This is a genomic window from Verruconatronum alginivorum, from assembly GCF_056590205.1.
On sequence record NZ_JBWPVQ010000001.1, the window covers coordinates 5,709,189 to 5,824,531 of the forward strand.

General features: G+C 58.7%; 98 protein-coding genes, 2 tRNA genes and 2 pseudogenes (2 of these 102 cut by a window edge). 58 read left to right on the forward strand and 44 right to left on the reverse strand.

The genetic code is table 11. The annotated features are described in order from the left end of the window. A protein-coding gene (locus ACWUI2_RS21100) for a hypothetical protein (protein ID WP_486984825.1) crosses the window boundary here: on the reverse strand, nt 1-206 show its 5' portion. It extends 103 nt beyond the left edge of the window; 206 of the gene's 309 nt are visible here — the first part of the coding sequence; the start codon lies at nt 204-206; its stop codon lies beyond the left edge, outside the window. A 78-nt stretch (nt 207-284) separates the two neighbouring features. After that, nucleotides 285-965 (reverse strand): arylesterase, encoded by a 681-nt coding sequence (locus ACWUI2_RS21105; RefSeq protein ID WP_486984826.1) that lies wholly within the window; start codon nt 963-965, stop codon nt 285-287. Between ACWUI2_RS21105 and ACWUI2_RS21110 the strand changes: the two genes are divergently transcribed. The 8 genes and pseudogenes from ACWUI2_RS21110 to ACWUI2_RS21145 all read left to right on the forward strand — a co-directional run bounded on the left by ACWUI2_RS21110 (nt 943) and on the right by ACWUI2_RS21145 (nt 8,942). Then, nucleotides 943-1,191, forward strand: a complete 249-nt coding sequence (locus tag ACWUI2_RS21110; protein WP_486984827.1) for a hypothetical protein — start codon at nt 943-945, stop codon at nt 1,189-1,191. The genes ACWUI2_RS21105 and ACWUI2_RS21110 overlap by 23 nt on opposite strands. Continuing rightward, nucleotides 1,163-1,858, forward strand: a complete 696-nt coding sequence (locus tag ACWUI2_RS21115) for an ABC transporter ATP-binding protein (protein WP_486984828.1) — start codon at nt 1,163-1,165, stop codon at nt 1,856-1,858. Before ACWUI2_RS21110 ends, ACWUI2_RS21115 begins: the two co-directional genes overlap by 29 nt. Before the next feature lie 31 nt (nt 1,859-1,889). Next, complete coding sequence (locus ACWUI2_RS21120; RefSeq protein WP_486984829.1) at nt 1,890-4,418, forward strand: ABC transporter permease; 2,529 nt, start codon at nt 1,890-1,892, stop codon at nt 4,416-4,418. A 157-nt stretch (nt 4,419-4,575) separates the two neighbouring features. Next, complete coding sequence (locus ACWUI2_RS21125) at nt 4,576-6,543, forward strand: carbon starvation CstA family protein (protein ID WP_486984830.1); 1,968 nt, start codon at nt 4,576-4,578, stop codon at nt 6,541-6,543. 225 nt (nt 6,544-6,768) lie between these two features. Beyond that, entirely contained in the window at nt 6,769-6,984 is a 216-nt protein-coding gene (locus tag ACWUI2_RS21130; protein WP_486984831.1) for an FmdB family zinc ribbon protein, read from the forward strand. Between the two features lie 16 nt (nt 6,985-7,000). Then, nucleotides 7,001-7,129: pseudogene (locus tag ACWUI2_RS21135) on the forward strand (arsenate reductase/protein-tyrosine-phosphatase family protein); the annotation flags it as partial. A 201-nt stretch (nt 7,130-7,330) separates the two neighbouring features. Next, nucleotides 7,331-8,065 carry a hypothetical protein gene (locus ACWUI2_RS21140; protein ID WP_486984832.1) on the forward strand — a complete coding sequence of 245 codons (735 nt, stop codon included), beginning with the start codon at nt 7,331-7,333 and terminating at the stop codon, nt 8,063-8,065. 22 nt (nt 8,066-8,087) lie between these two features. Further along, on the forward strand, nt 8,088-8,942 hold the full coding sequence (locus ACWUI2_RS21145; RefSeq protein ID WP_486984833.1) for a hypothetical protein: 855 nt from the start codon (nt 8,088-8,090) through the stop codon (nt 8,940-8,942). Between the two features lie 72 nt (nt 8,943-9,014). Here the strand turns inward: ACWUI2_RS21145 and ACWUI2_RS21150 are convergent, their stop codons facing one another. After that, a complete protein-coding gene (locus ACWUI2_RS21150) occupies nt 9,015-9,221 on the reverse strand; it encodes a hypothetical protein (RefSeq protein ID WP_486984834.1) in 207 nt (68 codons plus the stop codon). Between the two features lie 62 nt (nt 9,222-9,283). After that, nucleotides 9,284-9,661 (reverse strand): hypothetical protein, encoded by a 378-nt coding sequence (locus ACWUI2_RS21155; protein WP_486984835.1) that lies wholly within the window; start codon nt 9,659-9,661, stop codon nt 9,284-9,286. Nucleotides 9,662-9,798: 137 nt separating this feature from the next. Between ACWUI2_RS21155 and ACWUI2_RS21160 the strand changes: the two genes are divergently transcribed. The 4 genes from ACWUI2_RS21160 (at nt 9,799) to ACWUI2_RS21175 (ending at nt 14,924) form a co-directional block, all read left to right on the forward strand. Next, nucleotides 9,799-12,465, forward strand: coding sequence for a hypothetical protein (locus tag ACWUI2_RS21160; protein ID WP_486984836.1), 2,667 nt, complete (start codon nt 9,799-9,801; stop codon nt 12,463-12,465). Nucleotides 12,466-12,548: 83 nt separating this feature from the next. Further along, a complete protein-coding gene (locus ACWUI2_RS21165; RefSeq protein WP_486984837.1) occupies nt 12,549-13,649 on the forward strand; it encodes an AI-2E family transporter in 1,101 nt (366 codons plus the stop codon). Nucleotides 13,650-13,841: 192 nt separating this feature from the next. Then, complete coding sequence (locus ACWUI2_RS21170) at nt 13,842-14,555, forward strand: SDR family oxidoreductase (protein ID WP_486984838.1); 714 nt, start codon at nt 13,842-13,844, stop codon at nt 14,553-14,555. 69 nt (nt 14,556-14,624) lie between these two features. After that, nucleotides 14,625-14,924 (forward strand): hypothetical protein, encoded by a 300-nt coding sequence (locus ACWUI2_RS21175; RefSeq protein ID WP_486984839.1) that lies wholly within the window; start codon nt 14,625-14,627, stop codon nt 14,922-14,924. A 213-nt stretch (nt 14,925-15,137) separates the two neighbouring features. On the opposite strand, the gene ACWUI2_RS21180 is transcribed toward ACWUI2_RS21175, so the two are convergent. Next, nucleotides 15,138-16,562 (reverse strand): rhamnulokinase, encoded by a 1,425-nt coding sequence (locus ACWUI2_RS21180; RefSeq protein ID WP_486984840.1) that lies wholly within the window; start codon nt 16,560-16,562, stop codon nt 15,138-15,140. 121 nt (nt 16,563-16,683) lie between these two features. Here ACWUI2_RS21180 and ACWUI2_RS21185 point away from each other — a divergent pair, with 121 nt between their 5' ends. The 7 genes from ACWUI2_RS21185 (at nt 16,684) to ACWUI2_RS21215 (ending at nt 22,636) form a co-directional block, all read left to right on the forward strand. Continuing rightward, the gene (locus ACWUI2_RS21185) at nt 16,684-17,454 is read left to right on the forward strand and encodes a (Fe-S)-binding protein (protein WP_486984841.1); all 771 of its coding nucleotides are present in this window, start codon (nt 16,684-16,686) and stop codon (nt 17,452-17,454) included. Further along, on the forward strand, nt 17,451-18,851 hold the full coding sequence (locus ACWUI2_RS21190) for a lactate utilization protein B (protein WP_486984842.1): 1,401 nt from the start codon (nt 17,451-17,453) through the stop codon (nt 18,849-18,851). The genes ACWUI2_RS21185 and ACWUI2_RS21190 overlap by 4 nt, the downstream gene beginning before the upstream one ends. Next, on the forward strand, nt 18,848-19,483 hold the full coding sequence (locus ACWUI2_RS21195; protein WP_486984843.1) for a LutC/YkgG family protein: 636 nt from the start codon (nt 18,848-18,850) through the stop codon (nt 19,481-19,483). Before ACWUI2_RS21190 ends, ACWUI2_RS21195 begins: the two co-directional genes overlap by 4 nt. After that, nucleotides 19,480-20,277 (forward strand): hypothetical protein, encoded by a 798-nt coding sequence (locus ACWUI2_RS21200; RefSeq protein ID WP_486984844.1) that lies wholly within the window; start codon nt 19,480-19,482, stop codon nt 20,275-20,277. The genes ACWUI2_RS21195 and ACWUI2_RS21200 overlap by 4 nt, the downstream gene beginning before the upstream one ends. 106 nt (nt 20,278-20,383) lie before the next feature. Next, a complete protein-coding gene (locus ACWUI2_RS21205) occupies nt 20,384-20,725 on the forward strand; it encodes a hypothetical protein (RefSeq protein WP_486984845.1) in 342 nt (113 codons plus the stop codon). Next, nucleotides 20,722-21,762 (forward strand): glycoside hydrolase family 3 protein, encoded by a 1,041-nt coding sequence (locus tag ACWUI2_RS21210; protein WP_486984846.1) that lies wholly within the window; start codon nt 20,722-20,724, stop codon nt 21,760-21,762. Before ACWUI2_RS21205 ends, ACWUI2_RS21210 begins: the two co-directional genes overlap by 4 nt. Before the next feature lie 22 nt (nt 21,763-21,784). Beyond that, the gene (locus tag ACWUI2_RS21215; RefSeq protein WP_486984847.1) at nt 21,785-22,636 is read left to right on the forward strand and encodes an alpha/beta hydrolase; all 852 of its coding nucleotides are present in this window, start codon (nt 21,785-21,787) and stop codon (nt 22,634-22,636) included. 185 nt (nt 22,637-22,821) lie between these two features. On the opposite strand, the gene ACWUI2_RS21220 is transcribed toward ACWUI2_RS21215, so the two are convergent. The 4 genes from ACWUI2_RS21220 to ACWUI2_RS21235 are packed head-to-tail and all read right to left on the reverse strand — an operon-like array spanning nt 22,822 to nt 28,869. Beyond that, nucleotides 22,822-24,732: an LOG family protein gene (locus tag ACWUI2_RS21220; RefSeq protein ID WP_486984848.1), complete on the reverse strand. Its 1,911-nt coding sequence runs from the start codon at nt 24,730-24,732 to the stop codon at nt 22,822-22,824. 20 nt (nt 24,733-24,752) lie between these two features. Continuing rightward, on the reverse strand, nt 24,753-26,741 hold the full coding sequence (locus ACWUI2_RS21225; RefSeq protein WP_486984849.1) for a response regulator: 1,989 nt from the start codon (nt 26,739-26,741) through the stop codon (nt 24,753-24,755). 12 nt (nt 26,742-26,753) lie between these two features. Continuing rightward, nucleotides 26,754-28,493: an ATP-binding protein gene (locus tag ACWUI2_RS21230; RefSeq protein ID WP_486984850.1), complete on the reverse strand. Its 1,740-nt coding sequence runs from the start codon at nt 28,491-28,493 to the stop codon at nt 26,754-26,756. Beyond that, nucleotides 28,474-28,869 carry a response regulator gene (locus ACWUI2_RS21235; protein WP_486984851.1) on the reverse strand — a complete coding sequence of 132 codons (396 nt, stop codon included), beginning with the start codon at nt 28,867-28,869 and terminating at the stop codon, nt 28,474-28,476. Before ACWUI2_RS21235 ends, ACWUI2_RS21230 begins: the two co-directional genes overlap by 20 nt. 132 nt (nt 28,870-29,001) lie before the next feature. On the opposite strand from ACWUI2_RS21235, the gene ACWUI2_RS21240 reads away from it, so the two are divergent. Beyond that, on the forward strand, nt 29,002-30,465 hold the full coding sequence (locus tag ACWUI2_RS21240; RefSeq protein ID WP_486984852.1) for a UDP-N-acetylmuramate--L-alanine ligase: 1,464 nt from the start codon (nt 29,002-29,004) through the stop codon (nt 30,463-30,465). A 113-nt stretch (nt 30,466-30,578) separates the two neighbouring features. Beyond that, nucleotides 30,579-31,187 (forward strand): hypothetical protein, encoded by a 609-nt coding sequence (locus ACWUI2_RS21245; protein WP_486984853.1) that lies wholly within the window; start codon nt 30,579-30,581, stop codon nt 31,185-31,187. A 1,358-nt stretch (nt 31,188-32,545) separates the two neighbouring features. Here ACWUI2_RS21245 and hrpB read toward each other — a convergent pair. Then, the gene (hrpB, locus tag ACWUI2_RS21250) at nt 32,546-35,086 is read right to left on the reverse strand and encodes an ATP-dependent helicase HrpB (protein WP_486984854.1); all 2,541 of its coding nucleotides are present in this window, start codon (nt 35,084-35,086) and stop codon (nt 32,546-32,548) included. Between the two features lie 218 nt (nt 35,087-35,304). On the opposite strand from hrpB, the gene ACWUI2_RS21255 reads away from it, so the two are divergent. The 4 genes from ACWUI2_RS21255 to ACWUI2_RS21270 all read left to right on the forward strand — a co-directional run bounded on the left by ACWUI2_RS21255 (nt 35,305) and on the right by ACWUI2_RS21270 (nt 38,899). Beyond that, entirely contained in the window at nt 35,305-36,261 is a 957-nt protein-coding gene (locus tag ACWUI2_RS21255; protein ID WP_486984855.1) for an EamA family transporter, read from the forward strand. A gap of 108 nt (nt 36,262-36,369) precedes the next feature. After that, on the forward strand, nt 36,370-36,744 hold the full coding sequence (locus tag ACWUI2_RS21260; protein WP_486984856.1) for a hypothetical protein: 375 nt from the start codon (nt 36,370-36,372) through the stop codon (nt 36,742-36,744). 6 nt (nt 36,745-36,750) lie between these two features. Further along, nucleotides 36,751-37,362: an endonuclease III gene (nth, locus tag ACWUI2_RS21265; RefSeq protein ID WP_486984857.1), complete on the forward strand. Its 612-nt coding sequence runs from the start codon at nt 36,751-36,753 to the stop codon at nt 37,360-37,362. A 400-nt stretch (nt 37,363-37,762) separates the two neighbouring features. Continuing rightward, a complete protein-coding gene (locus ACWUI2_RS21270; protein ID WP_486981276.1) occupies nt 37,763-38,899 on the forward strand; it encodes an IS110 family RNA-guided transposase in 1,137 nt (378 codons plus the stop codon). Nucleotides 38,900-39,593: 694 nt separating this feature from the next. On the opposite strand, the gene ACWUI2_RS21275 is transcribed toward ACWUI2_RS21270, so the two are convergent. Further along, entirely contained in the window at nt 39,594-43,199 is a 3,606-nt protein-coding gene (locus tag ACWUI2_RS21275) for a S8 family serine peptidase (protein WP_486984858.1), read from the reverse strand. A gap of 212 nt (nt 43,200-43,411) precedes the next feature. Between ACWUI2_RS21275 and ACWUI2_RS21280 the strand changes: the two genes are divergently transcribed. Continuing rightward, a complete protein-coding gene (locus ACWUI2_RS21280; RefSeq protein ID WP_486984859.1) occupies nt 43,412-43,678 on the forward strand; it encodes a hypothetical protein in 267 nt (88 codons plus the stop codon). A 54-nt stretch (nt 43,679-43,732) separates the two neighbouring features. Beyond that, on the forward strand, nt 43,733-44,326 hold the full coding sequence (locus ACWUI2_RS21285; protein WP_486984860.1) for an exopolysaccharide biosynthesis protein: 594 nt from the start codon (nt 43,733-43,735) through the stop codon (nt 44,324-44,326). A 218-nt stretch (nt 44,327-44,544) separates the two neighbouring features. On the opposite strand, the gene fabV is transcribed toward ACWUI2_RS21285, so the two are convergent. Further along, complete coding sequence (fabV, locus tag ACWUI2_RS21290) at nt 44,545-45,732, reverse strand: enoyl-ACP reductase FabV (protein ID WP_486984861.1); 1,188 nt, start codon at nt 45,730-45,732, stop codon at nt 44,545-44,547. Nucleotides 45,733-46,052: 320 nt separating this feature from the next. Here fabV and ACWUI2_RS21295 point away from each other — a divergent pair, with 320 nt between their 5' ends. From ACWUI2_RS21295 to ACWUI2_RS21310, 4 genes are read left to right on the forward strand one after another with little or no spacing between them, the layout of a single operon-like run. Next, entirely contained in the window at nt 46,053-47,183 is a 1,131-nt protein-coding gene (locus ACWUI2_RS21295; protein ID WP_486984862.1) for an MlaE family ABC transporter permease, read from the forward strand. After that, nucleotides 47,180-47,962: an ABC transporter ATP-binding protein gene (locus ACWUI2_RS21300; protein WP_486984863.1), complete on the forward strand. Its 783-nt coding sequence runs from the start codon at nt 47,180-47,182 to the stop codon at nt 47,960-47,962. The genes ACWUI2_RS21295 and ACWUI2_RS21300 overlap by 4 nt, the downstream gene beginning before the upstream one ends. A gap of 9 nt (nt 47,963-47,971) precedes the next feature. Beyond that, on the forward strand, nt 47,972-48,967 hold the full coding sequence (locus ACWUI2_RS21305) for an MlaD family protein (RefSeq protein ID WP_486984864.1): 996 nt from the start codon (nt 47,972-47,974) through the stop codon (nt 48,965-48,967). A 53-nt stretch (nt 48,968-49,020) separates the two neighbouring features. Further along, entirely contained in the window at nt 49,021-49,641 is a 621-nt protein-coding gene (locus tag ACWUI2_RS21310; protein WP_486984865.1) for a PqiC family protein, read from the forward strand. A 29-nt stretch (nt 49,642-49,670) separates the two neighbouring features. Here the strand turns inward: ACWUI2_RS21310 and ACWUI2_RS21315 are convergent. Further along, nucleotides 49,671-49,747: transfer RNA gene (locus tag ACWUI2_RS21315), tRNA-Val, on the reverse strand. A 518-nt stretch (nt 49,748-50,265) separates the two neighbouring features. Then, the gene (locus ACWUI2_RS21320) at nt 50,266-50,535 is read right to left on the reverse strand and encodes a hypothetical protein (RefSeq protein ID WP_486984866.1); all 270 of its coding nucleotides are present in this window, start codon (nt 50,533-50,535) and stop codon (nt 50,266-50,268) included. Between the two features lie 262 nt (nt 50,536-50,797). Between ACWUI2_RS21320 and ACWUI2_RS21325 the strand changes: the two genes are divergently transcribed. Next, nucleotides 50,798-52,075 carry a Gfo/Idh/MocA family protein gene (locus ACWUI2_RS21325; RefSeq protein WP_486984867.1) on the forward strand — a complete coding sequence of 426 codons (1,278 nt, stop codon included), beginning with the start codon at nt 50,798-50,800 and terminating at the stop codon, nt 52,073-52,075. A 439-nt stretch (nt 52,076-52,514) separates the two neighbouring features. Here ACWUI2_RS21325 and ACWUI2_RS21330 read toward each other — a convergent pair whose 3' ends face one another. Continuing rightward, a complete protein-coding gene (locus ACWUI2_RS21330; RefSeq protein ID WP_486984868.1) occupies nt 52,515-52,808 on the reverse strand; it encodes a hypothetical protein in 294 nt (97 codons plus the stop codon). 1,071 nt (nt 52,809-53,879) lie between these two features. Here ACWUI2_RS21330 and ACWUI2_RS21335 point away from each other — a divergent pair. From ACWUI2_RS21335 to ahcY, 11 genes and pseudogenes are all read left to right on the forward strand, one after another. Further along, nucleotides 53,880-54,209, forward strand: coding sequence for a hypothetical protein (locus ACWUI2_RS21335; RefSeq protein ID WP_486984869.1), 330 nt, complete (start codon nt 53,880-53,882; stop codon nt 54,207-54,209). Between the two features lie 186 nt (nt 54,210-54,395). After that, nucleotides 54,396-54,647, forward strand: a complete 252-nt coding sequence (locus tag ACWUI2_RS21340) for a hypothetical protein (RefSeq protein ID WP_486984870.1) — start codon at nt 54,396-54,398, stop codon at nt 54,645-54,647. A 97-nt stretch (nt 54,648-54,744) separates the two neighbouring features. After that, nucleotides 54,745-55,206: a hypothetical protein gene (locus ACWUI2_RS21345; protein ID WP_486984871.1), complete on the forward strand. Its 462-nt coding sequence runs from the start codon at nt 54,745-54,747 to the stop codon at nt 55,204-55,206. 90 nt (nt 55,207-55,296) lie between these two features. Then, a complete protein-coding gene (locus ACWUI2_RS21350) occupies nt 55,297-55,632 on the forward strand; it encodes a hypothetical protein (RefSeq protein WP_486984872.1) in 336 nt (111 codons plus the stop codon). A gap of 738 nt (nt 55,633-56,370) precedes the next feature. Beyond that, entirely contained in the window at nt 56,371-57,300 is a 930-nt protein-coding gene (locus ACWUI2_RS21355) for a DUF3592 domain-containing protein (protein WP_486984873.1), read from the forward strand. Between the two features lies 1 nt (nt 57,301). Next, nucleotides 57,302-57,715, forward strand: a complete 414-nt coding sequence (locus ACWUI2_RS21360; protein WP_486984874.1) for a hypothetical protein — start codon at nt 57,302-57,304, stop codon at nt 57,713-57,715. A 120-nt stretch (nt 57,716-57,835) separates the two neighbouring features. After that, nucleotides 57,836-58,057: a BrnT family toxin gene (locus ACWUI2_RS21365; protein ID WP_486984875.1), complete on the forward strand. Its 222-nt coding sequence runs from the start codon at nt 57,836-57,838 to the stop codon at nt 58,055-58,057. Nucleotides 58,058-58,099: 42 nt separating this feature from the next. Continuing rightward, nucleotides 58,100-58,354: a type II toxin-antitoxin system BrnA family antitoxin gene (gene brnA / locus ACWUI2_RS21370; RefSeq protein ID WP_486984876.1), complete on the forward strand. Its 255-nt coding sequence runs from the start codon at nt 58,100-58,102 to the stop codon at nt 58,352-58,354. Between the two features lie 110 nt (nt 58,355-58,464). Further along, nucleotides 58,465-58,680: pseudogene (gene brnA / locus ACWUI2_RS21375) on the forward strand (type II toxin-antitoxin system BrnA family antitoxin); the annotation flags it as partial. A gap of 235 nt (nt 58,681-58,915) precedes the next feature. Then, nucleotides 58,916-60,100, forward strand: a complete 1,185-nt coding sequence (gene metK, locus ACWUI2_RS21380) for a methionine adenosyltransferase (RefSeq protein WP_486984877.1) — start codon at nt 58,916-58,918, stop codon at nt 60,098-60,100. A 7-nt stretch (nt 60,101-60,107) separates the two neighbouring features. Next, entirely contained in the window at nt 60,108-61,532 is a 1,425-nt protein-coding gene (ahcY, locus tag ACWUI2_RS21385) for an adenosylhomocysteinase (protein WP_486984878.1), read from the forward strand. A 475-nt stretch (nt 61,533-62,007) separates the two neighbouring features. Here ahcY and ACWUI2_RS21390 read toward each other — a convergent pair whose 3' ends face one another. The 10 genes from ACWUI2_RS21390 to ACWUI2_RS21435 all read right to left on the reverse strand — a co-directional run bounded on the left by ACWUI2_RS21390 (nt 62,008) and on the right by ACWUI2_RS21435 (nt 75,451). Further along, entirely contained in the window at nt 62,008-62,532 is a 525-nt protein-coding gene (locus tag ACWUI2_RS21390; protein WP_486984879.1) for a DUF192 domain-containing protein, read from the reverse strand. 91 nt (nt 62,533-62,623) lie between these two features. After that, nucleotides 62,624-64,450, reverse strand: a complete 1,827-nt coding sequence (atzF, locus tag ACWUI2_RS21395) for an allophanate hydrolase (protein WP_486984880.1) — start codon at nt 64,448-64,450, stop codon at nt 62,624-62,626. After that, nucleotides 64,447-68,085: an urea carboxylase gene (gene uca, locus ACWUI2_RS21400; RefSeq protein ID WP_486984881.1), complete on the reverse strand. Its 3,639-nt coding sequence runs from the start codon at nt 68,083-68,085 to the stop codon at nt 64,447-64,449. The genes atzF and uca overlap by 4 nt, the downstream gene beginning before the upstream one ends. Nucleotides 68,086-68,120: 35 nt before the next feature. Further along, nucleotides 68,121-68,834 carry an urea ABC transporter ATP-binding subunit UrtE gene (gene urtE / locus ACWUI2_RS21405; protein WP_486984882.1) on the reverse strand — a complete coding sequence of 238 codons (714 nt, stop codon included), beginning with the start codon at nt 68,832-68,834 and terminating at the stop codon, nt 68,121-68,123. Nucleotides 68,835-68,850: 16 nt separating this feature from the next. After that, nucleotides 68,851-69,612 (reverse strand): urea ABC transporter ATP-binding protein UrtD, encoded by a 762-nt coding sequence (gene urtD, locus ACWUI2_RS21410; protein WP_486984883.1) that lies wholly within the window; start codon nt 69,610-69,612, stop codon nt 68,851-68,853. A gap of 2 nt (nt 69,613-69,614) precedes the next feature. Beyond that, nucleotides 69,615-70,781 (reverse strand): urea ABC transporter permease subunit UrtC, encoded by a 1,167-nt coding sequence (urtC, locus tag ACWUI2_RS21415; protein ID WP_486984884.1) that lies wholly within the window; start codon nt 70,779-70,781, stop codon nt 69,615-69,617. 21 nt (nt 70,782-70,802) lie between these two features. After that, nucleotides 70,803-72,542, reverse strand: a complete 1,740-nt coding sequence (urtB, locus tag ACWUI2_RS21420) for an urea ABC transporter permease subunit UrtB (protein ID WP_486984885.1) — start codon at nt 72,540-72,542, stop codon at nt 70,803-70,805. 124 nt (nt 72,543-72,666) lie between these two features. Continuing rightward, the gene (gene urtA, locus ACWUI2_RS21425; protein WP_486984886.1) at nt 72,667-73,908 is read right to left on the reverse strand and encodes an urea ABC transporter substrate-binding protein; all 1,242 of its coding nucleotides are present in this window, start codon (nt 73,906-73,908) and stop codon (nt 72,667-72,669) included. Between the two features lie 134 nt (nt 73,909-74,042). Beyond that, entirely contained in the window at nt 74,043-74,825 is a 783-nt protein-coding gene (locus ACWUI2_RS21430; protein WP_486984887.1) for a TorF family putative porin, read from the reverse strand. A gap of 302 nt (nt 74,826-75,127) precedes the next feature. Beyond that, the gene (locus ACWUI2_RS21435; RefSeq protein WP_486984888.1) at nt 75,128-75,451 is read right to left on the reverse strand and encodes a hypothetical protein; all 324 of its coding nucleotides are present in this window, start codon (nt 75,449-75,451) and stop codon (nt 75,128-75,130) included. A gap of 70 nt (nt 75,452-75,521) precedes the next feature. On the opposite strand from ACWUI2_RS21435, the gene ACWUI2_RS21440 reads away from it, so the two are divergent. Then, nucleotides 75,522-76,163 carry a MarC family protein gene (locus ACWUI2_RS21440; RefSeq protein ID WP_486984889.1) on the forward strand — a complete coding sequence of 214 codons (642 nt, stop codon included), beginning with the start codon at nt 75,522-75,524 and terminating at the stop codon, nt 76,161-76,163. On the opposite strand, the gene tyrS is transcribed toward ACWUI2_RS21440, so the two are convergent. The 4 genes from tyrS to ACWUI2_RS21460 all read right to left on the reverse strand — a co-directional run bounded on the left by tyrS (nt 76,164) and on the right by ACWUI2_RS21460 (nt 80,780). Further along, the gene (gene tyrS / locus ACWUI2_RS21445; protein ID WP_486984890.1) at nt 76,164-77,444 is read right to left on the reverse strand and encodes a tyrosine--tRNA ligase; all 1,281 of its coding nucleotides are present in this window, start codon (nt 77,442-77,444) and stop codon (nt 76,164-76,166) included. A gap of 93 nt (nt 77,445-77,537) precedes the next feature. Next, entirely contained in the window at nt 77,538-78,947 is a 1,410-nt protein-coding gene (locus ACWUI2_RS21450; RefSeq protein WP_486984891.1) for a sugar transferase, read from the reverse strand. Nucleotides 78,948-79,184: 237 nt separating this feature from the next. Continuing rightward, nucleotides 79,185-79,865: a response regulator gene (locus tag ACWUI2_RS21455; protein ID WP_486984892.1), complete on the reverse strand. Its 681-nt coding sequence runs from the start codon at nt 79,863-79,865 to the stop codon at nt 79,185-79,187. A 228-nt stretch (nt 79,866-80,093) separates the two neighbouring features. Continuing rightward, on the reverse strand, nt 80,094-80,780 hold the full coding sequence (locus ACWUI2_RS21460; RefSeq protein WP_486984893.1) for a response regulator transcription factor: 687 nt from the start codon (nt 80,778-80,780) through the stop codon (nt 80,094-80,096). 344 nt (nt 80,781-81,124) lie between these two features. Here ACWUI2_RS21460 and dgcN point away from each other — a divergent pair, with 344 nt between their 5' ends. Together dgcN and dgcA are read left to right on the forward strand one after the other, a co-directional pair. Further along, a complete protein-coding gene (gene dgcN / locus ACWUI2_RS21465) occupies nt 81,125-82,126 on the forward strand; it encodes an N-acetyltransferase DgcN (protein ID WP_486984894.1) in 1,002 nt (333 codons plus the stop codon). After that, nucleotides 82,123-83,106: an N-acetyl-D-Glu racemase DgcA gene (gene dgcA / locus ACWUI2_RS21470; RefSeq protein ID WP_486984895.1), complete on the forward strand. Its 984-nt coding sequence runs from the start codon at nt 82,123-82,125 to the stop codon at nt 83,104-83,106. Before dgcN ends, dgcA begins: the two co-directional genes overlap by 4 nt. A 97-nt stretch (nt 83,107-83,203) precedes the next feature. Here dgcA and ACWUI2_RS21475 read toward each other — a convergent pair whose 3' ends face one another. Continuing rightward, nucleotides 83,204-85,513: a PRC-barrel domain-containing protein gene (locus ACWUI2_RS21475; RefSeq protein ID WP_486984896.1), complete on the reverse strand. Its 2,310-nt coding sequence runs from the start codon at nt 85,511-85,513 to the stop codon at nt 83,204-83,206. A gap of 298 nt (nt 85,514-85,811) precedes the next feature. On the opposite strand from ACWUI2_RS21475, the gene ACWUI2_RS21480 reads away from it, so the two are divergent. Next, complete coding sequence (locus ACWUI2_RS21480) at nt 85,812-86,747, forward strand: YihY/virulence factor BrkB family protein (protein WP_486984897.1); 936 nt, start codon at nt 85,812-85,814, stop codon at nt 86,745-86,747. Between the two features lie 83 nt (nt 86,748-86,830). Here the strand turns inward: ACWUI2_RS21480 and ACWUI2_RS21485 are convergent, their stop codons facing one another. Next, nucleotides 86,831-87,133 carry a ferredoxin family protein gene (locus ACWUI2_RS21485; RefSeq protein WP_486984898.1) on the reverse strand — a complete coding sequence of 101 codons (303 nt, stop codon included), beginning with the start codon at nt 87,131-87,133 and terminating at the stop codon, nt 86,831-86,833. Between the two features lie 192 nt (nt 87,134-87,325). Here ACWUI2_RS21485 and glgB point away from each other — a divergent pair, with 192 nt between their 5' ends. After that, on the forward strand, nt 87,326-89,527 hold the full coding sequence (gene glgB / locus ACWUI2_RS21490; RefSeq protein ID WP_486984899.1) for a 1,4-alpha-glucan branching protein GlgB: 2,202 nt from the start codon (nt 87,326-87,328) through the stop codon (nt 89,525-89,527). Continuing rightward, on the forward strand, nt 89,524-90,522 hold the full coding sequence (locus ACWUI2_RS21495) for a glucose-6-phosphate dehydrogenase assembly protein OpcA (RefSeq protein WP_486984900.1): 999 nt from the start codon (nt 89,524-89,526) through the stop codon (nt 90,520-90,522). The genes glgB and ACWUI2_RS21495 overlap by 4 nt, the downstream gene beginning before the upstream one ends. A gap of 26 nt (nt 90,523-90,548) precedes the next feature. Here ACWUI2_RS21495 and ACWUI2_RS21500 read toward each other — a convergent pair whose 3' ends face one another. Continuing rightward, nucleotides 90,549-91,958: a hypothetical protein gene (locus ACWUI2_RS21500; protein ID WP_486984901.1), complete on the reverse strand. Its 1,410-nt coding sequence runs from the start codon at nt 91,956-91,958 to the stop codon at nt 90,549-90,551. A gap of 149 nt (nt 91,959-92,107) precedes the next feature. Here ACWUI2_RS21500 and malQ point away from each other — a divergent pair, with 149 nt between their 5' ends. Then, a complete protein-coding gene (malQ, locus tag ACWUI2_RS21505; protein ID WP_486984902.1) occupies nt 92,108-93,718 on the forward strand; it encodes a 4-alpha-glucanotransferase in 1,611 nt (536 codons plus the stop codon). Nucleotides 93,719-93,834: 116 nt separating this feature from the next. Here the strand turns inward: malQ and ACWUI2_RS21510 are convergent, their stop codons facing one another. The 3 genes from ACWUI2_RS21510 to ACWUI2_RS21520 form a co-directional block, all read right to left on the reverse strand. Continuing rightward, a complete protein-coding gene (locus tag ACWUI2_RS21510; protein WP_486984903.1) occupies nt 93,835-94,173 on the reverse strand; it encodes a P-II family nitrogen regulator in 339 nt (112 codons plus the stop codon). Between the two features lie 177 nt (nt 94,174-94,350). Beyond that, nucleotides 94,351-95,712, reverse strand: a complete 1,362-nt coding sequence (locus ACWUI2_RS21515; RefSeq protein WP_486984904.1) for an ammonium transporter — start codon at nt 95,710-95,712, stop codon at nt 94,351-94,353. Nucleotides 95,713-96,026: 314 nt separating this feature from the next. Next, entirely contained in the window at nt 96,027-97,673 is a 1,647-nt protein-coding gene (locus tag ACWUI2_RS21520) for a Na/Pi cotransporter family protein (protein ID WP_486984905.1), read from the reverse strand. 223 nt (nt 97,674-97,896) lie between these two features. Here ACWUI2_RS21520 and ACWUI2_RS21525 point away from each other — a divergent pair, with 223 nt between their 5' ends. Continuing rightward, nucleotides 97,897-98,325 (forward strand): FKBP-type peptidyl-prolyl cis-trans isomerase, encoded by a 429-nt coding sequence (locus ACWUI2_RS21525; protein ID WP_486984906.1) that lies wholly within the window; start codon nt 97,897-97,899, stop codon nt 98,323-98,325. A 97-nt stretch (nt 98,326-98,422) separates the two neighbouring features. Here ACWUI2_RS21525 and ACWUI2_RS21530 read toward each other — a convergent pair whose 3' ends face one another. Further along, nucleotides 98,423-99,622: a pyridoxal phosphate-dependent aminotransferase gene (locus tag ACWUI2_RS21530; protein ID WP_486984907.1), complete on the reverse strand. Its 1,200-nt coding sequence runs from the start codon at nt 99,620-99,622 to the stop codon at nt 98,423-98,425. Between the two features lie 241 nt (nt 99,623-99,863). Further along, the gene (locus tag ACWUI2_RS21535) at nt 99,864-100,649 is read right to left on the reverse strand and encodes a ribbon-helix-helix domain-containing protein (RefSeq protein WP_486984908.1); all 786 of its coding nucleotides are present in this window, start codon (nt 100,647-100,649) and stop codon (nt 99,864-99,866) included. Nucleotides 100,650-101,008: 359 nt separating this feature from the next. On the opposite strand from ACWUI2_RS21535, the gene ACWUI2_RS21540 reads away from it, so the two are divergent. Then, nucleotides 101,009-102,139, forward strand: coding sequence for an ABC transporter ATP-binding protein (locus ACWUI2_RS21540; RefSeq protein WP_486984909.1), 1,131 nt, complete (start codon nt 101,009-101,011; stop codon nt 102,137-102,139). 52 nt (nt 102,140-102,191) lie between these two features. On the opposite strand, the gene ACWUI2_RS21545 is transcribed toward ACWUI2_RS21540, so the two are convergent. Beyond that, nucleotides 102,192-103,223, reverse strand: a complete 1,032-nt coding sequence (locus tag ACWUI2_RS21545) for an alpha/beta hydrolase family protein (protein WP_486984910.1) — start codon at nt 103,221-103,223, stop codon at nt 102,192-102,194. A gap of 67 nt (nt 103,224-103,290) precedes the next feature. Here ACWUI2_RS21545 and ACWUI2_RS21550 point away from each other — a divergent pair. From ACWUI2_RS21550 to asnB, 6 genes are all read left to right on the forward strand, one after another. Next, nucleotides 103,291-103,375: transfer RNA gene (locus tag ACWUI2_RS21550), tRNA-Leu, on the forward strand. 271 nt (nt 103,376-103,646) lie between these two features. After that, the gene (locus ACWUI2_RS21555) at nt 103,647-104,159 is read left to right on the forward strand and encodes a hypothetical protein (protein WP_486984911.1); all 513 of its coding nucleotides are present in this window, start codon (nt 103,647-103,649) and stop codon (nt 104,157-104,159) included. A 21-nt stretch (nt 104,160-104,180) separates the two neighbouring features. Then, nucleotides 104,181-105,632, forward strand: a complete 1,452-nt coding sequence (locus tag ACWUI2_RS21560) for a sodium:solute symporter family protein (RefSeq protein ID WP_486984912.1) — start codon at nt 104,181-104,183, stop codon at nt 105,630-105,632. Continuing rightward, on the forward strand, nt 105,629-105,754 hold the full coding sequence (locus ACWUI2_RS21565) for a hypothetical protein (RefSeq protein WP_486984913.1): 126 nt from the start codon (nt 105,629-105,631) through the stop codon (nt 105,752-105,754). Before ACWUI2_RS21560 ends, ACWUI2_RS21565 begins: the two co-directional genes overlap by 4 nt. A 2-nt stretch (nt 105,755-105,756) precedes the next feature. After that, entirely contained in the window at nt 105,757-106,845 is a 1,089-nt protein-coding gene (locus ACWUI2_RS21570; RefSeq protein ID WP_486984914.1) for an aspartate/ornithine carbamoyltransferase family protein, read from the forward strand. Nucleotides 106,846-106,863: 18 nt separating this feature from the next. Then, on the forward strand, nt 106,864-108,858 hold the full coding sequence (gene asnB, locus ACWUI2_RS21575) for an asparagine synthase (glutamine-hydrolyzing) (protein ID WP_486984915.1): 1,995 nt from the start codon (nt 106,864-106,866) through the stop codon (nt 108,856-108,858). A 46-nt stretch (nt 108,859-108,904) separates the two neighbouring features. On the opposite strand, the gene ACWUI2_RS21580 is transcribed toward asnB, so the two are convergent. The 6 genes from ACWUI2_RS21580 to ACWUI2_RS21605 form a co-directional block, all read right to left on the reverse strand. Continuing rightward, the gene (locus ACWUI2_RS21580; protein ID WP_486984916.1) at nt 108,905-109,795 is read right to left on the reverse strand and encodes a metal ABC transporter permease; all 891 of its coding nucleotides are present in this window, start codon (nt 109,793-109,795) and stop codon (nt 108,905-108,907) included. Nucleotide 109,796: 1 nt separating this feature from the next. After that, nucleotides 109,797-110,504: a metal ABC transporter ATP-binding protein gene (locus tag ACWUI2_RS21585; protein WP_486984917.1), complete on the reverse strand. Its 708-nt coding sequence runs from the start codon at nt 110,502-110,504 to the stop codon at nt 109,797-109,799. 22 nt (nt 110,505-110,526) lie between these two features. Continuing rightward, on the reverse strand, nt 110,527-111,468 hold the full coding sequence (locus ACWUI2_RS21590; protein ID WP_486984918.1) for a metal ABC transporter substrate-binding protein: 942 nt from the start codon (nt 111,466-111,468) through the stop codon (nt 110,527-110,529). 128 nt (nt 111,469-111,596) lie between these two features. Continuing rightward, a complete protein-coding gene (locus ACWUI2_RS21595) occupies nt 111,597-113,060 on the reverse strand; it encodes a coiled-coil domain-containing protein (protein WP_486984919.1) in 1,464 nt (487 codons plus the stop codon). Between the two features lie 86 nt (nt 113,061-113,146). Continuing rightward, a complete protein-coding gene (locus ACWUI2_RS21600; protein ID WP_486984920.1) occupies nt 113,147-113,476 on the reverse strand; it encodes a hypothetical protein in 330 nt (109 codons plus the stop codon). Between the two features lie 47 nt (nt 113,477-113,523). Continuing rightward, on the reverse strand, nt 113,524-115,343 hold the 3' portion of the coding sequence (locus tag ACWUI2_RS21605; protein ID WP_486984921.1) for a sodium:solute symporter family protein. 355 nt of this gene lie beyond the right edge of the window; only the last 1,820 of its 2,175 coding nucleotides appear in the window; its start codon lies beyond the right edge, outside the window — the gene reads right to left on this strand; its stop codon occupies nt 113,524-113,526.

Below are 115,343 nucleotides of genomic sequence, written 5' to 3' on the forward strand. Positions count from 1 at the left end.
TTTAGCCGACGGTCTTCGGCTATAGCGTGCAGTTCCGGCTTATGCTCTGTTTTATCGAGTGAAAACTCGATGCTACGTAGCATCCGGCTTTCGCCGGATGAAGGAGCGCGGTTCAGCCACGATTTTAGCCGACGGTCTTCGGCTATAGCGTGCAGTTTCGGCTTACGCTCTGTTTCATCGAGTGAAAACTCGATGCTCCGTAGCATCCGGCTTTCGCCGGATGAAGGAGCGGTGGGCTTCGGCCGACGGTCTTCGGCTGAAGTCCGAAGTTCGGTGATTGTCGTTCAGCTGGCGTCAGTGAGTTCGGCGGGGGTGGAGCGTTTTTCGAGAATCGGCGCCAAAGTTTCCCAGACGGTGCGGGCCATGACGCGGTGGCCTTCGCCGGTCGGGTGGATGCCGTCGGGGAGGTTCAATTCCCGGACGCCGCCGACGCCTTCCAGGAGGAAGGGGATCAAGGCGGCGTCGTTCTCTTCGGCCAAGGCCGGGAAAATCGCGGCGAATTGTTCGCTGAAACCGGCCCCCATGTTGGGCGGGACTTGCATGCCGGCGATCACCACCTTGGCGTCGGGTTGCTTCTCCCGAACCCGGTCGATGATCCCTTGCAGATTACGCCGGGTGTCGGCGGGATTTAGGCCGCGGAGGCCGTCGTTGGCCCCGAGTTCCAACACGAAAATGTCAATTTTCTGGCGGAGGATCCAGTCGATGCGGCGCAGACCGCCGGCGCTGGTTTCGCCGCTGAGGCCGGCGTTGACCGATTGAAACCGCCAGCCCCGTTGGTCGATTTTCTCCTGGATGAAGGCGGGGTAGGTCTCGTCAGGACTGATCCCGTAGCCGGAGGTGAGGCTGTCGCCGAAGAAGACGATCCGGGGGGTGGGGGGCTGACCGGAGGCGGTCGACGCGGTCGCCCAAGCCGGAAATGCGATTCCGAGGAGGAGAACGAGGATGGGAAAAATCGGTTTCTTCATAAAATCGGAGGGAAATCCAAGGCGGTTTCTTGCTTTTCGCCGCAATGATCTTTGTTTGACGCTCGAAAGCTATATCGACAATTACTCTGGTGCCAAGCCTGACCGCCATAATTCCGGCAAAGTTCCCCGATCGGCGATCGATTTGGGAAATTCGTCGGAACAGTTGGCCGATAACGGTTTCACTAGAAATACCATTTATGAGCGAGCGACAGATTTTGCAGGTTGACCGGGTGACCAAGACCTACCGGACCGGGACCCATTCGTTGACGGTGTTGAAGGAATTGACCTTCTCCCTCGAAGACGGCGCCACGTGCGCGATCGTCGGTCCTTCCGGGAGCGGGAAGACGACGTTGCTCGGTCTCTGCGCCGGTTTGGACCAAGCCACCTCCGGTTCGGTCGCCATCGCCGGGCGTGATCTCGGCAAAATGAACGAAGATCAGCGGGCGGCGGTGCGGAACGAATTGGTCGGTTTCGTCTTCCAGAATTTCCAATTGATCCCGACCCTGACCGCCCTCGAGAACGTGATGGTGCCGATGGAGCTCCGGGGAAAAGGGGATGCCCGGAAACCGGCGACGGAACTCCTGCGGCGGGTCGGTCTCGGGCAGCGGCTCGACCATTACCCGGTGCAACTCTCGGGGGGCGAACAGCAACGGGTCGCCCTCGCCCGCGCCTTTATCAACCGTCCCCGGATCCTCTTCGCCGACGAACCGACCGGCAATCTCGACGCCGAAACCAGCGATAAGGTGATCGACATCTTGTTCGAATTGAATCGCGAAGCCGGGACCGCGCTGGTGCTGGTGACGCACGATCTCGAACTCGCCCGATTGACCGATCGGATCATCCGGTTGAAGAACGGGGAAATGGTCGAGGAAGAAGCGTTCGCGGTCCGCTGAGGCGGCGCGGCGGGAAGAGGAAATTTCGTTTATGAGCTGGATTTTGAAAATGGCTTGGCGGGACAGCCGCTCGAGCCGGAAGAAACTGGTCTTGTTTTCGCTGGCGATCATCTTCGGAGTCGGCGCCCTGGTGGCGATCCGGTCGTTCGGTCACAACCTGGAAGCGGCGGTGCAGGAGCAATCGAAGTCGCTGGTCGGGGCCGACCTCGTGATCGGATCGCGGGCGAATTTCACGCCGGAGATGGAGGAATTGATCGCGCCGCTCGGCACCCGGCAGGCCCGGGAAGTGAGCTTTTCCTCGATGGTCTATTTTCCGAAAACGGAAGACAGCCGTCTGGTCCAGGTGAGGGGATTGAAGGGACCGTTTCCGTTTTACGGAGTCTTCGAGACGGCACCGGCCGACGCCCGGGAACGGCTCGACAACGAGCGGGTGATCATCCTCGAAGAGAGCGTGATGGTGCAGTTCGGCGTCCAGGTCGGTGATCCGGTGCGGATCGGATCGGCGACGTTTGAAGTGGCCGGAGCGGTCAAGCGGGTTCCGGGGGAAATGGCGGCGGTCGGATTGCTGGCGCCCCGGGTTTACATCCCTTACGACGCGGTCGAGGAGACCGGGTTGTTGCAATGGGGGAGCATCGCCCGGCACAAGGTGTTCATCGAATTTCCGCCGGAAACCAGTGTGACGGCGGTGTTGCGGGAAATCCGGCCGCAGTTGCGGGAGTTCCGGCTCTGGACCGAGACGGTGAAACGGCGTCAGGAAGACCTTGGCCGGACCATGGAGCACGTCCAATCGTTTTTCCAATTGGTCGGATTCGTCGCCCTGCTTCTCGGGGCGATCGGGGTGGCGAGCGCGGTGCACGTCTATGTGAAACAGAAGATCGGGACGGCGGCGGTGTTGCGCTGCCTCGGGGCGAGTTCGCGTCAGGCGTTTGGGATTTACCTGGTGCAAGGAATGGCGCTCGGCGTGATCGGGGCGGGCGTGGGAGCACTGCTCGGGGTCGGCTTGCAGTTGCTTTTCCCGGCGTTGTTGCGCGATTTCCTGCCGTTCGATGTCTTGGTTTTTGTTTCGTGGCGGTCGGTGTTGGAAGGATTCGCGGTCGGTTTCAGCATTTGTGTGATCTTCACGCTGCTGCCGTTGCTCGGAATCCGGCGGGTCTCCCCTTTGCGGGCGATCCGGCGGGGCGAGAACTTCGAGAAAACCCGGCGGCGCGACCCGTTGCGCTGGGTGGTCTATGGATTGATCGCGGCCGGAGTGACCGGATTCTCGGTGATGCAAACCGGAAGTCTGCGGTCCGGCATCGGATTCGCCGGGGGAATCGCGGTGGCCTTTTTGGCTTTGGCGGCGGTCGCCTGGGGGATCATTTACCTGGTGAAACGGTTCTTCCCGCGGGGTTGGCCGTATGTTTGGCGGCAAGGATTGGCGAACCTTTATCGTCCGGAAAACCGGACGGTTTTGCTGATGTTGGCGCTCGGTCTCGGCACGTTCTTGATTTTAACCCTGTATCTCTCGCGGGACCTGTTGTTGCACCAAGTGGCGGTGCTCGGTGAAGGGGAGCGGCCGACGATGGCCTTCTTCGACGTGCAGGACGACCAGCAGGAACCGATCGCGGCGATGATGGCGGAGATGGGCCTGCCGTTGATGCAGAACGTCCCGATCGTGACGATGCGGTTGGCGGAGGTGAACGGGCGGACCGTGTCCGAAATCATCCGGAGCGGCGAGTCGGCGATACCCGATTGGGTGCTTCGCCGCGAATACCGGTCGACTTACCGCAACCATTTGGTCTCGACCGAGGAGTTGGTTGCGGGGAGTTGGGTCGGTTCGGTGGAGCCGGATCACGCCGGACCGTATCCGGTTTCGGTGGAGCAAGGGATCGCCAACGATCTGAACCTGGCGCTCGGCGACACCTTGGTTTTCGACGTGCAGGGGTTGCCGGTCGAAACGGTGATCGGCAGTATCCGGAAAGTGGAGTGGCACCGGCTGCAACCAAACTTTTTCGTGCTCTTCCCGGAAGGAGTCCTCGAACCGGCGCCGAAGTTTCACGTGATGGTCACCCGGACCGAAACCGACGAACAATCCTCGGCCCTGCAACGCCGGATCGTGCAGGAGTTTCCGAACGTCTCGGCGATCGATCTGTCGCTGATTTTGGAAACGATCGATTCGATCATGACCCAGGCCGCCTTCGTGATCCGCTTCATGGCGATGTTCACGGTCGCCACCGGACTGGTGGTGCTGGCGGCGGCGGTGGCGACAAGTCGGTATCAACGGATGCAGGAGGCGATCCTTTTGCGGACCCTCGGGGCCTCCCGGTTGCAAGTGGAGAAGATCATGTTGATCGAGTATCTCTTCCTCGGGGCGTTCGCCGGACTGACCGGGTCGCTGCTTGCGGTGGGGGCGGCCTGGGGATTGGCGGCGTTCGTCTTCAAGGTGCCGTATTTGCCGTCGATGCTCTCGCCGGTGATCGCGATCATGGCCTCGGCCTGCGTGACGGTGTTGGTCGGAGTTTTTTCCAGCCGCGGAGTCCTCGATCAACCGCCGCTGGAAGTGTTGCGGGCGGAGAGTTAGCGTCAGCCGCCGAGGCGGCTGGCGCATAGACGATAGCTGATAGACAATAGACAATTGAAGAATCTCGGCGCGACGGCGTGAGACCGTTGATGAGCGATGGGTGGGCTCCTGATTTCCATTCTCGCCATTGGGGATGGTTCTTGAATGATTCGCGGATATGGAAGTTTTGTTGATTGCTGTTTTCGCGGGGGGCGGGTTCATCGTGGCTTACCATACCTACGGGCGGTGGCTCGGCAGGCGGATCTTCGAGCTTTCGGCGAAATCGGTCTGTCCGTCGGAACGGTTTTCGGATGGACAGGATTACGTTCCGACCAAGACCGCGGTGGTTTTCGGACACCATTTCACATCAATCGCGGCGACCGGTCCGATCGTCGGTCCGGCGATCGCGGTGATTTGGGGATGGTTGCCCGCCTTGCTCTGGGTTTTGCTCGGATCGATTTTCATTGGAGCGGTCCATGACCTCGGCAGTCTGGTGGTCTCCCTGCGAAACAACGGACAGACCGTCGGCGACATTGCCGGACGTGTCCTGAACCGACGGGTACGGATCCTGTTTTTGTGCGTCCTCTTCCTGGCTTTGACCATCATCATCGCCATTTTCGGGCTGGTGATCGCGGCGGTCTTCCGGCAGTTTCCGGCGGCGATCTTCCCGTGCCTGGTGCAGATTCCGATCGCGGTCGCGGTCGGGCTCTGGCTGCACCGACAGGGAGTGAATCTGGTGATTCCCTCGGTCGTCGCGCTGGCGCTGATGTATCTGACGGTGATCTTCGGCAACACCAATTTCAGTTTTCCAATGTTCGGGTTTCAGGCCGGCGAATGGGGGCTTCAGGCGATCAACCAGTGGTTTGCCTCATGGCCGACGATCGTGTGGGTGGCGGTGTTGCTGGTCTATTCGTTCATCGCCAGCGTGATCCCGGTTTGGGTGCTGCTGCAACCGCGGGATTACATCAACGCTCTGCAATTGATTTCCTCGCTCGGCCTGGTCCTGATCGGTCTGGTGGTGGCGGCGGTGATTGGCGGGGCTCCGCTTGCGGCGGAAGCGGCGCGGCAACCGTTGGAGATCAGCGCCCCGATGATTCAGTGGAATCCGGCCGGAGCGCCCCTGATGTTTCCCTTTCTGTTCATCACCATCGCCTGCGGGGCGATTTCCGGGTTCCATTGTTTGGTCAGTTCGGGGACCAGCAGCAAACAACTCCGCCGGGAAACCGACGCTCAGTTTATTGGATACGGGTCGATGTTGACGGAAGCGTTCCTCGCGACACTGGTGATTCTGGCCTGCGTCGCCGGAGTCGGCCTCGGCGTGATGGCCGCCGATGGGTCGGTATTGACCGGATCGGCGGCTTGGGCGGATCGATACAGCTCTTGGGGGGACGCGGGCGGCCTGGCGGCGACGGTCGGGGCGTTCGTGCAAGGGGCGGGGAACTTCCTGACGGCGATGGGCCTACCGGCGGCCGTCGCGGTGGCGTTGATGGGCGTGTTCGTCGCCTCGTTCGCGGCCACCACCCTTGACACCGCGACCCGGTTGCAACGCTACGTCATCCAGGAATTAGCGGTTGCCTTTACCGGGGTTGGGAATGATCGGGAAGAGGGAGGTAGCCGGGGTCGGACAAAGAATCCCTTTGAGTATTTGAAGAACAAATACGTTGCGACCCTGCTCGCGGTGACGGTGGCGGGGGCGATCGCCTCCTTGCCGGCTCCAACCGCACCCGTGTGGAATCTGCAAACGGCGGGTGGCGGCGGACTGTTCCTATGGCCGGTCTTCGGCGCCACCAATCAGTTGATAGGCGGTTTGGCCTTCCTGGTGATTGCCTTTTGGCTGTGGCGGCGGGAAAAACCGATCGCGTTCATCGTATTGCCCCTGATCTTCATGTTGATTCTTCCGGCCTGGGCGATGTTGTGGCAAGCCTTCGTGCAAGCGCCCGGTCAGGAAACCAGCTGGTTGCAGGATGGAAACTGGCTCCTGCTCGGCATCGCCTTGATCACCATCGCCCTGGAAATCTGGATGATCGTCGAAGCGATCCGCTTGTTCCCGGTGGTTCGCGGCGTGCGCGAACCGGAAGCGCCGTCGATAGCGACCGCCATTGCCGCGACCCGGAAAACTGAAGCGAGCGACCGGATCGCGGGGTGAGCCTTTCGAACCGGGCGCTTACGACAAAGCGGGACCGCATGAATGCGGGACTCCAACATGTCAGATGAAACAGCTTGCCAAGCCGATTCTCCTGCGGGAGAACGTCGGTTCAGGTTGGAGTTTCGGCTTCAGCCGGTTTTCCCGGACATGCGGTACTTCAACAAGCGGGCGAGTTGCCGTCGCAGATCAAAGAATTGGCTGGAACCAGTCGGTAGTTTTAAACCTATGACAACCTACGTTTACGAAACGATCCCCCACAACGAAGGGGAAAAACCGAAGACCTTCGAGATCCGGCAGAGCATGAAAGAGGCTCCGCTGACCAAACATCCGGAAACCGGAGAGCCGATCCGCCGGGTGATTCTCGGCGGATTCGGATTGATGAAACCCGGATCTTCCGACGGTGGTGGATCCTCCTGCGGGTCCGGCTGCGGATGCCATTGATCGGAGGCAACGGGCGATGAAAGTCCTGATTCTTTGCACCGGAAGTTCCTGCCGGAGTCAGATGGCGGAAGGACTCTTGCGGCGGGCGGACGGCATGTTCGAAGTTCACAGCGCCGGAGCGAAACCGTCGGGACGGAATGGCCCCAGGCAATCATGACCGAAGCAGAAAACGAAGGCGTGGAATCGCTCGGCGCCAAAGACCGGGCGTCATTCGAAAGAGCGACCTGTCGGACAGTGCGACGAACCCGAGCGGCGGTGGAACGTTGAGGCGTGACGGCGTTCCGCCGGTTTTACGTGGCGAAGATTCTCCTTTACCCGGCTTTTTCGACCGGTTTGACTGGAACGCATGCGGGCTTCTATCCTCCTTGCTTTTTTCGCTGCCACCCTGCTTGGGTTGAGTAGTTCCCGTGGATTGGCGGACGAGTTTCGTGAATTCACCAGTAACGAGGGGGAAGAAAGGATTCGGGCGAAAGTTTTGCGGGCAAACCATGAACATGTCTGGATTCAACGGGAGGATGGCAGGCAATTCCAGGTTCCCTTGAGTCGTTTCAGTGAAAACGATCGACGTTATGTAAGTGAGTGGCGACGCAAAGAAGGAATGTTTCCACCCGACGCTTTTCGCGTCACCACCAGTCGCTACAACGACGGTCCGCAGAGCACCCGTTTCAGTCCGGTAACTTGGGTCGGCTCCGACGGGCGGCAAAATTGGGATCGCCGAGGAATCCGGCATATCACTCGAAATGTTGGGTATGAGATTACCCTTGAGAACCGTCGATCCGATCCGGTTGAAGGACTTCGAGCGGAGTATTTGGTTTTCACGTCGGACCAGCGGAACCGTCTATCGGTCGCGCGCGCCGGAGAGACGGCGTTACCTCCGGTAGCCGGTTGGCGCCAAGTGGTGTTTAAGACCGGAACGGTTGAGACTGAACAGATTACGAACCATTATAGTCGGTCGAGCAGTACCGAGCGAAATCTCGGCGGAGTGTGGATTCGGCTGTATCAGGGCGATCTCCTCGTATTTCAATTTTCCGCGCCCGCGTCGATCCTGGAGAACGAGGAATGGAGGATTCCGCTGAAATAAGGGTTTCAATCTAATTTACGCTATGCTCCATCAACCCTTTTATCGTGCCACCGCCAATTGGACGGCCTCGGATCGGAAAGGCCGTCCATTGACCCGGTCGGCGACGGCGATTTCGCACACCAGCGCGGAAGATGCGAAACGGAGGGCGCAGGCGGAAGCAAGGCGATGGGTGGAGGAGGCGATCTCGGGCGATGACGCTCTTGAGAGTTACGGTTACGGCGAACGGTTCCGGGTGGAGCCCGTCGTGCGTCGAATCGGAATTCCGGGTACGCCGGGTAGCGCGGCTATTTCGATCAACGGATATGGGAGTGAGGTGCTCAACACCGAACGACTGATGTTCGTCGACGTCGATCTTCCGCCCCCTCGCAACACCAGTTTGTGGGGACGGCTGTTTGGTGCGCACAAGGAAACCGATGTTCACATGGACCGGGCGATCGACCGGTTAACCGATTTGCTTTCCAGGGAGCCGGATTCCCGGGTGCGGGTCTATCGGACCGCCGCGGGATTGCGGTATCTTTTTGTGAATCGCCCGTTTGATGCGACTGCGGAGGAAACCGCCCAAATGATGCGGGGACTGGAGGCGGACGAAAAATTCGTCGTTCTCTGTCGGGTTCAGAAATGTTTCCGGGCGCGGTTGACGCCGAAACCGTGGCGGTGCGGGATCGTAGCCGCCCGACCGAAGTTCGAGGGAACCAGCGACCAACCGGGACCGGAGTATCAAGCCTGGAGAACATTTTACCAGGAGGCAGCTTCGGCGTATGCGACTTGTCGTTTCGTGGAGGAATTCGGGCACGGGGCAACCGATCCCGCCTTGCGGGAGTTGGTCGACCTTCACGATTCGATGACGAAAAGCGACAGCGGCGCACCGTTGGCTTGAACTGTCAGTGCTCCGTGAGATCGGAATGCGGAGCCGGCGGGATCGCCGACTCCGGTCGCTCGCGGACGAGCCTCAGGTGACTGGCGCCGGTGCCGCCGGCGGAGAACTCGCCGGCCGGCGTTTCCGGCTCTCGAGCTCGGCGCGGTAGCACCGCAGACCATTCGTGGTGAGTTCAGACGGATTAATCGCCGCCAATTCACCATCGGTCAGTTCGGCATATTGTTTGCGGATCTCGTCCTCGGAGGGATCATCCAGGGAAAACCATTTGAAGACTTTCATTTACTCCTTTTCAGTTGTGATTCGATTGTTGGCCGGACTTTTCGAGAGCCCGGTGGATCAACTCAAATCAACTGAAAAGGAGGGGCGCGGGCCGGAGCGCCGGATTCGCGCGAAAGAATAGATCGATGGACGGTCGTCCGAACAGCCGATGGAGGGCAAGGAGCCGGCTCAATCGAATGCTCGCGGGGCGAGAGGTCGCCGGGAAATCCGTCGCCCGAGATTCGATGGGAACCAGGAGCAAACGACGACTGCACCGCCTCGCAAATCAGAACCGGGACGGACGGCGGTAAATTGTCGTCGATGCGGAGATCGTCAGGGGCGGTCCACCGGAATTCGCCCAAAGGTTGGAAACCGGCGACAAGCAAGGCCACCATTACCACCGCCTGGAGGCAGGTAGCCGTGATTCGACCGACGAGCGCGTGTGCTTTTTCGACTGACAACGAAGATCTTCTTCCTCTCTTTCGCGGAGAAGTCAACGCGGCGTGAAGGAAATCACCTCGTTACCTTAAATTGATCGATTGGGTCCGGTGGATTCGGAATCGAAACCGACCCGGAGATTGGGTATGCTGTCCGAAGCATGGGTGAACTCTGGAAAGTGGTTTGGGTTGTAGTTTTCGCAATGTTCGGAGTCGAGACCTTGTTCGGCGCCGAGCGGATGGCGCAGGGCCTGACGGTGGACCAGCATCGAGCGTTGGGAACGGATCCGGAAGGAACGGGGCCGTTTTTAGAGATAAATACGCCGGATGGAGCGGTCCGTTTTTTGATTTCGCGGACCTCGGCGTTGGAATATTTGGCTTGGATTGGGGGAAATCCAGGAGCTGACCGGCGCCCGCTGGAGGATGCGGCGGGTGACGGGGTGGCGAATCTGATCGGGTTTGGGTTGGATCTGGCAACGCCGGAAACGGCATCTCCGGTGGTTGAAGCGATGCCGCGGCGCCGAACGGTTGAAATCGGCGGGAGTGACCGCGGGGCGGTCGAGTTCGTGGCGTTAAAGTCCCCCGAACGAAACCGGATCGTCTATGGATTGGAGGTGAAAGAGGAGGCATGGGGTTGGCGGACGATCGAGCGTCCCGAAGTGATCGAGCGGGTCGCGCTCGGCGACGGTTTGGAGCGGGTGATATTGGCGGGGGATCCCAGCGATCAGGACGTTCGATTGGTTATCCGATATGAACCCCGGCCGACTTTTTTCGCCCATTACATGAGCGATTTGAATCCGGGGTGGAGTGCGATGGCGTATTTGACGACGCCGGACCCCGCTTATTCCCGGCTGTTTCACGACGACCCCGAGCGAATGAAACCGCCGGAAGATCCTTCGATGCATTTCCGCAGCACCGGCGGGGTTCATCGGGATCTGCCATTGCTACCGCCCGGTTTTCAATTTTCCACGGCGGTGGAAAGTGCGGAATTTGAAATCCGGCGGGCGATCCGGGCGGGAGTCGACGGATTTGCCGTCAATGCCCTGGACGGTGAAACGGCGTTTGTTGAAGCGCTTTTTGCAGGGGCGGCGCGTATTCGGAAGATGGATTCAGCAGCCCCGGCTTTCGCAGTCGGGCTGTCGATCGATATCATGGTGCTTCCTCACGAGGAACGAAAACTCCTGCCGACGGTGGCGGGGGTGATCGGGCGTTGGTTGGAGGCGGGGCGAAAACCCGAACACGCGCCGCACCTGGCCCGGCGCGGGGGAATGCCGCTGGTGATGGGGTATCAATCGCATTGGATTTGGATCGATTATTTGACCCGCCGATTCGAGCAGTGGGAGATGGAGGAAGGCCGGGAAGCCGGATGGCGGGATGACCGGATTGGCTGGCTGGAAGAATTCGGGGAATCTCCGAGGCCGCCGACTCTACCGGAAACGATCCGGGAGTCTTATCGGAAGAAAGTAGCGGAACGCCTGGCGAAGATGCGGGAAGATCTGGACCCGATCGCGGACGACGAATCCCGGCGGGATTTCGGGTATTTCCGACGACGGGGGATGGACGCGGAGGAGGCGATACGGCAGGCGATGCAATCGGGGGCGCGTCGCCAGGCCCGCGGCGAGACGGTCAGGGAATGGGCGAAAGATCCGGATGGCTGGAGGCGGATCCGGGATGCCTATCGATTGCTGGAAAGGATGACGGGAGAGTCGATATTTTGGCAATTCGACGCGGTCGATTTGGAGTATGTGGCGGGGGATCTGGAAGGGGCGATGCGCCTGGTGGCGAAGGATTTTCCGGCGGTGAACATGTTCCTGCCGAAGGAAAGGCAGACCGATATCATCCGACGGGTCACCCGTAAGCAGGGGGCCGAGTGGGGGGAACCGCTATTCGCGCAATATGTGGCTTACGCTCAGAACGAACGTGACGGGTTTTACTGGGGGAACTTCGACGGAGGACCCGGCACGCTGAGTTTTCGGAAGCATTGGTATGAAGCGTTGGGGGAGAATCTGGAGACGGGGGAACCGATCAAACGCCCGGAGTTGAATGACGCTCCGGACGGACGGTCATCATTGATTCAATACACCACTTGGAACGACTACATGGAGCATTCCCACTTGGCGCCGAGCCTGCAGTTGCGGTATGCGCTGGCGGAGCTAAACCGGTATTTCGCCGCCCGATGGCGGACCGGGCGGCCCCCACCGGATTTCGGGGAGAGGGTTTTTGTCTTTTATCGAAAGTATCCGGATCGACCGCAGCCGACGGCATTTCCGTTTTGGCATGCGCCGACGCAACATCCGGCGGAAATCGAAGTAATCACGATTTTGGATGAACCGGGGCGGTTGGAATTGATTCGGCCGGGGGAGAACGGCGAGCGGGAACGGGCCGAGGGGCGAACGGTGAAAGCCGGGTTTCACGTGGAGCGCTACACCGGGTCGGCCGGGGATCGTCTTTGGATGCCGGGCAAAATGAAAGCGCGGGTGACGGGCGGATCGCGGACGGCCATTTCGGCGACGGGTTGGGAAGAGGTGACGGACCGCCCTTTTCGTCAGGATTACACCCTGGCCGGGGCCTGTTCCCGGTGCGACGAACTCTGGGCGGAAGAAGTTCCTGAAGGAGCGATGCGCGGATTCGCGTATTCGGAGTATGGGGACGACGACGCCGACGGAATGCCGAACTGGTTTGAGATGCTTTATTTCGGGCGTGGATGGTTGGATTGGGAGAAGCGGACCGCGGCGAATCCGAACGATGACGCGAACGGAGATGGAATAAGCAATTTGAAGCATTATCGGAAGGGGAGCCATCCGGTGCGGATGGTCGCCCCGGAGTGACCTGATTTCGAGTCAGGTCGACTACGTCGGGCCTGTGCCGGTTGCCGAATGCGTGGTTTCGTCTTAATGTTTGAACACGCGTCATGGACGAATCAAAGAAAGGAGGAGAGAATAAAGCTGGAGCGCAAACGTTCGATCTTCGGGAGAGGAACGTCCTGCGGCTTTGGAGCCTTTTTTTTCTGATCGTTCTCTTCGTTCTGTTCCTCCTCCTGTTGTGGAAGGCGATCCCGGTCTTGCTCCTGCTCTTTTCCGGAGCGTTGATCGCGTTGGCCTTGCGGTTCATCAGCGATGTGTTGAGCCGATGGACGCATATTCCACCTTTGGTGATGTTGACGATACTGTTGGTGGTGATCGTCGGGGGAGGTGTGGGCGGTTTGATTGTGGCGGCTCCGACAATCACGGAGCAGTTTCGGGAATTGGGAGCCAATCTGCAGGAATCATTGGCGGATTTGGAAGGGCAGATCCGGGAATCGAAGGCGGCTTCGGCGACTGTCGAATGGTTATCCGGCTTCGGGGGAGAGGACGGTCCCGAGATCTGGGAGACGGTGGCGGGGGCTTTCACGACGACATTCGGAGCAACGGCGGCTTTTTTTCTGACATTGGTCGTCGGAGTTTTCCTCGCGTATAATCCGGGTCTCTACGTCCGTGGTTTTCTCCGGTTGATTCCGCTCGGGCGTCGGCGACGGGCGAGGGAAATCATGACCGAGTTGGCCGATGTCTTGCGCTGGTGGATGGTCGGGCAGTTGATTTCGATGATCGTACTCGGTGTCACGACCTGGTTGATGCTGCTGATTTTGGGGGTGCCGTTGGCGTTTATTCTCGGCTTTCTCACGGGGGTCTTGACCTTTATTCCGTATCTGGGGCCTTTTATCGCGTTGATTCCGATCCTGCTGGTGGCGCTGGCGGAGAGTCCGACTCTGATGTGGACGGTACTGGCCCTTTATTTGGTGATCCAAAACATCGAATCGAACGTCCTGATGCCGATCATCTTCCAGCAGACGGTCCACTTGCCGCCGGTCCTGACGATCGTGGCGCAGATTTTACTCGGAGCGATTTTCGGTTTTGTCGGTATCGTTCTGGCGACCCCATTGATGGCGGCGGGAATAACGTTGGTGAAAATGATCTACGTGGAAGATGTGCTGGAGGATTCGATGGAGGATCCGGTGAAGGTTCCGGACCCGTGATAATTTTCCGTGGAGAGAACGGAGGGTGATCGGGGGTGGACGGGTCTTGCTTCTTCCCGGAAATGAAGTTTACCTTGTTGGAAGTCCCCGGTTTTTCCGGCAATGCGGCCGAAGGGTCGAGGGGAGTTCCGCCGACTTTGTTCGAGCGGAGGCGGGGCGGACAACGAGCTTATCATTTTTGACGACTGAACCATGGCGACCATTTTAATCACTGGATCCAATCGAGGAATCGGACTGGCCCTGACCGCCGAATTCCTGCAGCAGGGTGAGCAGGTCATCGCGACTGCGCGCGACCCGGGGCACGCGGCGGAGTTGAAGGAGTTGGCCCGGGAGTTTCCGGAATCGTCGCTGTTGATCGAGCAGATGGATGTTTCCGATCAAGCCTCGGTCGAGCGGGTGGCCGCGACAGTCGGAGAGAAGGTGGGGAAAGTGGACGTGTTGATCAACAATGCCGGCGTTTTCCCTGAGGAAGGGGATGAGAAGCTGGAGGAACTTCGGCTGGACCAGTTGGAAAACGCGTTCGCGGTCAATGTGGTCGGTGCGGCCCGGGTCAGCCAGGTGTTTCTGCCGTTGTTGCGAAAGAGCGAGCGGGGCCGGATCGTGAATATCTCGTCAGGGGCCGGATCGATCACGGATAAGACGGATTCGCGGTATTATTGTTACTCCGTGTCGAAAGCGGCGCTGAATCAGTTCAGCCGGGCGTTGGCGGCGGAGTTGAAGCCGGAAGCAATCGTGGTGGTCCCGATCACACCGGGATGGGTGAAGACCGACATGGGCGGCGAACGGGCGGAATTGACGCCGGAGGCATCGGCGGGGAGTTTGGTCAAGACGATCAGCAAACTGACATTGAAGCAGACCGGATTGTTTCTGGACCGTCACGGGCGGAGCGGGGTTTACAATTGGTGAACCAGCGGGGGAGTGCGAAAGATGTTTTGCGGTTAAGAACAGGTAAGATGTTGAGGAGGAATGGATTCGATGAAGTTTGAGCCGGTGAAGTTGTCGATTAATTTTTATGTCCTGTGGGTCATCCTGGTGGTGGTGATCGGCTCTAAAGTATTTCTGATCCGGGAAGGCGTCGGGATGGCGGACATGTTGGGGGTCGCACTTTTCGGACTGGTGATGTTGGCGGCCTCTTACGTGGGAGCGTTGATCGCCTGGAACTTTGTCGAAAAAAAGCAGAAGACCGCCGAATTGACCTACCTCGGCGTCATGGTGTTTTTCTTTTTGATCCGGACGATCCGCCTTTACGGCGAAGGATTCGCGACAAGGCAGTGATCGAAAGGCGCGAATCGCCGCACCGCGACCTTTACCTTTAAACCGCAGGATTTAGCCGCGAAAAGGCACAAGAGGCGCAAAGATTGGTTAAGCGGAAGGACCGATTCACTCAACGGGTGACTGGTAATCATCGGCCTCTCATGAGCTACCCCATGCTCTTTGCGAATTTTGCGGCTATTCCAACTGCCGCGTTTAGGTATAGCCGCTTCCAGGCTACGCCTTGGGGTGGTAGATCACCGGCGAGAGTTCCATCGCGAGGTTTTGGCGGAATGTGTCCAGGTTGGGAACGGCTCCGAGGGCGACGAGTTGGTTGGCGATGTTTCCGACCGCGCTCCCTTCGAGGTTGAAGGAATAGACCGGGAGATTGGAACGGTCGGCGGTCGCCTGGCAAAGGAGTTGGTTTTTGGAGCCTCCGCCGACGATCAGGATTCGTTCGAAGGCCCGGCCGGTCATTTTCTCCATGGCGCGGATGGCATCCGCGTGGCCTTGGCCCAATGAATCGCAAATCAACCGGGTATAACCGGGGAGATCGTCGGGAGCGGTTTCGCCCTGGGCCTTGATTTGGGCGTCGATGGCTTCCTTCATCGATTTTGGATTGAACAAGGAACGGTCGGTGACGTCGATTTGATAGCCGAAACCGGGGTTGGCCTCGGCGGCGGCGATCAGTGTCTGCCAACCGGCCGAGTCGCGCGGCCGCTCGGAGAATGCCTCCATCGTTTGTTCGAGGAGCCAAAGACCGAGGCAGTTTTTGATCGGGCGAAACCGTCCGTTGCCGAGGCGCTCGTTGGAGATCTGATTGCGGAGAGCCTCCGTGCCGAGAAGCGGGGTGTCCGACTCGAACCCGATCAACGACCAAGTGCCGCTGCTCAGGAAGACGTCGTTGGAACCCTTCGGGCTGGGCATGGCGTCGTAGGCGCACGAAGTATCGTGGCCGGGAACCATCACCACCTCGACATCCTGCAGACCGTCGATGCCTTGGATTTTTCCGAGTCGCCGGGGCGAGAGCGCGGGCTCGCTGAACCAACCAGCGGGGATCCCGAAATAATCGAGGGTTTCCCGGGAAAGGCCGGTGGAACGGACATCGAGCAATTGGCCGGTGCTGAGAATTGAGATCTCGTTTTCTTGCCGACCCGAGAGGAGGAAATTGAAATAGTCCGGAAGGAGAAGGCAGCGTTCGGCCAAACCGCGAATGCCGGGGCAATTGACCAAGGTTTCCTGCAATTGAAGGGTGGTGTTAAAGGAAAGATTCTGGAGCCCGGTCCACGCGAAGACCTGGTCGATGCCACTCTCGTTTAATTTTTGAAAAAACGGATCGGTCCGGGAATCGCGGTAGGCGTGGGCGGGGAAGACGAGGCGACCGTTTTTGTCGAGAAGGACATGGTCAACGCCCCAGGTGTCGACGCCGCAGGAAGCCAATCCGGGAGCGGCGTCTTTGGCCTTTTTCAGCCCATGAGTCACCTCCGCGAACAGCAGGGGAAGGTCCCAGTAGGCTCGTTCGCCGAGGTAGTGGAAGGAGTTGGGAAACCGGTGGATTTCCTGCAGAGTGAGTCGGGCATTGGTGTAGGAGCCGACGATCACTCGTCCGCTGGTGGCGCCGAGGTCTATCGCCGCGACTTGGATGGTCTTCGAATCGGTCATAGGAAGGGAATTGAGCCTCCGGTTGAATGGGTCGAACGGCGATGGAACGCCGGAACCTAAAATTGAAGGGGCGGGCAAAAGGAGTTGCAAGGCAATTGTCCGGAACCTAGCTTGTCCGGCGATGATCGGAGTCGAAAGGGCCCAACCGGCAGGCAAAAAAATCCAACTCATGGGGACATGTCTCTGTGACGCATTTTTCGATGACGTGGCGGTGGCCACCGTCCAGGTTCTGGAGTATTTGAAATGCGAGGTCAGTTATCCGGAGGGTCAGACCTGCTGTGGTCAACCCGCCTTCAACGGAGGTGATTGGGCCTCGTCGCGGAAAGTGGTCCGACATTGCGTCAAGACCTTCGCCGGAGACGGACCAGTGGTGGTGCCTTCCGGTTCCTGCGCCGCGATGGTTTTCCATGGCGCATTGCTGGAGTTCGAGGAGGAGAAGGATCTGCCGGAGGTCACCCAGTTGGCCAAACGGACCTGGGAGGTGGCCGACTTCATTGTCAACGGGCTGGGCATCGATTCCTGGCCGGGGCGCTTCCAGGGACGGATCGCTTTCCACCGATCGTGCCACACCCGGGGAACAAACAGCGGGGAGGCCTCCCGCAAACTATTGGAGTCGATCGAAGGGTTGACGGTGTTGCCATTCGGGGAAGCCGAGCAATGTTGTGGATTCGGCGGCACCTTCGCGGTGACTTTTCCCAATGTATCGGCTGCCATGGGGCAATTGAAATTGAGCCATGCGTTAAAAGAAAAACCGGACTATCTCGTTTCGAGCGATATGGGTTGTATGTTGCATCTTGGCGGAATCGCGGCCAAGGAAGGAAAACCGGTCGAAACCCGCCACGTGATTCAAATCCTGCGTGACGCCCTGCGAAACGGAGGATTGATCCAATGAGACGGCAACCCATCGACAGTTTCGCGGCGCAACTGGAGGAGGAAGTCCAGCGGTCGGTTTACGATGGTTCCGTCAGCGGATACGAGAAACGGACCGCGTCGCTTTGGGCCGACTACGAAGACCCGGACGAACTTCGCCGGACCGCCGGGAACGTGAAGCAACACGCCCTCGAAAACCTGGATACCTATTTGCTGCAGGCCGAGGCGAAATTGCAGGAAAACGGCGCCACGGTCCATTGGGCGGGCGACGGCGACGCCGCTTGCCGGAAGGTTTTGGAAATCATGCGGGAGAACGGCGCGACCAAATTGGTCAAGTCGAAGAGCATGGCCACCGAGGAAATCCATCTGACCCCGTTTTTGGAGAAGCACGGTATCGAAAGTCTGGAGACGGACCTGGGGGAGTTCATTCTTCAGATCGACAACGACCACCCGAGCCACATCGTCAAACCGATCATCCACAAGAACCGTCAGGGAATCGCCCGCAGTTTCGAACGGGAGGGGCTCGGAAAATACGACGACAAACCGGAAGTGATCACCGCCCGGGCTCGGAAATTTCTCCGTCACAAATATCTGGAAGCCACCGTCGGACTGACCGGCGCCAATTTCGTCGTGGCGGAAAGCGGTCGGCTGGTGCTGGTCACCAACGAAGGGAATTCCCGGTTTTGCCTGGCTGCGACGGATGTGCATATCGCGGTGGTCGGGATCGAGAAGATCCTTCCGCGCGACCGCGACCTCGCCCTGCTATTGGCGTTGCTCGGTCGCTCGGGGACGGGGCAGCAACTGACCGTTTACACTGAATTCATCACCGGGCCGAAAGTGGAGAAGCAACCCGACGGCCCGAAAAAGATGCACGTCATCTTTCTCGACAACCGCCGGACGGAAGTTCTGGCGAGCAAGTGCCGGGAGATTTTGCGCTGCATCCGTTGCGGGGCCTGCCTGAATGTATGTCCGATTTACCGGCAAGCCTCCGGTCACGCCTACCGGAGTGTCTATCCCGGTCCGGTTGGGGCGGTGCTTTCGCCGCTCCTGGCGGGGGACAAGTTCCCCGGTCTGGCCGACCTGCCGAAAGCCTCCAGCCTCTGCGGGGCCTGCAATGAAGTCTGTCCGGTCAACATCCCGATCCCGGACCTGTTGCTTCGCCTGCGGGACCGGGCGAAGCGGGAAGGAGTCCGTTCCCCCGGGACTCCGCCGATGGGCGGGTGGTCGTATCTGGCGAGTCAACCGACCCTTTGGCGGGCCTCGCTGTCGGCCGGAAAAATCATGAATTACCTGCCGACCAACCTGGTGCCGGTGCCGGCGTTGCAGGCGTGGCAGAAGTCGCGTCAACTGCCGGCGTGGCGGGGCGGCGAATTCCGCAAATGGATGAAGAAACACTCCTCCGACGGGAAAAAAGAATGAGCAGCGAAAGCGACCGCGAAAAAATCTTGAACCGGGTCCGGGAAGCCGTCGGCTTGATCGCCGACAAAGCGATGTATCCGCATTACGAGGACGATCTGGCGGTGGCGACCAGTCGTCCGCTTGACGGCGATCGTTGGGAGACCTTTTCCGAACGGTTGGTCGCCGCCCACGGATTACCCTTGGAACAGCCGGAGGAGTTGGTCTCGTATTTGAAAAGTTTCGGCTACACCACCGGGTATTGCGATCCGGAGTTGTTGCCGACGCTCCAGCCTTATTTCGGGGAGGAGTTCACCGTGGAGGATATCTTCGACCGGGGACGGCTCGACCGTTATCAATTCGGCATCACCCGGGCTCGGGCGGCGGTGGCGGAGACCGGGTCGATCGTATTGACCGACCGGGGGACGTCGACCCGTTTGGCGGCGCTGGCGCCCTGGGTGCATATCGCCTGTATCCGCCGGGAGGAGATACTGCGTGACACTCCGGCGGCGGTGGCCGATCTCGGGGATGATCCGAACGTGGTTTGGGTGACCGGGCCGTCGAAGACAGCGGACGTCGAAGGGATCTTGATCGAAGGGGTTCACGGTCCCGGAATTCAGATTTGCCTGTTGCTGCCGGAGGGGGACTCGAAGTGAGGTTGTTGCACGCACTCGAACGGCGTGTCGGTTGGATGGCGCTGCCGAACATCACCCTTTACCTGATGCTCGGTCAGATCTTGGCCTTTGGTATGATCGCGATCGGTTACGTGGAGCACCGTTCGCTATTGTTGGTGCCCCAATTGGTGATGCAGGGGGAGATATGGCGCCTGGTCACTTTCATCTTCGCTCCGCCCTTCGTGGTTCACCCGATCTTCCTGGCGTTCGCCTGGTATTTGTTGTACATCATGGGGACGGCCTTGGAGGAGCATTGGGGGACCTTTCGCTACAATCTGTTCTTGTGGGTCGGGTTCCTGGCGACAATGCTGGCGGCTTTTGTAGTTCCTGGCGGCGTCGCGACCAACGCCTTCATCCTCGGCTCGGTCTTTTTGGCGTTCGCCTTTTTAAACCCGAATTTCGAGCTGATGCTGATGCTGATCCTCCCGGTCAAAATCAAGTGGTTGGCCTTGGTGATGTGGGTGATTTACGCCCTGAATTTTCTCGGGGGCGGTTGGGGGACGCGGGTGATGATTCTCGCTTCGGTGACGAACTTTCTCCTGTTTTTCGGGCGGGACATCCTGCAGGACCTGAAGGCCCGGCAACGGCGGCGACGGTTTGAATCGGAGCGGGAAACCGACGCGAACGAACCGTTTCACCGGTGCCACAAATGCGGGATCACGGACAAAACCCATCCCCAGATGGAATTCCGCTACTGTTCGAAGTGTGAAGGGAATTACGCCTACTGTGAAGACCACCTCCGCGACCATGAGCACGTCACGGGCGGAAAGGATTAAAGGGCGCGGCCGGTGTCACCTGCCCCGAGATGACGCCTATCTTAAGTGATTGAATCCCGGGGGATTTTTCGCGTTTATTGGAGATCAACTCTCGAAAACACTCTCCATGAAACCTTACGCCATCCCTCTCACTATCATCGTCGTCGGTGTCGCCTGGCTGTTGACCGCCCAAGGAGTGCTGCCGACCGTCAGTTGGGCGTGGACGCTCGGGCTCGCGCTGGCCGGGTTGTTCACTTTCGTATACCTTGGTTTCAACACCGTGACCTTCGTGATGGGAACGTTTCTCTTGCTCGGGTCGATCTTTTCCGTTTTCCGGCAAACCGGAAAGATCACGGTGAACACTGAATTGCCGGTCCTGTTCATTTTACTCGGACTCTTGATGGTATTGGCGCAGATCCTTCCCATTCCCCGTCCGAGTTGGATCGTCGAGGAAGAGAAAAGCGAATGACCGGATTGGAGGAAAAGATCGGGCAAATGTTGTTGCTCGGCTTTCGGGGGCTGGAGATCCGGGAGCAAGACCCGATCGTCCGCGACCTCCGGGAATTGAATCTGGGCGGGGTGATTCTGTTCGATTACGACGTGGCCCTCGGTCGGGCGGAACGAAACATCGCTTCGCCCGAACAGGTCCGGGAACTGAATGCGGAATTGCGCCGGAGGAGCAAGGGACCGCTTTTGATCGCGGTCGACCAGGAAGGGGGAGAGGTCGCGCGATTGAAAACAAGCTGCGGATTTCCCGCGACGAAAACCGCCGACGAGCTCGGTCGGGGAGCGGTCGAGGAAACCCGGAAGGAGGGGGAGCGGACGGCCCGGGTTTTGGAGGAGGCCGGCTTCAATTTGAACTTTGCTCCGTGCGTCGATCTCAATCGAAATCCCACGAATCCAATCATCGCCGGAAAGCGCCGGAGTTTCGGTCGGGAAGGAAAAACCGTGGTGGCCCACGCCCGGGAAGTGATCCGGGCCCACCAGGAGCGAGGGATCGGGTGTGCGATCAAGCACTTTCCGGGGCACGGAAGTTCGAGAGGGGATACGCACCACGGATTCGTGGATGTGACGGGTGATTGGGAGGAAGAGGAATTGGAGCCGTTTGCCGAGTTGATCGGTGGCGGAGAATGTTGGGGAGTGATGACGGCGCATGTGTTCCACGCCCGGCTCGATCCGAAATGGCCGGCGACTCTTTCGGACCAGGTGGTGGAAGGGATGTTGAGAAAACGTTGCGGATTCGACGGGGTGGTCTTTTCGGACGATCTGGAAATGGAGGCGATCCGGTCGCGTTATCCGTTCGAGACTGTCATGCTGCGGACGATACAGGCGGGAATCGATGTCCTGGTTTTTGCCAACAACACCCACTATCAACCGGAGATCGGACGACGGGCCGTCGAGACGATCAGTCGGTTGGTCCGGAACGGCCAAATCGCGGAAAGCCGGATCGATCAATCCTATCGGCGAATTCAGGAATTGAAAATGAAGGTTAGCCGTCCGGGATGACCGGACAAAACGTCAAGGTAATATGGATACAAAGAAGAGACCCTCCACGATTTTCATTATTCTTCGCGTTGCGGTTTTGGCCTATGCGGGATTGTTGTTGTTGATGACCGGTTGTCAGCGGCAGTTCATTTATTATCCCTCGCGCGGCGCGGAAGCCGACCTGATCGAAGAGGCGCGAATGATCGGGCTGGATGCGTGGCGTGACAACCAAGGGGAGCTGATCGGTTGGCGAGCTCCCGCCCGATCCCCGGAAGGAGCCCCCAAGCGGGCCCTGGTGTTTCATGGGAATGGAGGAATGGCGATTGGGCGCGATTATTATGCCCGGGGGATTCGGGCGACGCCGGGAGGCGATGATTGGGCGATTTACATTTTCGAATATCCCGGGTATGGGTCGCGGGAGGGGCGTCCGTCGGAAAAGGTGTTTTACGAAGGAGCCCGGGCGGCGTTGAGGCAACTGGCGGTTGAAGGGGACGGACCGGTTTTCCTGGTCGGGGAGTCGCTCGGGAGCGGAGTCGCCTCGCGGATGGCGGCGGAGTTTCCCGAAATCATTTCAGGAGTGTTGCTGGTAACGCCCTTCACAAGTTTGGCGGACGTCGGGGCGCGGCATTTCCGGTTTTTGCCGGTGCGACTTTTGTTGCGGGACCGGTATGACAACGTCGCGGCGTTGTCGCGTTACCGAGGGCCGGTGGCGGTGCTTTTGGCCGAGCACGACGAAGTGGTCCCGGCGGATTTGGGGCAACAGTTGTATGAATCGTATGATGGCCCGAAGAAAATATGGATACAGGAAGGGCGGACGCACAACACGTTGGATTTGAGCGCCGGGAATCCGTGGTGGGACGAGCTGATCCGATTCCTGGAAGAAGCGGATCAGTGAGCGGTTAAAGTGAGGGTATCCGAAAAGGTTGTCAGTCGTTCCCTGGATGAAACAGCGGGGAAGACAACACACCCCACCATGCTCGCGCATGGTCCCCCCCTCTCCAGAGGGGAATTGCCACAAACAGGTCTCCTATTGAGAGGGGGGGACCGATCCGGCGAACGCCAACCTTTTTCGGACGGGGCCTAAAGTATTTCGAGTTTGGTGCGGTAAAATTCGATCACTTCGTCGGGGTCGCCGGTGAAAAGAAGGTAATCGGCGACCCATGCGGGGGCTCGTCCGGTTTTCACCATCGTGTCGACTTGTTTTTGGAGATCTTGCCAAAACCGGCTGCTGAAAAAAACCAGGGGGACGCGGGGACGGATGCCGAGCTTGAGGTTACAGAGTTCGATGCCGACCTCTTCGAGGGTGCCGACGCCGCCGACGTTGAAGACGCAAAAATCGGCGACTTCGAACCATTTTTGGCGATTGTGCCGACTCGTTTCCTGGAAGGAATTGAAGAAATCGACATTGAAGTTCGGCAGTTGCGCCTCGAGCTCCAGGAAGCAGGCGCCGGTCAGGCTGTTCTTCTGGCGGCCCGCGGTGGTGGCGACCGCCATGGCTCCGTCTCCTCCGCCGGTCAAGACGCCCATGGAGGAACCGAAAAAGGCGACCATTTTTTCGATCAATGATTCGATACGGGCTTCGTCGTCGGGATTGAGGGCGACCCCGGACCCGTAAAAGGCCAGGATCGTCGAAGCTTGAAATTGGCGGTCGAGCTCCTCTCGGATGAAGAAACCGCGGTTTCGTTTGTAGGTGTGGAGGTAAACGTCGCCGAGGTCCTCGTTGTGCCAATAGACTTGGAGACCGAGTTCATGATAGGCGTCGAGTTGACTGTGGGCCGCGTTGGGGAGAAAGAACGGATTTTTTCGGGAAGCCCGGGTGAACAGGAGACGTTGCAGCGGGCGTCGGCGGAGACGGGAAAGAATCTCGATGTGTTCCGAGAGGTTCGGGAAATAGGTCATGACCAGGCTGTCGGCGTCGGCCGGGCCGTTGCGCAAAGCTTCGGCGACGGTCGGATGGCCGTCGACGGGTGGGCTTTTCGGAGAATCGGCCTTCGTCGGGGCGGAAGGGAGGTTGACGAGAAGACTGTCGTTGCGGGCGAAGGGGCTTTCCCCGCGCAAAGTGATGTCGGCCCGGGGGCGGATCCGTTTATTCCCGCGAGGTGGATTGACGGAGAAGTTTTGGCAGATTTTGGCCGCTTCGGCTTGGAGGAGCAATCGCTTGGAGCGCCGTCTCTCGAATTCGCCCTGGTCGAAAGGAGGTGCTTGATAGATCTCGATCGAGACGACCGGGTTGACGATCATTTGATCGCTGGAGTTGTAGATCTCCAGCATGACGTTGCTTCCGAAGGTCTTGACTGGGTCAAGCAGGACGGCGCTGGTGTGAAGGCCGAACTGGTCGTTGCCTCGCCGCAGCACGACGTAGTGATTGGGTAAATACATCGAGCAGCTGGTAAGAAGCCCGGAGCCGGGAGGCAGGGAAAGGTTTTCGACCGCCTTCGCCCGCTGGAGTTTGTCGAGGTAGGAGCGCGGGCGTTCGCCGGTCACGACGTAGAGGAGGTCGAGCGGCGGGGTGCTCTCGGGAAGAGTGTAGACGCGGCGGTGGGGGGTGAAGTAGACCTCTCCGAACCGGTCGATCGAGATGGTGTTGGGGAGTTTGATTCGGTTGGTGTTGATGGCCTCCCAGATTTGGGTGGAGGAGAGTTTGGCGGCCGGAGGGGCATGGAAAAGGCGGCCGACGGGGATGCCCGGTTTGAGCAGGTCGCGGAAGCACTGGGCGGTAGGAAAAGATTCGTCGATGACGAAACCTTCGGCGGTGGCGATCAACATCCCGTTCTTGAAACGGATCTTTCCGACCGTGATCAGTTCGATGCCGATGCGGGCGAGCCGGCTGCGTTCCGAAAACTGGAGATCGCCGGCGTGGGCGCGGAGGAAATCGAGTTCCTTTTTGTCGCGGGTTTTGAAGCCGATGGTGAGTTCGATGGTCGAGGCGTCGCGATCGCGTTGGGCGAGGACGACGCCATCCTGACTGATCCAGAAGTGGTCGGACTGCATGTTGGTCGGAGAGTGGTTGATCAACCGTCCAACGCCTGGCGAATGGTTTGGGCGAGGGCGGACGGTATGTATGGTTTCGGGACAAACATACCACTTTCCTTCATTTTCATCGACTTCGGAATCGCATCCAGGCGGTATCCGCTGGTGTAAATAATCTTCAACTCCGGTTTGTCCTGGATCAAACGTTCCCCGAGATCGATGCCGGAGAGGCCGTTGGGCATCACGATATCGGTGAAAAGCATGGAAATCTCGTCCTGGTGGCGCGCCCACAATTCCAGAGCCGCCGGCCCGTCGGGGGCGGCCAGGATCCGGTAATTGTAGCCCTGGAGGATGGTCGAGGCCATTTCGCGGAGGGCGGCTTCGTCCTCGACGAGAAGGATGGTTTCCCCGCGTCCGGTCATTGGATTTTCCGGAGTTTTGGCCGTCAGAACCGGGTCGGATTCCTTCAGCGCCGGGAAAAAGACCCGGAAGGTTGTCCCGACGCCGAGCTCGCTATCGACCGTGAGCCACCCTTTGTGTTGTTTGACGATCGAGTAAACGGTGGAGAGCCCAAGGCCGGTCCCTTTGCCGTCGGATTTGGTGGTGAAAAACGGTTCGAAAATCTGGGCGACGGTCGCCTCGTCCATTCCGGTGCCGGTGTCGCTGATTTCGAGGCAAACGGCGGGACCTTCGACGGCTTCCTTGTTGTCGAGGCAGTCTTCGGTCGTGATTTGGCGACCGGAGGTCTCGACCCGAAGGTCGCCGGAAACCATGGCGTCGCGGGCGTTGATGGCGAGATTGAGGATCAACTGCTCCACCATGTTTTTATCGGCGAGAATCGGGCGGAGGGAGGGGGAGAGTTTTTGGTGGAAATGGATCCGTTTGCCGACGATGCGTTGGAGCATTTCCCCCATGGGAGCGATCACTTTGTTGAGGTCGGTCGGTTTGGGTTCGATCGCGGAGCGGCGGCTGAGGGAGAGGAGTTGGCGAGTCAGAGTCGAGGCGTGTTCGGTGGCGTTGAGGATTTCCTTGGAATACTTTTCAACGGTCGGAGCGAGCCGAGGTTGTTCGAGAATGACTTGGGAATACGCGCTGATCAGGGCGAGGATGTTGTTGAAATCGTGGGCGATCCCGCCGGCGAAACGGCCGATGCTCTCCATCTTCTGCACGTGCCGCAATTGGGTTTCCAACGACTTTTGGTTGGTGATGTCGGTGGTCGATCCCGCCATCCGGACGGTGCGGTCGGAATCGTCCCAGATAGTTTTGCCGCGGGAAAGAAACCATTTGTATTCGCCGGCCTTGGTCTTCATCCGGTGTTCGACCACATAGATCGACGATTTGTCGCGCCAATGGCGGTTGAGGGCGGCGGTGACCTGTTCCCGGTCGTCGGGGTGGATGAATTTCTCCCAGTTCTCCATCGAACCGGGAAGTTCTTCGTCCTCGTAGCCGAGCATGCTCTTCCATTTGGGGGAAAGGTAGGCTTCTCCGGTGAGGAGATTGAGGTCCCAAATCCCGTCGTTGACGCCGTCGACGGCGAGTTGGAAACGTTCCTCGCTCTCTTGGAGTTCCCGGGTTTTCGCCCCGGACTTCATTCGTTCGTGGTAAAGGGCGAGCGCGGCCCGCACTCGACCGAAAAGTTCCACTTCGTGGAGCGGTTTGCCGATGAAGTCGACGGCTCCGGCGTCGAAACTCCGGAGCAGGGCGTCGTCCCGCTCCATCGACGCGCCGGTGACCATGATGACCGGAATGTGCCCGGTTTCATAGCGGGAGGAGATGCGCTGGCAGGTTTCGCAGCCGTCCATTTCCGGCATCATCAGGTCGAGCAGGACCAAACCGAAATCGGAGCGGGATTGCAGCAATTCCAAGGCCTCGAATCCGGAACGGGCCTGGAGCAGGGTGGTGTAGCCGGCGTCCTGCAGGATGTCCACCAACAGGTCGATATTGTCTTGCAAGTCGTCGACGATCAGGATGGGTGTTTGCAGGAAGCGCCGATCGATGCGAATTTCCCTGGATTCGGAGAGGCCGTCCATATCAGAGGGAGATTAATGTTCGCCGAGCAGTTGGGCGTCAAACAGAAGATCGTCCGGATCCCCGGCGGCGGCTCCGCTGGCGGCGAGTTGGGCGGCCCGCGGATCCTTGGGTAATTCGACGGTGAAGGTGCTGCCTTCCCCGAGTTTGCTTTCGACGTGGATTTTTCCGCCGAGCAAGGTGAGGAGGGTGCGGGAGATGGTGAGGCCGAGGCCGGTGCCGCCGTATTTGCGGGAGGTGGTGCTGTCGGCCTGGCGAAAGGCTTCGAAGACCGTTTCCAGTTTGCTGTGGCTGATCCCGATGCCGGTGTCTTTGACCAGGATCGTTGCCCCGCGGGTGGCGGTCGGCGGGAGGAGGCGGAGAGTAACGGAGCCTTCCTGGGTAAATTTGACGGCGTTGTTGGCGAGATTGATCAGGATCTGGCGGAGTTTTTGGGAGTCGGTGTCGACAATGATCGGTTCTTCGGGGGCGTCGAGGATCATGGTGATGTTTTTGGCGGATGCCTGGGGTTGGAGCATGTCGGTGACCTCGCGGAGGAGGGGCGCGATTTCGGTCGGGGCGAGTTCGGCTTCCATGCGTCCCGCTTCGATCTTGGAGAGGTCGAGGATATCGTTGATCAATTGCAGCAGGTGTTTGCCGTTTCGGTTGATCTTTTCGACCCGGTCGAGATTGTCCGGGGTCATCGAGCCGTTGCGGTTCTTGAGGAGGATGTTGGAAAAGCCGATGATCGAATTGAGAGGGGTCCGGAGCTCGTGGCTCATGTTGGCGACGAACTGGCGGCGATGGTGGTCGAGGTTGACCAGCTTGGCGTTGGCGGCTTCAAACTGATCGGTTTGTTGTTGGACCGCCTGGTGGGCCAGGGCGTTGTTGATCCCATGGGCGAGGCCGCGGATGTAGTTCTTGATCACCTGGACGGTGGCCTCGGTCGATTTGAACATGCTGGCGAGGACGACAACGCCGAGGATCCGGTTGTGGAACATCAACGGGATCGCGTAGACGCTTTGGATGCGGGCGGTGGTGAAACCAAGGTTGAACTCGGGGAGGGCCCCGGGATCGATTTCGTCGATCAATACCCATTCGCGCCGGGAAAAGGCTTCGCCCGGCAAACCTTCGAATCCGTTCTCCGGAATCAATTTCTGGAGGGCGGTCCGATCGATGCCGTATTCGGTGACGCGGCGGAGTTGCTGGGATTTCTCGTCAAAAAGGAGAAGGACTCCGACCTGGGCTCGGGCGGCGCCGACCAGGTCGGGAAACGAATCGCGGGCCAGATGGTCGATATCGATGCTGTTGAGTTTCGAGAGAAAACGGCCGAACCGGGATTGGCGGTCGTAGGCTTCGCTCAGTTCCTGGTTTTGGGCCGCCAGTTTTTCCTGGGAAGCCGCCAGTTCCTGATGCGAAACCTCCAATTCGCGGATGGTGGAGGCGATCCGCTCGGCCATCGTATTCAACGCCTGGCCGACGAGGGAGACCGAGTCGTGGCCGCGGACTTCGGCGCGGGTGTCGTAGTTCCCCTGGCCGAGTTCGTTGGCGACGCGCGAGAGATTGACCAACCGGTGGTTCAAACGGCGGATTTCGGCCAATCCCAACACGAGCGCGGCCACCAGCAGCAGACTGATGAAAAAATTCACGAACCACTCGTCCGCCTCCGCCAGGACCGGCATGCCGATGACGATGATCGCGCCGACCATCGTCAACAAGAGAAGGATGGTGATGGCCCGGAGGCGAAATTTGGTTTTAGGCGCGCGTTGGGGCATCGCAGTCGGGAAGCAGATGGGTAATGGCGTCGATCAGGACATCTTCGTCGAGGATCGGTTTGCTGACGTAATGGTTGAAACCGTCCCGCAGGAAACGTTCGCGGTCGGTGCTCATGGCGTGGGCGGTAAGGGCGATGGCGGGCACGTGCCTGAGGCTTTCATCGCGGCGGATCACTTTCAGGAGATCGCATCCATCCATCCCCGGCAGGGAAATATCGAGGAGGAACATTTCGGGGCAAAACGTGGTTTTGTCGCGCAACCCGCGCAGAACTTCGTCGGCGGAGAGGAAGTGGACGATGTGAAAACGGTCAGACAGGATGTCGCGGATCAAATCGGCGTTATCCTTATTGTCTTCGACTAAAAAGATGCATTTCATCTCGAACCGTGGAAATAAGCTGAATCGAATTGGCTGGGCAAGGAAAGAAAAAACGCGTTTTCCTCCCTTGCGGCCCTTCCGGCGAGCCCGAAAAAATCTTTTACAATTTCCAAACAAATCTCCGAGGCATTCATGCACATTTATTTCATTGGAATCTGCGGTACCGCGATGGGTAACGCCGCTCTGCTGCTTAAGGCGGCGGGCCACCGGGTGACCGGAAGTGACCGGTCCGTCTATCCGCCGATGAGCGATTTGCTTCGGCGAAACGGGGTCGACATCCTGGAGGATTTCGACGCCGCGCGCCTGACGGCCCTGGCACCCGATCTGGTGGTGGTCGGAAACAGCGTGGTCCGCGGGAACCCCGAATTCGAGGAGATCCTCGCGGGAAAGCGGATTCCGTTTTGTTCGCTTCCCGCTCTTTTGCACGATCGGATTCTCGCGCGTCGCCGCAACATCGTGGTGGCCGGCACCCACGGAAAAACCACCACCTCGACGTTGGCCGCGTTGCTGCTTCGGGCCAATGGGGTGGACGCGGGTTATTTTATCGGCGGCGTTCCGCGCGACCTTCCTTCCGGGGCCGCCCACGGATCCCCCGAAGCGCCTTTCGTCATCGAGGGAGACGAATACGACAGCGCTCTTTTCGATAAACGGAGCAAATTCATCCATTACGCTCCGCACGTGGCGGTGGTGAACAACATCGAATTCGATCATGCCGACATTTTCCGCGACCTGGTCGACATCCGCCGTTCGTTCAATCACTTGTTGAAAATTGTTCCAGGAAATGGATACATTCTCCTGAACGCCGACGACCCCAACGTCGCTTCCCTCGACCCCGTTTCCTGGGGCACCACCCTGCGGGTCGGTTTGGCTCCGGAGGCCGATCTCAGGATCGACGGGTTCGACGAAGGACCGGAGGGATCGGCTTTCGACCTGATCTGGAAAGGACGGCTGTGGCAGCGGGTGGAGTGGAAACAAGGGGGGATTTACAACGCCCGGAATGCGGCGATGGCCGGGCTCGCCGCCGCGCTGACGGTGGCGCCGGACGATCCGACCCGGTTCGAGCTCTCGTCGCTTTCGGACTACCAGGGGGTGAAACGGAGACAGGAGCAGTTGGTGAACCGTCCCGGCCTGGTGGTGATGGAAGATTTCGGTCATCACCCGACCGCCTTGGAAAACATTCTGGTCTCGTTTCGCCGACGGTTCCCCGGGGCGAAACTCGCCGCCGTTTTCGAACCCCGCAGCAATACCTCCCGGCGCAATGTTCTCCAAGCGGATTTGGTCCGGGCGCTTCGGGAAGCCGACGAAGCTTATCTCGGACCGATCAACCGTCCTGAAAACGTGAAAGACGCCGACCGGCTCGATTTGCCCGGCGTTGTCGCGGAACTGCGGGCCGCCGGAGTCGACGCCCGTCATTTTCCGAGCAACACCCGATTGCTCGAAGTCCTTTCGGCGGAAACGCTGGCCGCCGGTCAACCCGACCGGGTGGTGGTATTTTTCACCAACGGTTCCTTTGACGGCATCATCGGGGAGTATGTGAGCCGGGTAGGGGAGTCGGTCGGGACGGTGGAGACCTTGGCGGATTCCCGGAAAAATTGACGTAAAACGAAACGAATAGGCCGGGTTTGCAAAAATCTTGAGGGATTCACCGATTCATGGTGTTATTTCCGACGGACAATCGGATTTTTTCCGCGAAAACAAAAACTTCTGCTATGAACAAAACACTGATCGCTCTTCTCGCATCTCTCTTGACCTTGGGCGCCGCCGTTTCGGCGAACGCCGCCGCCGCCTGTTGCGCGCCTCCCGCCCGCGGCAACGCGGAAGCAGCGAAGGCGGTCACTCCGGTGCGCATGACCCTGGCCTCTTACATGGAGATCTCCAACGCCTTGGCGGCGGATGATTTGGCTTCGGCCAAGGGAGCCGCCCGGACTTTGATGGCGGTTTCCGACATCACCGGTGTCGCGTTGGCTTGCCCGGAAAAGGTTGGAAAGTGCGACGAAAACAAGAAAGATTGTTGCGCCAAGGAAGAGTGCGACGATGAAAAGAAGAAGGGGTGCGACGAAAAGAAAAAAGGCTGCGACGAACGCAAGGGGTGCACCAAAGGCGTCCAGGCTTTCATCGATGCCGAGGACCTGAAGCAGGCCCGCGAACTTTTTAAGGTAATCAGCGCCCAGGCGATCGCCCTGGCGGCCAACGAAGAAGGTTTTTATGTGATGACCTGTCCGATGGCCGGACGGAACGCCGAATGGCTCCAGGCCGACCAAAATATCCGGAATCCCTATCACGGCAGCGCCATGCTGGCCTGCGGCGTGATTAAGTAAGGTTTGGAGGTCGGGGGCGGCGTAGGTCGGTGATTATGTCGCCCCTTCAGGGCTCTTCCCTTGATGATTTCCAGTCCCAGGGCGTTGCCCTGGGCTGTTGGATACCTCCCCTTCGGGGCTGAGAGCTTCGGCTATGAACAAGGGACTTGGCGGTTCAACCATCGGGGCTGGAAACTCCGGCCTTGAGGTGAAGTGCGTCGGGCGAGGGGGACGGTCCGGGGAACCGGGCGTCGCACGTCGGCGGCTGAAGCGCGCCGCTCCTGGGTTATCCATGCCAAGCTGTCGCGATACGTTTACCAAACGCAGGGTCACCCAGGCCCGAAGGGCCGACATCCTATAGCCCAGCCTGCAGGGCTGGGTCTTGTGTGTGTTGGTTTCCGCGGCCTGAAGGGTCGCCATTCCAACGCGGCCGACCAATCGGTCGGCCCCCCCCGCCCATCGCGACCTTTCAGGCCGCCGCCAACGGGCTTTCCAAACCCAGCCCTGCAGGCTGGGCTGTTGGATTCCAACCTTTCGGGCCTCCGGAATCGGCGAACCAACCCGGGCGGTCATGGTTCGGGGGTTGGTCCCACTCTCGGTCTGCGGGCACGAAATGACGGGCCACCCAAGGAGGCCATGCCAAGCCGCCGCGATACGTTCACCAAACGCAGGGTCACCCAGGCCCGAAGGGCCGACATCCTATAGCCCAGCCTGCAGGGCTGGGTCTTGCGTGTGTAGGTTTCCGCGGCCTGAAGGGTCGCCATTCCAACGCGGCCGACCATTCGGTCGCCCCCCCCGCCCATCGCGACCTTTCAGGCCGCCGCCAACGGGCTTTCCAAACCCAGCCCTGCAGGCTGGGCTGTTGGATTCCGACCCTTCGGGCCTCCGGAATCGGCGAACCAACCAGGGCGGTCATGGTTCTGGGGGTTGGTCCCGGTGTCGGCCCGCGTAAACGAAACGACCGAGCACCCAAGGAGGCCATGCCAAGCTGTCGCGATACGTTTACCAAACGCAGGGTCACCCAGGCCCGAAGGGCAGACATCCTATAGCCCAGCCTGCAGGGCTGGGTCTTGTGTGTGTTGGTTTCCGCGGCCTGAAGGGTCGCCATTCCAACGCGGCCGACCATTCGGTCGGCGCCCCCTCGCCCATCGCAACCTTTCAGGCCGCCGTCAACGGGCTTTCCAAACCCAGCCCTGCAGGCTGGGCTGTTGGATTCCGACCTTTCGGGCCTCCGGAATCGGCGAACCAACCCGGGCGGTCATGGTGCGGGGGTTGGTCCCGGTGTCGATCCGCGGGGACGAAACGACGGGCGACATCCGGGCGTCTCGCGTCGGCGCTCGCTCCGGCGGCTGAAGCGTGCCGCTCCTGTGTGAGCTTCGCTACCTCCATTCGTGTTTGGGGTAGCGGCCTTGGAGTTGCTTCTTGATCGCCGGGTAGGAGTCGCGCCAGAAGCCGGCGATGTTTTGAGTGACTTGCACCGGGCGCTGGTTCGGAGCGAGGATCTGGACGAGGATTTCAATCCGTCCGGCACAGACTTTCAGGTTTTCGGTGACTCCATACAAATCCTGGAGGCGGGTGGAAATCGTCGGGGGAGATCCTTCGGCATACACGATTTTTGGTTGGCGACCGCCGGGGAGGGCGATTTGCTCCGGGGCGAATTTCGCCACCAGCTCTTGCTGGTCCGGAGACAACCAGTCGCGGAAGGTCGGGAGAACCGGGCGTTCCTTGATTTCCTTGCAACGGGTGGCGCCGTAGCAGATCTGTTCCAGCAGATAGCGACGGGCAACGTCGTCGAGTTTGGGGAGTTCGAGCTCCGGCATCCACGCGGCGACGCAATTGACCCGGGCGATCCATTGGTCGACGGCGTTGGTCCAGTGTTTCAACGTGCAACGCCCGCTGAGTACCTCTTCCGCCAGGATCGGCGCGGCTTGCTCGGGAGAGGCGTCGCCGCGCGCGACGGAGCGGAGGGGAAGATCGCGGAATACGGTTTGTTCCCGGACCACCACCCGTTTCAAGTCGGGATCGAGGAGACATTCGGTCCGGGTGGAATAATCGTCGGGGAACATCTCCCGCAGCCAATCCTCCTCGATGGCGGCGAGATTGTTCAACAGGACGGTGACTTCGTTTCCTTTGGTGGAAACTTCTTTGACCTCGGTCGCCACCACCAACGGAGCGTTGTCGACGGAGCTTTCGCGGGCGATCGTCCCCCGGCGGCCCTGGGTGAGAAGGCAGCGGAGGGTTCCGGCCCCGACCCGGAGGGCGACGTGGTCGGAGAATCCGGCCAAAAGGCATTTGCGAAACGCCTCGCTCGAAAACGGCTGGTCTTCGGTGTTCAATCCCTGCCGGTAGGCGGCGTCGAGTAGTTGTTGCCAAATCTGTCCGATTTGGCGGGCGGCTTGGGCGTGGATGCCGACCTCCTGGCAGGCGGCGACGGAAAACCGGTTGGCGGCAGCGAAGCGCCAGGCCCGCATCAGGAGGAAAAAGTCGGATTCGTTTTCCTCTCCGAGCAGGTCGTCGCGTTTCTCTTCGGCGCGGTTTCCGGCCCGGCGGACCAGGATGTTGCGGGCCTGCGTGAGGGCGGCGGCGAGGGCGATGGCCGGCACGCACCGGTGGGCTTCGGCGGCGAGCAACATCCGACTGAAGCGGGGGTGCGTCGGAAACGACAACATCCGGCGTCCGAGACCGGTGATCGCCCCCCGGGCATCGGTCGCGCCGAGTTCCCGCAGAAGATTCTCGGCGGTTTCGAGCGAACGCGGCTCCGGGGCGTCGAGCCAAGGGAAGGAGCGGGCGTCGGTCACCCCGCTCGCTTTCAAGGTCAGGAGGACTTCCGAAATGTCGAGACGGCGGACCTCCGGCAATTCCTGGCGGCGGCGTTGGACATGCTGTTTTTCGGTCCAGAGCCGGAGGCAAATCCCCGGGGCGGTCCGCCCGGCGCGGCCCGCCCGTTGGTCGGCGGAGGCTTGGCTGATTTTCTCAACCAGCAAGGTGTTGATGCCCCGGTAGGGATCGAAACGGTTGATGCGGGCCAGGCCGGAGTCGACCACGATCCGTACTCCATCGATGGTGAGGGAGGTTTCGGCGACATTGGTGGAGACGATGATTTTGCGCTGGTCGCGGCGGGCCACGGCGGCGTCCTGATCGGCGGGGCGAAGTTCGCCGTGGAGCGGAAGGACGGCGCATTGTTTCCCGTGGCGGGTGGCCTGGATCGCCCCGATGGTGCGGTGGATCTCGTAGGCGCCGGGCATGAAGACCAACACGTCCCCCTCGGCTCCGCCCGCGAGCAGGCGGTCGACCTCCCGGGCGGCGAGATCCCATGGGGGGATGGTGTCGGCGTCGGTGGCTCGGGAAAGGTAGGAGGTTTCCACCGGGAAAGTGCGTCCGCGGGAGGACAGGAGGCGGCAAGGGGCGAGGTAGTTTTCCAGCGGAGCCGATTCGAGGGTGGCGGACATGACCCCGATCTTGAGGTCGGGTCGGTCTTTCCCGATGATTTGGAGGGAGCGAGCGAGGCTGATGTCGCCGAAGAGGTGCCGTTCGTGGAATTCGTCGAACAGAATGACCGAGACCCCGGGGAGCGACGGATCCTCCAGCATCATGCGGAGGAGAATCCCTTCGGTGACGAATTTGATCCGGGTGTCGCGGGAGGAAACGTTGTCGAACCGGATCTGGTAGCCGACCTCGCGACCGAGTTGGACGCCCCGTTCGGCGGCCACCCGGGCGGCGAGGAGACGGGTCGGGAGGCGGCGCGGTTGGAGGACGATGACTTGGCCGTCGCCGGCGACTCCTCGGTCGACTAACATCTGGGGGACCTGGGTCGATTTGCCGGAACCGGTCGGGGCTTCAAGCACGACCCGTCCGGCCTTAAGGAAGGCGTCGACGATGTTGTTTTCCAGTTCGTGGATCGGTAGGTCGTTGGCAGGCATGGAAACGAAAGGAGTGGAAAACCGAATCTTGCCCGGTGGTCGGTTTAACCGTTATGAATCACGGATGAAGGCTGATAAATGACGGATCGGGCGAATGTGATGGCGACAAACGATAAGATTTGGCGGATGTGGTGGCGGATGTCAAAGGCGGGGGAAGGGGAGTTGCCTTGTTGGGGTTCCGGCTTCAGACGGTCTGATCGACCGCGAAGACCGCATGAATGCGGGACTCCAACATCCGCGAATGGACGCGAATCGGAAACGTTCAAATGACGGAGCGGACGGGGATTTGGGGGTCGGTGGCGTTGGTGTTGGTGGCGGCGGTTTGTTTCGGGATTCATTCGAGTTTGGTGAAGACGATCCTGAATCTTGGATCGAACCCGTTTCAGATCCTGTTGTTCGAGTTGGTCGCGGCCACGTTGATCCTCGGTGGGTTGCTCGTGGTGCGGCGGCGGAAGTGGGTCGGATTCGGATGGCGGGAAGGGGGGCGGGTTTTCTTCTGGGGGGCGATCGGGATGGCGGGAACGGCGCTGGTGTTGTACGCGGCGTTGGATCGGATTCCGGTGGCCTTGGCGATCGTTCTGCTCTTCGGCTACGTCCCGTGGGTGTTTTTGTTGGAATATCTGTTTCACGGAAATCGGCCGTCGCGGAAACGGTGGGCGGCGTTGGCGATGATCGGCGTCGGGACGATGTTGGCGACCGATGTGTTCGGAGTGACCGGCGTCCGTCTCGATCCATGGGGAGTGGCGTTGGGCTTGGCGAGCGGGGTCTGTTACGGAAGTTTCATTTTCGGAATCCGGGGCGTCGGGGAAGTCGGGACGCCGGTCGAGCGGAGTTTTCTGATTTTCGGGCTCTCTTGCCTGTTGTTTCTCGTCGCGGGAATGTTTTGGCGGGAGACCTTTTTCGCGTTGCCGGAGTCGTGGGTGCGATTCGGCGGATGGATCGTGGTGGTGGCCTTGTTGGGGCAGGTGATTCCATTGCTGGCCTATTCGCGGGCGATTCCGGTGATCGGCGGATCCTTGACCGCGATCCTCGCCTCGGTGGAGTTGCCGGTGGTGTCGGTGGTCGCGTTTCTAGTGTTGGGCGAAGCGATGGCCGGGCTCCAATGGCTTGGGGTCGGTTTGATTACGGGGGCGATCGTGGTGGCGAATTGGAAACCGGGAAAACTTCCGGGGTGAACTTCGGCCATCGCGTTCATGGAAAATGTCAAAGCTCTTCGTCTGAATGTCCGGCGGGAAATGCATTTTTACTCGAAAGTTCGAGAAGTGGTGCTACCTTAACGGCTCATGAGGAAAACCCTGATTCTGATTCCGACCGTTGCCGCGCTGCTCGGCGGCGGATGTTTGAAGGAGGATGCTCCGACCGTCTCGAATGATGACGCGGTGGAGGTCCGGTTTTCGCAGGCGGTTCTGGAGGCGGAATTGGAGGCAAAAAAGCGGGTGGCACTCTTAATTGTCGAGGAGGCGGTCCATGGCTTCAAGCTGTTGCACGCGGAACGGCGGTTCCCCAAGAGCCTCGACGAAGTGGTCGAACAAGGGATGATCAACAGTTTGCCGGAATTACCCTCCGGTTACTACTTCCTTTACGACCCGGAAGCGGGCCGAGTCGAACTCGGAGAGTTCGGGGCGAACGGCGCGACCGCGCCGAAACCGGTCGAATAATCCGCCATGACCAAGCAGGAGCGGGCCGCGGTCATTATGCGACGGCTCGGCGAACTTTATCCGGAGCCCGAGGTCCCCTTGGACCACAAGGATCCGTTTACCCTTTTGATCGCGGTTTTGTTGTCGGCCCAATGCACCGACAAGCGGGTCAATTTGACGACGCCGGCGTTGTTCGCGCGGGCCGATACTCCGGAAGCGATGATGGAGGTTTCCGAGGAAGAGATCCGGGCGATCATTCGTCCTTGCGGATTGTCTCCGGCGAAGGCGAAGGCGATTTCCGGATTGTCGCGGATTCTGGTCGAAAAACATGGCGGGGAAGTTCCGCGGAACTTCGAGGACTTGGAGGCGCTGCCGGGCGTCGGGCACAAAACCGCTTCGGTGGTGATGGCCCAGGCGTTCGGAGTGCCGGCATTTCCGGTCGACACCCACATCCATCGCCTGGCGCGACGGTGGCGGTTGAGCAGCGGGAAGAACGTGGTGCAAACCGAGAAGGACCTGAAACGGATTTTCCCCCGCGATCGGTGGAACCAGCTCCATTTGCAGATCATTTTCTACGGACGCGAGCATTGCACGGCGCGCGGGTGCGATGGGACGGTTTGCGAATTGTGCCGGATCTGACTCTTGCGGGTGCGCAGAGGGGACTGGGCACAGAAAGGAATGTCCGTATCACGCCCGTCCCGGAAAGAGTATTTGCTTCGTAGCATCGGGCTTTCGCCTGATGGATCCGTTGCCGACGAGCTTTTCCGCCGCCACATCCGGCGAAAGCCGGCATGCTACAGCGAAGGCTGGGAAGCTATAGGGACCACAGACAGAACGTCCGTGTCACGCCCGCCCCGGAAAGAGTATTTGCTTCGTAGCATCGGGCTTTCGCCTGATGAATCCGTTGCCGGTGGGCTTTTCCACCGCCACATCCGGCGAAAGCCGGCATGCTACAGCGAAGGCTGGGAAGCTATAGGGACCACAGACAGAATGTCCGTGCCACGCCCGTCCCGGAAAAAGTATTTGCTTCGTAGATAACATGAGGGCGACAAGTGGGAAAGAATTCTCCAACATGTCGCCCGATATGAATAACCAATCGAAAAATAACTTCTCCAAATTGATTAACGGAATCGTCTCGTCCAATGGGCAGGAGGTCAAGCTCGGGATCGATCTTCATGCCCGCGATGGCGTGGCTTGCCTACAGGTGGACGGCAGCTTGCCGCAACGCCCGTTGCGCTTGAAGCACGAGGAACTGGTTCGCCTCGTTGGCAAGTTAGTGGCCGCCGACCTGAAGGTTTATGCCTGTTATGAGGCTGGTCCTTGCGGCTATGGATTATACCGCCAGCTCACCGAATTGGGAGCCACCGTTTTCGTGGTTGCCCCGGTGAGCCTGGCGGGCGGACGCAACCAAAAGACGGATAACCTTGATGCGCGGGGGCTGGTCGACCAACTCGACCGCTATTTGCGAGGCAACAAGAAGGCCTTCACGGTCATTCGTGTGCCAAGCCAGGAGGAAGAACAGGCGCGGGCGAGATCACGTCTGCGCGATCAGATCAAGAAGAGCCGGAGTGGATGGGAGGCACGTGGTCGAAGCGCGTTGCTGGCGCAGGGATTCCACGTGAAAGGCCGTTGGTGGGGGCCGCGCAAATGGAAGGATCTCTGTCTCGAATTACCCGAGTATCTGGTCCAGCAACTTGAGGTAATGCGTGAGATTCTGCTGAAGCTCGACGAGAAGGAAAGGGCCATCAAAAAGGAACTGGTCGAGGAGGTTAAACAGCCTCTGCCGGTCGGAATCGGAGCCCTGACCTGGGTGATGCTCCTGCGGGAGATCTGCGACTGGGGACGGTTTAAGAACCGGCGTCAAGTGGCCGGCTTCGTCGGATTATGTGCCGGGGTTCACCAAAGCGGAGGATCCTCCCGGGATCTGAGTATAAACAAGCACGGCAATCCGCGAATACGCGCCCTGTTAATCGAAGCGGTCTGGCGCATGGTGCGATGGCAACCCGATTACCCGCCCGTGCGCGAGTTGGTCGAGAAGCTTGTCAGCGGCCGGTCTCGGCGCAAGATCGCGGTCGCGGCCGCCCGCAAGCTCGCCATCGATCTGTGGCGGTTGGCCACCGGTCAAACCACGCCTGAGAAGCTCGGCCTGAGGATGCCCGAGGTTGCAGTCGGCTGAGGGCAACCAACTTCCCTTTTTGTTCTTTGATCTTTTTGCCTGAAGCGAACCCGATTTCGGAGTGGAGCGCGCACGTTTCGATGCTTGGACTTTCATCCGTTCCTGTAGATTGTGCCGCTTGCTCCGTCCCTCTTTTCCTCCGGCCTCGCCGGGGGTCGCATAAATTATAATGCGCTGCCTCTAAGGCACGCGCGGATAGCAGTTTGTCCCCCCGGCCAGTTCGAGGGGACCGGGGACGAGAGACATTCCTTTCCGGGGGCAACTCCAAAGGCCAAAAGATTGGGGCTCATTGCCGCCCCCAAACCCCCGCTAGGGGAACTAAGGTAAGAAAGCAGATCTTAAGAATGTCCTAAGAAAAATAAATCAAACAACGGTTTCATTTTCCGCTTGTCACGAAACCCTCATAGCAGCATCGGGCTTTCGCCTGATGGATTTCCGTTGCCGACGAGCTTTTCCGCCGCCACATCCGGCGAAAGCCGGCATGCTACAGCGAACGCTGGGAAGCTATAGGGACCACAGACAGGAATGTCCGTGTCACGCCCGTCCCGGAAAGAGTATTTGCTTCGTAGCATCGGGCTTTCGCCTGATGAATCCGTTGCCGGTGGGCTTTTCCACCGCCACATCCGGCGAAAGCCGGCATGCTACAGCGAAGGCTGGGAAGTTATAGGAATCACAGACAGGAATGTCTGTGTCACTATTGTCGGTGGACGTGGAGCCGGAGGAAGCGGGGTTGGGAAACCGGGGTTCGAATGGTGATGGTTTCGGTGTCGCTTTGATCGGTGATTTCCCACTCGTCGGCGGGAATGGGGGTCCAGTCGATAAGGTCCGTGGAGGATTCGATGGCGTAGGCGACGTCGGGGAGGCCGGCGGGGCGGGAGAAGGTGAAGACCAGTTGCGGACCGTTTTCGCCGGATTCGATCGCCGTGCGGGGAAGGATGCCGCGGTTCGGTTGACGGGGATGGCCGCCGAGGGCGTATGCCAGTAAATTCGGGATTCCGTCGTGATCGGGGTCGGCCGAGTCGCCGCTGATTGACTCGTCCGCCGATTCCGCTTCCGTGAAAAAGCCGTCGCTCCAACTGGTGAAATTCGGGAGATGGAGAAAAATCTCAGCCGTGCCGGAAAGACCGTTGCCGAGATCGGCGATCAAGTAGAAGGGACCGCCCGCGGTGGTTCCGGCGGTGAAGAAGCCCTCCTGGGTGACTTCCCCGATCGCGGGATCGACGGACCAGACCAACGGGGAGGGATTGTGGATGGGATCGGTGAATTGATCGAAAACATGCGCGAGAAAGCTGGCTTGTTGTCCCGTTCCCAGAGAGACGGAAGCCGGATCGACCGTGATGGAGGTCGGGGTGGCCGCCACCAGGATCCCGACTGATGCGGAAGTTGATCGATTGAAGGCGTTGCGGGCGGTGACGGTGAAGTTGTATTCGCCCGCTTTGCCGAATGTCGCGGTGGTGGTGTGGGCGGTTGCCGTTTGATTTTCGGAGAAAACGATCGCGGAAGATCCGTCCGGTTCGACGGCGGCCCACGTATAGACGATGCCGTCGCTGCCGTCGGAGTTGGCGGCGGAGGCGGTGAGTTGGGCGGAGGTGCCGGTGACGGGTGATTCCGAGGCGGCCGGGCCGGCGGTAAAATGCGGAACCGGGAATACCGCTCCGCCCGGTCCGGTGATCTTCACGTCGTCGATGTGCCAACCGGCGCTGGTGGATTGCTGATTGGTTCCGAGGCGCCAGCGGGCTCGCATCGATTTGCCGGAAAAGGCGGAGGCGGGGAGGCGGACGACCACTTCGGAGAAGCCGGGCTTGTTGCCGGTCCAAGCGTAGCGGGTGGTATCGAAGGCGCTCCGGCCACTGGGGTTTCCGGAACTCGATACGTTTCCATTGTATCCTCCGGAAAGAAACGAGGGGCCTGATCCACCGGTGTTGGCGTCGATCCATGGGCCGCCGTCGATCGAGAACTCGAGAATTCCGCCGTGATTGGAAGCGAAAGAGTGTGCGTGCCAGAAACTGAAGGTCAAATCGTCCGGATCGGCGGGAAGCTGGATCGCGGGAGATTCAAGGGTGTCGATCCGGCGATCGGACGGGCCGGGGGCGAACATGGAATGGGTGGGGGATCGGCTCTGGCTCTGAGTGAGCGCCCAGTTCGACGTTGCCACGGTGGAAGAAGTGGTCCAACCTATGGCGCCGTTTTCGAAATCATCGACCCAATAGGGGGCGGCGATCGCGAAGCCGGCGGGAAGAATCGCGCTTTCGCCGTTGGGATTGGTGATGACGACATCCCAAAAACCGGGACGCATGCCGGTGGTGTCGAATTCGGCGGTAAGCCGCCCGGGGCCGGTTTGAGTGTTGGTGGCCATGCGGTCAGGCTCGCCGGGAAAGGAGAAGGCGACCGTCGATTCGGGTTGGAATCCGTAGCCACCAAGAGTCACGGTGACCGGACCGCCATCGGCCAAGGCCGGGGAGATCGAGGTGATTTGGAGCGGCGGAGGCGTGCCGCCGCTGATCAGCAGGGTGTAATCCTGGAGGTTGCCGGAGAGATTGCCGTCGAAGGTGACGCTGGCGACATAGACGCCCGGGACCGAAGGGGAGGCGATGAAAACCTGTTCGACGTTGTCGGTGTTGTTCTTGCCGGTGGTGGCGGGGGCGTCGAGCATTTCGGGCCGCCAATCGCCGACGTAAGGCATGACGTAGGGAAAGTGGAGATTGCCGTCGGGGTCATGGATCAGCAGATCGAGGTTGTTGACCAATTTCGGGGTGCGGTCGTCGTGGACGGTGGTGGAAGTACCGGCCGGATCGGTCCAGCTGAGGGTGGCACGGATCGGCGATTCGCCGTCCCAAGTGAAGGCGAAGGTATGCGCCGGATCCTGAGTGGTCAGGCGCTCTTCGACCAGCCGGTGACTCGCGGGGCTGGCATGATGGGCTTCGAGGTGGTCGGCGGCGGCGCGGGTGTTCATCAGTCCCCAGCCGGTTTGGTAGTTGGGACCGGGGGTGCCAAGGTCGTCGGCGGTGTGGATGATCAATCCCTTAAGAGTGGCGGCGCGCATGGCTTCTCCGGGAAAAAGTTGGTCGAAATAGCTGACCAAGAGGACCGCGGAACCGGCGGCGTTGGGGGAAGCCATGCTGGTGCCGCGGGAGGTGGTGTAGGCGGTGTTGCTGGTGGCGGAAGTCGAATAAACGTCCCAGCCGTTGGCGACGATGTCGGGTTTGATCCGGCCGTCGTCGGTCGGACCCCAAGAGGAGAAATTTGAAACCAGAGCCTTGGAGAGGTCGCGTTCGCCGAAGGTGACGGCGTCGTTGACGGACCCGACGGTCAGGACGTTCTTCGCCACCGATTCGAACCCGAGCGTGTCGTAGCCCCCTTTGTAGACATTGTCGCCGGGCGGGTGGATAGCGGGGTTGTAAGTATAGGTGTTGCCGCCGATCTCGACGGTTGCGCCGCTGGCTGGATTGTCGGTGCGGTCATTGCCGGCCGCCCAGAAAATTAAGTAGTAGGGAAGATTGTGGGCGAGGGCGTCAGTGGCGCGGGAGTGTTCATTGTAGCGGCCGAAATGGGCGTCGTAAGCGTTCTGATTGGTACCCTGGCCGAACCATCGCCAGAGGGAGGTGGAAGGGTCCCGTCCCCATCCCGTTTGATAGCCGTAGGAATGGTTGGATATGTAAATGGTGCCGGGTTCGCCCGGATAGGAGGCGCCGCGAGAGGTCATCTGGGATTTGTCGTTGGTCCAATTGTAGGAGTCGATGGTGACGGCGGGGCTCATCCCGCGGGCGCGATCGACGATCCCGGCGGCCGCGATGGTGCCGGCGACATGGGTGGCGTGGGTAACCGGGGTGCCGGAGTCGAGCAAGTTGACCCGTCCGGTGAATTCCTGGTGGGAAGCGCGGACTGGACCGGCGTCCCAGACTCCGACGGTGAAACCGGCGCCATCGACGCCAAGATCGACCCGCGTCGCTTCGGCGTTGGTGCTGATAGCGGCCTCCCGGTTGGTGGTGACGGCGTAGAGGGGACGGCCGTCGATGAAGTCCATCAGTTCACTGATTTCATTGCCGGGGCCTTCGATTCGGAGGGGCAGGCCGAGTTGGCGGGCTCGTGCGATGGCTTCGTTCCTGCGGGCGTTTTCAATCGTCCGCATTTGGGCGACCAGTTCGTTTCTCTGGTCGGGTTGCCGCAAATCGGGTCGGTCGGCCAGCAAGTCGGCGAGAGCCGGACGGTTGCCTTGGGCGGACGCGGAAATGACTCCAGCCACCAGCGAGAGCAGGAGCAGAAAGAGGAAAAAGTAAGATTGGGAACGGCGAAAACGCATGATTTTCGAGGATCGAAACGAGTTTGAATGGAACGGATAGACGGGTTGGAAGGCAATTTGGAACTGAGGCGATCCCGTGTTCAGGACCGCCAACGATCGATTTTGATCCGATTTTTACCGGAGGGGCTGGCGGTTTTCCTCGGGTTGGGAAAAGTTGTAAGAATGAAAAGGAAGGAGAAAGCGCCATGCCGGATGTAGGATTATTATCGTCGATGAAACCGCTATCGTCGGAGTGCAAGGTGGTGATCCGTTACACGATCGAGGTGAATGGTCTGCCGGTTTACAACGAAAGCTACGATGTCGACACGGTGGAAAAGGAATTGCGGAACGACGAGAAGACGGTGGTGCGGCAATGGGTCCGGCGTTTGAAATGCGCGGTATGCTGTCGGCGACGGGGTGGGTTTTCGGCGAGTTTGACCCGATGCCTGATCGATGGGAAATGCTGTGACGAAGGGCACCGGGATTGCCAGGACGTGTAGGGAGACGAGGTGGCCCCGAGGGGGGAATCCGGCCGACAGGGGGCGGCTGTGGAGATGTCAGGAGGAAAAGAAGTCCATTCTCTGGAAGAGTTGCTCGGTCAGATCGCCGAGGCCAACCAGGACCAGGATCCGGTGACGATGGAGTCGGCGTTCAAGGCGGCGGGACGTCGCTCGTTCGGCCCAATGCTTTTGGTGCCGGGCTTGATCGGGGCTTCGCCGCTGAGTGGAATTCCGGGGATGCCGACCCTGATCGGCATCATGGTATTGTTGATCGCGGGGCAGTTATTGATCGGCCGGAAGGAGTTTTGGTTGCCGCAGTTTGTGTTGCGGCGAAAGGTGTCGCGGCGAAGGTTCGATCAGGCGATGCGGGTGATGTTGAAAGCGGGCAGATTCGTCGATCGCTTTCTGAAGGAACGCCTGGCCTTTTTGACCAAAGGGGCCGCGATGTATGGCATCGCGGTGGTTTGCCTGTTGATGGCGTTGACCGCGCCGCTGTTGGAGTTGCTCCCATTTGTGATCACGGGAGTCGGGGCGGCGGTCAGTGCGTTCGGGTTGTCGTTGTTGGCCAACGACGGGGTCCTGGCGCTGGTCGCCTTCCTGGTCTGTCTCGGCACCGGGATCGCGGCCGGAATGCTCGCGTTTGGCTGAACCCTTAAGGCAGCAGGATATAGCCGCGAGAAGGCACAAAAGGCGCAAAGATAGAAACTTAAGCGGAAGGGCCGATTCACCCGACGGGTGACTAGTTATATCGGCCTATCATGAGCTTTTGCGTATTTTGCGCTTTTTGGCGGCTATTCCAACCGCGGAGTATTGGATGACAGGCCATCGCCGGTGGTCCGGCGAATGGCCCGTGGAGGGAAATGGGATTAAAGATTGATCGGCACCACCGGATCGACTTCGCGCTCGTAGTCGACGCCCGGTAAACCGAAGCCGAAGAGTTTGAGGAAGTCGTCGCGGTAGCCTTGGATGTCGGACAGAACCTCGAGATTTTCCGTGGTGATCTGCTGCCAGAGGCGCTTGATCTCCGCCTGGACCTCCTCGCCCATTTCGAGATCGTCGATCCGGACCCGGCCGGCGTCGTCGAAGTCGAGGGGTTGTTCGTTGAACATCTGGGTGGAGAAGAGGCGGTAAATCTGTTCGATGCAGCCCTCATGAATACCGCGGTCCTTCATGAGCTTGTAAAGGAGGGAGATGTAAAGGGGAACCACCGGGATGGCGGAACTCGCCTGGGTCACGAGGGCCTTGTTGATGGAGACGAAAGCGCGGCCTCGGTTGACCTTGAGAGAGGCGTCGATCCGTTTGGCCCGGGATTCGAGGTCGCCCTTGGCTCGCCCGATGGTCCCGTTGCGGTAGATCGGCCAGGTCACCTCCGGGCCGATGTAGGAGTAAGCCATGCTGGTGACGCCCGGTCCGAGGACTCCGGCTTCGTCGAGAGCCTCCATCCACATTTCCCAATCCTCGCCGCCCATCACGGCGACGGTGTGGTCGATCTCTTCGTGGGTGGCCGGTTCGATGGTGACCTCGTGGACGATTCCCTTTTCGGGATCGAGGGTTTTGTTGGTGAATTCCTCGCCGATCGGTTTGATCACTGAGCGAAACGTTTCGCCCGATTGGGGGTGGGTGCGGCGGGGGGAAGCGAGGCTGTAGACCACCAGATCGACGTAACCGAGATCCTTTTTGATCAGGTCGATCACCTCTTTTTTGCATTCGCTGGAGAAGGCGTCGCCATTGATGCTCCGCGCGTAAAGGCCCTCGGCGCGGGCTGCCTTTTCGAAGGCGGCGGTGTTGTACCAACCGGCCGTGGCGATTTTGCCCGGGGCGGGCGGACGTTCGAAGAAAACGCCGACGGTGTTGGACCTGGTCCCGAAGGCGGCGGTGATGCGGGAAGCGAGACCGTAGCCAGTCGAGGCCCCGATGACGAGGACGTTGCGGGGGCCCTTTTGGATCGGCCCCTTGCTCCGCACATAATCAATCTGTTCCTGAACATGGGCGGCGCACCCGTCGGGATGAGCCGTCACGCATACGAATCCGCGGACCTTCGGTTTGATAATCATTAGGTTAAAACTTTTGGTGAATTGAAGGGAACGGTCGAGTGCGTTTTCGCGTTTTTTGGGATTTTTCGGGACATTTTTGCGCCGAGTGGAATCAAAGGATCAACAGTCCAAGAAGGCCGAGAGCCAATAGCAGAAGAACAACCGACAATGTCTTGCGTTCCTGGCGGGTAATTTTAAAGGGCATGCTTTTAGACAGAAAGCGTGAAACCAAAAAGCTGTCGAGCATTAACGAAAGTTTGAGCGAAGACCGAATCCCAAAGCCCGGCGTGCGCCATTGACGCGGGGCGGTTGTCATGAAAAAATGGAAACCAAAGCAGGGAATGAAAGGGAAGAAACAAATACGGGGCGTCGAGTCGGACCGGGAGGGGGATCGAGTGGCGTTGCGGTTGACCGGCGACTGGTCAATTTACCAGGCCCCGGCCGGGTTCGATGAGGCGATGGCGGTTGCGGGAGGCGAACGGCAGGTCGCGAAGATTGTGATCGACGGGAAGGGGCTGGGGAATTGGGACAGCACGTTGCTGCTGTTTCTGGCCCGGGCGCGGGAGAGGGCGGCGGCCGAATCGTGGGAATTGGAACTCCGGGAGTTGCCGGAGGGGGTGGACCGGTTGTTGAACCAAGTACCGGCGGAGGAGCGGCGGGAGGAGAGTGTGACCACCGAACGGTTTCCGGCCAGAGTCGGACGATTGGCGCGGGAGCAATGGAGAAATGGGGCGAACTTGTGCGAATTCACCGGAGAACTGGTGTTCGGATTCGGTCGGTTTATCCTGCTCCCGGGTCGGTTCCGCTGGGGGGATTGCCTGGAGGCGATGCAACAGACCGGGGCCAAGGCCTTGCCGATCGTCGGACTGATCAGCTTTCTCGTCGGGGTGATCATGGCGTTTCAAGCGACGATCCAATTGCGGCAGTTCGGCGCGGAGATCTATGTCGCCGATCTGGTTGGTCTGGCGGTGGTGCGCGAGATGGGACCGATGATGGCGGCGGTGGTTCTTTGCGGTCGCACCGGGGCGGCCTTCGCGGCTCAGATCGGGACCATGAAGGTGAACGAGGAGATCGACGCGTTAAAAACCCTGGGGGTGTCGCCGATCGATTTCCTCGTGATGCCGCGGGTGCTGGCGCTTTTCGTGATGATGCCGCTGTTGGTGATTTACGCGAACGTCCTCGGGATCATGGGGGGGCTTTTCATCGCCACCACCGCGATGGATATGACCGTCGACACCTACCTGGCCCAAACCCGGGGGGCGATCGCCCTCACCGATATTTACACGGGTCTGATCAAATCGGTGGCGTTTGGAATCATCATCGCCTTTGCCGGGTGCCTCCGGGGATTGCAATGCAAACGGAGTTCGGCCGGGGTCGGAGCGGCCGCGACTTCCGCGGTGGTGACCGGGATACTCTTCGTAATCGTTGCGGATGCGATCTTTGCGGTTATTTTCGACCGATTGGGTCTATGATGGAAAACCACGGCAGCGAAGCGATCAAGGTGCAGCGCCTCCAATGCAGTTACCAGGAAACGGTGGTCTTGCGGGAGGTCACTTTTTCGGTGCCGGAAAACGAAGTCTTCGTTATCGCCGGACCGAGCGGCTGCGGGAAAAGCACGTTGCTGAAGAACATGATCGGGTTGCACGAGCCATCGGATGGCGAAGTGTTTTATTTTGGCGAATCGTTCACTCGGGCGGACCTGGCCGCGCGGCGCGGCATCTGGCGGAAAATGGGGATTCTTTACCAGAGTTCGGCCCTCTGGAGCGCGATGACCGTGGAGGAGAACGTCGCCCTGCCGCTCCAGGAATTCACCCGGCTCGGCAAGAAACAAATCCGCGAACTGGTCCGATTGAAATTGAGTCTGGTCGGGCTGGACGGGAAGCAACGGCGTTTTCCGGCGGAATTAAGCGGAGGAATGCGGAAACGGGCCGCGCTGGCCCGGGCGTTGGCCCTCGACCCGAAGATCCTCTTTTTCGACGAACCCTCGGCCGGATTGGATCCGTTGACTTCGCGAAACCTCGACGAATTGATCCTGACCATCCGGGCCGGGATCGGGGCGACGGTGGTCGTGGTCTCGCACGAGCTCGACAGCATCTTCACCATCGCCGACCGTGTCCTGCTGTTGGACGGAAAAGAGAAAGGGGCGATCGCCATCGGTCCTCCGAAGGAACTGGTCCGCAACCGCGATGAGCGGGTGACCGAGTTCCTTACCCGCGGCGGCAGCGTCAAGGAGGGGGAGCCGACCATTTAAAATCAGTCCATGAAAAGATTCAGTTCAACTCTCATCGGTCTCTTCGTGCTCGGCGCTCTCTTTCTGGCCGTCGTCGGGATCATTTCGTTCGGCGCCAATGTCTGGTGGCGCGACCGCGAGCATCTTGCCCTCTATTTCCCCGAGTCGGTCCATGGTTTGGAGCGAGGTTCGGCGGTGAAACTGATGGGGGTGCCGGTGGGCCGGGTGGCGTCGATCAATGTCGCTTATGTCGGGGAGACCGGCACGCTGGTTCAAGTGATTTGCGAGATCGACCGGACTCCTTTCACCGTCGACCCAGCCGGAACCCGGGTGGAGATGCGCGACCGGGAGACCTTGCGGCGCATGGTGGAGGACGGTTTGCAGGCCCGCCTGGATTTGATCGGGATCACCGGCATGCTTTACGTGGAAATGGATTTTTGGAAAACCCCGGCGCGGCCCGGATTCGCGGTCGAGCACCCTTCGTATGTGGTCGTTCCGACCGTGCCATCCGCGTTCGCCGGTTTGATCGACAACCTGTCGGAGGTGGCCCGCGATTTGGGGGAAATCGATTTCGCGGGAATCGGCCAGGCGGCGGAAACCCTTCTCGGCAACGCGAATGCCGCCTTCGAGCAGGCGAGGGTGGAAGAGCTTTTCGGCCGACTGCACGAAACCGTCGGGAACGTAAACGACCTCCTCGATTCCCCTGAACTCCATCGGGCGATCGTCACCGCCGGCGACAGTTTCGAAAGTCTCGCGCGATTGGCCAATCACCTGGAATCCGAAGTCGATCTTTTGTCGGACGAGTTGGTGTTGACCTCCCGCGACCTCCGGGCGGCGTTGCGGGAGATCGGTCAGACGTTCGAGAGCATTCAGGATATCATCGGCCCGCAACTTGGCCTCGGAGCACAGTTGAATGACACCATGCAAACGATCGACGAGGCGGCCCGGTCGGTCGGTCGGCTGGCCGATTATTTGGAGCGGAATCCGCAGGCGATCGTCCGGGGGCGGGGGGGCGAACAACGTTAAACGATTTTTAAGGAGAAAAAGTAATGAATCGATGGACAAAGAAAATCTTACGAATGGCGACGCCCTTAATCGCCATGGCCGGGATCGGTCTTCTGGCCGGTTGCACCTGGATGGGACCGGTCGCGGATCCGACCCGTTTCTACGTGTTGGACGTCTCCGACTATGATCCGATTTCCGCCGACGTCGCCCGACCGGTGGCGGTCGGTCTTGGTCGGATTCATATCGCCCGATATTTGGACGAACCCGGCATGACCATCCGGGAAGGGGCGAACCGGATCATTCATTCCCAGCACAACCGTTGGGCCGAGGCGATTGACCGCGGCTTGCCGCGGGTGTTGGAGGAACTCCTGCAACAGGAACCCGTGGTCATGCACGTGGCGACATCGGCAGGTCAGCGGCGGGAGATTCCGGATTATTATCTGTATGTCACTTTGTCGCGCGCCGAAGGGGTGTATTCCCCCTGGGCTCCCTCCCGCGCGGTGTTTCGGGCGAGCTGGGAACTCCGGTCCGCCCGGGAAGGATCGGTCGCGGCGACCGGGCGCGTGGAGGAGAACGAACTTCCCTGGGACGGCCAGGATTTCGTTCAACTCGCGGCGAGTCTCAGCCATGGCGTCGCCCTATTGAGCCAAGACGTGGCGAGAGCGTTACGAGAATTGCGTCAGAGGGAGGGGTAATGCAAAAACCACTGATAATCAGTGGAAAATGGTGGGAGATGGCAGATTCGAACTGCCGACCTCTTGCATGTCAAGCAAGCGCTCTAACCAACTGAGCTAATCCCCCACTGGGAAAGAGAAACACCTTTGGGTTTTTTGAATCAAGGGCAAGTGGAAAAGTGATTTTTTTTGGAAACCAAGGAGGAACGAGGCAGGCTCGCATTCTCCATCGGTCGATTTCGTCTCTGGAGCGCCTATTTAGACCCCGTCCGAAAAGGGGGGGGGAGTTCGCCGGATCGGCTCCGCTACACACCCCACCGCTCTGACGAGCGGTCCCCCCGGCGCGAGGGGACCTGTTTGTGAGCAATTCCCCTCTGGAGAAACTTCACTGTTTATGCGGCTTGGAGGGCGATCAGGTTTTCGCGCGAAGCGCTTTGGAGTGCGGCGCGTCCCCGCACCGCTTTCGAATGGTCAGCTGACAGCCGCGCGCCCGGCAGCCTTTCGACGACCGAAGCTCTTCCGCCCGCTCGAAAGCTCCGCGAGGACGCGGAGCACTCCAAAGAGGCTCCGCCTCGGAAACCAAGTTTCATTCCATGTTGTTCCCCGGGCGCAGCCCGGGTTTTTGCTCGTATAAAACTTCACTGTTTATGCCGCTTGGAGGGCGACGAAATCGGAGGGTTGGCTTCCAGCCGACCTCACCCTGAAACGACGCCGACGGCGGACGGCAGGATGCCATCCCTCCCTGTGGCGAAGAGTATGTCGCCAGTCGTCGTAGTCGGGTTGGCTCCGCCGCCCGACCGTAGCGGCCAAAACCGTCCGTTCTCCATTGATGTCGAGCGTCGAATCAGGCTCCAAAGTCCCGGGCATTTCGATCGCATCGGAAAATGGGGCGGCAAAGCCAACCCCACTACTCACACACCCCACCATGCTCGCGCATGGTCCCCGGCGTGAATAAGTTCCCCTCTGGAGAAACTTCTCTGTTTATGCGGCTTGGAGGGCGACGAAATCGGAGGGTTGCCGACCTCACCCTGAAACGACACCAACAGCAGACGGCAGGATGCCATCCCTCCCAGTGGAGAGGCCAGCAGTGCGAGGCGCGGGGTGAGACCGGAAGAATGAACCTGAAAACCGGGAAGGTTCGTTGACACCGGCGGGCCTGCCGGGTGTTCTTTCAGAAATGGATCGTCCGCAACGGATTGCTATCATCGGCCTCGGCGGGTTCGCCGGGAGCCACCATCGAGCCGCTCTTTCTTTAGAGGAGGACGGGGTGTTGCAGGTCATCGCCACCTGTGATCCGAAGCCCGAAGCTTTCCTCGCGCAACGGAAGGAATGGGATTTCGACCGGCGGGGCGTCCAGGTGTTCGATCATTACCTGCGGATGCTGGACGCCTGCGCCGACCGGTTGGACTGGGTGGTGATCGCGACCCCGATTCCACTGCACGCGGAAATGCACGCGGCTTGCCGGTCCCGTGGTTTGGGAGTTTATCTGGAAAAACCCCCGACTCTGGATCCCGCCGAATTGGAACGGATGATTGAGGCCGATCGAGTGGGCGGCGAGACCGCCACGAATGTCGGGTTCAATTTCATCGTCCAGCCCGAACGCCGGGCTTTGAAGAATAGGATCCTGGCCGGGGAATTCGGGGCGGTCAGGGAAGTCCGGATTTTCGGTTCCTGGGGACGGGCAACCCGTTACTACAAACGAAATTCATGGGCGGGCCGGTTGTTGGGGCCCAACGATTTCCCGATTCTCGACTCCTGTTTCGGCAACGGGATGGCCCACTTGGTCCACAACAGTCTGTTTTGGGCCGGCACTGGAGCGTTGCAGGATTTCGCAATCCCGGAGGAAGTCCGCGCCGCCTTGTTCAGGGCCCACTCGATCGAAAGCCCCGATACCGTATTCGCCGAAGCGAAGTCGCGGGGGGGCGTTGTCCTGAGATACGCGCTGACCCATGCCTCAACCGACGGAGTGCTCGATTTTGAGGAAGTGATCTGCGATGACGCCCGAATTCGTTTCGTGATCAATTCCCATTGCGACATCATCCGATCGGGATCGGAAAATGTGGAACGTGAAACCGCCGTGCCGCTGCCCGACCGAACCGCCGTCAATTTGCAGGCTTACGCGGATTATTGGGCCGGCAAAACCACCCATCCTCCGACCACGTTGGAAGAATCGCGTCCCTTCGTTCATTTGAACGCCTTGCTGTACCTCTCCGCGGAAAGGATTTCTCGATTTCCGGCGGACCGAGTGCGGCGGGTGGAAGACGAAAAACGCGGCGGTGTATTCTTCCAAGTGGCTGGATTGGCGGAAGCGCAGAATCGCTTTCTGGAATCCGGGCGGTGGCCGGATCTTTCCTCCGCGGCCGTGCTTACCCCGAAGACCGCGACCCCGGCGGATTTACCCCGTTTGCTCGAAGCGGTCCGGGCGCTCCAGCTGGAAACGGCCGATCTGGAGTGAAAAGATGTCGACGGCGGGTGGACGTCGGTCCTCCCTGCATTCGGCGACCCTGATTTCATGGCAGCGACAAAACGAGAACCGTAGCACTCGCCCGACAAGTGAGCCAACCGCGCTGGGGAGGGTAGGTTCAGGTGGTTTCGGCCGGGGTGCCGGAATCCTGTTTCCACGAAAAGTCCCCGTCGATCGTCCATTCTCACCCGTCGCGAAACCACCACCAGCCACTCCTTTCTTTTCAGTTTTTTCTGAAATGTGGACTTTTTCCCGATTGACAGTCGAAAAGATCTTTTCTTAAAATCCGTTGCGACCGAGCAAACCGAGAGAACCAAAAATCATGCTTTCGACTTTACCTCAACCACTTACGGCCTCCGACCGCCTTCCGCCAAAGTTTGAAATTGCCCCTTCGGGGAAAAAGTCCATTTTTGGACGTTAAAAACAACTGTTAGCAGGAGAAATAAAACCGGAGCCACACCGACCCTTTCCGGATATAGATACTCCCGCTGTAGTCATCGCCACAGTGTCCAGCTTGCTGATCAACCCACTCCTCGTCGTGGAGACTGCTATCGGAATCGTTCTGGACGCCCTTTGGCTTCTCCACGACGCCCGCATATTCGATGTAGTTGCAGTCTTCGCCCACCTCCTGCTTCACGGCGTCAAGCCACTGGAGCACTGCTAACAAATCGCTGGACTCAACGGAGCCATCACGGCGGGGTTGATCGTTCTCTGATTTCTTCATGATTTATTTCCTTTCGATTGGTTGCTGTCGGCTCCGCGAGTCAGCTTGTCGTTCGGTAAAAGATTCAATGATGGGCCGCCAGATCAATTTCTATCAGCTTCCGGAGGATCTCCGTGTGTTCGAGGAGGCGTTAAGATTAAGGAAGGATTTGGTTATACTTCAGCATGCGTGGGAGGGACCGGTTCCGGAAGAGAACACTGATCTCGTCGCGAGCCTACCGAACACGGAACTTCCTACAGATCCCCGGATGGTGTTAATCGTTCGGAAGGACGACATTGATCGGCTAAATGTGGTGCATCGCGAGGTTCTTGGTTATTGGACCGCCGATGTTCGGACATCGCCGGTGATAGAATTTACACGGTCGTTTTTCAACGGACGAATTCTGACCCCGGGGAGGCTCTATTTGGCATCGGATGAAAAGGGGGAGGATTTTTTGTCACTTGGAGCGAGTCTCTTCCGGTGGATACGGAACAGGTATACGCGTCCTGATGGAAGAGGATTTCAGTTTTACCGCGCACCCGAAGCTCGACAATGGGCGGAATCAGCTTCCGGGACCCTGGCACCACTATGACTACCGAACAAATCGCAGCACTCAACTGCGGGAGGCTGGCGCCTCCCTTGTGAGTGTGCTCAACGTTCGACAAAGAAAGAATGAAATTAGTAACTCAACAGATGCTTAAGAGAAGTGACATAAGAGAGCGAATCACCGACCTTCTCAGCGGACGACTTCGTGAACTGGTGTTTAGATCCGATAACGATATGTCAGTCGATCATCAAGCTACAGTTGGATCGATAGACTTTTTAACTGTCCCCCATATTTCTTCGATTAGGGAGCTCGACGACAACACGGTAGAGGTTGGTGGACGGATTAAGGCAGAGATTGAGCTTCAGACCCACATTCACACACCGATTGACCCTGAACTGACGTCTGAGACGGGAGCATATACCGTGGCCTTTCGACTTCATGTTACTTCAGATCCGTCTTTGAGGGAAGAGGGCGAAGAGCGATATTGCTCCTCCTTTACGTTCGCTCTTCAGGAATTGTCGATTCTGAATACCTAAGGAATCAAGATGGATTTTATAGGACCTGCAATAATGCTCGGAATAGGAACGTTGTTCGTTTTTATTCTATTTCAAAAGGTTACCCGTGGAATAAAGGATAAGAATGGAATTCAAGGAGAAGACGTTTCGGTCTCGATGGCCACTCGATTGCCGCGTGCGGAAAAGATTGGAGAACGCGATGATCCAGCATCCACTGATTCACTTTTATCAGAGCTACGCCGTTTAAGAGCAAGCGTAGATTCTGTGTGGAATCAACTGGAGACAATTAAGTGGGTTGCTATATCGATTGCATTAGGGATCGCCTTGATTGTTATATTTGGCGTGCGTGCTCAATTCTAGCTCGCGCGACTGCGGCGAGATCAGTCGAACAAATCGGGAGAGGTAACGAGTGAAAGCTGCCGCTTTCACTCACACCTCCCCTCGACGTTGGGCAGACAAGAAATGAGAAATTCCCTAAACCCTGGAGCGCATGCCTGTAACCTTTCCCAATCCGGGTGATCCAGTGGACGCGCCAATAAATTGCTTATGGCCAGAACAAAATTAGACGCAGTAGTCGCGGTGCTTTCCCGCGTGTCGGGACGATCTGAGGATGAATTATTCATTGAACTGAAGACTATGGTTATTCCGAAGATGAAAGACCCGAGTGGCCTCTACGCAGAGATTTCCGAAGATGAGTATAAAAAGATTCTTGCTAGCAGTAAAAAGGAACAGGCCGGGATATTGAAGTGGATGCTCGAGGGCGCAGCGAAAGACCCACTCGGCCCACCGCCAAACTGAACGTACAGCCCAACCAGACGGCGTAGGTAATGGCGAGCATCCGCGCCCCGGTGAAGTTTGTGAGTCTGTTTACTGCTCGCCATACCTAGCCTCGACGATGGGTAAAGAAATGATAGCGAAAAGAATCATCCCGATCATGGGTAGCATGGTCTACCTGCCCGTATTCGGATTTCTTCTGGTCGTTGGCATCATGAATAGAAATCTCCCCCAGCTCGCATTTTACATTGTTGCACTTCTTTGTGTCGGAGTCCTTGCCTATCGCTTGTGGAAAGAAAAGTATCTGCCCAAGGTAGTGTTGGGCGTGCTGGCAATATTTCTAGGCGGTTTGTGGATATTTCAGACCATTCGAAGAATCGGATTTGTGTTAAGTGAAGGTGGGATGGAAAGAGCTGACGGCTATGGCTCTCCTCTAGCGTTTCTTATCGGTGTTGTCGGAGAAGGTTTGGTTTTAGGCCTACCAGCCACTTTGCTGTTAGTCATCGCCGTCCTTCATCGGAACCCGACGAAGACCCATCAAGGCGGTGGTATCAACTCCGTTTCGCTGCGCTCCACTGCGTGATACACCTCGACGTTCTGCGGAAGAAAAGAATATGATCATTCCAGAACCGGATAGATTGTCTCGGTCGCCGATCGAGAAAGAATATAGAGTATGAGTGAGATCTTTGGTTTTCCCACTTATCTCTGGGGGTATGCAGCTGTGAATGTCTTCTGCGTCGGGCTAGTCCTCGGGTTGGTCAACAGAAAGCGGCTTCCATTCCTGGAACCAGGAGGGATACGCGAATGGTCATTCATGGGTGCGGTGGTTTTTGTGGCTTTCGCTTTATGCAATATTCTCTTCGGGGTTCCTGTCGTGATATTATCCGGGCAAGAAGGCTTTCAGGAGCAGAAGGTCGGCCACTTGCTGACGGCTTCGCTGTTCTTCGCGCTTTTCCTCGGGGTAGCACTCTGCGGGAAATCCACCAAAAGGAAGGGCAGAATCGGGTAGCCGGGAGCATTAACTCTCCCGGCCCCCACACCACCGGACATACGGGTCCGTATCACGGCGGTTCCTAACCAGACGATCCGCCGAAGCGAATCGTCCCACGGAACACGGTTCTCCTCGCAAGAAGTCGCACGATGACTCGCAGACTCTCACGGTTGGTCCCGCACGTTAAGTTCGGTCCTTCACCACTCCTGAGGCCTCCGGTCCATTGGTCCGGCTCGCTTCGCGCCCGGTTTTGTCGGCCTTCGGCCTCGGAACGCTGGACGGGTTACCCGTCGGCAGCTACTCCCGGCTCGTTCGATGCGGCTACTACGACCTCGGCTGACTCCTCGATGGACAACCGCCCCATTACTGGACCGGCGGCAATGCCTTGACGGTAGATTGAAACCGGCATTGCGCCCCATCGAGGCCTCCCCGGGTAAGAGCACGTTGTTCCGATGCACAACCCCGCGGTTTACCTCCGGCAGTGAACTCAGGGCTTCGCTGTGTTGTGCCAGCTTACCCGTGCCGCCGGCCTTGTAACGCGTTTCTGTCCGTGGGCTCACATCTTTGACATAGGCTTCCTCCCCACGGAGCCTCACGACTCCGCAGTTGCCATAATCTAGTTTTATTAATTGAATTGAGTTCATAAAACAGGGGACTTTAACCCCATCACAACGCGCCCATGCCGGGCACACACAAAACGGCGCTGGCAACAGCGGCTAACGCCGCTGCGCCAGGCCTCCACGTTCTGCAAGAGAAATGAAAGATCGAGACATCAAGCATGTTCGGGACATGCCGCCGGCTGCTCGGAGGCTTTTTACTCATTGGCTTCCCTGGTTGTTTACGCTTGTCGGGGCTCTTTTCTTGGTGCTGGAAGGCCCGGATCTTCGCGATGGATTCCAAAGCCGGGAGTGGCCGACCGTGGATGGCGTGGTGATTTCGTCAGAGGTTGAGCGCGTTAACGAAGATTCGACCGGGTATCACGCTAGAGTGGTTTACAAATATGAGGTCGAGGGAATCTCATACGTCGGCGAGCGGGTTGCGTTTGGAGATTTTCGATCGAGCAGCGCTTCACGGGCGCGTGCTACGGCGAACCGGTATCCTGAAGGACAAGAGACAGAGGTCTTCCATAGTCCGAGCCGTCCTCACCGGGCCTTTCTTGAGCCCGGCTTGCAGGCGCATGCATTGGTGATACCGATCTTTGGAGCCGTTTTCTTTGTTCTGGGCTGTCTCATGGTTTGGGGAATGCCGAGGGCGATGAGAAAGGCGCTGGAGACGGAAGAGAGTAATTCCGCATTTGCGGTAGAGGTTGACGAGACCGGATCGGATGGGGCGTGTGCGGGAGATGCGGACGATCAAACGGACCTGTTAGGAGGCGGAATCATGCCTCCGCGTTTGCATATAGCACTTTCAGCCATCTTTGAAGGTGTCGGCGCTCTCGGGTTGGCACTTTGGGCCGCTATGAATATGGAACGGCTGGAAGCATTTGGTATCAATTCGGCGGTGGGTTTCTTTGGTGGATTAATTGCTGGGTTTGGGGTTCCATGGCTGATTTTTGCGTTTCTGATTCCCGCAAACTGCCCGCGATGCAGGGGCAGATCCAAAAAGACCGGGAGTAGACCGATCACCTACGTCTGCAAGTCGTGCGGATATGTCCACAGAACACGAGTTTGGGAAGGTACTCGATAGAATGGCAGAAAAATTCACTGGACTTAACGAGATGGGCTGGCGCCCCTCACGCGAGTCTCCTCGACGTTCGAGACAAAAAGAAATGGAATCAGAAAATCAAATTCCTGTCGGAACGCGCCTAATGGTCGGAGCTGGAATACTGCTTTTCGGAATGGCGCTCGCCGGTCGGTTCCATCCTGGTGCGGTCCTATTTGCACCGGCGTTTCCTGCGGGTTTGGCCGCTTTCCAGACCGGAAGCGAAAACGCTGAGGCTTTTATTGCATTATCATATGTCATCTATGCCGGATTTCTTGCTGCGTTCCTTGTCATAAGGAACCCAATCGCTTTTCGACTGACCTGCGGCACTTTTCTTCTTCTTGTTCTCATTACGGTGGGCGGATGCTGGAGAGTGCATGATGGTCTTAACTTTATGTAGGACAGACTTGACCACCGTAGGACTGACTCGAACCAGACGCCGTAGGTAGGTAATGACTCTGCTCCACACCCATCCTAGGCTTATACCTAGGCTTTAGTTTGGCCAGAAAAAGAGAACCTGATGGAGTTCGAGTATGATCCGGAGAAAAGTCGGGCGAACCATGAGAAGCACGGGATCGACTTTGAGGAAGCGCAGGATCTGTGGACAGACCCGGATGCGATTGGGTTTCGGGCGTGGTCTGATGATGAAGAGCGATTTTGCCCTCCTCGGGATTGCACGCGAGAAGTTGTGGGTGGCGTTTTTTACTTATCGGGAGACGCGGATCCGCTTGGTCTCCGTTAGACGAGCGCGGACAGCAGAAAGGAGTTATATGAAGGCTAGGATTTGGACAGAATTTTTGATGAGGGCGAAACCGACATGAACGAGTTTCTTGATCTCAGCGAGGCTTTCCGCCCCGGTCAGGAACAGAAGCGAGTTAATGTGGATTTCCCCGTCTGGATGATTGAGAGACTCGATCGCGAAGCGAATCGTCTCGGGGTCGCACGCCAGTCCCTGATCAAGGTCTGGATCGGCGAGCATCTGGCCCAGCGGACACCGAAACGGAACCGGAAGGCCAATCGGGGCCCCACCGCTGACTGAGGGATAAGTCAATCGGTGGCAGTTTACGCCGAGAGCCGAGAATTTGAGGATTATTTCAGCAAGGAGAGCCAGAAATGAAGAAAAAGAAGGAAACTATCACCGCTGAATAGTTGGACAGGCGCTTCGACGATGGGGAAGACATCAGTCGTTATTTGGACTGGAGCAAAGGGAAATGGCCGTTGCTGGAGCAAAGACGCGTCAATGTAGATTTACCTGTATGGATGATCGACTCGCTCGATAGTGAGGCGAAACGAATCGGGGTAACCCGTCAGTCGATTGTCAAGGTTTGGCTGTCTGAACGGATTAAGGCAGAACAAGCGGGCCGAAAAGGTAATGGCTGGAAGCTGGGGCTTCCAGCCATACCTCCGGCCCTGCGTTGGTTGGCGCGGTTGTCGGTAAAGTCGCGTGAAACGGTGGCGGTAATCAGCCACGGTGGTTTTTTCCGGCGAAAAATCCCTCGGTGTTTTCCGGCAATCCAGAGCCATCATATCAAAACATAATGATATATTGATATTTTCACTTGCGGAGGCTGCCGGGGTCTGGCAGGTTGCTCGGATCATTATGAGCAGTTACATCTTTTCTTCCGAATCCGTTGGCGAGGGCCATCCGGATAAAGTGTCCGATTCGATTTCCGACAGCATCCTCGATGCATGCCTGGCTCAAGATCCGAAGAGCCGGGTCGCGTGCGAGACGCTCGTGAAATCCAACCAAGTGGTCCTCGCCGGTGAAATCACCACCACCGCCGAGCTCAATTACGAAAAAATCGTCCGCCAAGCGATCCGTGACATCGGCTACGTCCACGATGACGACGTGTTCCACGCCGATTCGGTCTTCGTGACGAACTTGATCACCAAACAATCCCCGGACATCGCCCAAGGAGTCGACGAACGGGAAGCGGAAGGCAAGGGGAGCGCCGAGCAGGGCGCCGGCGACCAGGGCCTGATGTTCGGTTACGCCTGCGACGAGACTCCGGAGCTGATGCCGGCCCCGGTGATGTATGCCCACCGCCTCGGCAAGGAATTGACCCGCCTCCGCAAGGCCGGAGTGGTCGATTGGCTCCGTCCCGACGCCAAGAGCCAGGTTTCGATCCGCTATGTCGACGACAAACCGGTCGCCGTCACCGCCGTGGTCATTTCCACCCAGCACGCCGCCAGCGTCAGCAACGCCGAGTTGCGCAAATTCATCACCGAGCAAGTCATTCGACGGGTGATTCCGGCGGAATTGTTCACCGACGATACCGAGATTCTGATCAACCCGACCGGTCGCTTCGTGCTGGGTGGTCCCGCCGGGGACGCCGGTTTGACCGGACGGAAAATCATCGTCGACACCTACGGTGGTTCCGGCCACCACGGGGGGGGCGCTTTCTCGGGCAAGGATCCGTCGAAGGTCGACCGGTCCGCCGCTTACATGACCCGTTGGGTAGCGAAAAACATCGTCGCCGCCAAGCTCGCCTCCCGCGTCGAGTTGCAGGTGGCCTACGCCATCGGCCATCCGCAACCGGTCAGCATCGCGGTCAACACCTTCGGCACCGGCACCGTTCCGGACGAAGAGTTGGCCTCGGCGGTCGCCCAGGTTTTCAGCTTCAAACCGGCCGACATCGTCAAACAACTCGACCTCCTCCGCCCGATCTACCGGGGGACCACCCACTACGGACATTTCGGTAAAGCCGACCTCCCGTGGGAACAGACCAACCGCGTCACCGAGCTTAAGGAAGCGGTCGGCAGCAAAGAAGAAGCGCTCGCATAAAGGAATTATGACAACAGCAATCGAAACTAAAGAAGACTTCAAGGTAGCCGACATCTCGCTGGCCGAATTTGGACGCAAGGAAATCGCCCTCGCCGAAAAGGAAATGCCGGGCCTGATCTCGGTGCGGGAGAAATACCGCGGCGAACAACCGCTGAAGGATGTCCGCATCATGGGCTCCTTGCACATGACGATCCAGACCGCGGTCCTGATCGAAACCCTCGTCGCCCTCGGCGCGAATGTCCGCTGGTGCAGCTGCAATATTTTCTCGACCCAGGACCATGCCGCCGCCGCCATCGCGGCGGGTGGGGTGCCGGTCTTCGCCTGGAAGGGCGAGACGCTCGAGGAATACTGGTGGTGCACCGACCAGGCCCTCTCGTTCCCCGACGGCAAAGGCCCGGAGTTGATCGTCGACGACGGTGGCGACGCCACGCTCCTCATCCACAAGGGATATGAATTGGAGAACGGCGACGACTGGGTCAACGGTCCCGCCGGAAGCCGCGAAGAGCAGGTCATCAAGGCACTCTTGAAGAAGATTCATCAGGAAACCCCCAACCGCTGGCATTCGGTGGTCGAGGAGTGGAAGGGTGTTTCGGAAGAGACCACCACCGGCGTGCACCGTCTTTACAGCATGCTCGAACAAGGTAAGCTCCTGGTGCCGTCGATCAACGTCAACGACTCCGTCACCAAGTCGAAGTTCGACAACTTTTACGGTTGCCGCGAATCGCTCGCCGACGGAATCAAGCGCGCCACCGACGTTATGGTGGCCGGCAAGGTTTGCGTCGTCTGCGGTTACGGCGACGTCGGCAAAGGGTCCGCCCAGAGCCTCCGCGGCCTCGGCGCCCGGGTGATCGTCACCGAGATCGATCCGGTCTGCGCCCTCCAGGCGGCGATGGAAGGTTTCGAAGTCACCACGATCGAAGATACCCTCGGACGCGGCGACATTTACGTCACCACCACCGGCAACTTCGACGTGATCACCTTGGAGCACATGGCGAAGATGAAAGACCAGGCGATCGTCTGTAACATCGGTCACTTCGACAACGAGATTCAAGTCGCCCGTCTCCAAGCCGAGCCGGGGGTGAAGCACCTGAACATCAAGCCGCAGGTCGACCAATACACCTTCCCGAGCGGAAACTCGATCATTCTCTTGGCCGAAGGTCGTTTGGTGAACCTCGGTTGCGCCACCGGACATCCCTCGTTCGTGATGTCGAACTCCTTCACCAACCAGGTCCTCGCCCAGATCGATCTCTGGAACAATCGCGAAACCTACGAGCCCGGCGTTTATCGTCTGCCGAAGAAGTTGGACGAAGAAGTCGCCCGTCTCCATTTGGAAAAGATCGGCGTGAAGCTGACCAAGCTCACTCCCGAACAAGCCAAATACATCGGCGTTCCGGCCGAAGGTCCCTACAAGCCCGAGCACTACCGCTACTAAGCGGTCTTCATTTCTAGGGCTCCGTCGGCGATCTCCGCCGCCGGAGCCCGCGACCTTCAGCACGACAAAAAAACCAACAGCTTTGTTGGTTTTTTTTGTGACGATTTAAGGAGGAGCGGCGCGCTTCAGCCGCCGACTATGTCCGACGGACTTCGGCTAAAGCACGAAGCTCCCCTTAAGCTCTGCTCTCCTCTGCATTCGCGCTTATCTGCGAAATCTGCGGTCCTTCGTTAACAGGGAGCGGCTAAAGCGCGCCGCCGCCTTCATCCGGCGAAAGCCGGGATGCTACGCGTAGCATCGAGTTTTCACTCGATGAAACAGAGCATAAGCCGGAGCTTCGTGCTTCAGCCGAAGATCGTCAGGCACGGGCACTGACGGCGGCTGAAGCGGGCTCAAGCACGAAGCTCCTGCTCTGCATCTGCGTTAATCGGCGAAATCTGCGGTCCTTCATCCGGGTCCGCGTTTCCCATCTCCTTTACAAGTGGTTCGCGGGATCAAAGCCGCGGGCGCGCAGGGCGGCGCGGAGTTCCTCGAGATCCAGCCTTGCTCCCGGGCGAATCTTGTTTCGGGAAAACCAACCTTGGTTCATTTCCAATGCGATCAAAATTTCGTGGCTCCGGGAACGGACCGGAGTTTCATCGTAAGGGAAAAGTGGATATATTTCGAGGAGCTTCCCTTCTTGATCGAAGAAGCCGATGTCGAGCGGAAGAGGGGTGTTTCTCATCCAGAAACTGGCCTGCATCGGCCGGGGGTGAATGAAGATCATTCCGGAATCAGTTCCCAGTTCGGTCCGGTGCATCAGCCCGCGGTTCGATTCCCGCTGGGTCACCGCCAGTTGCACCTGAATGGCCTTGTCCCCCAACGTCAATTCGAACCAATGGTCTCCTGGAAGCGGCTCGCCGTTGGCCGATTGCGACGTGGCATTGCCGCACCCGCTTCCAGTGAAGAGGAGGGCACAAAGAAAAGAAACTGCGAGAAGAAGCGGATGGTGCGATTTCATGTAGGATTTTCCGGTATCCTGTAATCAATCGAACCGAATTGGCAAGCTGCGGGAAGACGCAGCGGTCCCAATGATAGGGAAACTTCGGTCGCTACCCGATATCAACCGGACTTTCCCTGCGAGATCCAAGATACGCCCGCCATCCCCCGAAAGCGGTGATCTCTTCGGCGCCAACGATAGCGAACGGTTCGCACAGGAAGCCGTGCACCTGGTCGCCGTCGGCGAGGATGAGGCTACCGATTCCGAGCGGCGACCGGATCGCCGCGGTGAATCGTCCGAAGGCGTCCGGACGGAGTCGCCAGATTTCCACGTCGATGCCGGGGCCGGAGGTTTCCGGGTCGCGGATCAGGCCGGGCTTGGGCGGTTCGGTGTTTGGAAGCGCATAGAGCCTGTAGCCCGGTGCGGTGCGGGTTGCCTTTTCAAAACGGGCTCCGAGGTCGAGCAATTGGCCGTTCAACGGTTCCCCGCGGAGGTGGGCGCCGGCCACCGCGACCCGGATTTCATCGGAGTTGGGAGTGGAAGGGATGGCTATGGATGCGGGAATCGATTCGAGGGTGGCGACGGTGTTGCCTAATTTTCCGCCGATCACCAAATGATACCGCTCCGCGAGTTCGAACAGACTCTCATCCGAGAAAGCCGGTCCGAGCAGGGTGATCCCGAACGGGAGCCCGTTGGTGCGGAAACCAGCCGGAAGGGCGATGCCGCAAAGATCGAGGAGGTTGACGAAATTAGTGTAGTACCCGAGATCGGTGTTGATGGCGACCGGATCGGCGGCGACCTCGTCGTGAGTATAAATGGTTCCGGTGGTCGGCAACATCAGAAGGTCCATTTTTTTCCATTCCCGCGCGGCCCGCCGACGCAGGGACTCGAGCCGGTGGAAGGCGCGGAAGGTATCCGCCGCGCTAAAGCGACGGCCACCTTCGATGATCGCCCGAGTCACCGGATGGAACGCGTCCGGTTCCTCGTCGATAAACGGAGTCACCGCCGCGAGACGCTCAGCGACCCATGGCCCAGAATAAAGGAGGGCTGCGGCTTCCTTAAACGGCTGGAAATCAATCTCCACCGGTGTCCCCCCCAGCGAGACAAGTCGGTCGACTGTCTCGCGAAAAAGTCTTCTTGATTCCGGATCGCCAAAAAACTTCAGATCGGCGGGAGCGGGAACTCCGAATCGGAAATCCTCGGCCGGAATCGAAACCCGCGGTGACTCCTCCCGGCTGTAAGGATCGTCGGCATCGAAGCCGCCAATCACCCGTCTGATCATCGTGGCGTCGGTGACGGTCAGGCTGAAGACGCTCGGACAATCGAGCGATTGGCATGCCGGGACGATTCCCCGGGTGCTGACTGATCCCCGGGTCGGTTTCCAGCCGACGATGTTGTTGAACGCCGCCGGGACCCGGCCCGAACCCGCCGTGTCGGTGCCGAGGGAAAACGAAACCAATCCGGCCGCCACGGCGACGGCGGAGCCGGAACTCGACCCGCCGGAAATATACCGGTGGTCGAAGACCGAGGACGGCGCCCCGTAAGGCGAGCGGACCCCCACCAGGCCGGTGGCGAACTGGTCCATGTTCGTCTTGCCAATCAGGATGGCTCCGGCTTCTAGAAGTCGCTGAATTGCCGGAGCGGTAAAGTCCGCAATGTATTCGAATTCCGGACACGCCGCGGTGGTCGGGAGTCCGGCCACGTCGAAATTGTCTTTGACGGCGAACGGGATGCCGAAGAGCGGCTTCCCCGCGTCGAAGGCCCCCAATTGTTCCACCTGTTCCAGCGCGTCGCTTTCCGACAGAAGGTGGATCCAAACCGCGTCTTCTCCTCGCTGGTCGATTCGGGCATAAATCGTCCGAATGACTTCCTCGGGAGTTGCGCTCCCTTCACGGTAGGCTTCGTGCAGCGATACGATGTCGAGGCTCGGCAAATTCATACGGTGACTTCCTCCTGCAAAACCGCGACCGGTTGTCCGGCGGAGACGAGAGTCCCCGGCGGAGCGATGATCTCGGTAACGACCCCATCGGCGGTCGCTTCGATCGGAACCTCCATTTTCATCGCCTCGATGACGGCGATCTTTTGTCCGCGGGTCACCTGGTCGCCCACCTTCACCGGCACCGCCCACATGTTGCCCGAGACCGGAGAGGAGACCAACGTGGCTCCTTCGGGCAGATCGATGCTGCCGGGGTCGGACTCGGGCGGTCCGTCGTCGGCGGCGGTCACGAGATCTGCGGAACCATCGCGGGCCCACCTTTCGCGTTCTTCCTCGAACGCCTTCTGCTGCCGTTCGCGGAAAGTGTCGATGCTCCCGGACTCCCGCTTCAAAAACGCCCGGTAATCCCGGATCGAAAACGTTTCCTCCTGGATATCGAGTGATACCTGGCCTCGGCGGAACGCTTCCCGATACTCCAGCACTTCCGCTTCCGGCATCGGATAAAAGCGGATCTGATCGAAGAAACGGAGCAACCAAGGGTGTCCTTGTTGGAATTCGCGGGTGCGCTTGTAAGTGTTCCAGACCGGAACGGTCCGTCCGACCAGTTGGTAACCGCCAGGACTTTCCATTCCGTAAACGCAAAGATACACGCCGCCGATCCCGACCTCGCCTTCGGCGGTCCAGGTCCGGGCCGGGTTGTATTTGGTGGTGAGGAGACGGTGCCGGGGATCGACCGGGACCGCGCACGGGGCGCCGAGATAGACGTCACCGAGACCGAAGACCATGTAGCTCGCCTTGAAAAGAATCGCTTCCACTTCGTCGATCGAATCGAGCCCGTTGATCCGGCGGATGAATTCGACATTGCTCGGGAGCCACGGCGCCTCCTGGCGGACCGATTGTTGATACTTGGCGATCGCTTCCCGGGTGGAGTCGGCGTTGAAGGCCAACGGCAGATTCACCACGCGGGTCGGGACCACCAGGCTGTCGACCGCCGGCATCCGGGCCTCCGCTTCAAGCAACACGTCGAGAAGATCTTCGAGCCGGATCCGGCGGCTGTCATAATTCACTTGCAGGGAGCGGACTCCGGGGGAGAGTTCCAGAATGCCTTCGACCGGATTTTCCCTGAAGTATTCCATCAGCGAGTGGACTCGGAAACGGTTCTCCAGGTCGAGCACCATCGGACCGTATTCAATCAACAAATACTTATCTCCGGCCTGACGGTAAACCACTTCCGGAGACGAGGCGGTGGAGGGAAGACGATGCAGGATCGCGCCGTCCCCCAACCGGGATGACGGACTGGTGCGATTGCCGGCGGGGAGGGGGGAGGACTCCGGCGGAATGTCGAGGCCGGCGATCGCCCGATCCTGGACCGCCTCGGCTTCCACCGCCGCCGCGTAGTTAGTCCGTTTGAAACGGATCGTGTCGCCCGGACGCAGTTGTCCGATTTTCCACAATTCGGCTTTGATGATCGTGACCGGGCACGCGAAGCCACCGAGGCTCGGTCCGTCCTTGGCGAGGATGACCGGCATGTCGCCGGTGAAATTGACGGTGCCGATGGCGTATTCGCAGTCGTGGATGTTCGACGGATGGAGTCCGGCTTCGCCTCCGTCGGTGCGGGCGAATTCGGGCTTGGGACCGCTGAGACGGATTCCGAGCCGGTTCGAGTTGTAATGGACCTTCCAATCGGTGGAGAAGAACATCTCCATCGAGGCTTCGGTGAAAAAGTCGGGGGCGGCGTGCGGACCATAGAGGACACCGATTTCCCATTGGGCCGAGTAGGCGGGAACCATCTCGGGCGGCGTGACTTTGAGCGGCACCAGCGGCTCCGCTTCCCGGTCCATCGGCAGGACGTCGCCATGCCGGAGGAACCGGCCCGCGTGCCCGCCGAATTTGCCGAGGCTGAACGTCGACTTGCTGCCAAGATACTCCGGAACGTCAAAGCCACCAGAAAGCGCGAGATAGGCCCGGCAACCGGCTCCTTCGATTCCACCAAGCGTGAGGACCGACCCCGCCCGGACATGGAAGCTTCTCCAAAACGGCACCGGTTCGCCGTCAAGCGTCGCCCGCATCGCGGCACCGGTCAGGGCGATGGTGGTGTCGCGGTTAAAGCGGAGGGTGGGACCGTTCAAGGTTATTTCCAACGCCGCCGCGGTGGAGGCATTTCCGACCAATTCGTTGGCGATCCGGAAGGCGTAGTCGTCCATGGGACCGGAGGGAGGGACGCCGATCGACCAGTATCCGATCCGTCCGGGGTAATCCTGGACGCTGGTCTGGGTGCCCGGTTCGATCACGTCGACGGTCGGGGGATCGAAAGGAAAATCGGCCAGCCATTTCGTGCTGATCTCCCCGGCGGAAAAATCGGCGGAGCCGACGACCTGGCGGAGATACTCGAGATTGCATTCGATGCCGGCGACCCGGGTTTCGGCGAGCGCCTGGCGGAGAAGACGCAAAGCTTCCGGACGGGTAGGCGCCCGGACGATCATTTTGGCGATCATCGGGTCGTAGAAAGCCGGAACCTCGGTCCCCCGTTCCACCCAGGTCTCGACCCGGGCCAGCTCGGAAAAAGTCGCTTCGGTCAGGATGCCGGAACTTGGCTGGAAGTTTTTGTTCGGATCTTCTGCGTAAATCCTCACTTGGATCGACGCGCCGGAGGGACGGATCTCGCAATCGGATAGGTCGAGTTCGCCCGCCGCCTGGCGGACCATCCATTCGACTAGATCGATCCCGGTCACTTCTTCCGTGACGCCGTGTTCGACCTGGAGACGGGTGTTGACCTCGAGGAAATAAAATTCGTGGGTGGCGGCGTCGAAGAGAAACTCGACGGTTCCGGCCGACTGGTAGCCGACCGCCGAAGTCAGCCGCACCGCCGCTTCCTGGAGAGCGCCGCGAACCGTATTGCCGATTCCGGGCGCGGGTGTTTCCTCGACCACCTTTTGGTTGCGGCGTTGCGCGGAGCAGTCGCGTTCTCCGAGTGCCACCACTCGGCCCCGACCGTCGCCGAAGACCTGGACCTCGATGTGTCGGGCGGTCTCGACGAATTTTTCTACGAAGACGCCGCCATCGCTGAACGCTCCTTCGGCCAAATGGCGGACCGATTCGAAGGCTTCCGTCAAGGAAGCTTCGTCGGCGCAGACCCGCATGCCGATTCCTCCGCCCCCGGCGGTGCTCTTGAGAATCACCGGATAACCGATCCGGCGGGCTTCTTCGGCGGCGGAATCGAGGTCGGCAAGCAATTCGCTGCCGGGGAGCAACGGCACCGCGTTGCGCCGGGCGATTTCGCGGGCGGTATGTTTGAGCCCAAAGTCGCGCATCTGATCCGGAGTCGGACCCATGAAAACGATGCCCGCCTCCGCGCACGCTTCGGCGAAACCGGCGTTCTCGGAGAGGAAACCGTAACCCGGATGAATCGCCTCGGCGCCCGATGCGCGGGCCGCCTCGAGGATCCTGGAAATTTGCAGATAGGATTCGTTGGCCGGTCCCGCACCGATGCAGATCGCTTCGTCGGCCTCGGAGACGTGGAGAGACCCGGAGTCGGCCTCCGAGTAGACGGCGACGGACCGGACATTGAGTTTCTTCAAAGTGCGGATGATTCGGCAGGCGATGGCTCCGCGATTGGCGATCAGGACTTTGTTAAACATAGATTCGAAAAGAGGTCGGGTGGAGGGTTGTTGGTTCAGACTTGGAGATGTTCGCGAACCACGTCGTCGCTCAACTCGGAGATTTCTCCGGAAATGGTCACGACGCCGCGGTCCATCGCGTAAAAGCGGTCGGCGAATTCGCGGCAAAAATCGACGTATTGCTCGACCAGCAGGATGGTGAGAGACGCTTCCGTTTTGAGTTTCTGCAACGTCTCGCCGATCTGTTCTATAATGGAAGGTTGGATACCTTCGGTCGGCTCATCGAGGATGAGAATTTTGGGACGGGTGAGCAGTGCCCGGCCGATCGCCAGTTGCTGTTGCTGACCGCCGGAAAGGACGCCTCCTTTCCGCTTGAGCATCGACTTGAGGACCGGAAACAAGGCGAACACCCGTTCCAGTTCCTCCTGGGCCTCTTTGCCGCGTCGCCGATGCACCACCAGCCCGATCCGGAGGTTTTCCTCGACCGTCAGATGGGGAAAAATGTCGCGGCCCTGCGGAACGTAACCGATGCCGGAGCGAGCCCGGGCGTCGGGCGGCAGGCGGTGGATCGGTGCGCCGTCGAGGGAGATGGCGCCGCTGCGCACCTGACGAAGACCGGTGATTGCCCGAAGAGTGGTGGTTTTGCCGACTCCGTTTCGGCCCATCAGGGCGACCACTTCGCCGGACCTGATTCCGAAGGAGACGCCGCGCAGGATGCGGGAACCACCGATGTCGGCTTCGACGTTTTCGAGTTTGAGGAGATCGATCATGAGGAATCCGGGAGGGTTAGTGGGCCTTGCCTCGGCCGAGGTAAACCTCGCGCACTTTCGGGTTGGTTTGGACGTCGTCGAATTTCCCCTCGCAGAGGACCGAACCCTGATGGAGAACGGTGACCCGGCCGTCGCGGGCGATTTGCCGGACGAAGGTCATGTCGTGTTCGACGACAATCAGACTATGTTTGCCGGCCAGGGAAAGGAGGAGTTCGCCGGTGCGGTGGGTCTCTTCGTCCGTCATTCCGGCGGCCGGCTCGTCGACCAGGAGGATGTCCGGATCCTGGGCGAGAAGCATGCCGATTTCGAGCCACTGCTTTTCTCCGTGGGAAAGGGCGTCGGCCCGGGAGTGACGCTTGGCGGTCAAGTTGACCTGGGCGAGAATGTCGTGCAGGCGGTCGGTGCCGGTCGAGCAGAGGCGGTGGCGAATCGAGGCGAAAACGCCCCGGTGTCCGGGAAGGGAGAGAACCAGGTTGTCCCAAACGGTGTGGGCGCCGAATACGCTGGGAGTTTGAAACTTCCGTCCGATTCCGATCCGGTTGATCTCGTATTCCTTCAGCTTGGTAAGGTCGGTGCCGGGTCCGAGGAAGATCTTCCCGGTGTCGGGGCGGGCCCGTCCGGTGATCAAGTCGAAGAAGGTGCTCTTGCCGGCGCCATTGGGGCCGATCACGGTGCGGAGTTCGCCTTTGAACAAATAAAAGGTGAGATCGTTGATCGCTTTGAATCCGTCGAAACTTTTGGTGACGTCTTCGATGGTGAGAATGGCTTGACCGTGCATCGTTACGATTCCTGTTTGGCGGGGATTTCCACCGGTTCTTCCACGTTGCGGACAAGGCGCACGCGGATCCACTTGACCAGCGTCCGCAGGCGTTCGGGAAGACTGATCAAACCGCCCGGCAGGATCAGGACTACCGCGATGAAAAGTCCGCCGATGATGAACAGCCAGAGTTCCGGCGCGGCGCTGGTCGCCCAGCTCTTCAGGGCATTGACCGAGACCGCTCCGAGGATCGGTCCGACAAGGGTGCCCCGGCCCCCGACCGCGACCCAAACCACCGCTTCAAGCGATTTGTCCGGGGTCATTTCGTTCGGATTGATGATGCCGACTTGGGCGATGTAGAGCGCTCCCCCGAGACCGGAGGTCATGGCGGCGAGGACGAAGACGAAGAGCTTGTAATTGACGGTTGAATACCCGGAAAATAGGACCCGGTTTTCCCCGTCCCGGATCGCCTGCATGATCTTCCCGAATTTGGTCAGACTCAGCCACCGAAACAGCAGGAAAACTCCGGCGACGCTGGCGATGGTCGCGATGTAGAGCATCCGGCGGGTCTCGGCTGAGTTGAGATTAAAACCGAGAATCGTGCGGAAGTCGGTCAATCCGTTGTTGCCGCCAAAGCCGAAGTCGTTACGAAAAAAGAGCAAGGCGGCGGCGTAGGTCAGAGCCTGGGTGAGGATGGCGAAATAGACGCCCCGCACCCGCGAGCGGAACGCCAACCAGCCAAAGATCCCGGCGACCAGGCCGGGAACCCAGAGGGCGGCGGCGGCGGCGAACCAGAAATTGTAAAACGGTTTCCAGACCACCGGAAGACTATCGTAGCCCAGGAAGACCATGAAGTTCGGCAAGGCATCAGGGGCGGTCGCCGCGGCGGCGGCGAGAATCAGATACATCCCGAAGGCATACGCGCCGAGGGCGAAAAAGAGCGCCTGGCCGAGCGAAAGGATCCCCATGTAACCCCAGAGGATGTCGATTCCCAGGGCGAGAATCGCGAAGGTGGCGTATTTGCCGTACAAATTCAGCGTGTAGTTGCTGACGTAGAGAAAATGATCCGACGGCGCGAAGGCGTTGAGAATCGGGAGAATGATTCCGCACGCCACGACCGTCGCGCCAAACAGGAGCCACTGCCATGGCTTGAGGAAACGGGTTTTGATGATGGTTTTATCGTCGGACATCGATATCGCTGGTTTGGTGAATCAATCGAGGGCGCGGCTTCGGGTGGGAAAGAGACCGCCGGGCCGTCGCTGCAGGAAGAGGATGATCGCCCCGAGCACCACGATCTTGCCCATCACCGCGCCGAGGACCGGTTGCAAGAGCTGATCGACGGTCCCGATCATCAGGGCCGCGGTGACGGTGCCGAAGATACTTCCGACTCCTCCGGCGACCACCACCATGAATGTATCCACAATATGGTTTTGACCGAGGGAGGGACCGACGTTGGTCAACTGGGTCAGACAGGCCCCGGCGAGTCCGGCGAGACCCGATCCGAAGGCGAAGGTCAACATGTTGACCCGCTTGTTGCGGACTCCCATGCAAGCGGCCATCGAAGGATTCTGGATCACCGCCCGGATGTTCAACCCCATGGAGGTTCGGGTCAGAATGAGCCAGACCGCGAGAAACAAAACGGTGGCGAAACCGATGACGAAAATCCGGTTGAAGGCGAAGACGATGTCGAAGAAGACGAAGTTGCCGGTCAGGTAGGAGGGGGCGTTGATCTGGACATTGGAGGGACCGAAGATCATTCGGAAGGCCTGCTGCATGACGAGCGAGATCCCCCAGGTCGCCAGGAGGCTTTCCAATGGCCGGTTGTAGAGGAAACGGATGACGCTGCGTTCGATGAGGAGTCCGACCCCCGCCGCGGCGAGGAAGGCGACCGGGAGGGCGACGAGGAAGTAGGCGCCGAATCCGGCTCCGCCGAGACCGAACCAATGGATGAAAAGATTCTGGGTGAGAAAGGTGGCGTAGGCGCCGACCACCATCAGTTCCCCATGGGCCATGTTGATGACCCCCATCAAGCCGAATGTGATCGCCAAACCTAGCGCCATCATCAGGAGGACGGAGCCGAGACTGAGCCCGCGGAAAAAATTGGCTACGAAATTGACCCGTTTCCAGTGCGCCTCGATCCGGGAAACCCCGGCCTGGGCGGCGGCGACCATTTCGGGGGTGATTCCACTCTCGTCACCCTCGTTTTCAAATCTCTCGACCAAACTCTCCAGCTGTGACTTGGCCATCAACGATCGGCTGTGGGCGAGTTGTTCGATGGCGGCCATTTTCACCTCCGGGTCGTCACTTTGGAATTCCAGGATGGCGATGGCCACAGAAAGGGTCGATATCACGCGCGGATCCTCTTCAATCTCCGATCGTTGTTTTAAATACGAGAGAAACTCGGCGTTCCGCGAATTCCCAAGTCGTTCGATCGCTTGAATGCGGGTCCGGCGGTCGGCGTCGTTGATCGCGGCGATTTCCACGATTCGTCCGATGGTCCGGCGTATCCGGGAATTGGTTCGAAGATAGTCCATTCCGGAAGGATCGAAGGCCTGAACCTCGCCCGCTTCGTCCAAAACCGGCGAACCGTCGCGGACCCAGATGGCGGGATGCTGACCATCGGTCTCGATGGAAAAATCGAGCAAGATGATCTCCCGACCCTCTCCGTCGGGTCCGGTGACGAAGAAAAGTTCGCCCCGACGCCAACCGTCCAACACAGGGGCAATGGCGGGATCGTCCGATCCGAGCAGACGAAGAATCAAATCGGGTTGTTGCGCTGCCGGGGCGGTAAGGGCGGCGAGGAGAGCTTCGCGGTTTGGATGGTCTCCTCCGAGATCGATCTCCGAGACCGGAGCCGCGCTCGCAGCGGGTCCGGGAAGGAGAAGGACCGCCGCGACAATGGTCAGGAGCTGGGCGGTGAAAAAGCGAATGGGTGTGTTCAAGGTCGGCAAGACGGATAATGAGATTGGGTGAATCGGCAATGGACTTAAGGATTCCGCACCGGGTCGTTGCGGTATTCATCCCCGGGACCTCCGGAGCCGATGATTGGCTCCGGAGGCGATTCCGTGGATCCGATTATTTCGAAGCGGCGGTGGTGGAGAATGTTCCGCTCAGGAACGGCTCGCCCCGGACTTGTTCGAAAGATTTCAAGATTTCGAACTGACCGTCGGGAAGAGTCTCCCCAATGTAAACGTTCTTGGTCGCATGGTGGTTGTCCTGCATGGTGATCAACCCGGCAGGTCCGTCGAAACTGATGCCCGGGAGGGCCTCCCGGACGGCGTCGACATCGAACGAGCCGGCTTTTTCGACCGCTTTCTTCCAGAGATGAACTCCCGAGTAGGAGAGGGCCATCGGGCTGTTGGTGACTCGTCCTGTCCGCTCGATTCCGGGAACCTGAGCGGTCCTGAGCCACGCGAAGAAGTCGTCTTTGAACTTCTTGTTGGCGGGAGTGTCGAGCGACATGAAGTAGCCCCAGGCACCCAGGTGGCCGACCAGGTCACGAGTCGGCAGTCCGCGGAACTCATCCTCGGAAACCGAGAAGGAAATGACCGGCGTATCATCCGCGGAAATACCAGCGTTGGAGAGCTCGCGGAAGAACGGGACATTGGTGTCACCATTGAGCGTGCTCACCACGGCGGTGTCTCCGGCGGCGGCGAACTGCCGGATCTCGGAAACGATCTGCTGGAAGTCAGCGTGACCAAATGGAGTGTAAACCTCGCGGATGTTGGAGGCGGGCACGCCCTTGGAGGCGAGGTATTCCCTCAAAACCAGATTGGTGGTCCGCGGATAAACATAGTCGGTGCCCAGGAGGTAAAACCGCTTCTTGCCGAGTTCCTCCATCAGGTAATCGACCCCCGGGATCGCCTGTTGGTTGACGGCTTCCGACATGTAGAAAACATTCGGCGATTGTTCTTCTCCCTCGTATTGCACCGAGTAGAAGAGCAGCCCGTTGTTTTGCTCGAACACCGGGAGAACGGCCTGGCGACTGACCGAAGTCCAGCAACCGAACACCACCGCGACCTTCTCTTGTTCCAGCAGTTCGCGGGCGCGTTCGGCAAACAGCGGCCAATTCGACGCGCCGTCGACAACCACCGGTTGGATCTTGTGGCCCATGACGCCGCCGTTGGCGTTGATCTCATCGAAGGCGAAGAGGAGGACGTCGCGGAGGGACGTCTCGCTGATCGCCATCGTCCCGCTCAGGGAGTGGAGAACTCCGACTTTGACGGTCTTTTCCTCCGCGTGGAGGGCGACCGTGGCGAAGGCGCAGAGAGCGAAGGCGCCGCCGCGAAGGAATGAATGTAATTTACGAATCATCATTGTATTAGGTTTGTGGATTTTGATTGGTTTGGATTTACGGTTGGCTGACGAAAACTGGGTTGGCCCGACGGCGCGGGTTGGCGTGCTCCTACGCCGCCGGGCTTTTAGTATAGGACAACAGGAGGGACCTTGGGTCAGAATGCGACGCCAACGCCGACATTGAGAGTCAGGTAGTTGCTACGGTCGTTTCCGGTGAAGGAGCGGTCGGTGTGCCAGTAAGTGAGCGCGCCGTGGAGGTCCCATGCTCCGTACTGCCCGGGCACTCCAAGCGGATACTCGAAGCCGAGTCCGATGTTGGAGTAGCCATATCCATCTTCTCCCGGCACATGGAAATCATCGAAAGAGAATCCCACCGCAGCTGGAATAGAGAGACTGACGTTGTGTAATTCTGTTTCGAAAAGAGTGGCGCCCAATTCGAAAATGAAGCCCTTTCGTTGGTCGCCGACCGTTTCGAAACGATAATGGGTCAGCAGGTAGGGAGCGAACATTCCGTCCCAGGAAACTGTGAAGTCGAAAACGCCCTCGGTTTCACCCGCGTAAAGCCATTGCTGGACCGTGAAGTCGAAGGTGAAATCCCCGACCGGGAAATAGTAGCCCAGCCAGACATCGATTTCCTGGATACGACCGAGATTGCTTTCGGCCAGTCGGTTGACGTCCGCCCAAATTCCAGTGTAGATCGCGCTATCGTTCGGCAAAGCGAATTCGAGCCCGATCGACGGCTGAAACAGGAACTCGTCTCCAATGTTTCTGGTGTCGTTGCCCCAGACATTCACGCCGTAAGACATGAAGTGCGAATTGTAGTCGAGTGACAAATACCCCGAGACGTTTTCGGCCGCGGTGGCGTTAATAGTCGCGAGGGATCCGCCTAGAAGGCCGATCGCAAGCGAGGAGCGTTTGAGAGATGCAGGAAGAGACATGATGTATTATCTTTCGGTTAGTAGTTATTTATCTGACCCCAGGTGTGAGTGAGGACCGGATACGATTCGGTATTAGCTAATCCCGTGCCAACTCCGATGTTCCGGGAAAATTGGGTTAATTTAACCACAAGCCAGGTGCCCGATTCTCGTCGTTCAAGCCGATTCGAGTCACTCGAAGAGGTGCCTTACCCGCCGAGTGGTCGTTTTTGAACAGAGCGGCGTGAAGCAGACCGATGGGGAATCACCGCGGAGAACGGGCCGATGGAAATCGCGCCGGTGAGTGAGTTCCTGGAAGCGGTGGTTTAAATCAAAACCACCAGGAAAAATCCGAAAAGAACGGCGAAAAGAGCCGCATTGGCGAACTTGACGGTCGCGACGTTCCGCTGGAAAAAGACCATCAGGCGGTCGCTCCGCAGTCCGCGCCAAGCCAGGAGAATGATGATGATCAAGGGAAGGACAAAGGCGATATTGTAGATCAACAGAAAACCGAGCGCGGTCATCCGCTCGGCTCCGCTTTGGATGACCAACATGATTGTCGGGGCGTACATTTGACCGGTGCAGGCAAGCTCCAGGAGCGCGATCGCCATACCGGTCAAAAACGCTGCGATCACGAAGTGGCTGTTCATGCGGCAAGTTAAATGAGCCGTTTCCTATACCCGTTCGGCGCTCGACTTCGGACGCAACAGAGGGTAGGCTTTGCCATTTCTGTCCATGCCGGTTTACGAATACCTTTTGTTGGCGTTGGTGTCACTTTTCGTCATTATCAATCCACTTTCCGCCGTGCCCGCCTTTCTGGCGATGACGCCGGACGACACGCCCGCCGCTCGGGTGCAGACGGCCCGGTTGGCGTGTTTGGTGGCGGCCGGGATCCTGCTGGTTTTCGCCATAACCGGGGCTTTTTTCTTTTCGACCCTCGGAATCACGTTGGCGGCGTTCCAAATCGCGGGCGGGGTCTTGTTGTTCGCCATCGCCTTCGATATGGTACGCTCGCCGCAAGCGGATTTGCGATTGACCCCTGAGGAAAAACAAGCGGCGCGGGAAAAGGACGACATCGCGATCACGCCGATGGCGGTCCCGTTGTTATGTGGTCCGGGAGCGATTTCAACCGTGATCATCCTGCAAACGCAGGCGACCAGCATGACCCACAATTTCGCGCTCTACCTGACGGTGCCGGTGATTTATTTCGTCGCCTTCATGATCTTGAAGGTCTCTTCCCACGGGGCCGCATGGCTCAATCCGATCGTGCTCCGGGTGATGCGCCGCCTGATGGGGCTCGTTTTTTCCGCCGTGGCGATCCAGTTCGTTTTGAGCGGGATCGAGGCGGCGGAGTTGTTTTGATCAACCCTCCAGCCGCAGCACCAGGTAATTCCGTTTCCCTTTTCGCAGAAGGATATATTTGCCAAACAAGAGATCGGCCTCGGTGAGGCGGCGGTGAACGTCGGTTGCGCGCTCGTTGTTGATGTAGATCCCGCCTTGAGGGATTTCCTTGCGGGCGAATCCCTTCGATTGGGAAAGCCCGGAGCGGGCCAACAGGTCGGCGAGGGGAGCTCCTTCTCCGGAGAGGTCGTCGGGGGTGATCGGGTGAACCGGCGCCTCACCGACGACCTCGGCGAAACTTGATTCGGAAACGTCTTCCAAACCGCCGCCGAAGAGGATTGCGCTGGCGCCGATGGCGTCGCGGGTGGCGGTTTCGCCATGGACGATGGTGGTCACCTCCCGAGCCAGCGCCTTGTGGGATTCGCGGGCTCCAGGGTTGGCTTCGTGGCGGGCGGCGAGTTCCTCGATTTCCGCGCGGGAGAGGAAGGTGAACTTCTTCAGGTAAGGAACGACCATGGCGTCTTCGGAGTTCACGAAGAACTGGTAAAACTTGTAAGGGCTGGTCCGGGCGGGATCGAGCCAGACGGCTCCTCCTTCGGTTTTGCCGAATTTGGTTCCGTCGCTCTTGGTGATGAGCGGGAAGGTAAACCCCCAAGCCGGGGCGCCGAGCTTCCGGCGGATGAAATCTGTGCCAGCGGTGATGTTACCCCATTGGTCGGAGCCGCCGACTTGCAGCTCGCAATTCAAGTGGTGGCGGAGGTGGAAAAAGTCGTAGGCTTGAAGGAGTTGGTAACTGAACTCGGTGTAGCTGATGCCCGATTTGCCTTCCATCCGGTTCTTCACCGATTCTTTGGCGAGCATGACGTTCAAGGAAAAATGTTTGCCGACGTCGCGCAAAAAATCGAGGAAACTGATCGGGGCGATCCAATCCGCGTTATCGACCAGACGGGCGGGATTCGCGGCCGTATCGAAATCGAGCAGGCGTTCGAGTTGAGCCTTGATCGAGGCGACGTTGTGGTCGAGTTGCTCGCGGGTAAGGAGGTTGCGTTCCGCCGATTTGCCGGATGGATCGCCGATCATTCCGGTGGCGCCGCCGGCGAGGGCGATTGGGCGGTGCCCGGCGAGTTGGAAGCGTCGGAGGGTCAGTTGGCCCATGAGATGTCCGACGTGCAAGGAATCGCCGGTCGGGTCGAAGCCGACGTAGAGCGTGATCGGTCCGGTTGCGAGGCGCTGGCGCAGCCCGTCCAAATCGGTGCAATCGGCGATCAACCCCCGCCACTCCAAGTCATCAATGAAGTCCATAAGCGGACCATTTTATCGAACCGACCCGGGCGTATCACAAGATAAAAAACGGGTTTGGGCGCCGAGCTTCGAACGGTCGGCGGAAGCTTCGGATCAAACGGCGGATTTCGGCGGGAAGAGGACCTGACGGATGGTCGCCAGGACGATTTGGATGTCGAGGAGGATTGACCAATGGTTGATGTAGAAAATGTCGTAGCGGATCCGTTCGCGCAGGAGAGCCGGTTCGGAAATCTCGCCCCGGAAACCTTTGCATTGGGCGAGACCGGTGATGCCCGGTTTCACGAAGTGGCGGGTTGAATACGTTTTCATCAGGCGGGCGAACTCCTTGTCGTGCTGCCTGAGGTGAGGACGGGGACCGGCGATGCTCATGTCGCCAAGCAGGACGTTCACAAACTGGGGGATCTCATCGAGACTGGTCCGGCGTAAAAACGCGCCGAAGGGATAGATCCGAGAATCGCCTTGGGTGGTTTGGCGGGCCAATTGTTCCGGACTTTGATCGATGTCGTACATGGTCCGGAACTTGATGATGTTGAAGGTGTTTTTCGTCAGGCCGGAACGAGGTTGGGTGTAGAAAAGGGATCCGGGCGCCTGGCGGCGTTGCATCAGCCAAACCATCGCCATCAAAGGCGGGAGAATGAAGGCGACGACCGGCAAGGAGAAGGCGATGTCAAAGGCCCGTTTGATGCTGCGGTTGACCGGGTTTTCGAGCGGCTCGTTTTGCAGCGTGAAAAAAGTGTATTCCCCTTCGTGGTCGATGGTGATCGGGTGTTCGTAGTCGCTCTCCCAATTGTTGCAAATCCGGATTCGACAACCGTAGCGCTGGGCCACGTCGATGAGTTGCCGGGTCCGCTCTTCGGAGAGGTAATTCTGCATGATGATGATCTGGCCGACCGGTTTGGCGGCCAGGATCTGCGGCAGATTATCGATTCCGCCCAAATGGGGGATTCCGGGCAGGGAAGCGGCATCCGGTTCGTCGGCGAGAAGTCCGACCGGCTCGACGCCGAGGTTTGCTTTCGTCGAAATCCACGCGCTCAGTTTTCCGGTTTCCCCTTCGCTGCCGATGAACAAGGTCGGCACCGAACTGGCCTTGAAGACGATCCGACAGAGAAATCCGGGAAGGTAATAATTGCACAGGAAAAGGATCACGGCGGCGGCGGCCAGGAAGGAGCCGATGAAAAGGCGGCTGATGTAGGCGTCTTTGGTGGCGAAGGCGGCGGCGAGGAGGAACAACGAGAGTCGAAGCATTTGTTGGGCGCTCAATCGGCTGGCCTCGATCCAACTCAGGTTTCCGAGTCGTTGCCCCCAGGATTGATAAACCTGGAGGGTGATTAGCACTCCGCCGACCACGCAGAAGAAATAGAGGGAGAGATGGGTATCGGGAAGGAGATCGATCCAACCGGTGGTGCCGACGATCCAAACATGGAGCAGAAAGTAGGTGGAAACGATAATCGTCACCCAAATCCCGTGAAGCGTGGTTAATCCTTCCTGGCGGTTTCTCAGCATGTTGCCATACAGTAACCCACCTTTCTCGCTTTCCAATCGGGAGCCTCCCTGCCCGTCGCTTGGGGCAAATAACGAACCGATTTAGTGGGTTGAATGGTGAGACGCCGGGAAATTTCCGGGTCCCGGGAAAGAGACGCCGCTTTTTAGTCCCAAATTCGAGGTTGTCTTCAGAAACTACCTCCGCATGAGCGAGCCGCGTGCGGGAGGGGAAGGAAAGGGAAGGGGACCCAGGCGGGTTTACCCCCGGTCCATCGCATTCTCCTGTTCGACCCAATGGACGCAATATTGGACGAGCTCGGTGGCATTGCGGAGATTGAGTTTCTCCTTGATGTGCGCCCGGTGGGATTCGACCGTTTTGACGCTGACGTTCAAGCTGGAAGCGATGTCGCGGGTCGTTTTCCCTTCGCCGATCAACTGGATGATTTCGAGTTCACGGTCGCTCAATTGATCGATCGGAGAACCGCTCGCACCGCGCCCGTTGACAATCTGGTGGAGAATCTGCGCCCCGACTTTTTCACTCACGTAAATATCGCCCTTCAGTGTGCGGCGAATCGCATTGACCACCTTCTCGGGGGCTTCCTGTTTCATCAAGTAGGCATTGGCGCCGGCGCGGAGCACCCGCTGGGCATAGATGTGCTCGTCGTGCATCGAAAGGACCATGATGCGAAGGTCCTTGTAAAGGGCTTTGATGCTCTTGGTGAGTTCGATTCCATTATTTCCTTGCAATGAAATATCGACGATCACCAGGTCGGGGTGTTTCGTGGAGATGCCGCGGAGGGCCCGGGGGGCGTCTTCCGCTTCGCCGCAAACGAATAGGTCGGGCTCGCTGTTGATGAGTTGGGCGAGCCCTTGTCGCATAAGCGGGTGATCGTCGACCACGAAAATGGCTCGTTTGCTGGCAGGATTGCCTTCTTTCATATGTGTTTGGAAAGGAATCGTTTGAGTGATTGGGAAGTTCGGCGGGCAACAAACATCATTTGAACCGGATCCCGAGAAAACCGGGCCGAAGCGTTCGACCGCCCTCAAAGGGTAGTCGAGAAAAGCGGGGGAAACAATCGGGCCTCTCCCTTATCGTGGAGGTCGAGAAAAGACTGAGGGAAGAGGCAGGGGGATACGGGGTGCAGCCTAATGAGGATGCGACTTCCGTTAACCCTTCATCTCGTTCTCGACCCATTGGACCGAGAATTTCACCAGCTCGCTCGCGTTCTTAAGACCGATCTTGTCCTTGATGTGAGCCCGGTGGGACTCGATGGTCTTGACGCTGACATTTAAGGCGCTGGCGATTTCCCGGGTCGGTTTCCCTTCGCCGATCGCCTGGATCACCTCCAACTCGCGATCACTGAGCCGGTCGATGGGGGAGGCGTCCGGTTTGCCACGACCGGTCAATGCCTGGTGAAGCATTTGACTCCCCACTTTTTCATTCACGTAAATCTCCCCGCTCATGATCCGACGTAACGCGTTGACCACCTTTTCGGCGGCCTCCTGTTTCATGACGTAACCGAGGGCGCCCGCCCGGAGGACGCGTTGGGCGTAGATGCTTTCGTCGTGCATGGAGAGGACCAGAATCGGAAGGAACTTATACAGGGCCTTCAGGTTCTTGATCAGCTCGATCCCGTTGCTTCCGCGCAGTGAAATGTCGACGATCGCCGCATCGGGCGGGTTGGCTTCAATGGCCTTCAACGCGGAAGGAGCGTCTTCCGCTTCGCCGACAACCTCCATATCCGGCTGGGCGTTAATCAGTTGGGCAATCCCTTGGCGCATCAATGGATGATCATCCACGAGAAAAACCCTGGTCTTCTGATTCCGGCTATTGTTCCTGTTTTTGTCGTTCATCCCTCAATGCGAAAAATCAATGTCACCCTTTTGAAGTCCTCCATGCTGCATTCTCCGGCGAAAATGTCAACCGGCCCCGGTCCTCATTCCTTGGGGACGAGGCTCCGTTGTACCGTGTCTTTCAAGAATCTAAGTCAAGTCGAAGGTCGCCGCAAGCCACCTTTTCTGAGAGAGACCCGATGATGCGCGAAAAACAAGCGGGACGATCGCCAGCTGTGTCAGGATCGCGGGTCCGACACCCCCGGCTTCCCCGCTTTTTCTTCGCGGAAAAATAGATTCCGCGATTCGTAACATCCCCATGTAAAACGGTTGCCTTCCCAACTCGGAAGGCAATGATCGCCGCGATGATCGAAAAACCTTACTTGTTGTTCCTGGGGGATGTGCGCGACAACCTGGCCGCGAAGACCTCGTATGGAGTCGCCCGGTGGTGTCCGGACGACTGCGTCGGGCAGATCAAGATGCCCGGATGTGGCGCGGACACCGGCTTGCCGGACCTGTCTTACGAGGACGCGGTCAAACAAGGGGCGCGGACCTTGATCGTCGGGGTCGCCAACGCGGGTGGCGTCCTTTCGCCGGCGTGGATCGGAGAATTGTCGAAAGCGCTCGATGCTGGCCTCGATTTGGCCAGCGGTTTGCACATGCGTCTGACCGATGTGCCGGAACTGCGCGAAAAGGCGGCTCGTCTCGGTCGAAAGTTGCACGACGTTCGGAGTCCCCGAATCGAATTGAAAGTCGGCACCGGGGAGAAACGGACGGGCAAACGTATCCTTACCGTGGGTACGGACTGCTCCAGCGGGAAAATGTTCACCGCCTTGGCGTTGACGCACGAGATGCGGGCCCGCGATTTTAACGTCGATTTCCGGGCGACCGGTCAGACGGGGATTTTCATCGTGGGCAGCGGGATTTCCGTGGACGCGGTGGTCTCGGATTTCATTTCCGGCGCAACCGAGATGTTGAGTCCGGCAAACGATCCCGATCATTGGGATGTCGTCGAAGGGCAAGGATCGTTGATGCATCCTTCATTCGCCGGGGTTAGTCTTGGGTTGCTGCACGGGGCTCAACCGGACGTGCTGGTGATGTGTCATCAACCCGGGCGGGCGCATATGCGGGGGTTGCCGAACCGGAGTTTGCCGGATTTGCAGGATTGCATCGATTGGAACATTCGTTCCGCCCGTTTGACGAATCCCGACGTTCGGTGCATCGGGATCAGCTTAAACACCCAGATGATGGCTCCGGAAGCGGCCGCTGACGAGATTAAGCGGATCGAAGATCTGTTTGGCTTGCCGTGCGTCGATCCGATGACCACCGGGGTAGGTCCGCTGGTCGACCGGATCGCGAAGTTATGAGAAGCTTGGAGATCAGGAGCGAAGTCTGGCCGCTGCGAAGCGTTTTCCGGATATCGCGCGGAAGCCGGACCGAGGTTCCGGTCGTGGTGGTGGAGATCCGGGAAGGGGATTTCGCCGGCCGGGGGGAGTGTGGACCGATTCGGCGATACGGTGAAGATTCGGCCCAAACCGGGACGATTGTCGAGTCGATCCGATCACGATTGCTGGCGGGAATGACCCGCGCGGAGTTGCAACGGGCGTTGCCGCCCGGCGCCGCCCGGAACGCCGTCGATTGCGCCCTGTGGGACTTGGAGGCGAAGTCGAGCGGCCAACCGGCTTGGCGGTTGGCGGGACTGGCAGCGGAGCCGACGCCGGTGGTGACGGCGGTGACCATCAGTTATGACACTCCTGAAACGATGGGGGAAGCGGCGGCGCGGTTGCAGGATTCGCCGTTGTTGAAGATCAAGCTGGGAGGCGCGGGAGACGTGGCTCGAGTCGAAGCGGTGCGGAAAGCGGCTCCACGGGCTCGGTTGATCGTCGACGCCAACGAAGGCTGGAACCTCGAACAATGCCATGAATTCATTCCCGCCCTGGCCCAACTCGGAGTCGAGATGATCGAGCAGCCATTGCCGGCCGGGAAAGACGAGGGCCTGCGCGAGGTAGCCCGGACCGTTCCGATCTGCGCGGACGAATCTTGCCACACCCGGGCGGACCTCCCCGGTTTGGCCGGTTTATACGATTTCGTGAACATCAAGCTCGACAAGACGGGCGGTTTGACCGGGGCGTTGGAATTGGCGGCGGCGGCGGAACAAGCGGGGTTTCGAATCATGGTCGGGACGATGGTCGGCACATCTTTGGCGATGGCTCCGGGGATGCTTTTGACTGGAAAAGCGGAATTCGTCGACCTCGACGGGCCGCTCTTGTTGGTGAAGGACCGCGAGCGAGGGTTGCGGTTCGAGGGCGGAAAAGTATTTCCTCCGGAGCCCGCGCTCTGGGGTTGAAGCCGAGCAACAGAAAAGCGAGGGGAGCGAACTCCCCCCGCTTTCCTGTTTCGTCGTATATGGCGTCCGGCTAGAAGATTAAGCCGAACTATAAGTGTTATTGCCGGTCGTCGTCCCGCTGCCGGTTCGAATCCCGGTCCGCTTCGTCGTCGTCGCTGTCGTCGCTGTCGTTCACGTCGTCATGATCCACGGGCTCGTGGTCGGAATCGAGATCGCGTTCCCGGTCAAGGCCGCCGAATTCCGGCTGCTCCTGGAAGTCAGTGGATTCGCGATCGTTTTCCGCGTCGACTGCGGGGGAGTCTTGCTCCGGTTGATCGGCCGGTTGATCGGACTCGACGTCACGGTCTGGCGATCCGAATTCCCCGGCGTCGCCGGTCTCGGTATCGTACGGCCGGGCTTCCGCATCCGCTCCTGCTCCGGTTTCGACGTCGGTTTCCAACTCGTCGGCCGCATCCTCCTCGCGGGCCTCGGAGTCACGATCGGGTTGTCCAAACTCGGTCTCGTCGGCGGCTTCATCCGAGTCACGGTCCCGGCCATGAGCCTGGGCGTGCGGCGGCGGCCCATCCCGGTCGGGATCCTGGGCGTGCGGCGGGGGGCCCCGGCGTTCGGGATCCTGCGCGTGCGGCGGAGGCCCACGACGATCGCCGGCATCATCCTGTTCGTCCGCGGCGGGGCGATCGAACTCCTGCTGTTGTTGCGGCTGTTGTTGTTGCGGGCGGTCTTCGTCGTCGACCTGACGGTCTTGTTCGCGACGATCCGCATCCTCCGCATCCTCCTCCCGGGCGTCGTCCTCGCGGGCTTCGCGATCGGCGCGTCCGAAAGTGATTTCGTCGCGGTCGTAGCGATAAACGCGTCCTTCGCCGGTGGCGGTCGCCTCTTGACGGGTCCGCTCGCGGACGGTGGTTTCGGTGAGGGACTCGGCTTGCTCCAGTTGCTCGCGGGTGACGTTCAACACCAATTCTTCGCGGGTGATGGTGGTGAAGGTCCGCGGTTCCACGGCATAAACCTGCTCAGTCCGCTCGAAGAAGCCGGTGGACGGAGTGATCAAGACATATTCGACCCGTCCATTGCTTAAGTCGAAGACGACATTATCGACCGAACCGAGTTCGGTTTGTTCGGCGCTGTGGATCGAACGCCCACGCAGGTTACTGGTGAGAACCAGTTCGCATTGTTCGGCGGTCCGGTCCACCTGGGTGGTTTGCATCTGATCCTGCCGTTCGGTGACGGACGTCTGCCGCTGCCCTTCCCGCACCTCGGTCGTTCCCTGTTGGCGACGTTGGGTTTGGGTTTCACCGGTTTGGCCTTGTTGCTGGCGTTGCAGGACTCCCTCCCGGGTCGTCTCCTGTTGACGCTCGATTCCGGGTCGAGCGCCGAAGTCTTGTTGATCCTGTTGACGGACTTCCGACTCCTGTTGCATTCCCGGCCGTTCGGTTTGCTCTTGCATCCCCGGGCGATCGGTTTCGGTTCCCATTTGATCGCGGGCATCGGGTTGGGCTCCGAATTCCTGGTCATCCCCCTCGACGCCGGGTTGTTGCTGTTGTTGTTGTTGGACTCCCGGTTGAGGAGGGGAGTGGGGTTGGGCTCCGGGCTGGGCCGGTTCGGCCTGCGGTTGGTGAGGCTGAACACCGGGGCGCGGTTCCTCGGTCATCGGTTGCGACGGTTGACCGGGTTGTTGAGTTTGGCCTTCGGCCGCCCCGGCATCGCCCGTGCCTGCACCGGTTGCACCTGCGCCCGCGCCGGCGTCGCCGGCACCATCGCCCGACTGGGTGGCTTGGAGTTGCTGAAATTCGACCCCCTCGACGGATTGATTCTCCGTTTCCGACTCGTTCTCTTCGTGGCGCGCGCCGAATTGGACGGAGCGTTCCTCCCATTCAATGTTGTAGGCTTGATAGATTTCGCGGGCTTGTTCTTCCCGGCAGAGATGGACGATTTCATCCTCCTGCCAAGTGGCGATTTGCTCCCAGGCTTCGTCATCAATGGCGATACGGGCGACCTGGCGAGTGCCCATCAAACCGTCGGATTGGACGATTTCGATGGCCTCGATCGGGACGACCCGCAAGTCGGCTCCGATCCCAAGGATGCCGCCGCTTTCGACCACGACGAAGGAGGGATGTTCTCCATGGAGATCGATGGCGAGGCTGTGAATGGAACCGAGCGATTCGCCGTCACGACTTTCCACCCGCATCCCTTCAAGTTCGCTGACTTCGTAGATTTCGACTTCGCGTTGTTCCCGCTGCTCCGTTCGAGCTCCGAACTCGTGTCGTTCGTGGGTCTCGGTCTGGACTTGGGTGCTTTGGTTCCGCTCTCCTTCGAGATGGTTCTGCTGGGTTTCCGCCGTGGCGAAAGTCACGCAGAAACCCAACGCTGCCATCGCGGCGATGGCTGGTTTCCTGATTGGTGTTTTCATTTTCTTTTTACATGATTTGTTGAGTCCACGATACGTGGCCGGACGGATTCCATCTGAAGAAACGGCTCCGCGTGGACGTTGTTGTTATACAAGATCCCGGTAGCAATGTTTGTGCCAAACAAGCGAGAGCCTGAGAGGGGGCTTGCAGAGCGGAGGGGCGCCAAAACGGGCCAATCGGATGCATGAATCGACGCGGGAAGGTCGTGCAGAATGCCGGGATGCGCCGGGCGGGGATGGCTTGAAAAAAATCTCGTATTGGCAAGAAGCGGTTGCCGACCTAAGGTGACGGAAGAAACGCATGAAGAGCCGAGTCGAACTGAAGATCAATCAAGGGAGAAAGAGCCTGAAGGAGTGGGTGACCATCACCAAGACGGCGGTGAAGGAGTGGGGGCTGGACGAGGCGTTTCTCCATGCGGCGGCGCTCGGATTTTATACTCTATTTTCGTTGGCGCCAATTTTGATCATCGCGGTGGCGGTGGCCGGTTTCGTCTATGGGCCGGATGCGGCGCGGGGCGAGATCAGCGAGCAGATCGAAGTGATGATCGGGCGGGAAAGCGCGGAGTTAGTTGAGGAGGCCCTATTGCAATCGAGTCCGGAAGTGGCCGGGTTCTTTCAGACCGTGGTCGGTTTCGGACTGTTGATCGTCGGTGCGACCACGGTGTTCCATCAGTTGCAGCGGTCCCTCAATTCGATTTGGGGAGTGGTGGCGAAACCGTCGCGGAGCAGTATACTCTTGTTCCTGCAAAGCCGGGTCTTGTCTCTGGCGTTGGTCTTGACGATCGGTTTTCTGCTGCTGGTTTCGTTGATCTTCAGCACGGTATTGACGGCGATCCTGCGTTACGCCCGGGAAGTGGTGCCCGTGCCCCCGGTGGTATTGGCCGGAGCGGACGTATTGATCGCCCTGACGGTGTTCACCGTGTTGTTCGGGATGATCTTTAAAGTGTTGCCCGACGTGCAACTGCGGTGGCGGGATGTTTGGAAAGGAGCACTGTTGACAGCGGTGCTTTTCACGATCGGCCGTTACCTGATCTCGTTGTATTTGAGTCACGCCGGACCGGCATCGACCTACGGGGCGGCCGGATCGCTGGTGGCGATCATCTTTTGGGTCTATTATTCGGGGCTGATCCTGCTGTTCGGGGCGGAATTCACCAAGGTCTACGTCCGCAGCCGGGGATTTCCGGTCATTCCAAAGAAAACGGCGGCGCGGGTCTCAAAGCAGATCGTGGAAGATTGAGGCAACCGCAGCGTCCAAACAGGGCGCAAAAAAATGGCGAAGGGGTGAGCCTTCGCCAATGGAGGAAAGATTGCGGGAGACAATCAGGCGGCGTTCGGATCGACGCACTTCGGACCTTTGAGTGGTTCTTTCTCCTCGACGATCACGGGATATTTGGGGGCTTCGTTGGCGTTCATCTCAATGAATTCGGATGATTTTTCCGGAACATCGTAGTCAGGGAAAATCGCTTCAACCGGGCACTCGGGGACGCAGGCATTGCAGTCGATGCAGGTTTCGGCGTTGATATAGAGCCGGTCGGGTGCCTCGTGGAAAGCTTCCACCGGGCAGACCGAGGCGCAGCTCGTATATTTACAGTCAATACAGGTTTCAGTTACTACGTATGCCATGATTCGTTAGGAGAAGTGTTGTGGCTCCGGCCGCCTCCCGGGCGAAGCCGTTTGCGCCTTCTTATATTTCACTTGCGGGGCGGAGAATCAAACTATTTATTACGGGGACCGCCGGATTTGTCGTGACGATTCGGGTAATCCGGGGGGACCGGATTCATTGGACGCGACCGAAAACAATCCTTTTTTCATATCGTGATAATCAGTCAGGATGAATTGAATGCCATCATCAACGCCCGATCAGCCGGAGCCGCGTTTTTGCTGGGAATGCACAAGTGCGACGGCGGGTTGGTCGTCCGGGCGTTTGTTTCCGGGGCGAAAACTTGCGCCGCGGTGGAGCTCGACGGCAAGGAGGAGCGGCGACACTCGATGAACCGGCTGGATCCGGCCGGTTTTTTCGAAGGTTTTATTTCGGACCGGAAAGAACCGTTTGCCTACCGACTGCGGGTAGAGGACCATAAGCGGGAGATCCGTCAGTTTTTCGACCCGTATTCGTTCGAGCCTCTTCTCGCGGAAAAGGACCTCGCGGCTTTCAACGGCGGAGACGACGGCCGGATCTATGAAAAACTGGGTGCCCATGTTCGGACCGTTCGCGGAACTCCGGGAGTCCATTTCGCTGTTTGGGCGCCGAACGCCCGGCGGGTTTCGGTCGTCGGCGATTTCAACCATTGGGACGGACGCTACCATCAGATGCGGCCGATCGGGTCGACCGGCGTTTGGGGATTGTTTATTCCAGGGCTGGAGCCTGGCGCGATGTACAAGTTCGAGTTGTTGGGCCGGGATGGAGACCTGCTGTTGAAGACGGATCCCTACGGGACTTATTTCGAAGGCCCCCCAAACAACGCGTCGATCGTTTTCGAACCGGGCCAGTATCCGTGGAAGGATGACGAATGGCTGAACCTCCGTCGGGTAAATCGGGGACTCGACCGGCCCATCTCGATTTACGAAGTCCATCTCGGTTCCTGGAAACGGGTACCGGAGGACGGGAACCGGCCTTTGACTTACCGGGAGCTTGCCCCGCAATTGGCTGAATACGTGCTGGAGATGGGATTCACCCATGTCGAGGTCTTGCCGGTGGCGGAGCATCCGTTCGCGCCCTCGTGGGGATATCAGGTGACTGGCTTTTTCGCACCAACCCATCGGTTTGGCGACCCGGAAGACTTTATGTTTTTCGTCGATTACCTGCATGGGAAAGGGATCGGAGTGATCGTCGACTGGGTGCCGGGGCATTTTCCGCGGGACGGATTCGCGTTGGCCGAGTTCGACGGAACCCACCTGTACGAGCATGAGGACCCCCGGTTGGGCGCGCACGAGGATTGGGGGACATTGATTTTTAACTACGGACGACATGAGGTCCGTTCCTTTTTGTTGGCAAACGCGCTGTTCTGGTTCGACCGCTTTCATATCGACGGCTTGCGGGTCGATGCGGTGGCTTCGATGTTGTACCTCGACTATTCGCGAAAAGAAGGGGAGTGGATTCCAAACCGCTACGGGGGACGCGAGAATCTGGAAGCGATGGATTTCTTGCGGGCGGCCAACAATCTGGTGCACGAACGATATCCGGGAGCGTTGATGTTCGCCGAAGAGTCGACCTCCTGGGGCGGGGTGAGCAAACCGGTTTCCGAAGGGGGACTTGGGTTTGATTTCAAATGGAACATGGGCTGGATGAACGACACGCTCCGCTACTTCCAAAAAGATCCCCTGTATCGACGTTGGCATCACAATGATCTGACCTTCGGAATGTTGTATCAATATTCCGAGAACTTCGTCAGCGTCTTCTCGCATGACGAAGTGGTGCACGGAAAGAATTCCCTGTTGCTGAAAATGGGAGGCGGATCGATTTCGGAAAAGGCCCATCATCTACGTTCATTATTCGGATACATGTGGACCTATCCCGGGAAAAAACTGCTTTTTATGGGCGGTGAGTTCGGGCAATCGTCGGAGTGGCACTACGACTCAAGCCTGGATTGGCATTTGCTGCAGTTCACCGACCACGAAGGCGTTCGTCTTCTCACCCGGGATTTAAACCGTCTTTACCGGAGCGAGCCGGCACTGTCGCGGACTGATCTGAATCCGGAAGGTTTCCGCTGGATCAACGCGTCCGACGCGGAGAGTGGAATCATCAGCTATCTGCGAATGGATCCGGCGGGGGGGGACGTCTTGGCGGTCGTCTGCCATTTCACCCCAGTGACGCGCTTCAACTACCGTATCGGCGTGCCGTGCCCGGGACAATGGAAGGAGATTTTGAATACGAATTCGAATCATTACGGTGGGACGGGCGAGGGGAACCTCGGTGGCGCCGAAGCGGCTCCGGTTCCATGGGACGGGTTCCCCCAGTCGCTGAATCTGACGATCCCCCCATTGACGGTTTTGGTTTTCAAATGGACAAGAGGATGAGTTCCAGTGTGTTCGCGAATTTGCCCGGAGTGGAAGTGGCTGTCGCCGAAATCGGCTCGAAATTGTCCGACATCTGGGAGGCTCCGGTAACGGATCAGGTGGAGGCGCCATCGGAATTCCGGGCAACCCAAATGAACCTGATTCTCCATTTCGGGCTGGGGACGGGAGCGGAACAAGGTCGCGAAGTATTTGAAACGGCGCTACGATTCAGCCAGCGTTATCCGTCGCGCATTATCGTCTTGTGTCCGGAAGATCGCTCTCGGGATGAAACGATGTTGATGTCGAAAATCTTCAGCGAATGCTACATCGGCAAAAGCGGGCGGGACCGTTCTTGCGTCGAAGCAATCATTCTGGCGTATCCTCTGGAAGGACGCGGATATTTGGAGAATCAAGTTTCGATCCTGCTGGAAACCGACTTGCCGACTTATTACTGGCAGCACAGTTTCGAGTCGCCGGACCGACTGACTGATTACGAGTTTTTCCTCCGGATCTCGCGAAGGATTGTATTCGATACAAGCTGCGAACCGGAGGAAGTGCGGACGGTGGCATGGCCGCAACCCGCGATGGTGCGGGATCTCACCTACGCCCGCTTGTTACCGGTCAGGCAAGCGATCGGGCAGTTTTTGAGCGGTTTTTCGCCGCGGGAATTGACGACTGGATTGAGCCGAGTACGGGTCTGCCACTCGCCGGAAGCGCGGGCCGAAGCCGTTTGTTTGCTCGACTGGATCCGCGAATGTTTGACGGGATGCGTGGACCAGGCGGGAACCACGGAGATCGAGGTCGAATTCGGGACCTGCGCCAGTGACAAGAAGGACGAATTCGTGCTGGAGATTTATTTCGACTACGACGATGACCGCTTTTTCCGTTGGGTGGCGAACCGCGCGACAAGAATCGCGGAAATTGATGCGGATTTGGGGCGGGGCAAAGTACACATGCCGACCCGACTGAAGTTCATTTCGCCGGAAGCGGCCTTGGCCGAAGCGTTTTTCTTCTGAGAATTCGTTTGGGCTGGCCAGACAACTCACGCAACACCGACAGCCAATCCTTGGTCCTGCCAGTCTTCGACGATCCTGGCTTGCTCCTCAGTCAGACTCCGGGGATCGAGGATCCATAGGCATTCCCACTGTTCGGGCGAGAGCGAAGTCCACATGTCATCAAAAATCGGATACGGTTCGCTATCTCTGGCAACGAGGGCGCTGGTAAGTTGTCGATATGATTCGACATAAGCCTCGGCTTCCACCGGCGGCAGGGAATTGCGGAACTGCTCGGAGAATGCCAAAGCTTGGACCGAACCGGACGAGTCCCTCTTTTTTACCCGTTCGAGATGGTAACCGTTTTCCAAAAGTTCTTCCTCGGAGGCAGCGTCCGGTCGCATTTGCCGGGAAATCCAGGGGCGGGTATGTCGGTGTGACAAGACGTGCAGCCACCGGCCGACATCATCCTTCCGGTGAACATGACAATGGGTCAGGAGCGGTTTCTTCTTGCTTCGCGCCAATGAAGTGAACCCGGCGAGTTCGGAAAAAATTTCTCCATCGTCGGCTCCGAGCTGATTTCCCGGGGGAATCTCATACAAAATGGCGTCAAGATGCGCCGCGGCCAACTGAGGTGAGGCTCCGATGTCGGCAAGATCGGGTCTGACGCAACTGTTGGCACTGGCGAGCAGAAAAACCTCCGGCGGGAGCAACTCTCGGATCCGCTTGTAATGTTCGGCCTGCCAATCGCAACGGAGCCGAAGCCAGGCGAGGAAATCGGGGTTTTGCCGATTTTTCCAAAACTCCAGTTCGCTCGGCGGCGGAAGCTTCAAACCGGCATCTCGCTGGAATCGGTCGCGACAATGTGAGCAGGCGCAGGAATAGACGTCGGGAAGAAAATGGGCGTCGTCGCTAATTACGGCATCGACCGATGCGGCGGCCAAATGACGCTGAAGGTAGTCAAGGTAAGCATGGGCGAAGGCAGGATGATTGGGACAAAAGGCGAGGGAACACTCGGCGGCGGAAACGGCCGGTTTCCCGGTCCGGGCGGAAATTTGCAACCAGTCCGCCATTCGTTCCCCCCGATAAACCGCGTCTTCCCAATTGTCCGGATAAAACGCGACATGCCGACCGTAACTCTGACGGACCCGGCGCCGGTCGCAATCGTCCGCCACGCGGTGAACCCGGGTGGACGAATGATGCTCAACGACCTTCAATTCATGCCGGTGGCAGATTTCGGTGATTTCGTGCAACAGACCAAACACCCGTTCGAACACCGGGTAATAATCCCACCGAAAATGAAATCCGGACAAGACGACGCCGGTCACGCCTTTCTCCCGGAAATACCGGGCGCGGGCTTCCCATTTTTCCGTCAGACCGGAGTCGGGCCAGCCGAGGTCCGCGAACTCGAGCCACCAAGTCGTAAAACGGGCGTTGCTGAGCCACTGTTTCGTTTTCATAGATGCCAAACTTAACCCAGGGATTCGAATTCGGCCACCGCCAATCCAATCCACTCGGTTTTTCGCACAATATGCATTATGTCTAATCTAAATTTGTCTCCGGGACTCTTTACGCCCTCGCGATTCATGCATTAAAGTTTTACGCAATTATGGCCCGTTCCAAAACATCTTCGTCACCGTCCCCTTCCCGGCAGTTCGATTGGCTCGATCATCGGGCCGCCGGAGTCTTGCTTCATCCCACCAGTTTCCCCGGCGAATTCGGCGTCGGTTGCCTCGGCGCCGAAGCCCGGCGGTTCCTTGATTTTTTAGCGGAGGCTGACATCCGTTACTGGCAGGTCTGTCCCTTGGGGCCGACCGGTTACGGCGATTCCCCCTACCAGTCGCTTTCGGCTTATGCCGGCAACCCTTACCTGGTCGACTTGGAGTCCCTCGTCGCAGCCGGTTTACTTTCCGCCGACGAGCTTCTCCCGTTGCGGGCACTTCCCCGCGACCGCGTCGATTATGGCGGTCTTTATCAAAATAAATGGTCGATTCTCGGTCGTTCGTTCGTCCGCTACAAAGAAAACCCGGCTGCACGGTCCCCTTATGGCGATTTCGAAAACTTTAAGAAAAAACATGCGGAGTGGCTCGATGGTTTCGCCCATTACCAGGCGTTGAAACGGAAATTCGGAGGTGCCCCGTGGTATGAATGGCCTGGGGAATTCCGCACTCTCGAACGGTTCCGCAAATCCAAACTGGTCAAAGACCCCACCTTGGCGGAAGAAGCCGAAGCCCAACGGTTTTACCAATACCTTTTTTTCGGACAATGGAAGGCCCTTCGCGAATACGGACGCGAACGGAATGTCGAGGTCATTGGGGATATTCCGATTTTCGTTTCGCCCGACAGTGCTGATGTTTGGACCGATCCCGCCGTCTTCCAACTCGATCCGGCCAGCCTGAAGCCTACCGCGGTCGCCGGCGTGCCTCCCGACTATTTTTCTGCCGACGGACAATATTGGGGCAATCCCCTGTTTGATTGGAAACAGCTCGAGAGCGACGATTTCGCGTGGTGGAAAAGTCGCCTCCGGGCGAACTTCGAGCTCTACGATGTGATTCGAATCGACCATTTCCGCGGTTTTGAAGCGTATTGGTCGATTCCGTACGGCTCCCCGACCGCCAAGTCCGGAAAATGGGTGAAGGCTCCCGGTCTCAAGTTTTTCCAGGCGGTTCGCCGGGAGTTTCCCGACGCCCGAATCATCGCCGAGGACCTCGGCTCCCTGAGTCCCGAGGTTTTCGAACTGCTCGCTGCGACCGGACTGCCTGGAATGGCGGTTCTCCAATTCGCTTTCGGCGGCGAATCCGACAATCTTTATCTCCCGCATAACCTCAAACCGAACAGCGTGATATACCCGGGGACGCATGACAACGACACCACCCTCGGGTGGTACGCCAATTGCGATGAGAAAACCCGGGATCATGTCCGCCGGTATTTTCGGATCTGCGGACGCGAAGTGCCGTGGGACTTTATCCGCGCCGCCTACGGCTCCGTGAGCCGGTTGGCGATTATTCCACTCCAGGATATGCTTTCGCTCGATTCAGTTGGCCGCTTCAATACGCCCGGCACCGAGCAAGGAAATTGGCAATGGCGCTATTCCGCCGATCAGTTAACTAAGTTAAAGAACGACAGCGGCGGATATTTGCGCGATTTGGCCGCACTTTACGGCCGTTCGATTCAAACTCAATCCCCCCTCCCGTCGGAATCGGAAACCCCGTCCCCCTAAATCTACCGAGTCACTCGGAGGGCATTCCCGATTTGGGTGAAGGCGGGAAAAATAAAAAACCACAGGCGACCGAAATCGCCTGTGGTTGCATCAATCTGTTTGTTGTCAGTCCTCGATCAGACGGCGCCTTCGCCGCGCTCGTCCGTCCGGATCCGGATCGCTTCTTCGATCGGAATGACGAAGATTTTCCCGTCCCCGATCTTACCGGTCTTGGCCGCTTTCAAGATAGCCGACACGGTTTTGTTCACCACGTCATCCGGCACCACGATTTCCACTTCAACTTTCGGAAGGAAGTCGACGGTGTATTCGCTGCCCCGGTAAATTTCGGTATGGCCCTTTTGGCGCCCGAAACCCTTTACCTCCGTGACGGTCATCCCGTCGATCCCGATTTCGGAAAGCGATTCCTTAACTTCTTCCAGTTTGAATGGCTTGATGATGGCTTTGATCAATTTCATATTTTTCTCCTGTCCTGTGTATTGTGATTTGTCTTACCCGTTTTTCGTTTCGGGCGCCAGAATCAATTGAGAAAATTCCGGTTCTCGTTCAGCCCATCCCGCTCCCGGCCGGGAACGGGATGAGCTTCGCAACAACGAGACACACAAACAAATTTTCCAAGTCCGGCGCGTTTTCGATCAGTTCGACACTTTCCCGAAATCCGGGTAGGCCTCCTGTCCGTGTTCGCCCAAGTCGAGCCCTTCTTCTTCCTCTTCGGCACTGACCCGCACCCCGAGGGTTGCTTTGATGAGGCCGAACACCAGAAGGGTGAATACGATCGTGAAGCCGAAGATCGAAACCACTCCGACAAACTGCGGCCAGATCGCATGATCGGCGGAGAAAATACCCACCGCCAGCGTTCCCCAGATGCCACAGACTCCGTGCACCGAGATGGCACCGACCGGATCGTCGATCTTGATCCGATCGAACCCGATGATCGCCAGGACCACGATCACTCCGGACACCGCGCCGACCACGACCGACCAGAGCGGACTGATCACGTCGGCCCCGGCGGTGATCCCGACCAGACCGGCCAGCGCGCCGTTCAGGGACATCGAGAGATCGGGCTTCTTGAGCAAGCCCCAGGAGAAGAGCATGGAGGCCAATACCCCGGCGGCGGCGGCCAAAGCGGTGGTGACAAACACCCGGGAGACTTCCGACGGATCCGCACTCAACACCGAACCGCCATTAAAACCAAACCATCCGAGCCAGAGGAGAAAAACTCCAATAGTCGCGAGCGGCATGCTGTGACCCAGGATCGGCCGCATTCCTCCGCTCGCGGGATATTTACCCCGCCGGGCACCCAACATGATCACGCAAACCAGCGCGGCGGCTCCACCCACTCCGTGAACCAAAGTGGAACCGGCGAAGTCATAGAACCCGAGTTGGTCGAGCCAACCTCCGCCCCACTGCCAGCTGCCGGTGATCGGATAGGAGATCGCGACCAACAAGACGGTAAAAATCATGAAGGAGGAAAGCTTGATACGCTCAGCCACCGCCCCCGACACAATGGTCGCCGCAGTCGCCGCGAACATCGCCTGGAAGATAAAGTCCGACCAAATCGTCATTTCTTCACCGTAGGCCGGCGTGAGCATTCCAACCTCATCGGTCGGATCGAATCCGATGCCCAAGCCGCCTCCGAAGAAATTAGGAATCAGCCATTCCCCCGGATACATGATCTGAAATCCGCAGATCGCGTAGGTCAGGATGCCGATGCTGATGACGAAGACGTTCTTGAAAAGAACGTTCACGGTGTTCTTCTGACGGGTCAATCCGGCCTCCAGCGAAGCGAATCCGAGGTGCATCAGGAACACCAGTCCGGCCGCGAGGAGGATCCAGAGGTTGTCGACGATGAATTTCGGATACAGAATCACCTGCTCCTGGAATTCCTCGATGGATGAGTAGGTTTCGGCCGATGCTTCGGCGATCCCAAGTGAGCTGACCAGCGCAAGCAAGGCGCAGCCCGGTATCATTCGTTTAATCCAATTGGTCTTTAGCATGTTGGTAGTTGGCTGAGGATGAGATTAATTTCAATTCTCCCCTTGCGGAAGAGAGACGCCGTGTTAAAGCAGACGGCATGCCAACTTTCATAAGATTCCCGTTGATTAAGATGATTTGGGGTCGATTTCGTTGATTTCGAGCTCCTTAAGATGAGGCTCAATGAAAAACCTGTTCATAAATAGCCAGATCGATGGGTCGGACCGAACACGCGGGATGCGGAAAAGTCACCCGGGCTTCCGGCGGGGGGGCAGGATGGGTATTTTTGCTCATCGACCGACGTTCCCCGGTCCCTCCCCTCGCCTTTCCTGGAGCTTCAGGATCGCCCGGTTCGGAAAAACGGTTGCTGCTGTTCGCGGGCGACCATCTTGCAATGCTTCACGATCCGGTCGAGCGCCGAAACATATTCGCTGAAGAAGAGTCCCGTCAGGGGATGAAGCCGCTGTTCCGCCACCCGGGTATTGGCTTCCGCTTGCACTTGCTGACTCAATTCGTCGTAGCGGTCACGGACTTCCAGCAAATGACGGCCGGGGGCTTCGAAATCTTCATGGTCGGGAGAAAGGGATTCGGCCAACGCCTGCAGAACCGTCTCCGCCTGGTCAAACAAACGGCCGAGCTCTTCCATCGTCGTACAATCGAAATCGTCTTCAGGCGATTTCCGCTGCCGCTTGCGAATATCGACCAGCTTCGCAATGTGATCGCCGACTCGCTCGATGTCCGACATGCAGCGGTTTAAATACTGGGCCATTAACGCGTGCCGCGGCTGCAACCGTCTTTTACTCAACCCGGCGAGATAGGCCTTCACCCCGACCCTGATTTCATTGACGATCGCTTCGTTCAAGCGAACGACGTTTTCCAGCTTGCGATTTCGTTCTTCTAGAAAGCCCCGGCTCAAGCGAAAGTTCTCTTGGCAAACTCCAACCGACCGGCCAATTTCCCTCAGAGCCGCCGCTAAGGCCTCGTCCGGCCGCCTAAGCAATTCCGGGTCCAGGTGACTCGGTTGTGCGGTCGGCGTCCGGGAGGGGGTCATCCACAGAAGCCCCTTTAAAAAAGGATGGAGAAACGGCAGCAAAACCACCACCGCCGCCACCATCACATAGGTGTGCAGATTCGCGGCTTGTCGCACGAGGTCGCCGCCGGTTGCCGCCGCCAGCCAAAGAAGAATCGGAGCGATCAAAAGAGCGAGCCCTACGTTAAAAAGTTGAAACAACAAGTTGGCCAGGGCCGCCCTCCTCGCGTCCAGATTTGCCCCCACGCTCGCCAACAATCCCGTGGCGGCGGTTCCGATATGGGCGCCGAGAATGATCGGGAAAACTTGTCGCAAATCTGTGAATACACCAGCCGCGATCAATGCGAACAACATGCCGATGGTCGCCCCGCTGCTTTGAATGATCGCGGTTACCGCCAACGCCACCGCAATTCCGAGAAACAAGCCGAGCCAAGTCGCTCCATCGATCCGCTCCAGCCATGGCGCGAGCTCATTCCGATACGGTTCAATGGTATTGCTGAGGAAGTCCAATCCGAGAAACAACAGACCGAATCCGAGCAAGGCTCGGCCGAGTTGCTTCACGGTTTCCCGCGGGCCGGCGATTTGTCCCAGAAAACCCAGGGCAATCGCGAAGAAGGCATAATCCGTCAATCGAAACGAGATCAACTGCATGGAAAGAGTTGTGCCGATACTCGCTCCCATCAAGAGCGGCACGGAATTCCGCAGGGTCATCAAGCCCGAATTCACAAAACCGACGACCATCACGGAGGCGGCGCTGCTATGCACCAGGAAGCCGAGCACCGTGCCGAATCCAACTCCTGCTCCACGGTTCCGGGTGGCCCGAAAGAGAATTCCGCGTATCCGTTCCCCCGCCGCCAACCGCAATCCTTCGGTCATGATTCCCATGCCGAGAAGAAACAGTGCGACACCGCCTAGAACGGAAAATATCAAGAAAATGGATTGCTCAAAAGTCATGGGTGACTCGAATTCTTGACCTTACGCCAGGCCGATTTCGATGGAAAGGGGAAACGATCGGTTCGAGCCGCGCATCTTCCGCGTTTTTTTCGTCCATTCGGATTCCGCTCGGACGATTTTTCGATTCGGGGGTTGTCACATCTTGGCTTAGCCCGTATGGTTTTTCACTCGGTCGAGAGTTCTACAACCGACCGTTTCCCACCCCAAGCAAGGAGGCATCAATATGAGCGAAGCACAAAAAGGAAACACCGTGAAGGTTCACTATACCGGTTCCCTCGACGACGGGACGGTATTCGACAGTTCCCAGGGGCGCGAGCCGTTGGAATTCACGTTGGGGGAAAATAAAGTGATCCCCGGTTTTGAAAACGCGGTCGTCGGGATGAGCCCCGGTGACCAGAAACGGGAGCGGATCTCCGCCGAGAACGCGTATGGGCCGCGACGCGACGACATGATCATGGAAATTGACCGGAACCGCCTTCCCAATGACATCGAGCCAGAAGTCGGACTCCAACTGCAAATGACCACCCCTGACGGTCAGCAGTTGCCCGTGACCATCACCGAGTTGCAGGACTCGAAGATCAAACTCGACGCCAACCATCCCCTTGCCGGAAAGGATTTGGTGTTCGATTTGGAATTGGTCGAAGTGAAGTAGGCCCCGTAGGAAGACGAGCTTTTAGTCCAAAAGGAAAAAGCCGCGGCGCATTCGCTCCGCGGCTTTTTCTTATCTCAAATCCCGTCAATCCGGCCGATTAACCGAGGGTCCCGCAGAACCGGGCCAACCTGCTCAGCCCCTTTTCGATGACATCGTCCGAAGTCGCATAACTCAACCGGGCGTAGTGGTCGGCGCCAAAAGCGATACCTGGCACGATCGCCACTTTTTCCTTCTCCAGCAACCGCGACGAGAACTCCGTGGAACTCATGCCGAACGACTGAATGTTCGGGAACAGGTAAAACGCTCCCTGGGCCCGCACGCAATTGATCCCGGGGATCGCGCTCAGACCTTCGTGCAGCGTCACCCGCCGCCGATCAAAGACCTTCAACATCCCCCCGATTGCCGCGTCGGCCTCCTTCTTGTTGACGATCGCCTCCAAGGCCCCGTATTGCGCGAAAGTGGTCGCGTTCGAAGTGGTTTGACTCTGCAAATCCGCCACCGCCCGGGCGATTTCCGGAGGGGCGATCATGGTGCCAAGCCGCCAGCCGGTCATAGAGAAACTCTTGCTGAAACCTCCGGTGGTGATGGTGATCGCCGCCGCTTCCGGACCGAGCGAAGCCGGACTGAAATGACGCATACCATCATAAAGAAGGTGTTCGTAGATCTCGTCGGAAAGAATCAAAACGTTCTTCTCCAAGGCGACCGCCACCAATTCCTCGATTTCGGCCCGGGAGTAAACGGCGCCGGTCGGATTGGAGGGACTGTTGAGGATAAACAATTTGGTCCGCGGAGTGATCGCTTCCCGCAACTGTTGGGCGGTGACCTTGAAGCCGGCGTCATCGCCGGCGAAGAGGATCTTTGGGGTCGCTCCGGCGAGTTTCACCATTTCCGGATAACTCACCCAAAACGGAGCGGGAACAATCACTTCGTCCCCCGGGCCGCACACCGCGAGAATGGCGAGGTAACAGGAAAATTTGCCCCCGGGACTGACGATCACCTGTCCGGGATCGGCCCGGTCAAAGTTATTCTCCCGGACGAATTTCTCGGCCAGGGCCGCGCGCAATTCGGGAATGCCCGCGGCCGGCGCGTATTTCGTCTTGCCGTTCCGGAGGGCTTTGATCGCGGCCTCCTTGATAAACTCCGGGGTATCGAAGTCGGGTTCGCCGGCCCCGAAGCCGCAAACATCCTCGCCGGCGGCTTTGAGGGCCTTCGCTTTCGCGTCGACGGCGAGAGTCGGAGAAGGAGCGATGTTTTCCGCCCAGACGGACAACATTTTTCGAGATGAATGATTGCTCATGGAAAATAAAAATTCCGGAGCCGTTTTCGGTTCTCCGGTTCAAACACGATTCCCATCAATCCTGTTACAGGTGGCAAGAAAATAAACGTTGTTTCCCGCCCGCCTACCCGGGTGAAATCCTCGTTTCCAATCGAGAAACCGGGCGTTTCGGAAACAAAATACCGGTCAACGCGAGGACGGTGTTCGACCGTGCCCACGTTGCCGGTACAGAAGGTGCGATCCCTCGATGCGCTGGAGACGATTATTTCTTCGTAGCGCGCTTAGCCTGCTTCACAGTCTTGGCTGCGACGGTCTTCAACTTCGCCACCACTTTCCGCACCGCGGCGGCCCGCTTGGCCGGAGCCTTCTTGGCCGCAACCTTCTTGGCCGGAGCTTTTTTAGCTGCGGCTTTCTTGGCGGGGGCCTTTTTAGCCGCAGCCTTTTTGGCCGGAGCCTTTTTAGCTGCGGCTTTCTTGGCGGGGGCTTTCTTAGCCGCCGCTTTCTTGGCCGGAGCTGAGGAAGCAGTGGACGCCGCTTTCGCGGACGCTTTCTTGGCGGCCGATTTCTTGGCCGGGGCCTTTTTGGCCGACGCCTTTTTGGCTCCAGCCTTGGCGGCCGGTTTCCTACCTTTGGACGATGCTTGAGGCACGGTTGTTTCCTTTGGTTCGTTGTTACCCGACACTCGAACCGGAGTGTCAGGGAGAGACTCCAGCGCGGCTCGCAAAAGTTCACCCAAGCTCACCTTCTTCTGGCGCGCGAGCTTGGACAACTCCCGCTTCTGATTCACAGGAAGCCGCACTGAAATTTGCCGGTGGGTTTCGGTCTCCTTCCGGAAATTCGAAAAATCGTATGCCTCAAGGGCGTCCCGGATCACCTCGCTCTTCGAGCGAACCCCCGCCTTCTTTTGGTAACTATCGATCTTTGCCAAAAGATCCTTCTTCAGGTCGAAGGTGAGAGGTGCGCTTGCTGCTTTATTTGCCGCCATTTTCTGTCCTTGTTTTTTGGTTACAATCGCTATCGATTCAGTCGATCGATAACTCTCTTGCACGAAAATCTAAATACAAAATGGGAAAAAGCAAACAGTTTCTGAGGAATTGTATTCATTTTTTGGCTCTTGGATACAGTTTTTCTTCGCCCCCTCAGGCACTTGTGTCTACCGGGACGTAGGTAGCCGATGGTTTGACCCTGCGATACTCCCCGCTTCCCCTCACGTCCGCAATCCGTTCCATGCGTTCGATTCGACTTGCGCGGTCCCTATCTCACCCCCGGAAGGCAACCCAACGGGAAAATGAAGGACACGTTCCCGCACGCAGAAAAGAATTGACCCCGTGCATCCGGTTCCAAAGCTTTTCCAGTGACCATGGCCCGTAGGCATGGCAAATCCACTTCCGCTAACACCTCCCTCTTATGGCAAAAGTCGTCATCGATAAACTCGTGAAAATCTACCCGGAAAGCAAAGGTCCGGGTTTTAAAGCGGTCAATGAGATCGATTTAACCATCGAAGATCGTGAATTCATGGTCCTGGTCGGACCTTCAGGTTGCGGAAAATCCACCACCCTGCGGATGATCGCCGGTCTCGAAGAGATTACTGGCGGCACGATCTCCATCGACGGCAAGGTGATCAACAACGTCCTCCCGAAAGACCGCGACATCGCGATGGTTTTTCAAAACTACGCCCTCTACCCCCACATGTCGGTTTTCGACAACATGGCGTTTGGACTTAAGCTCCGGAAATATCCCAAGGCCGAAATCCAACAGCGGGTGCAGGACGCCGCCGAAATCCTCGGTATCGGCCCGATGCTCCAACGCAAACCGAAAGCCCTTTCCGGCGGCCAACGCCAACGCGTCGCCGTCGGCCGGGCCATCGTCCGCCGACCCAAGGTCTTCCTCTTCGACGAACCGCTCTCCAACCTCGACGCCAAAATGCGGGTCTCGATGCGGACCGAAATTTCCAAACTCCATGCCCGCCTCGCTTCCACCATGATCTACGTGACCCACGATCAGGTCGAGGCGATGACCATGGGGGATCGGATCACCGTGATGAAGGACGGTGACATCCATCAGGTCGCGGAACCGCTGAATCTCTACAATCATCCGGAGAACATGTTCGTGGCCGGATTCATCGGCAGTCCTCCGATGAATTTCTTCAAAGGCCGGCTCCGTCGCGGGGGGAACCACTTGATTTTCGACGAGACCAACCCGAAGGGCAGCGGATTTTCAATCCATCTCGACGACAGTCTTTCCCGCAAGGGCGCCGCCTATGTCGACAAGGATGTCGTGTTTGGCATTCGTCCGGAAGATATCGCCGATGTATTGACGGTGACTGATTTCAATCCCGACCACGCCGTGGAGACCGTCGTGGAAGTTTCCGAACCGATGGGATCGGAAACCTACCTTTATCTCGACACCGGGGGCCACTCCTTCATCGCCCGCGTCCGGAGTTCCGACCGTTTCGAAATCAACGACCGGATCAAGGTCGCGTTTAAAATGGAACGCGCCCATCTCTTCGACGCCGCCACCGAACGAGTCCTCAAATAAGCGGCCCGGACCGATGACTGACACGGAGGCGGGCGCCTCGGCCTGCCTCCCCTCACCCGCTTAGGAGTCGACGCAAAAGCCACCGGCCCGTTCTTTCCATGACCGGAGCCGAGAACAAAACGCTGATATGGCCGTGTTTGACGCGCCAAATCTCCGGCTTTCCCCACGCCTCCCAGAGTTCCTCGACGGTTTCGCGCGGCGCGAAGAGATCATAAATCGGTTCGACGATCAGGGTGTTTTCCCGCGCCATTCTGGGACGAATCGCTTTCAGATTCAATTCAGCCGGAGATAAATCGATGTCTTGGATCGTCTCCCGGATATGACGGCAGAACGCCAGGTTCTCGATCGCCAGGTCGATCCGCGGAACCGGGGCGACCAAGACCCCTGCGGTTATTTTATCCTCGGCCGCAGCCGTCAAACCTCCCAACCAAGCTCCCAACGACATTCCCCAAAAGCCGATCGACGGATGTCCCTCTTCCGCCAGCCATCCGGTTAACGCCCGGATATCGAGAATGGTTTGCCGCGTCGATTCCATCATGTGGCCTAAATCCCCCGACAAAAAATTCCGCAAGCTGCCGTGGTGCGGTTTCCGTTGCCCGTGATACGGAAGCTCGATCATCGCCACACTTAGTCCGAGCCAAGCGAAGCGACGCGCCATCCATGGAAATAGATACCGATATCCTTGTTCACCGTTCCACCCATGCAGAAATATGACGACAGGGGGCTTTTTCCCTTTCTTGCGGAACCGCCCAGGAAAGAATCGTCCAGGCACGACATTGTTTATCGCGAAAGGCGATTCGACCGGCGAGGGATAATGAAAATCGTATCGGCCGCTGAATCGCGGAACGGCCGGCTTCGGACAATCCGAAAAATAATCGAGATGTCGTTCCGGGATCTGAAGCAGTGTCCGTTCCGCGCCGGCCCGGACGCTCCGGCACGCCGACCGAATGGCGATCTCGTCGAGACGTCTGGTTAAAAAAGGGAACACTCTCTCCAAGCTAAACCGTCTCCCCCTTGTTTCCAAGTTTTTCAGGCCGCGGGCGGTTAAGCGAATCCTCTTCATCACGCGCAATGGAAAATCCATTTTCCGCTTGCCTCCGCCGTGATCTGACCGGACTCTTTTCGAACAAATGCGCTGGTGAGGCGCATTCGCCCAGGTGGTGGAATTGGCAGACACGCCAGACTTAGGATCTGGTGCCGCAAGGCGTGAAGGTTCAAGTCCTTTCCTGGGCACCACTTTGAAACAAGGGACTCTCGGTCGATCGAGAGTCCCTTTTTGCATCTTCGATGCCCGGCTTCCATGGATTAAGAAAACACCGATCCGAAAAGTCGTTTATATTCAGTTTCCTACGAAGTCACTTGGCGGTCCCTTGATATTTTAAGTTTGCCTTTTTCGGTCCTTTCCCCACCATAATATTCTTTCTTCCATTACCATCCGGAAGTTCTTCCCACTCAACCAACTCACCTTTTATCCACTGGTCGAAAACCACATCACCCCTGCGGACAGATGTTTTTTTGTTTTAACCGGGTCGCTAATATTTTTTCGAAGTCTATTATTTCGTTTCTGTCGCTGGTGATCGCCGCCGCCGCGGGTACCGGCGTTTTAGCTGCACCACCCGCCCCCGAATTCACCGTAGATCCGGTGATCGAACAGTCCGATCCCTACCTCACTCTTTCGTGGGAGATCCCGGACCACGAGACGGCGGACTCCCCTCTCTTCTTCGAATTGGAGCGCGCTTCGACAGCCGATTTCCATGACTCCGCCGTTTTTTACCGCGGGCCCGACACCGCCTCCTTCGTCGCCGGACTGGCCGAAGGGGATTATTTCTTCCGGGTTCGTTCTTTTCGGGAGGAAACCGATTTCAGCGAGTGGTCGGAACCGGTCGAGGTCGTCATCGAATACGGTTCCCTCACCACCGCCTTTCTATTGTTCGGAGTGGGAGCGGTCGTCTCGATCTCGACCGTCCTGCTCGTCGTCACCGGCGACCGCCGCGCCCGGCTGGAGGAATCCGGTCAATAATTCCGTTCTCCCCCGATTCTTATGGATTACCAATCAGCTGTTCTGCCAGCTGCCACCGGTTGGCTGTTAATCGTCCTCTTCGGCGTCGCCTGGGTCGGCCTCGGTCTCTACTGGGGACGTAAGGCCCGCGATCTTAGCGGCTACATGGTCGCCGGCCGGAACGTCGGCTTGGCGCTCGGCACCGCCACCGCGATGGCGACATGGGTCACCTCGAACACCATCATGCTGGCGCCGTTGTTCGCGATCCAGTTCGGGATCTGGGGGATGCTCGCCTATTGCACCGCCTCGTTCGGTTTGTTTCTCTTCGCCCCGATGGCCCGGCGTATCCGCCATCTCATGCCAAACGGGTTCACCAGCGGCGATTTCATCCGTCTCCGTTACGGCACTACGGCGTGGGCGGTCTTCCTCGTGATCATGATTTTCTACAGCCTCGCCTGGCTGGTCAGCATGGCGATGGCGGGAGGGATCGTTCTCAACACCGTCGCCGGCATCCCCTACCATTACGGGATGTCGATGATCCTGTTGATCTGCGTCCTCTATACGCTATTCGGCGGAATGTACGCGGTAATCGGGACCGACTACATCCAGAGCATCATCATCATGCTCGGAGTGGTCCTGGTCGGTGGCGCGGTGATGACCGTCCTTCCGCTCGGGGAGATTTACGAGTCGGTTTTGTTCGAACAGCCCGCCTTGTTGAACGTCCTACTGCCGGCTTCGATCATGGTGATATTCAACAACCTCCTGTTCGGCTTCGGCGAGGTTTTCCATAACAACATCTGGTGGAGCCGGGCGTTCGCCATGCGCAAGGGAGTCGGCATCAAAGCCTACACCCTGGCCGGCCTTTGCTGGCTGCCAATTCCGGTCGCCGCCGGATTTCTCGGACTCGCCAGCGGATCCCTCGGAGTCAATCTCACCACCCCCGACATGGTCGGACCGGCCGTCGCCACCCAGGTCCTCGGGTTCGCCGGGGCGATCGTTATTTTCATCGTCATCTTCGCCTCGCTCGCCTCCAGCATCGACAGTCTGCTCGCCGCCACCTCCGATATCCTGACCGAGGATATTTTCCGCCGTGTCCTCTATCCCACCGCCACCGAGGCCGTCCTGCGGAAAGCGGCCGGGATGACTGTGATCGTGCTCGGTCTGATCGCCTGGACCCTGAGCCTTTGGCAGGATAGCGGATTGCTTCAAGTGCTCTTTTTCGCCGGACCGCTGGTCGCCAGCACCATCTGGCCGATCGCCGCCGGTTTGTATTGGAAACGGGTCAACAGAATGGGCGCCCTGCTTGCGCTCGTCGCCGGATCGGCTATTGGTTTGGTCGCTTACTTCATGATCGCCTGGTATGTGGCCTCGCTCATCGGGGCCGCCGTTTCGATGGTCATCGTCCTGATTTCGACCTGGCTCGCGCCCCAGGACTTCGATTGGAAAACCCTCAATGAACAACCGCACCGGCAACCGGAGGCCAACTTGATATGACGCTTTTCTCACCCGTATTTTTCCAGGTGCTCATCGTCGGCGCCCTCATTCTCACCGCGCTGGGAGCGATCCTGCTGATCCTGCTCCTTTGCTCCGATTTCATCAACAAACGGGTATGGTAACCATGCTGAAAAACCTGAAACCAAACACCAACACCAAGGCGATCGAACCGCCGAGCGACGCGAATACGCTCCGCCCGGATCCGCGCCAACTTTTCACCGAAGAGCCGATCAATCTCGAAACGCTTCAGGGATTGCAGGGCCGCTCGATCATCGGGGCTCGCGATTTAACGAAAAAAGAGGTGATCGAACTCTGTAAATTTGCGGCCTTACTAGAGGCGACCGAGATCGCCCCCTACCATCCGCTCGACGGCAAGATCGTGATCACCGCCTTCTTCGAGGCGAGCACCCGCACCCGCACTTCCTTCGAGAGCGCGATCCTCCGCCTCGACGGCAAAGTGATTTCGATTCCCGACGAACAGGTCACCGGCGTCAAAAAGGGCGAGTCGTTGGCCGACATCGGCGAGATGTTCAACGCCTACGGCGACCTAGTCGTCATGCGCCACACGGAAACCGAATCGATCGAACAACTCGGACACAGCCTCCGCCTTCCTCTGATCAACGCCGGCAACGGCTCGGGCGAACACCCGACCCAGGCCCTCGCCGATTGGTTCGCCTTGCTCAAATGGAATCCACTGCTGGCGGCCGCCGAGGTCAAGGACAAGGCCCGGCTCCACCTCGGCATCCTCGGCACTCCGGGAAATATGCGGGCGGTCAAGAGCTTCCTGCTGATGTCCCTCATGTTCCAGGAAAACTTCCGCCGGGTCACCGTCATTTCCGAAATGGCCGACCCCCTCGGCCCGGAGCTGGAAGAGGATATCCGCCAAGCCGGGATCGAGGTCGAAATCACCAACGACCTTCAAGCCGTCGTCTCCGACCTCGATGTGATCTACATGAACTCGATCGCCCTCCTCGGCGACAGTTACACCACGGTCGACAGCCGTTACAAACTCGACAGCTCCACCAAACTCAAACCGGAGGCGGTCATCATGCATCCGCTCGCCCGTCGCGACGAACTGGATACCTGCTTCGACCGGACCAAGCACAATCTCTACTTCTCCCAGGCGCACGGGGCCGTTTTCATGCGGCAGGCAATCCTCATCAGCCTCCTCGACCGACTCGGGACTCTCCCGAAAAACTTCCCGCTTAAATAACATCTTATCTGATTCATTATGTGTGGTATAGCCGGCTTTTGGAAAGCATCCGGACTCGCGGAGAATGACGCGAGCCATCTCGATAACATGATCCACCGCCTCTACCATCGGGGTCCCGATGGTCAAGGTGTCCATGTCGATCCGCGTCGCGGTCTGGCCATCGGCCACGCCCGCCTCTCGATTATCGACTTGCCGGGCGGTGCCCAGCCGCTCTTCGGCCGCGGGAAGGAACTGGTGTTGAGCGCGAACGGAGAGTTCTACAACTTCAAGAAGATCCGCTCCGGACTGATGGCCGAGGGAGCCCGATTCAGCAGCAAATCCGACAGCGAAATCGCGCTCCACCTGTATCAGAAAATGGGACTGGACGCCCTTCGCCACCTGCGCGGCGAATTCGCCTTTTCCCTTTACGACCAGACCGAAGACCGGATGATCCTGGTCCGCGACCGCTTCGGCATCAAACCGCTCTTTTACCACGTCGCCGACGGCGCGATCTACTACGGATCGGAAGTGAAGTCGCTGCTCGCCCACCCCGACATACCGGCCAAACTCGACCGCCATGCCGCGCTGCATCAACTGATGCACACCATGGTTCCCGGCACCAGCGCCTTCGCGGGGATCCGCGCCTTGAAACCGGGACATTTCCTCAGCATCCGCCGCCGGGGCGGCCGTTTCGAGATTTCCGAGGAACGCTACTGGGACATGGAGTTTCCCCGCCAAAAAGACCGCGATCTTTCGATTCCGGCGCAACACCATGTCGAAACCGTCCGCGAAAAACTGGTGGAATCGGTCGCGCTCCGCCTCGAAGCGGACGTTCCGGTCGGTTGTTACCTCTCCGGCGGGATCGACAGTTGCTCGATCCTCGGCCTCGCCAGCGGCGCCCAACAATCTCCCGTCAAGGCCTTCACCATCGCCTTCGACAACGCCGATTACGACGAATCGCACATCGCCCGCGAGATGGCCGAGAGCGTCAACGCCGAACAGGACATGATCCACCTGAAGGCCGACGACCTTTACGGCGACAACTACCTCCGCACGATGTGGCACGCCGAACGGACCTTCTACAACACCCTCGGCGTCGCCAAATGGTGCATGAGCCGTCACGTTTACGCCAGCGGCTACAAAACCGTCGTCACCGGCGAGGGAGCCGACGAATTGTTCGGCGGTTATCCGTCGTTCAAACGCGACATGTTCCTCCACGGAATCAAGGACGAACCCGAAGACGTGGTCCGCGGCTTCCGGGAGGCGATGGATCGATCCAACAAGCTTTTCAAAGGCGCGATCCTCGCCGAGGAGCAAGCGGCCCACCCGGCCTTCGACGACCTCTGCGGTTTCACCCCCTCCTGGATTCAACCGTGGATGGCGACCCTCGAAATCGCCCGTCCCCTCCTGGCCGCCGACATCCGCGAGGAACTCGCCGAATACGATCCGATCCAAGCCATTGCCGAGGCGATCGACCCCCGCATGGTCGAAGGCCGCCATCCGCTCGACAAAGCCCAATACACCTGGAGCAAAACGATGCTCGAAGGCCAAATCCTCAACTGGGGCGGCGATCGGGTCGACATGGCCAACTCGATGGAATCCCGTCCGGCTTTCCTCGACCACCATTTGGCGGAAGCGGCCCTGCAGGTGCCTCCGTCGTTACGGATCAAAGGAAACATCGAGAAATGGGTCCTGCGCGAAGCGATGCGCGGGGTCCTTCCGGAAGTGCTCTACAAACGCGAGAAATTCGCCTTCATGGCTCCGCCGGGACATACCGAAAAGAAGAAGCAGGTCGCCCTCCAAGCGTTGATCGACAACTATCTCGCTCCCGGAAAAATCGAAGAAGCGGGGGTGTTCGATCCGGAACGTATCCAGAAATTCCTCCACGACTACGAACACGACACCGATCCGGTCTCCCTCACCCGCAAGGACGCCTTGATGAACCATCTCCTCGGCCTGCAAATCCTGCACGACCAGTTCATCGCCGGCAATCTTCCCCGGGAGGAAGAGTCGCCAACCCCGGTCATCGCGTAATCCATGGGACGGGAGCGTCCGAGCGAAGTTCGGACGCTTTCCCCCGCTAGACTTTACCTTGGGCCTTGAATATAAGGCCAAGGCCCCGGACGAGGATCCAAGCCATCAAATAAATCGCCCCCAGGACCGCGACCGTCGTAGGACCGATCGGAAAATCGAAGAAAAATCCGATTAGGAGGCTGATCACCGAAGTGACCGCCCCCACCAAAGAGGAGGTCCAAAAGAAACGGACCATACTGCGGGTGAATAATAACGCGATCATCGGCGGAAGCACCAGATAACCAAAAGTGGTGACAGGTCCGACCGTGAGCACACACAAGGAAACCACCAGACCCGCGACCACATAAAAAAGGAGATCGTAGCGGGCGACTGGTTTCCGCATGCTAATCGCGAATTCTCGATCGTAAGCAAGAAGAAGAAATTCCTTGTGGAAATAGACCAACGCCCCCAGGGCAATCACATACAGGACGGCCGTTCCCAGGATTTCCCGGTCGCTGGTCGCGATGATTTCGCCTTTTAAAAGATTGAGCATCGCCGATTCAGCCACCGGGCTCTGAGATAGCAGGAGAATGCTCAGTGCGCTCGCCAAGGCGAAGGTGACTCCGATGCTGATGTCGGCCAAGCCGGGTCTTCGATGGGCGAGCATTCCGAGGGAAATGATCGCGACGAGCGTGAAGATCAACGCTCCGATCATAGGTAATCCTTGCGCGGTGTGGGCGTGCGACGGACTCATCCCAAACCAACCGATTCCTTGCACCATCAAAATAAACGCGATCCCCGTCGATGAAACCTGCGGGATGGTGATTCCCAGCAACACGATTCGCCGAAGGACGAAATATCCTCCGATCAACGGGGCCAAACTCCCGACCAATAGTCCGACGATCAGCGCGTTCCGGAGCAAAGGAAGCAGGTCAAAAAATTCCGTCCAATCGAACATATCAGAGAAAAAGTCCGTTCCCTTCCGACTTGAGGCGATCGAAGATTGATTCGGTGGGGCCCGCCTCGACTCGACCATCGTGAAACCAGATCACGCGTTCCACTTTCTCCCGAACGAGCGCTAGATTGTGGCTCGCCATCAATACCGCCACCCCCCTCGCGTTTACCTCCGTAATCAATTCCATGAAACTTCGCTCCGCGGCCCGATCGACCCCGGAAGTCGGTTCGTCCAATACGAGCAATAACGGTTCGGTCGCCAGGGCCCGGGCCAGCAATACACGCTGTTTCTGACCACCTGACAGATCGGAAAAGCGGCGAGTCCGAAGGTGTTCGATTTCCATTCGCCGCAAGGCCTCGAGCCCTCCCCGTCGGTCTTCGTCCTTCACCCGCCGTCCCGGACCGAGATAAGAATAGGTTCCCATCATCACGACTTCCTCGACCGTGATCGGGAAAATGGAATCGAGCTTTTCGGTCTGGGGAATGTAACCGATCGAGGGCACTTTCCCCCCTTTAACCGCAAAACTCATCGCGCCGGCCACCGGTTTCAAGATGCCGACAAGGGTCTTCAACAAAGTCGATTTGCCGCTTCCGTTTGCTCCGATCAAGGCGTAAAAATCGCCCGCCCCCACAGTCAGGTTCACTCCCCGAACGATTGCGGCGCCGGCGTATCCGCAGGCGAGGTTATCGGTCGAGACAATCGGTGATTGCATTAGGATTCAATACGGTGATCGGTCAATCGCGCCGCATGGCTTCGACGATTCGTTCCACGTTGTGATCGATTAGAGAAATGTAATCGTCAACTCCTTCGACCGCTCCGGGTTGCTCCGGCAGCAGCACCAGGCGGGCTCCCGTCTCCTCGGCGACCCGATTGGGGGTCCGCCGCGGGCGAAACGGTTCCATCCAGATCATTTCGATTTCCGCTTCCCGCATCGAAGAAATGAGGCGCACCACTTGCCGGGGGCTCGGTTCGATCCCCGGGAGCGGCTCGATTTCTCCGAAAATCTCGAACCCGAAACGTCGGGCGAGATAATCATAATTTTTATGATACGTCACCACTTGTGTCCCCTTGAAAGGAGCCAACTTTTGGGTCCAAACTTCCATTCGCCGATCGAGACGCGATAAAAACTTTTCCAGATTTTCCCGATAAGTCTCCTCCCCTTCCGGATCGAGTTCGATCAAGCGGTCGGCGATTCCAACCGCCACCGACCGGCCGTTCAGGGGATCGAGCATGAAATGGGGATTACCGGAGGCGTGGACATCCCCCATGCCACGGTCAATCGGACCGGTCGGCACGCCGATCAATTCCACGTAGCGGGAGGCCGCGAAATACCCCCTGCGCCCAGGCATGATATTTCGGTTTCGCGCGGTCTGCACCAATGGCGGAAGCCAACCGACTTCCAACTCAGCCCCGCTTTCCAATAACAGGTCCGCCCGATTGAGAATGGGGATGAAGCTCGGACGGGGAGTGACGAAATGGGGGTCCTCAGTTCCGCGGGCGAGACTGGTCGCGGTGACCCGATCGCCTCCGACCATTTCGGCGATCGACGCGAGATCCGGGGTCGCCGCCACGACATTCAATCGGGCCGAAAGAGTAATCGGCACCAGGCAGGCGGTGAGCAAAAACAGTCCGACGAAGTTTCGGACGACTCGAAAGAGAAAGAGAAAAAGAATCATAATGGAACAATATCGAGTTGGCTTTATAACGCGAAGCGAGCCGGGCTATCCGATGAGAGTCCGCTCGACGAAAAGCGCGGTGCCAGGAAAGGTCATCTTCCCTGACACCGACTTAAGCCTGACGTTCCTCAGAACGGATGAGCGCCATGCGCTCCCAGCGAGAACTCCCATTGCAACCAGACGGAATGGTCGGTCCCGATTCCACTGCGTTCGTCGTGGTTGTATTGGAGTCGCACTTTGGAGAACTCCGACGGAAAATACGTCAGATTCGGCGAGATCCGCCACCGGTTCACCAGTTCCAGGGAATCGCCCGCCCGATTGACCACATCATTCATCGCCCCGCGCACAATGTCATAGCGGAGACCTGCCACCCAGCCTCGGGTGAAACCGTAGTTCACTTGCGAATACAAGCCGTAGTCCTCGAAGACATTGGTCGGGTTCCGCATCTCGAATCGCCGCCACATCGCCTCGGTCTGCCAGCTCACAAACGGATAACCGCCGATTTGACCGGGACTCCAGAGCCAATAGAAATCGGCTCCGTAGATCTCCGTGCGTCCGGCCGGCGAACCAGGTTGGGCGCCGGTCGGCTGGGTCGGTGAATTCGGTCCGAACGCGGCCGAAACCCCTCCGAGGATCGATTGAGTCTCGGTCAGGTCGGTCGAAGCGGCGTAACGAAACGTATACAGGAGGTCGCTCAACTTGCGGATCTCTTCCCCACGGGCGCTGTGGACCCGAGCCGGACGGAAGAATACGTGGCTGTCGTTGAAACCATGGTCGTTCCGGAAGCTATACGCATTTTCCCCGGTGCTGTCCTGCACGGTAAAAAACAACTCCGAATAAAACGGCGTCGGCGTCAGCCAGGAAATCCTCGCTCCCGGATTGCGGAGGCCATGCGGGCCGAACATCCGCTGATTGATCAACGGCTGGTCGACGAAGTTCCAGAAATGCAGGTGTTGGGTGTTGTGCCGGCCGAATTCGGTGAGGAATTGTCCCGCCCGGATCTGCAAATTCCACGGGAGCGCCAAGGTTTCGATGAACGCTTCTTCCAATTCGACGGAGTCACCGTGGCCATGGCCGTCCGGAGCGAACACGATGTTCGCCTGGGCCCGGAAAAATGGATCGACGATCCCGTCGAGCGCGAGTTCCACGCCTTGCACCGTGAAGCCGCGGCGACTCGGATCGTGGTGCCCGCCTTGGATGTCCTCCACATGTTCCTCGGTGGAAGTCCCGGCGGCGAAAGTACCGATCAGGGAGATATTGAGGAAATCACGGTCGTCCCGTCGGAGGATGACGCCGTCGAACGGCCGCCACGTCCCTCCGGGAGTTTCCGCCACCCGGGCTCCGGTAGCCGGGGCCGCCGGTTCGGTTCTCTCCGTCTCCAGGCGCTCGATTTGGCGCTGGAGTTCGGTCAATTGACGCCGCTGGTCGGCCTGTTGCTCCTCGGCGGCCGATTGCAACTGTTCGACCTGAAGGCGAAGCGCCTCGATCTCACTTTGAGTTTCACTTTCCTGTCCCGAAAGGGACGAAACACTGACGGCCGCGAAGGTCAGACTTCCGAGGCCGGATACATAGGCAAATTTAAACGGGTTCATGTTTTTGAATAATTTTCGCTAATTCAACTGCAGTTTCACATACAAGCTTCACGAGCGGCATCGAGCGGCTCGTCCAATCGCTTCTTTCAAACAGCAGTGAACCCGGGAGGCGCGCGGGCGTGAATACCGGAGCAGGCGATCCGCGGCACCAGGACGGCCTGAGGCAACAAAACCACCTTCGCCTCGGCGAAATCAGGAGGGGTCCAGTCCTCCAAAATGCTGACCGAGGCCCCTACCGAAGAGGCACCTGAGGCGATGCCACAGAAAATCCCGTCGCCGCATTCGTGATCGCCGTAGGCAGCTTGGTGAAGCTTCGCCCCGAGCGTTGCGATCCCCGCCATGAAAATGGCCACGACCAAAACCGCCGCCACCAAGGGCGGAGGCCGACGCAGGGAACTGGTCTTTCGTTCGATCAAGATGGGTCGAGATCGAAGGCCACTTGCAAACCAATGTCAATAACGCTTTAACCAATTTGCGGTTCGCGAGCGACCGGTGGTTCCGCCGGAAAAGATTCGTAAAGCCGCTCGAGACGCACCGGCATTCCCCGGCGACTGCGGACGACGACGTTGCGGTAGACCTCTCGATCCATCTCGACCCAGGATTCATCCCCTCGATCCACTATTTCGCTTACGATCACATGGGCGGAATGGATTCCACCCGTCCACCACCTCGGGTCGGTGACATACAGGAGATCCCCTTCCTGACATTTCAATTCCCGCGCCACCCGGAGTGAAAGACGGACGCCCGACAATTCAGCCGTGCCGAAATGAGGCAACGGTTCCTCCACGGGCCGCGGCATCGCCGACGTCCGGGTCACAACGCCTTCCTTCCCGGCCGATCCTTTGTAATGCCGCAACGCGTCCCCGATGGTTCCCCAAACCAATCCCCGCCGCTTTTCGACCGGCTCCGGGCGGGTGCAAAGCGTGACCGCAACGCCGATTCCAAGCGAAACCACCGTCCCGTAAAACGCCCGCATGAACGGTTGCTGGCGCATTCCTCCCATGAAACCTTCCCCCGCCTCCCCCATCGGAACCCCATGGGCGAACGGCAGGATCACCGCCGGGACGAACATCGAAAACAGGACCGCTCCCAAGCCCCCCACCAGCGTCCACAACGCCGCCGCCCGGGTAAAGCGCGGCCAAAAAACCGCCAACAGGAGCGCCACCACCATCGGGGGAGTCACCGCCGCCGTGAATGCCGCGTGGGCCACCAGAATCGATCGGTATCCCATGAACACCGGGACCATGATCACGCCGAGGACAGTCACCGTCACGGCCGTGATGCGGGCCACTCTCAGCAATTGCCGTTCGGTCGCCTTCGGACGAATGTATGGGCGATAGACGTCATTGACCACCACCGCGGAAACCGCCGTGATCAAGGTGTCGACCGTCGACATCAGCGCCGCCGTCATCGCCGCCAAAATCAATCCGAACACGCCCGGATGACTCAATAATTCCGCCGCAATAAAAAAGGCTTCGCGCGCTTCGACCTCCGGCAACATCCCGGCGTTGGTGAACGCCCGTGCCACCAGCCCGCCCGACGCCACCACCAACGCTCCGATGAACATCAATCCGACCATCATGGCGGTGACCGCCTTTCGGCTTTCATCCAGCGACTTCGCCGCCATGAACCGCATGATGATCCCTTGATTCAGGAAATAGAACATCGCGGTATTGGCAAAGGCGTCCTGCCAGAAAATTCCGATCGCCGGAAAACCGGCCTCTTCATTGAAGTTGGGAAATGCGAGCCGGGCGTCGCGGGGCAAATTAGTCCAAAGCAGATCGAACCCGCCGATGTATGCCGCACCCAATACAAAAACTAAAAGACCGACCAATAATAAAATCACTCCCTGGAAAAGATCGGTCATGATCACACTAGTCTGACCGCCCGCGGTGACATAGGTCGCGGAGACCACCGCAACCAACATCGCCGCCAACCAGATTTCCCACCCGAGAAGGATGTTCAATACCGTCCCCATGGTGTAGAGGTTGACGCCGACGTAACCGATGAGATATAGCAGCAAATAAAGCGTCGCCCACAAGCGAACTCTCCGGTCATACCGCCGCCCGAAATATTCCGGAATCGAAACGATGCGTGAAAAATAAAGGATCGGCAGCCACCCGAATGCGAGCAACGGAAACCAGATCCAGTCGTTCCAATAAGCCTGCGTCGCCCCAAGCCCGTAGTTGTATCCAATTTCGCTATACTTCACGAAACTGTAGGATCCGACCGTGGTGGCGATCAGACTCACCGAAATCAACCACCAGGCGAACCGCTGCCCGC

Excerpts from the sequence above, each read along its gene's own strand:
- ACWUI2_RS21110 (WP_486984827.1), top strand. The coding sequence starts at position 943 with ATGGGAAAAATCGGTTTCTTCATAAAATCGGAGGGAAATCCAAGGCGG.
- ACWUI2_RS21105 (WP_486984826.1), bottom strand. The coding sequence starts at position 965 with ATGAAGAAACCGATTTTTCCCATCCTCGTTCTCCTCCTCGGAATCGCA.
- ACWUI2_RS21115 (WP_486984828.1), top strand. The coding sequence starts at position 1,163 with ATGAGCGAGCGACAGATTTTGCAGGTTGACCGGGTGACCAAGACCTAC.
- ACWUI2_RS21120 (WP_486984829.1), top strand. The coding sequence starts at position 1,890 with ATGAGCTGGATTTTGAAAATGGCTTGGCGGGACAGCCGCTCGAGCCGG.
- ACWUI2_RS21125 (WP_486984830.1), top strand. The coding sequence starts at position 4,576 with ATGGAAGTTTTGTTGATTGCTGTTTTCGCGGGGGGCGGGTTCATCGTG.
- ACWUI2_RS21130 (WP_486984831.1), top strand. The coding sequence starts at position 6,769 with ATGACAACCTACGTTTACGAAACGATCCCCCACAACGAAGGGGAAAAA.
- ACWUI2_RS21140 (WP_486984832.1), top strand. The coding sequence starts at position 7,331 with ATGCGGGCTTCTATCCTCCTTGCTTTTTTCGCTGCCACCCTGCTTGGG.
- ACWUI2_RS21145 (WP_486984833.1), top strand. The coding sequence starts at position 8,088 with ATGCTCCATCAACCCTTTTATCGTGCCACCGCCAATTGGACGGCCTCG.
- ACWUI2_RS21150 (WP_486984834.1), bottom strand. The coding sequence starts at position 9,221 with ATGAAAGTCTTCAAATGGTTTTCCCTGGATGATCCCTCCGAGGACGAG.
- ACWUI2_RS21160 (WP_486984836.1), top strand. The coding sequence starts at position 9,799 with ATGGGTGAACTCTGGAAAGTGGTTTGGGTTGTAGTTTTCGCAATGTTC.
- ACWUI2_RS21165 (WP_486984837.1), top strand. The coding sequence starts at position 12,549 with ATGGACGAATCAAAGAAAGGAGGAGAGAATAAAGCTGGAGCGCAAACG.
- ACWUI2_RS21170 (WP_486984838.1), top strand. The coding sequence starts at position 13,842 with ATGGCGACCATTTTAATCACTGGATCCAATCGAGGAATCGGACTGGCC.
- ACWUI2_RS21175 (WP_486984839.1), top strand. The coding sequence starts at position 14,625 with ATGAAGTTTGAGCCGGTGAAGTTGTCGATTAATTTTTATGTCCTGTGG.
- ACWUI2_RS21180 (WP_486984840.1), bottom strand. The coding sequence starts at position 16,562 with ATGACCGATTCGAAGACCATCCAAGTCGCGGCGATAGACCTCGGCGCC.
- ACWUI2_RS21185 (WP_486984841.1), top strand. The coding sequence starts at position 16,684 with ATGATCGGAGTCGAAAGGGCCCAACCGGCAGGCAAAAAAATCCAACTC.
- ACWUI2_RS21190 (WP_486984842.1), top strand. The coding sequence starts at position 17,451 with ATGAGACGGCAACCCATCGACAGTTTCGCGGCGCAACTGGAGGAGGAA.
- ACWUI2_RS21195 (WP_486984843.1), top strand. The coding sequence starts at position 18,848 with ATGAGCAGCGAAAGCGACCGCGAAAAAATCTTGAACCGGGTCCGGGAA.
- ACWUI2_RS21205 (WP_486984845.1), top strand. The coding sequence starts at position 20,384 with ATGAAACCTTACGCCATCCCTCTCACTATCATCGTCGTCGGTGTCGCC.
- ACWUI2_RS21210 (WP_486984846.1), top strand. The coding sequence starts at position 20,722 with ATGACCGGATTGGAGGAAAAGATCGGGCAAATGTTGTTGCTCGGCTTT.
- ACWUI2_RS21215 (WP_486984847.1), top strand. The coding sequence starts at position 21,785 with ATGGATACAAAGAAGAGACCCTCCACGATTTTCATTATTCTTCGCGTT.
- ACWUI2_RS21220 (WP_486984848.1), bottom strand. The coding sequence starts at position 24,732 with ATGCAGTCCGACCACTTCTGGATCAGTCAGGATGGCGTCGTCCTCGCC.
- ACWUI2_RS21225 (WP_486984849.1), bottom strand. The coding sequence starts at position 26,741 with ATGGACGGCCTCTCCGAATCCAGGGAAATTCGCATCGATCGGCGCTTC.
- ACWUI2_RS21230 (WP_486984850.1), bottom strand. The coding sequence starts at position 28,493 with ATGCCCCAACGCGCGCCTAAAACCAAATTTCGCCTCCGGGCCATCACC.
- ACWUI2_RS21235 (WP_486984851.1), bottom strand. The coding sequence starts at position 28,869 with ATGAAATGCATCTTTTTAGTCGAAGACAATAAGGATAACGCCGATTTG.
- ACWUI2_RS21240 (WP_486984852.1), top strand. The coding sequence starts at position 29,002 with ATGCACATTTATTTCATTGGAATCTGCGGTACCGCGATGGGTAACGCC.
- ACWUI2_RS21245 (WP_486984853.1), top strand. The coding sequence starts at position 30,579 with ATGAACAAAACACTGATCGCTCTTCTCGCATCTCTCTTGACCTTGGGC.
- hrpB (WP_486984854.1), bottom strand. The coding sequence starts at position 35,086 with ATGCCTGCCAACGACCTACCGATCCACGAACTGGAAAACAACATCGTC.
- ACWUI2_RS21255 (WP_486984855.1), top strand. The coding sequence starts at position 35,305 with ATGCGGGACTCCAACATCCGCGAATGGACGCGAATCGGAAACGTTCAA.
- ACWUI2_RS21260 (WP_486984856.1), top strand. The coding sequence starts at position 36,370 with ATGAGGAAAACCCTGATTCTGATTCCGACCGTTGCCGCGCTGCTCGGC.
- nth (WP_486984857.1), top strand. The coding sequence starts at position 36,751 with ATGACCAAGCAGGAGCGGGCCGCGGTCATTATGCGACGGCTCGGCGAA.
- ACWUI2_RS21270 (WP_486981276.1), top strand. The coding sequence starts at position 37,763 with ATGAGGGCGACAAGTGGGAAAGAATTCTCCAACATGTCGCCCGATATG.
- ACWUI2_RS21275 (WP_486984858.1), bottom strand. The coding sequence starts at position 43,199 with ATGCGTTTTCGCCGTTCCCAATCTTACTTTTTCCTCTTTCTGCTCCTG.
- ACWUI2_RS21280 (WP_486984859.1), top strand. The coding sequence starts at position 43,412 with ATGAAACCGCTATCGTCGGAGTGCAAGGTGGTGATCCGTTACACGATC.
- ACWUI2_RS21285 (WP_486984860.1), top strand. The coding sequence starts at position 43,733 with ATGTCAGGAGGAAAAGAAGTCCATTCTCTGGAAGAGTTGCTCGGTCAG.
- fabV (WP_486984861.1), bottom strand. The coding sequence starts at position 45,732 with ATGATTATCAAACCGAAGGTCCGCGGATTCGTATGCGTGACGGCTCAT.
- ACWUI2_RS21295 (WP_486984862.1), top strand. The coding sequence starts at position 46,053 with ATGAAAGGGAAGAAACAAATACGGGGCGTCGAGTCGGACCGGGAGGGG.
- ACWUI2_RS21300 (WP_486984863.1), top strand. The coding sequence starts at position 47,180 with ATGATGGAAAACCACGGCAGCGAAGCGATCAAGGTGCAGCGCCTCCAA.
- ACWUI2_RS21305 (WP_486984864.1), top strand. The coding sequence starts at position 47,972 with ATGAAAAGATTCAGTTCAACTCTCATCGGTCTCTTCGTGCTCGGCGCT.
- ACWUI2_RS21310 (WP_486984865.1), top strand. The coding sequence starts at position 49,021 with ATGGCGACGCCCTTAATCGCCATGGCCGGGATCGGTCTTCTGGCCGGT.
- ACWUI2_RS21325 (WP_486984867.1), top strand. The coding sequence starts at position 50,798 with ATGGATCGTCCGCAACGGATTGCTATCATCGGCCTCGGCGGGTTCGCC.
- ACWUI2_RS21330 (WP_486984868.1), bottom strand. The coding sequence starts at position 52,808 with ATGAAGAAATCAGAGAACGATCAACCCCGCCGTGATGGCTCCGTTGAG.
- ACWUI2_RS21335 (WP_486984869.1), top strand. The coding sequence starts at position 53,880 with ATGGATTTTATAGGACCTGCAATAATGCTCGGAATAGGAACGTTGTTC.
- ACWUI2_RS21340 (WP_486984870.1), top strand. The coding sequence starts at position 54,396 with ATGGCCAGAACAAAATTAGACGCAGTAGTCGCGGTGCTTTCCCGCGTG.
- ACWUI2_RS21345 (WP_486984871.1), top strand. The coding sequence starts at position 54,745 with ATGGGTAAAGAAATGATAGCGAAAAGAATCATCCCGATCATGGGTAGC.
- ACWUI2_RS21350 (WP_486984872.1), top strand. The coding sequence starts at position 55,297 with ATGAGTGAGATCTTTGGTTTTCCCACTTATCTCTGGGGGTATGCAGCT.
- ACWUI2_RS21355 (WP_486984873.1), top strand. The coding sequence starts at position 56,371 with ATGAAAGATCGAGACATCAAGCATGTTCGGGACATGCCGCCGGCTGCT.
- ACWUI2_RS21360 (WP_486984874.1), top strand. The coding sequence starts at position 57,302 with ATGGCAGAAAAATTCACTGGACTTAACGAGATGGGCTGGCGCCCCTCA.
- ACWUI2_RS21365 (WP_486984875.1), top strand. The coding sequence starts at position 57,836 with ATGGAGTTCGAGTATGATCCGGAGAAAAGTCGGGCGAACCATGAGAAG.
- metK (WP_486984877.1), top strand. The coding sequence starts at position 58,916 with ATGAGCAGTTACATCTTTTCTTCCGAATCCGTTGGCGAGGGCCATCCG.
- ahcY (WP_486984878.1), top strand. The coding sequence starts at position 60,108 with ATGACAACAGCAATCGAAACTAAAGAAGACTTCAAGGTAGCCGACATC.
- ACWUI2_RS21390 (WP_486984879.1), bottom strand. The coding sequence starts at position 62,532 with ATGAAATCGCACCATCCGCTTCTTCTCGCAGTTTCTTTTCTTTGTGCC.
- atzF (WP_486984880.1), bottom strand. The coding sequence starts at position 64,450 with ATGAATTTGCCGAGCCTCGACATCGTATCGCTGCACGAAGCCTACCGT.
- uca (WP_486984881.1), bottom strand. The coding sequence starts at position 68,085 with ATGTTTAACAAAGTCCTGATCGCCAATCGCGGAGCCATCGCCTGCCGA.
- urtE (WP_486984882.1), bottom strand. The coding sequence starts at position 68,834 with ATGATCGATCTCCTCAAACTCGAAAACGTCGAAGCCGACATCGGTGGT.
- urtD (WP_486984883.1), bottom strand. The coding sequence starts at position 69,612 with ATGCACGGTCAAGCCATTCTCACCATCGAAGACGTCACCAAAAGTTTC.
- urtC (WP_486984884.1), bottom strand. The coding sequence starts at position 70,781 with ATGTCCGACGATAAAACCATCATCAAAACCCGTTTCCTCAAGCCATGG.
- urtA (WP_486984886.1), bottom strand. The coding sequence starts at position 73,908 with ATGATGATTCGTAAATTACATTCATTCCTTCGCGGCGGCGCCTTCGCT.
- ACWUI2_RS21430 (WP_486984887.1), bottom strand. The coding sequence starts at position 74,825 with ATGTCTCTTCCTGCATCTCTCAAACGCTCCTCGCTTGCGATCGGCCTT.
- ACWUI2_RS21435 (WP_486984888.1), bottom strand. The coding sequence starts at position 75,451 with ATGAACAGCCACTTCGTGATCGCAGCGTTTTTGACCGGTATGGCGATC.
- tyrS (WP_486984890.1), bottom strand. The coding sequence starts at position 77,444 with ATGGACTTCATTGATGACTTGGAGTGGCGGGGGTTGATCGCCGATTGC.
- ACWUI2_RS21450 (WP_486984891.1), bottom strand. The coding sequence starts at position 78,947 with ATGCTGAGAAACCGCCAGGAAGGATTAACCACGCTTCACGGGATTTGG.
- ACWUI2_RS21455 (WP_486984892.1), bottom strand. The coding sequence starts at position 79,865 with ATGAAAGAAGGCAATCCTGCCAGCAAACGAGCCATTTTCGTGGTCGAC.
- ACWUI2_RS21460 (WP_486984893.1), bottom strand. The coding sequence starts at position 80,780 with ATGAACGACAAAAACAGGAACAATAGCCGGAATCAGAAGACCAGGGTT.
- dgcN (WP_486984894.1), top strand. The coding sequence starts at position 81,125 with ATGATCGAAAAACCTTACTTGTTGTTCCTGGGGGATGTGCGCGACAAC.
- dgcA (WP_486984895.1), top strand. The coding sequence starts at position 82,123 with ATGAGAAGCTTGGAGATCAGGAGCGAAGTCTGGCCGCTGCGAAGCGTT.
- ACWUI2_RS21475 (WP_486984896.1), bottom strand. The coding sequence starts at position 85,513 with ATGAAAACACCAATCAGGAAACCAGCCATCGCCGCGATGGCAGCGTTG.
- ACWUI2_RS21480 (WP_486984897.1), top strand. The coding sequence starts at position 85,812 with ATGAAGAGCCGAGTCGAACTGAAGATCAATCAAGGGAGAAAGAGCCTG.
- ACWUI2_RS21485 (WP_486984898.1), bottom strand. The coding sequence starts at position 87,133 with ATGGCATACGTAGTAACTGAAACCTGTATTGACTGTAAATATACGAGC.
- ACWUI2_RS21495 (WP_486984900.1), top strand. The coding sequence starts at position 89,524 with ATGAGTTCCAGTGTGTTCGCGAATTTGCCCGGAGTGGAAGTGGCTGTC.
- ACWUI2_RS21500 (WP_486984901.1), bottom strand. The coding sequence starts at position 91,958 with ATGAAAACGAAACAGTGGCTCAGCAACGCCCGTTTTACGACTTGGTGG.
- malQ (WP_486984902.1), top strand. The coding sequence starts at position 92,108 with ATGGCCCGTTCCAAAACATCTTCGTCACCGTCCCCTTCCCGGCAGTTC.
- ACWUI2_RS21510 (WP_486984903.1), bottom strand. The coding sequence starts at position 94,173 with ATGAAATTGATCAAAGCCATCATCAAGCCATTCAAACTGGAAGAAGTT.
- ACWUI2_RS21515 (WP_486984904.1), bottom strand. The coding sequence starts at position 95,712 with ATGCTAAAGACCAATTGGATTAAACGAATGATACCGGGCTGCGCCTTG.
- ACWUI2_RS21520 (WP_486984905.1), bottom strand. The coding sequence starts at position 97,673 with ATGACTTTTGAGCAATCCATTTTCTTGATATTTTCCGTTCTAGGCGGT.
- ACWUI2_RS21525 (WP_486984906.1), top strand. The coding sequence starts at position 97,897 with ATGAGCGAAGCACAAAAAGGAAACACCGTGAAGGTTCACTATACCGGT.
- ACWUI2_RS21530 (WP_486984907.1), bottom strand. The coding sequence starts at position 99,622 with ATGAGCAATCATTCATCTCGAAAAATGTTGTCCGTCTGGGCGGAAAAC.
- ACWUI2_RS21540 (WP_486984909.1), top strand. The coding sequence starts at position 101,009 with ATGGCAAAAGTCGTCATCGATAAACTCGTGAAAATCTACCCGGAAAGC.
- ACWUI2_RS21545 (WP_486984910.1), bottom strand. The coding sequence starts at position 103,223 with ATGGATTTTCCATTGCGCGTGATGAAGAGGATTCGCTTAACCGCCCGC.
- ACWUI2_RS21555 (WP_486984911.1), top strand. The coding sequence starts at position 103,647 with ATGTTTTTTTGTTTTAACCGGGTCGCTAATATTTTTTCGAAGTCTATT.
- ACWUI2_RS21560 (WP_486984912.1), top strand. The coding sequence starts at position 104,181 with ATGGATTACCAATCAGCTGTTCTGCCAGCTGCCACCGGTTGGCTGTTA.
- ACWUI2_RS21565 (WP_486984913.1), top strand. The coding sequence starts at position 105,629 with ATGACGCTTTTCTCACCCGTATTTTTCCAGGTGCTCATCGTCGGCGCC.
- ACWUI2_RS21570 (WP_486984914.1), top strand. The coding sequence starts at position 105,757 with ATGCTGAAAAACCTGAAACCAAACACCAACACCAAGGCGATCGAACCG.
- asnB (WP_486984915.1), top strand. The coding sequence starts at position 106,864 with ATGTGTGGTATAGCCGGCTTTTGGAAAGCATCCGGACTCGCGGAGAAT.
- ACWUI2_RS21580 (WP_486984916.1), bottom strand. The coding sequence starts at position 109,795 with ATGTTCGATTGGACGGAATTTTTTGACCTGCTTCCTTTGCTCCGGAAC.
- ACWUI2_RS21585 (WP_486984917.1), bottom strand. The coding sequence starts at position 110,504 with ATGCAATCACCGATTGTCTCGACCGATAACCTCGCCTGCGGATACGCC.
- ACWUI2_RS21590 (WP_486984918.1), bottom strand. The coding sequence starts at position 111,468 with ATGATTCTTTTTCTCTTTCTCTTTCGAGTCGTCCGAAACTTCGTCGGA.
- ACWUI2_RS21595 (WP_486984919.1), bottom strand. The coding sequence starts at position 113,060 with ATGAACCCGTTTAAATTTGCCTATGTATCCGGCCTCGGAAGTCTGACC.